Genomic DNA, 113,629 nt, shown 5'->3' with positions numbered 1-113,629 from the left:
CGTCGGTATCAAGGAAGCCGCCCAGCTCCAGTCCGCCCCCCGCCTGCGCCGCCTGCGCCAGGACGAAGTGCCCTGAGGGCATCAGCCTTTCCTATTGCGCTGATCTCTGTTCTATCCTCCGCGATGAAACGCCTGCACGACATCGCCCCATATCGACCGCAACTGTCGCGTCGCTGTCGCCTGGCTGTCGCTTCACTGTCGCGTCGAAGGTGCGTGGCCGTGACCCGATTGTTACGTCACTGTCGCGTCGGTGGCGCGTGGCAGGCGCGTTTCCGGTGCAAATGGCCCAAATCCATGCTGACGACACTATGAACTTCGACTGTCGCGTCGCCGCGTCAGCCCTGATGCACTTCGGGCGGGCTGAACACCGACCAGCCGGTCCGCCGCGCCAGCATCTCCAGCGCTTTGGTGCCAAGCGCACTGTTGCCGCTGGCGTTGAGGCCGGGCGACCAGACTGCGATCGCCGCGCGGCCCGGCACGATCGCCAATATGCCGCCGCCCACGCCCGACTTGCCGGGAATGCCGACCCGGAACGCAAAATCGCCCGACGCATCATAATGGCCGCAGGTCAGCATCAGCGCGTTGATGCGCCGTGCCCGGCTGGGCGACACGACCCGTCCACCCTCGGGATGCCGCCCGTCAAGCATCAGGTAACGGCCCGCCAGCGCCAGTTGCCGGCAGTTCATCTCGATCGCGCATTGATGGAAATAGCTGCCCAGCACCAGATCGACGGGGTGGCGGACATTGTTGAAGGCGCGCATGTAATTGGCCAACGCCATGTTGCGATAGCCGGTCGCTGTTTCCGACGCGGCAACCTCCTCATTGATGCGGATCGCGTCGTCACCAGCCAGATAGCGCACGAAACGCAGCATCTCGCCGATCGCCACGCGCGGCTGATGCCCGCCCAGATTGACGTCGGCGACCACGATCGCCCCGGCATTGATGAAGGGATTGCGCGGGATGCCATGTTCCTGCTCCAGCTGGACGATGGAGTTGAAGGCATTGCCCGACGGCTCACGGCCCACCCGGTCCCACAGCTGGTCGCCGACCTTGCCCAGCGCCAACGTCAGCGCGAACACCTTGGAAATGGACTGGATCGAAAAGCCGGTGTCAGCGTCGCCGCCGGTCAGCAGCCGCCCGTCGGCGGTGGCGATGGCGATCCCGAACTGGCCGGCATCCACCTTCGCCAGTTCGGGAATATAGCTGGCAACAGTGCCCCGCTCCGTCTCTTTGGCCATGGCGGCCACGATATCGTCGATCAACGCTGTCAGATCCATGGCAGCCTCTTAGGCCCGGCTCAGCCAAACAGCCAGTGGCCCAGTATCCGATCGAACGGGAAGGTGAAGAAGCCGGCGATCAGCAGCGCGCCCGTCACCATGCCGCGCACTGACCGACGGTGGCGCTTGAGGTCATGGCGCCGCGCAGACAGCACGATGATCGGCACCTGGATCAGGGTGAAGATCGACAGGATATGGATGATGCTGAACCGGCTGCCCGGCCCGTGCAGCAGGAAACTGTCGAGCGCGGTCAGGAACAGCGCGCCGCTCCACACCCAGCCCAGCCAGCGATGCCGCCCGTCGCCACGCCGCCGCAACAGCATCACCGGCGTCAGCGCCAGCGCGATCAGGATCGTCAGCAGATGGAACCAGACGAGGCCCGGCACCTGCCCCCACTGCCCACGCCCCCGCCCGATCGCGGTCAGCACCACGGCGAGCAGGATGATCGCGGCGACCGCCAGAAACCGCTCGAAACGATCTGGCGCGATACCCTTGGGCTGCGACGATATGCTTGCAATGCTGGCCATATATCCCCCTGCATCGCAACTTGTCAGGCGCGCAGGGGCGGGTCAATCGGCTGCGGACAGCGCCCTGTTGACCGCGCCGATGCGCCGACGGACCACGGCCGTCAGTTCCTCGATCGTCGACACTTGCTCCACGCCATAGCGGGCGGCAGTGATGTCGACATTGCCCTTGCGCCAGAAGCCGTCGGGACAGAGCACGATCAGCTTTCCGCCGCGCGCATGCAGCCCCATTTCCAGCAGGCTGACCGGGCTCTGCGTGCCCGGCGCCAGATAGAGGATGATGATGTCGGCGCTGTCCAGTGCGGCCAGTTCCCATTCCACCTGCTGGCGAAAATGGGGATCGCTCGCTTCGGGCTTCCAGGCCGGGTTCCAGTCCGCCCGGCGCGGGTTCAGGATCGTCACCTTCTCGTCGGCCAGCGCCGCAATCATGTCGCGCTGCCAGTCGGTCGCCTTGCCCATGTCGATGCTGCCGCCCAGGAACAGGCGCGCGCGATCATGCGCGGCCGGCAACGGTTCTGGCGAGGTGATGGTCGCCGCCTCACCCGCCCGCACCGTCATCGGCAGGGCGAGCAGACAGGATGCAAGGATCAGGCGCAGCATCGGGATGAAAGGCGCACCGGCGGCGCGCCTCCCCATCTTGTCAGGCCGGAACGCTGGCGAGCGCGGCCTTGACCGCGTCGATCGCGGCCTGCGCCTTGTCACCATCTGGGCCGCCGCCCTGGGCCATGTCGGCACGGCCGCCGCCGCCCTTGCCGCCCAGCGCCTCGACGCCCGCACGGACCAGATCGACCGCGCTGAAGCTGCCGGTCAGGTCGTCGGTCACGCCCACCGCAATGGTCGCGCGACCATCGACCACGGCCAGCACCGCCGACACGCCGCTGCCGAGCGTCTTCTTGTTGCCGTCGACAATGCCGCGCAGTTCCTTGGGGTCGAGGCCGTCGATCACCTGGCCCAGGAAGTCGACGCTGCCGACCTTCTCGGGACCGGCGACCTTGGCCGAACCGCCACCGCCCAGCGCCAATGCCTTCTTGGCCTCGGCCAGTTCCCGCTCCAGCTTGCGGCTCTGCTCCACCAGCGCGGCGATGCGCGCGGGCACCTCTTCCGGCGTGGTCTTGAGCGCCGCCGCCGTCTGGCGCAGCTTCTCGTCACGCTCGACCAGCCACAGGCGCGCAGCCTCGCCGGTCAGTGCCTCGATCCGGCGCACGCCCGAAGACACGGCGCTTTCCGACACGATCTTGAACAGAGCAATGTCGCCCAGCGCGCGGACATGGGTGCCGCCGCACAGTTCGACCGAATAGCTATGGTCGTCGCCCTTGCCCATCGAGAGAACACGGACTTCATCGCCATATTTCTCACCGAACAGCGCCATCGCGCCGGCGGCGATCGCGTCGTCCGGGGTCATCAGCCGGGTCATGACCTCGTCATTATGACGGATCTGCGCGTTCACGTCGGCCTCGACCTTGGCGATCTGCGCCTGGGTGAGCGCCTCGGGATGCGAGAAGTCGAAGCGCAAGCGGTCGGCCGCGACCATGCTGCCCTTCTGGGTGACATGGCCACCCAGTTCCTTGCGCAGCGCGGCATGGAGCAGGTGGGTGGCGCTGTGATTGGCGCGGATGCGATCGCGGCGTTCGACATCCACCGTCAGGTTGACGGTATCGCCGACCTTGACGCTGCCCGCGCTGATCACCGCCTGATGCGCATGCAGGCGGCCGAGCGGCTTGGACGTATCGGCAACCTCGGCCACCAGGCCGCCCAGCGTGGTGATCGTGCCGGCGTCGCCATTCTGGCCGCCGCTCTCGCCATAGAAGGGCGTCTGGTTGGTGATGATCGTCACCTTGTCGCCGACCGACGCCGCATCGACGCGCGCGCCATCCTTGAGGAGGGCCAGCACTTCGCCCTCGCCCTTGGTCGAGGCATAGCCGATGAACTCGGTGCCGCCGAGCGTTTCGGCGATGTCGTACCAGATCTCGTCCGACGCCTTCTCGCCCGATCCCTTCCAGGCGGCGCGCGCGGCGGCCTTCTGCTCGGCCATGGCGGCGTCGAAGCCGGCGCGGTCGACAGACAGGCCCTGGGTCCGCAGCGCATCCTCGGTCAGGTCATAGGGGAAGCCATAGGTGTCATAGAGCTTGAACGCGGTCTCGCCCGGCAGGGTCGCGCCCTCGGCCAGATCGGCGGTCGCCTCGTCCAGCAGCTTGAGGCCGTTTTCCAGCGTCTTGCGGAAGCGGGTTTCCTCGCGCAGCAGGGTTTCCTCGATCAGCGGCTGGGCGCGGACCAGTTCGGGATAGGCGCCGCCCATTTCCGACACCAGGCTCGACACCAGGCGATACATCAGCGGATCCTTGGCACCGATGATGTGCGCATGGCGCATGGCGCGGCGCATGATCCGGCGCAGCACATAGCCACGGCCCTCGTTCGCCGGCAGCACGCCGTCGGCGATCAGGAAGCTGGTCGAGCGCAGATGGTCGGCGATGACGCGGTGGCTGGCCTGGAACTCGCCATCGGTCGCGGTGCGGGTCAGCGCTCCGCTCTCGGCGATCAGCGCCTTGAACGTGTCGATGTCATAATTGTTATGGACGCCCTGCATCACCGCCGCGATGCGCTCCAGCCCCATGCCGGTGTCGATCGAGGGCTTGGGCAGTTCCGAAACGATCTCGTTGGCTTCCTGCTCATATTGCATGAAGACGAGATTCCAGATCTCGACGAAACGGTCGCCATCCTCTTCCGGCGATCCGGGAGGACCGCCCCAGATATGGTCGCCATGGTCGTAGAAGATTTCCGAACAGGGGCCGCACGGGCCGCTGTCGCCCATCGCCCAGAAATTATCCTTGGTCGGAATGCGGATGATCTTGTGATCGGGCAGGCCCGCGATCTTCTTCCACAGGTCGAACGCCTCGTCGTCCGTGTGATAGACGGTCGTGGTCAGCTTTTCCGCGGGCAGGCCCCATTCCTTGGTCAGCAGGGTCCAGGCATGATGGATCGCCTGTTCCTTGAAATAGTCGCCGAAGCTGAAATTGCCCAGCATTTCAAAGAAGGTGTGGTGGCGCGCGGTATAGCCGACATTGTCCAGATCATTATGCTTGCCGCCGGCGCGGACCGACTTCTGGCTCGACGTCGCGGTCTTGTAGGGGCGCGTTTCCAGACCGGTAAAGACATTCTTGAACGGCACCATGCCGGCGTTCACGAACATCAGCGTCGGGTCGTTGTGCGGCACCAGCGGCGCGGACGGAACGATGGTGTGGCCATTGGCCCCGAAATAATCGAGGAAGCTGCGGCGAATGTCGTTGGTCGAGGTCATGCGCGCGATTTAGTGGGAAGCGGCCCGCCGCACAAGCGGGGGATTTGGTCTATTCCTCCCCGGCACGGGGAGGTGGCCGCGCGAAGCGCCGACGGAGGGGTATCGGCGGGCAGTCGGAGACTGTTAGTCACGCGAAGCGCTCATGGCGCCTGCCCCTCCACCACGCCCTTCCGGGCGCGGTCCCCCTCCCCGTTCCGGGGAGGAATTACCCCATCGGCTCCTCAATCGACACCGGCGGTCTGGAGAACCATTGCGGCCCCTGTGCGGTCATGTGGAAGCAATCTTCCATGCGCACGCCCATCGTGCCGGGCAGGTAGAGGCCCGGTTCGTTGGAGAAGCACATGCCGATGTCCAGCTTGGTCGTCTCGCCATGGACGAGGTTGACCGGCTCATGCCCCTCCATGCCGATGCCATGGCCGGTGCGGTGAGACAGGCCGGGCAGCTTGTAGCCGGGGCCGTAGCCCAGTTTCTCATAATAAGCGCGGACCGCATCGTCGACCGTGCCGGCCGCCACGCCCAGCTTCGCCGCCCGGATCGCGACCTGCTGCCCCTGCGCCACTTCGTCCCACACCTTGCGCTGCTGCGCGGTGGGCGCAGCGCCATAGACGAAGGTGCGGCTGATGTCGGACTGATAATCCTCGACCGTGCAGCCGCAATCCATCAGCACCACCTCGCCCGCGCGCACCGATTGCGGCTTGCCCGAGCCATGCGGATAGGCGGCCGCTTCGCCCAGCAGGATCAGGTTGAACTCACCCTTGCCGCCCAGCGCACTGGTCGCGGCCGTCATCAGCGCGCCGATATCGGCAGGGGTCATGCCCGCCTTCACCTGCGGATAGGTCCAGCGATAGGCGCCCATGGTGACGTCCGCTGCCTTCTGCATCAGCGTGATCTCGGCCGCCGTCTTGCGCATGCGGATGGCCCGCGTCACCGGGTCTTTCACCAGGGTCGCGGCGGGCAGCGCGGCCTTCAGCCCGTCGACCGCGAAATAGCGGACCGTCTCCTCGATGCCGATCCGCCCCTTGTCCAGGCTCCGCGCCTTCAGATAATCGGCGATCGGCGCATAGGGGCTTTCATGTTCCTGCCAGACGCGGACCTCGGCCGGAATGGCGAGCGATTCGTCGATCGAGGGCTTCTCGAAAAAGGGACAGACAACCAGAGGCGTGCCGCTGGCCGGAATGACCAGCGCGGTCAGCCGCTCGGAACGCCACCAGCGGATGCCGCTATAATAAATGAGGCTCGCGCCCGGCTCGACCAGCAGCGCGTCGATGCCCTGCGCCTGCATCATCTTCTGCGCCCGCGCCAGCCGGTCGGCGCGCTCGGCCTTGCCGATCGGGGTGACGTCGCGCGTGATCGACTGAAGCGCCTCGACCGCCTTTTCCTGCGCGAACAGGCGCGGGCTGACCAGCGATGTGGCGACCCCGGCAGCGGCATAGCGAAGCAAGGTGCGGCGATCAGGCGTAAGCATAATGTCCCCCGGTGCGCAGCGCGGCCTGATAGGCGGGCCGCGCCTGTATTCTCTCCAGCCACCCGATCAGATGCGGACGCGATTCGTCAAGCCCGCCGCGTGCCCGCGACGCCTCGATCGGAAAGCTCATCATCATGTCCGCGGCGGAAAAGTCCGGTCCGGCGAAATAGGGCCGGCTTGCCAGTTCGCTTTCCAGCCAGTCGAGATGATCGTCCAGCATCCCCTGAACCGTCGGCCGTGCCGGTCGGCCAAGCATGCCCAGCTTGCCGACCACCAGCAGGGCCAGCAGCGGCGGCATCATCGATCCTTCGGCATAATGGAGAAACTGGCGCCAGCGGATCGCGCCCTCCGCATCGGCAGGCGCGCCGAAGCAACCACCGGCCCGCGCGACCAGATATTCCATGATCGCCCCGGTCTCGATCAGCCGATGGCCATCCACCTCCACCACCGGCGACCGGCCAAGCGGATGAACGGCGCGCAAGGCGGCGGGCGCCCGCATCGTCTTGCGGTCCCGCTCATAGCGGCGCACGTCATAAGGCTCGCCCAGTTCCTCCAGCAGCCACAGGATGCGCTGCGAACGACTATTGTTCAGATGATGGACGATGATGGTCATGGCGCCTCTCCCATGCTGCGACCCGATCAGGGCTAACGCAGCATGGGAAAGAGTGACAGCGAAGTTTACGCTATCTCGAGGACTTCCTCCGCCTTGGCGCGGGCGCGATAGGCGTGCAGCAGCGGCTCGGTATAGCCATTGGGCTGCGCGACGCCCTCGAACACCAGGGCGCGCGCCGCCTGGAAGGCCAGACTCTCGTCCTCGCGCCCGCTCATCGGCTGATAGAGCGGATCGGCTTCATTCTGCGCGTCGACCTTGGCCGCCATGCGGACGAGCGCGGCATCAACTTGGCTCCCCGTGCAGATGCCGTGCAGCAGCCAGTTGGCCATATGCTGCGAGGAAATGCGCAAGGTCGCGCGATCCTCCATCAGGCCGACATCATGGATATCGGGAACCTTGGAACAGCCGACGCCCTGGTCGATCCAGCGGACGACATAGCCCAATATGCCCTGCGCATTATTGTCCAGTTCCTGCGCGATCTCTTCTTCGGAGAAATTGCGGCCGACCGCGACGGGAATGGTCAGCAGCTTGTCGAGCGACGCGATGCCCTCGGCCCCGCGCTCTTCCTGACGGGCGAAGACGTCGATGCGGTGATAATGGGTCGCGTGCAGCGTCGCCGCCGTCGGGGACGGAACCCAGGCGGTGTTGGCGCCGCTCTTGGGATGGCCGATCTTCTGCTCCAGCATGTCGGCCATGCGATCGGGCGCCGCCCACATGCCCTTGCCGATCTGCGCCCGCCCCGACAGGCCGCAGGCAAGGCCGATCTGGACGTTGCGATCTTCATAGGCCGTGATCCAGTCGCTCGCCTTCATCTCGCCCTTGCGGATCATCGGCCCGGCCTGCATCGACGTGTGCATCTCGTCGCCGGTGCGGTCCAGGAAGCCGGTATTGATGAAGACGATCCGATCGCGGACGGCATGGATGCAGGCCGCCAGATTGGCCGATGTGCGCCGCTCCTCATCCATCACGCCGACCTTGATCGTGTGGCGCGCCATGCCCAGCATATCCTCGATCGCGTCGAACAGGCGGTTGGTGAAGGCCGCTTCCTGCGGCCCGTGCATCTTGGGCTTGACGATATAGACGCTGCCCGCCCGGCTGTTGCCATCCGCCTTTGCCAGATCGTGCAGCGCAATTAGGCTGGTGACGATGCCGTCGACGATCCCCTCGGGCGCGTCCTGCCCATCGGGCAGCGCGATCGCCGGCGTGGTCATCAGATGACCGACATTGCGGACGAACAACAGGCTGCGGCCCGGCAGCGTGAAGGCGCTGCCATCGGGCGCAACATAAGCGCGATCGGGATTGAGCGCGCGGGTCATCTGCCGCCCGCCCTTCTCGAACGTCTCGGTCAGGTCGCCCTGCATCAGCCCCAGCCAGTTGGCATAGGCGGCAACCTTGTCCACCGCATCGACCGCCGCGACCGAATCTTCCAGGTCGCAGATGGTGGTCAGCGCGGATTCCAGGATGACGTCGGATATGCCGGCCGGATCGGTTGCGCCGATCGGATGGGCCGGGTCGAAGACGACCTCGATATGCAGGCCATTATGGCGGAACAACCTGCCCTTCGCACTCGTGCCGACAAACTGCGCCGGATCGGCCAGGATGATTTCCTCGCCCGCCAGATCGGCCCAGCTTCCCGTTGCCAGCGGAACGGCATCGTCCAGAAACGCCTTGGCCCAGGCGATGACCTGCGCCCCGCGCGCCGCGTCATAGCCCTTGCCCGAAGCCGCGCCCGCAATGGCATCCGTGCCATAGAGCGCATCATACAGGCTGCCCCAGCGCGCATTGGCGGCGTTGAGCAGGAAACGGGCGTTGAGGATCGGGACGACCAGCTGCGGCCCGGCCATGCGGGCGACTTCGGCATCGACATTCCCGCTGCCGATCTCGAACGGCGCGGGTTCCTCGACCAGATAGCCGATCTCGCGCAGGAAGGCCTGATAGGCGGCGGCATTATGCGCCTGTCCCCGGCGCACCTGATGCCAGGCATCGATCTGCGTCTGCAGGTCGTCGCGCGTGCGCAGCAGCGCCGCATTGTCGGGGGTGAAGCGCGCCAATATGTCGGCAGTGCCCGCCCAGAAGGCGTCGGCATCAATGCCCGTGCCCGGCAGCGCGCGCTGTTCGATGAAGTCGGCCAGCGTTTGCGCAACCTTCAGGCCGGCGCGGTCCGTCATACGGTCGGTCATGCAATCCACTCCTTGCTATGCCGTCCTTTTACGCCTTTCCAATTATGCCGTGTAGACGCTATTATTCGAATAGAGACTTTCCTGTGGTGAACGAATATGATGGACCCGGACCATGAATTGTTCGTGAGCATCGTCGATGAAGGCGGGCTGGCGGCCGCCGGACGGCGGCTCCACATCTCGCCCGCGATGATGTCCAAGCGGCTGGCCCGGCTGGAGGACAGGCTGGGCGCCCGGCTGATCCACCGCACCACCCGCCGGCTGGCGCTGACCCCGGCGGGCGAGCGGCTCCATGGCGACCTGCGCGCGATCCTCGCCTCCCTCGACGAAGCCGAACGGCGGGTGTCGGGCGTGTCGGCGATTGCGTCCGGCCCGCTGCGAATCACCGCCCCGACCTCCTTTGGCCGCATGCATCTTGCCCCCTATCTCCAGCCTTTCCTGGACGATCATCCGCGCGTCGACCTGCGGCTCGACCTGTCGGACGACTATGTCGACCTGATCGAAAGCCGGGCGGACCTGGCCATCCGCATCGCCGCCGATCCGGGTGCCGGCCTCACCGCCCGGCGGCTGGCGCCCAATCGCCGCATCCTGTGCGCCGCGCCCGCCTATCTTGAGCGCTTCGGCACGCCGCGCCGCATCGCCGACCTCAAGCAGCACCGCCTGCTCGCCGCCGACGGCCAGCTACCCTGGCGGCTGATCGGTCCCAAGGGGCCGGTCGCGATCGATGGCCACAGCCATATCCGCACCAACAGCAGCGAAGTCGTGCGCGAACTGGCGCTGTCGGGCAGCGGCATCGCGCTGCGTTCGCTGTGGGACATCAGTGACGCGCTGGCGCAGGGCGATGTGCGCCAGATCCTGCCCGATCATGAAGGGTCGAGCGACGTCGCCCTCTATGCCGTGCAACTGCCACAGGCCAATCCGCCGCTGGCCATCACCGCCTTCGTCGACTTTCTTGCTGCGCAATATGCCCTTGCGCCGCCGTGGGAGTCGCGGACGGACCGCACTGGCTTGCCCTAGCGGAACACAGTCTCTAAGGCGCATCGCATGGACGATAACACCCGCCGCGCCGCCCTAGACTATCACCGCCTTCCCCAGCCCGGTAAGCTCGCGATCGAGCCGACCAAGCGCATGGTGAACCAGCGCGATCTGGCGCTGGCCTATTCGCCGGGGGTGGCCGCCCCTTGCGAGGAGATCGCTGCCGATCCCGCCAAGGCGCTGGATTATACCGCGCGTGGCAATCTGGTCGCGGTCATCTCCAACGGCACCGCCGTCCTCGGCCTCGGCGCGATCGGCGCACTGGCGTCGAAGCCGGTGATGGAAGGCAAGGCTGTCCTCTTCAAGAAATTCGCCGACATCGACGTGTTCGACATCGAAGTCGACACCACCGACACGGACAAGTTCGTCGAAGCCGTCGCCCTGCTGGAGCCGACCTTTGGCGGCATCAATCTGGAAGACATCAAGGCGCCCGAATGTTTCGAGATCGAACGGCGCCTGAAGGAACGGATGAACATTCCGGTCTTCCATGACGATCAGCATGGCACCGCCATCGTCGTCGCCGCGGCCGTGCGCAACGCGCTGGTGCTGCAGGGCAAGACCCTGGCCGATGCAAAGCTCGTCACCTCGGGCGCCGGCGCCGCCGCGCTCGCCTGCGTCGACCTGCTCGTCTCGATGGGCCTGCCGATCGACAATGTGACGATGACCGACAAGGACGGCGTCATCCATTCGGGCCGCGAAGGCATGCTGCCCAACATGGCGCGCTATGCCCGCGACACCAACGCGCGCACCCTGCCCGACGTGCTGCCGGGCGCCAACCTGTTCCTGGGCCTGTCGGCGCCCGGCGTGCTGAAGCCGGAATGGCTGCCGCTGATGGCGCCCAATCCGCTGATCTTCGCGCTTGCCAATCCGGAGCCGGAAATCCGTCCGGAAGCCGCGCGCGAAGTGCGCCCGGACGCGATCATCGCCACCGGCCGGTCGGACTATCCGAACCAGGTCAACAACGTCCTGTGCTTCCCCTATATCTTCCGCGGCGCGCTGGATTGCGGCGCGACCCAGATCAACGAAGCGATGAAGGTCGCCGCGGCCGACGCGATCGCTGCCCTCGCCCGCATGCCCGCGCATGACAGCGTGGCGCAGGCCTATGGCGGTCGCAAGCTGGTGTTCGGCGCCGATTACATCATCCCGACCCCGTTCGATCCGCGCCTGATCGGCGAGATTGCCGGTGCCGTGGCCAAGGCGGCGATGGACAGCGGCGTCGCCACCAAGACGCTGGACCTGGAAGAATATAAGCGCGCCCTGTCGCACCAGAACACCCGCTCGGGCCAGCTGATGCTGCCGGTCTTCCATGCCGCGCGCGGTAGCCAGTGCCGCATCGTCTATGGTGAGGGCGAGGATGAGCGCGTGCTCCGCGCGATCCAGGACGGCCTGGACGAAGGCATCGTCAAGCCGACCATCGTCGCACGCCGCCGCCTGCTGGAACAGAAGCTGGCCGACATGGGCCTGAGCTTCCAGCTCGACCGCGATGTCGAGGTGATCGATCCCGAGACGGATCATGACATCATGCGCGAACTGGTCGAGGCCTATCGCGCCATCGCCGCGCGCAAGGGCGTGCCGCCAGACGAAATCCTGCGCCATGTCTATCGCCGCCCGACCGTCACCGCCGCCATGCTGCTGCGCACCGGCCGGGTCGACGCCGCGTTGGTCGGTGGCCGCTCCGAATATTGGGGCCAGGTCGAACATGTCCTGCGCATCATCGATCGCGCGCCCAACCACAGCCGCATCTACGCGCTGTCGGGCCTGATCCTGGACGCCGGCGCGCTGTTCATCACCGACACCCATATGGTGCCGGACCCGACGCCCGACCAGATTGCAGAAATGACGCTGCTGGCGTCGACCGAGTTGCAGCATTTCGGCCTGAAGCCGCGCGTCGCGCTGCTGTCGCACTCCAATTTCGGTGCCTCGAACAGCCCCAGCGCCCGCAAGATGCGCGCCGCGCTCGACCTGGTCCGCCAGGCCGCGCCGGAGCTGGCGGTCGATGGCGAAATGCACGCCGACGCCGCGCTCAGCCAGGCGCTGCGCGAACGGCTGATCCCCGACTCCCGGTTCGAGGGGCCGGCCAACCTGCTGGTGATGCCGAACCTCGACGCGGCCAATATCACGCTGACGGCGCTCGGCGCCTCGTCCAGCTCGCCCACGGTCGGACCGATGCTGATCGGCACCGCCCAGCCGATCCATGTGCTGACGCCCGGCGTCACCGCGCGCGGCATCCTCAACCTGACCGCCATCGCCGCCGCCGAAGTGGCGCGCGAAGGCTGACCTTAACCTTTGCCGGTTAGGCTGTTAGCTTGACCGGCAAAGGATGAAGCGAGGAAGATCATGGCAGGCGTCATCGGCACATTGGCTCGCAGCCTTGGCCCGAAACTGCTGATCGGCGCCGTCCTGGGCGGCGGCGCGCTGCTGCTGACCGACAAGATCGATCGCAACGCCGGCAACGCGACCCAGGCCAAACCGGCCGAGGCCGCCGTCGCGCCCAAGCCGCTGCCGCTGGTCGAACGGCGCAGCGATCAGGGCATGAAGGTCGATCCCCATGCCCTGGCGGTCAAGCGCGTGCTCAAGATCGAGGGACCTTTCGAACATGGCGACTATGCCTGGGACGAGGAAGGCGCGCCGGCCAAGGGGCCGGTCATCATCACGGTCGACCTGAAAGCCCAGACCCTGTCCGTCTTCCGTGACGGCTATGAAATCGGCGCCGCCGTCATCCTCTATGGCGCGACCGACAAGCAGAGCCCCTTGGGCGCCTTCCCGATCATGCAGAAGGACGCCGACCATTATTCCAGCACCTACAATAACGCGCCCATGCCCTATATGCAGCGGCTGACCAGCGACGGCGTCGCCATCCACGGCAGCGACGTCAAATGGGGCTATGCCACCCATGGCTGCATCGGCGTGCCCAAGGAATTTGCGCAGAAGCTGTTCGGCGTCACCAAGGTCGGCGACATGGTCATCATCACCAACGGCAAGATGCTGGATACCAGCAAGGCCGTCGTCAGCGGCTGACCGGCCCTAGAGCATCGTGCGCAAAAGTGGGAACCGGTTTTGCGCTTAAAACGATGCGACAACAAAAACTTAGAGCGCGCGATCTGCGTCGGATTTAACGCAGCGCGCTCTATTGCGGCGCATCCTCGATCGCCGGCGCATGACGCACCGTCAGCGCGCTACCGCCTGATGCCGCGATGATGCAGAATATCGCCACACCCTGCAGCGCGGTCAGCCGCTCTCCCAGCACGACGAAGCCGGCCAGCGCGCCGATCGCCGGCGCCGCGCTCAGCAACAGGCCGAACACCGGCGCGGGCAGGCGCCGCATCGCCTCCATCTCCAGCGAATAGGGCAAGGCGCTCGACAGCAGGGCGATCGCCAGCCCGACCATCAGCACCCAGGGCGAAAGGAGCGACGCGCCGGCATGGGTCAGCCCGACCGGCAGCACCAGGATCGCCGCCGCCAGCATGCCCCAGGCGACCGCATCGCCGCGCAGCGCGTCCGACACCCGCTTGCCGGTCAAGATATAAAGCGCCCAGCAGGCCGCCGCCCCGACAGCGAAGATGACACCCAAAGGATCAAGCACGGCATCGCTGCGCAGCGGCAAGAGCAGCAGCAGGCCGATCACCGCCGCCCCCAGCCACAGGAAATCACGCGGCCGGCGCGACCCGAACAGCACGATCGCCAGCGGCCCCGTCACCTCGATGGCCATGGCGATGCCCAGCGGGATGCGGGCGAACGCCTGGTAGATGAGCAGGTTCATCAGCGCGAGGGTCGCGCCATAGATCAGCAGCGGCCAGCGCACATCGGCCGGGATCGGCCGCCGCCACGGCCGCCGGAACAGCATCAGCAGGATCGCCGCCAGGAAGATGCGCAGCGCCGCGATGCCATAGGCACCGACGATCGGGAACAGCGTCTTGGCAAAGGCCGCGCCCATGTTCATCGACAGCAGCGAGGCCAGCACGGCGCCAGCCCCCGCCAGCACCGCCCTCTGCCCGTTCATTCCATTCCTGCCCATGCGTGATGAATACCATATACGATTAATTGGAAAAGCGACATTCGATGCCGCGTTGCACCAGATGCGTTGCCAGTTGCAAGAATCTCATACGTATGCAGCCTTGACCATCGCTGTCACTCGGCCCATCTGGCGGACTTCCGTCATTTTGCATTGCAGCATGGAGCTTGTCATGGGCAGCCAGTCCCACAAGGCGCACCCCGCGCTCGTCCTTTTCGCGCTGTCCGTGGGCGCCTTTGCGATCGGCACGACCGAATTCGCCTCCATGAGCCTGCTGCCCTTCTTCGCGCGCGACCTCCACATCGACCTGCCGACCGCCGGCCATGCGATCAGCGCCTATGCGCTGGGCGTGGTGGTCGGCGCGCCGCTGATCGCCGCCTTTGCCGCGCGCCTGCCGCGCCGCACCCTGCTGATCGCGTTGATGGCGATGTTCGCGGTCGGCAACGGCCTGTCGGCGCTGTCGCCCAGCTATCACTGGATGCTGCTGTTCCGCTTCCTTTCGGGCCTGCCCCATGGCGCCTATTTCGGTGTCGCCGCCCTGGTCGCGGCCAGCCTGGTGCCGATCGAGAAGCGCACCCTGGCGATCGCCAAGGTGATGTCGGGCCTCACCATCGCCACGGTATTGGGCGTGCCGGTCGCCAACTGGATGGGCCAGATACTGGGCTGGCGCTCGGGCTTCTTCGTGGTCTGCGCGCTCGCCGTGCTGACCATGAGCCTGGTCGCGCTCTACGCCCCGCGCGACGCCGGCGATCCGAAGGCCAGCCCGATGCGTGAACTGAGCGCGCTCGGCAAGTCGCAGGTCTGGCTGACCCTGCTGACCGGCGCGATCGGCTTTGGCGGCCTGTTCGCGGTCTACACCTATGTCGCCTCGACCATGATCGAGGTGACCCATGTGTCCGAAACCCTGGTGCCGCTGATCCTGATCGTCTTTGGCCTGGGCATGACGATCGGCAATCTCGTCGTTGCCTGGCTGGCCGACCGTGCGCTCAACCGCACCGTCATCGGCATCCTCGTGTGGAGCGCGGTTGCGCTGGCTCTCTTCTCCTTCATGGCCGGCAATATCTGGAGCCTCAGCCTCATCGTTTTCCTGATCGGCATTGGCGGCGGCATGGGCACGCCGTTGCAGGCGCGACTGATGGATGTCGCGGGCGACGCCCAGACGCTGGCCGCCGCACTGCACCACAGCGCCTTCAACATCGCCAATGCGCTCGGCCCCTGGCTCGGCGGCCTGTCGATCGCGGCGGGCTATGGCCTGGTGTCGACCGGCTGGATCGGCTGCGCCTTGTCGCTCGGCGGCCTGGCCATCTATCTGGTCGCCACCGCACGGCGCAGCGCCCAGCCCGCGCTGGTCCCCTGCGAATAAGCCGCTTCCTTCCATCCGTTCCGCTGGCTAAGGCGGGCGGATGACGGATCGGGCACGCGAACAGACTTTGCAGGACGCGGCGATCGCCGCATTGCGCCGCGGCGACGCGGCGGTGGCGCGCGCCACCCTCTCCGAAATGGCCGACCCTCCGGCCATGCTGCTGGCCCAGGCCTGCAACCGGCTGGGCGATCTGGACGGCGAACAGGCCGCGCTCAACCGCATCCTGCAACAGGATATGCGCAACCTGCCCGCCATGCTGGCAATGGGCCAGAATCTGATCCGGCGCGGCGACGAGCGCGGTGCATCGATCTGGTTCCGCGGTGCTCTGGCGCAGGCGGCGGCCACCGGCGCGCCCCCCGCGCTGCAACCGCTGCTGCAACAGGCGCAGGCCAGCATCGCCCAGTCCGGCCGCAAGTTCGAGGATCATCTGAGCGCCGCCATCGCCGACCTGCCCGCCCTGCCCCGGATTGCGCAGGCGACCGACCTGCTGCTGGGCAAGAGCGAACTCTATCTGCAACAACCCAGCATGTTCTATTTCCCCGGCCTGCCGCAGCGCGCCTTTTACGAGCGCGACGAATTTGCCTGGGTGCCGGCGATCGAGGCTGCAACCGACGCCATCATCGCTGAACTGAACGACGTCCGTGCCGGCGCCCCCGATTTCGCGCCCTATGTCCAGACGCCGACCGATCGCCCGGCGCCCAACAACCCGCTGCGCGACGATCCCTCCTGGGGCGCCTATTATTTCTGGCAACAGGGCGAGATCGTGGCGGACCATGCCGCCCGCTGCCCCGCCGTCATGGCCGCGCTCGACCATGCCGATCGCCCGATGATCACCGGCCGCTCTCCGATGGCGCTCTGGTCGCTGCTCAAGCCCGGCACCCATATCCAGCCGCATCATGGCCTGCTCAACACCCGCCTGATCTGTCATCTACCGCTGATCGTGGCCGACAATTGCGCGCTGCGGGTCGGCGCAGAGACGCGCGCCTGGGCGCCGGGCGAAATGCTGATCTTTGACGACAGCATCGAACATGAGGCCTGGAACCGGGGCAATGACACCCGCGTCATCCTGCTGTTCGAAGTCTGGCGCCCGGAAATCAACGCGGAGGAACGGATCGCGCTCACACGCCTGTTCGAAGCGATCGACCGCTTCGGCCCGAAACAGGTGGATGCCGGCTAACCCGCCTCTTTTCAGAACGCCCATCTGCGACTATGGGCGCGGACAAAGACGACAAGAGAGGATGGCACGGGGCGCTCACGCTTTTCGGACATGCCATGACCTCGATCGATCCGACGCCCCCGGCGCCGTCGCCTGCCCTGCCCGTTCCGCCCGCCCATGTCGCGCGGCCGCATAGTCCTGCCGAGGATTTCTATGCGATCGCCATCGGCTGCGCTTTCATCGCCATGGGGCTGATGCTGCTGAAACAGGCAAAGCTGGTGACCGGCGGCATGGCCGGCATCGCGCTGCTGCTGTCCTATCTGATCCATCTGTCGCCCGCGACGCTGTTCCTGCTGATCAACATCCCCTTCTTCCTGTTCGCCGGCCGGGCGATGGGCATGGCCTTCGGCCTGAAGACCCTGTTCGCCAATATCGCGATCATGGGCGTCGGCCTTGCCATGCCCTATGCGATGGAGATCGCCCGGATCAGCCCCTTCTTTGCCGCGCTGTTCGGCGGCTCGATCATCGGCTTCGGCATCCTGGCCATCGCCCGCCATGGCGCGGGCGTGGGCGGCGTCGGCGTGGTCGCGCTGATCCTGCAGAAGTCGCGCGGCTGGAATGCCGGTCGCACCCAGATGGCCTGCGATGTGCTGATCCTGCTCGCCTCGCTGCCGATCCTCAATGCCGAGCGTTTTGGCCTGTCCGTCCTGTCGGCCGCCGCGATCAACGCCGTGCTGTTCGTCAACCACCGCCCCGGCCGCTATATCGGCCATTGATGCGCGCCGGCCTCCCCGGCTAGACGGACCCCGGCGCCCATGCCGGTGCGCCCATCATAAAAGGGGTCCAGAATGAAGCGGTTCGCGCTCTGTATAATATTGGCCAGCACGGCCCTGTCGGTTCCGGTCCGTGCCGCGACGCCCACCAGCGCGACCGCACCGGCCGATGCCCGCGCCATTGCCGCGATCCGCGCGCGCCCGGCGGTCAAGGCCGCCTTCGCCGCGCTGGAGGCCGAACATGACCAGTGGGTCGACAATATCGTGACCCTGACCCAGATTCCGGCGCCGCCGTTCAAGGAAGAGGCGCGGGCCAAGGCCTATGCCGACATGTTCCGCGCCGCCGGCCTTACCGATGTGGAGATTGACGAGGGCGGCAATGTGCTGGGCCTGCGCCGTGGCAGCGGCAAGCCCGGCGGCAAGCTGATCGTCGTGTCCGCCCATCTCGACACCGTTTTTCCCGAAGGCACGCCGGTCACGGTCCGGCGTGAAGGCAACAAGCTCCACGCGCCCGGTGTCGGGGACGATGTCGCCGGCCTCGCCACCCAATTGAGCCTGATCAAGGCGATCGTCGGCGCCAATATCAGCGCGCCGATGGACATATTGTTCGTCGGCGATGTCGGCGAGGAAGGCCTGGGCGACCTGCGCGGCATGAAGCAGCTGTTCCACAAGGGCAAATATAAGGACCGCATCGCCAGCTTCTTCTCGATCGACGATGGCTCGGTCGATGGCCTGATCAATGGCGGCGTCGGATCAAAGCGCTATCGCCTGACCTTCACCGGCCCCGGCGGCCACAGCTTCGGCGCCTTTGGCCTGGTCAATCCGATGACGGCGATGAGCCAGGCGATCGTCGATCTCTACAAGATTCCGGTGCCCCAGTCGCCCAAGACGACCTACAGCGCCAGCGTCGTGGGCGGCGGCTCCTCGGTCAACGCCATCCCGCAGGAAGTCTGGCTGCAGGTCGACATGCGATCGGAAAGCGCGGCTGAACTGGCCAAGCTGGAACAGGCGTTCCTCGCCACGGTGGACAAGGCCGTTGAGACCGAAAATGGCGCCCGCTCGATCAAGGAAGGCCCGATCCGCGTCGACAAGAAGGTCGTGGGCGATCGTCCGGCCGGCAGCACTGCCGCCGATACGGCGCTGGTCCGCCAGACCGCCGCCGCCTATGCCGCCGAAGGCGTCACCGCGCGGATGAGCTTCAGCTCGACCGACGCCAATGTGCCGATGAGCCTGGGCATCCCGGCCATCACCATCCCGCGCGCGGCGACCGGCGGCCGGGGTCACTCGCCCGACGAATGGATCGACGTGTCGGCGCCGGAATCGCTCAAGGTCAAGCGGATGGACCTGGTCGCCCTGCTCGCCGCAGCCGGCTATCGCTGATCAACCTGATGGGGCCGGCCAAAATGCCGGCCCTGTTCAGTCCGTCCCGTTCAGTCCGCCTCGCACAGCGGTTCATCCGCGCGATCACGCGCACGCAGGGCCGCGCCCGCATCATTGGCGATGCGCGGGAAGGTCACCCCTTCCAGATTGCCGCGCCCGTCGCACAGCCGGTCACAGGCCATGTCGACCACGCCGGGCAGCGCCACCTGGTCGCCATCATATTGGGCGACGATGATGCACTTCCTGCCGCCGGAAAAGCTCAGGATCAGCTTGTCGCCGGCCCGCCGCGCCGTGCCCGCGCCATGGCAGCTCTGTTCGGTGCCGAAAATCGCCTCCAGCCCGAAACGATAGTCGCCCGACTTGGCAGGAAGGACGCAGAGCGAATCCCGCCCCGCCTCATGCCGCCGCTGGAACAGCCCGACCGGCGCGATCCGCGACGCGTCGGCAATGGCGCCGGTCGCGATCGCCGCGCGCTCCAGCCCCGAAGCCGCGGCCCCGGCGCGATCGGGCGCGGCGGCGCCCGGCGTCGCGGCCTGCTGACACCCGGCCAGAAGACATGCGAGAAAAAGGCTAGTGCGCCGCATCGACACCCGGTTCATCGACCGCGCTCAGCCCATCGGGGCCGATCCGGCGGAAGAAGCAGGACCGCGCGCCGGTGTGGCAGGTCGGTCCCGCCGGCTCGGCCAGCACCCAGACGGCATCCTGGTCACAGTCGATCCGGATGTCGCGCACGCCAAGCATATGGCCGGAACTTTCGCCCTTCTTCCACAGTGATTGGCGGCTGCGCGACCAGAAATGGGCCAGGCCGGTCTCGACCGTCAGCGCCAGCGCTTGCGCATTCATATGCGCCACCATCAGCACTTCCCCCGAGGTGACATGGGTCACCACCGCGGTGATAAGGCCATGGTCATCATATTTGGGGTTGAGGGTCAGCCCCCGGTCGCGTGCGTCATCCATCCGCGCGCTATAATCGGCAATGCGGCCCGTGCGAAGTCCCTTCGGCGCTTTGCATTGGGGCACGGCCTGACAGCCCCATCGGGTCGGACTGTCGCATTTTGGCAAATCTGTTGCACGGATACTACAGAATGGCGACAGTCTTGCTTGCCCCAAGGCCCGCGCGCGCATAGCGTCGCGCGCGATCCGCAACAGCGGACACCAGCAGGGAAACGGATGCCAGGCCAATCAAGGGGGCCAAATATGACATCTTCGCATATCTTCACCAGCATTTCGCGCGGCGCGCTCGCCGTCGCACTCACCGCTCTGGCGCCGATCGGTGCCGCCCATGCCCAGACCGAAGCGCCCGCCGCATCGGGCGAAGGCCTGGGTGAAATCGTCGTCACCGCCTCGCGCCGGGCTGAAAATGCCAAGGACGTGCCGGTCGCCGTGACCGCCATCGGCGGCGAAAAGCTCGACGCCCTCAACAGCAGCGGCCTCGACGTCCGCTTCCTCGCCGCGCGCACGCCCAGCCTTCAGGTCGAAAGCTCGTTCGGCCGCACCTTCCCGCGCTTCTACATCCGCGGCCTTGGCAACACCGATTTCGATCCCAACGCCGCCCAGCCGGTCTCGGTCGTGCTCGACGATGTCGCGCTCGAAAATCCGATGCTCAAGAGCTTCCCGGTGTTCGACCTTGCCAGCGTTGAAGTGCTGCGCGGCCCGCAGGGCACGCTGTTCGGCCGCAACACCCCGGCGGGCGTCGTCAAGATGACCTCGGCCGCGCCGACCGATCATTTCACCGGCTATGCCAGCGCCTCCTGGGCCACCTACAACACCGTCAATGCTGAAGCCGCGATCGGCGGCCCGATCGCCGACGGCCTCAGCTTCCGCGTGTCGGGCCTGCTCCAGCGTCGCGACGACTGGGTCAAGAACGACAATGAAGGCGGCAACGCCGCCAGCGAGCTGGAAGGCTATCGCGACATGGCCGGCCGCGTGCAGCTGGCCTATGAAGCCGGCGACTTCAAGGCGGTGCTGAGCGGTCATTATCGTGACCTCGACGGCAGCCCGCGCGTGTTCCGCGCCAACATCTTCAAGCAGGGCAGCAACCATTTCGTCGACGGCTTCGACAAGGATCATGTGAACCTGGACGGCTATACCAGCCAGTCGATGAAGCAGGGCGGCGGCAATCTGCGCATGCAGCTCCATGTCGACGGCCTGGGCACCTTCTTCTCGACCACCGGCTATGAGAAGGCCAGCGTCGAAAGCACCGGCGACATCGATGGCGGCGGCTGCTACCCCTATACCGGCTGCACCGCCGGCCAGCTCGGCGTCGGCTCGTTCGACTCCAACACCGGCGGCGTGACCAAGCCGGAGGAATTCAGCCAGGAATTCCGCTTCGCGACGGACGACATGAACGGCATCCGCCTGCAGGCGGGCACCTACTTCTTCCACCAGCGCCTGAAATATAACGAATATGCCTATGATCTCGCGGGCAACCGGGTAAGTGCGATCCTGCACAACAACACCAACGAGAATATCGGCCTGTTCGCCTCGGGCGAAGCCAAGGTGACGTCGGCCCTGACGCTGCGTGCCGGCGTGCGTTATTCGCATGACGACAAGCGCGACACGATCACGCTCGATCCGGCGCTCGCCGCCAGCAGCATCTCGTCGCAGCTGATCGGCGTCGACCTGCCGCTCAGCAACACCGCGCAGGGCAGCAACCTGTCCTGGGATGTCAGCGCCACCTATGCGCTCAGCCCCGACGTGAACCTCTATGGCCGTGTCGCCACCGGCTATCAGGGCCCGGCGATCCAGGACCGCGTGACCTTCTTCAGCGTTCCCTCGGTCGCCAAGAAGCAGACCACCATCTCCTATGAAGGCGGCATCAAGGGCGCGATCGCCAACATGGTCCGCTTCGACCTGTCGGCCTATTACTGGAACACCGACGATCTGCAGCTGACGGCTGTCGGCGGCGTCGGCAACTCGGCCCGCCTGATCAACGTGAACAAGGCGGTCGGCTATGGTCTGGAAGGCAATCTGGAGGCGCAGCCGCTCGATCACCTGAACCTGACCGTGGGCGGCAGCTACAACTTCACGGAAATCCGCGACAAGAACGCCTTCGTGGCGGTCTGCGGCTCGGGCATGTGTACGCCCACCGGCAACACCTTCGTCGATGGCGGCACCACCTACAGCTATCTGGACGGCAATGACCTGCCCCAGGCGCCGCGCTACATCGCCAATGCGACCCTGCGCTATGGCATTCCGGTCGGCGATGCGGGCGAAGTCTTCGCCTATACCGACTGGGCCTATCGTAGCAAAATCAACTACTTCCTCTACTCGGCGGCCGAATTCCGCGGCCGTTCGTCGCTGGAGGGTGGCCTCAAGGTCGGTTACAAGTCGAACCATGGTTATGAGATCGCAGCCTTCGCCCGCAACATCACCAACCAGATCCGCGCCGTCAGCGCGATCGACTTCAACAACCTGACCGGCATGATCAACGAACCGCGCATCATTGGCGGCATGATCAAGGCCAGCTTCTAAACCTGGGTCTCAACGCCCCATAGGCGTTAGTCGGCAGAGGAAGGGCGTCCCGCAAGGGGCGCCCTTTCTTGTTGCGCCCAGGGCAGCGGAAAGCCGCCGCCACGCGCCAGGAAAATCACCGAAGCCAGAAACGCGAAAACCCCATCCTGCCAAGGCAGGACGGGGTTTCATTTCGCGCATTCCCGAAGGAAATGGGGCGATCGACGGGATCCGAACCCGCGACCTCCGGTACCACAAACCGGCGCTCTAACCAACTGAGCTACGATCGCCACAGGGGCTGTTGCCCCGCGAGAAGGGCCACATATGCGGCCGCCCCTCCTCCGTCAAGCAGCTTATGTCAAAGGATGAAAATTATCGCCCGGCATCGTTGCCAGACGCCGCCAGACGGGCGCGCAGCACGGCCAGTTCGTCCGCCCCGACGCGCGGCCGTCCCTCCGCCGGCTTGCCCTTGCGCAGCTTCTTGCGATCCTTTTCCGGGGGATCGACGGCGCGAACCCGGACCGCCGCATGGCCCTGCCCGCGAATCCCCAGTTCCTCCGCCGCGCCGCGCGACAGGTCGATGATCCGCCCGCGCGAAAAGGGGCCACGGTCGTTGATCCGCACCAGGATCGTGCGCCCGCTATCCAGCGCCGTCACCTCGACATAGGCGGGCAAGGGCAGGCTGGTGTGCGCCGCCGTGATCCAGCCCGGCCGGAAGCGTTCGCCATTGGCGGTGCGATTGCCCGATTCCGACCCATACCAGCTGGCATAGCCGACCAGGTCATAGCCCGGCTGGTCGGCTGGCACATAGGTGGTGCCGCGCACCGTATAGGGCTTGCCGATGCGCACCGGCATGTCGCTCACCGTACGGAAATTCCCCCCGCCACAGGCCGACAATGTCCCCAGCAGCGCCAAGGCCGCCCCCGAAGTCCCGATACCCCGTCTGATCGTTCTCATGCCCCCTCCTACCCCCGCAGGCGGAGCAGGTCGAGGGCAGCAGGCCGGTCATCGCCGCGATCCGGCGCACAAGGCCATGAAAAAAGGGGCAGAGGCCCCCGGCCCCTACCCCTTCCTTTCGACATGCATGCGCCGGGCGGGTTTCCCCTGCCGCAGCGCCACTCTCCCGCAAACCTACTTCCGACCGCGACGCCGGCAGATCATCAGACGTAAACGCGCCCGAGCGGGCGCGCCTGCATCCTTAGTTGACCGAATCCTTCAGGCCCTTGCCGGCCTTGAACTTCGGCTGCGACGACGCCTTGATCGTCATCGTCTCGCCGGTGCGCGGGTTGCGACCGGTCGAAGCCTTGCGCTGCGACACGGAGAAAGTGCCAAAACCAACCAGGCGCACTTCGTCGCCCTTCTTCAGCGCGCCGGTGATGGCGTCGAACACGCCCTCGACCGCCTTGCTGGCGTCGCTCTTGCTGAGACCGCTGCTTTCAGCGACCGCGCTGATAAGATCCTGCTTGTTCATGCCTTGGGAACCCCCTTTATAGATGTTGGATAGTCAAGGAATCGCGGCGTAGGCGGGGCAATAAGGCCCAGCTTTCAAGCGGTGTCAAAGGGAAAGCGTCAAAAAAGCCGGCGTCGGCGCGTTTTTGCCCCCATGGGCATAAACGCGCCGAAAACCGGGCTTTTAGTGACGGATAGCGGGATCGCCGTCGCGACCCTGGCCGGCGCTGGGCTGCGCCGCCAGATCATCTTCCTCGGTCCAGGTGATCGCTTCGGGCTTGGACACCAGCGCGCGCGCCAGCACCTCGTCGACATGGGACACCGGAACAATCTCCAGCCCCTCGCGGATGTTGGCCGGGATTTCCGCTAGGTCTTTCTCGTTTTCCTGCGGGATCAGCACCGTCTTGATGCCACCACGCAGCGCCGCCAGCAGCTTCTCCTTGAGGCCGCCGATCGGCAACACCCGGCCGCGCAGCGTCACCTCGCCGGTCATCGCCACATCCTTGTGGACGGGAATGCCGGTCAGGGTCGACACGATGGTCGTGACCATGCCGATGCCGGCTGACGGACCATCCTTGGGCACCGCGCCCTCGGGCAGGTGGATATGGATGTCCTTGCGGTTGAACAGGCTCGGCTTGATGCCATAGCCGGGCGAACGCGCCTTCACATAGGAGAAGGCGGCCTGCACCGATTCGTTCATCACTTCGCCCAGCTTGCCGGTCGTCTTGATGAGGCCCTTGCCGGGCACGGTCACCGCCTCGATCGTCAGCAATTCGCCGCCAACCTCGGTCCAGGCCAGACCCGTGACGGCGCCGATCTGATTCTCTTCCTCGCCCACGCCATGGCGGAATTTCCGCACGCCGGCATAGTCGGCCAGGTTTTCGGGCGTGATCTCGACCTTGTCGAACGCGCCTTCCAGGATCTTGCGCAGCGCCTTGCGGGCCAGACGCGCCACTTCCCGCTCCAGCGTGCGGACGCCGGCTTCACGGGTATAGTAACGGATCAGGTCGCGCACCGCGGCCTCGGTCACCTCGAACTCGCCATTCTTCAGGCCATGGGCGTCGATCTGCTTGGGCACCAGATGGCGCTGGGCGATCTCGACCTTCTCATCTTCGGTATAGCCTTCGAGCCGGATGATCTCCATGCGGTCGAGCAGCGGCTGCGGCAGGTTCAGCGAGTTGGCCGTCGTCACGAACATCACGTCGGACAGGTCGACGTCGATCTCCAGATAATGGTCCTGGAACTTGCTGTTCTGTTCGGGGTCCAGCACTTCCAGCAGCGCCGATGCCGGATCGCCGCGGAAATCCTGGCCCAGCTTGTCAATCTCGTCGAGCAGGAACAGCGGGTTCATGGTGCCCGCCTTCTTCAGGTTCGACACGACCTTGCCCGGCAGCGAGCCGATATAGGTGCGGCGATGGCCGCGGATCTCGGCTTCGTCGCGCACACCGCCCAGCGACTGGCGCACGAACTCGCGGCCGGTCGCCTTGGCGATCGAACGGCCCAGCGAGGTCTTGCCGACGCCCGGCGGGCCGACGAGGCACAGGATCGGCCCCTTCAGCTTGTTGGTGCGCGCCTGCACCGCCAGATATTCGATGATCCGGTCCTTGACCTTCTCCAGCGCGAAATGATCCTCGTCCAGGATCGCCTGCGCCTTCTTGAGGTCGGTCTTGACCCGCCCCTTCTTGCCCCAGGGCAGGCCCAGCAGCACGTCGAGATAGTTGCGCACCACCGTCGCTTCGGCCGACATGGGCTGCATGCCCTTGAGCTTCTTCAGCTCGGCCGTCGCCTTGGCGCGGGCTTCCTTGCTCAGCTTCGCCTTGGCGATCTTGTCGGCCAGTTCGGCGAGTTCATCGCCTTCCTCGCCCTCGCCATTGCCCAGCTCGCGCTGGATCGCCTTGAGCTGCTCGTTCAGATAATATTCGCGCTGGGTCTTTTCCATCTGGCGCTTCACGCGGCCACGGATCTTCTTCTCGACCTGCAGCACGCCCAGCTCGCCTTCCATGAAGGCAAAGACCATCTCCAGCCGCTTGACCGGATCGGGCTCGACCAGCAGCGACTGCTTGTCGGCAACCTTGACGTTGATGTTGGCGGCGACGGAATCGGCCAGGCGACCGGCATCGTCGATCTCGCGCAGCTGCACCGGCGTTTCGGCCGGCAGCTTCTTGTTGAGCTTGGCGTAATTCTCGAACTGCTCGGCCACCGAGCGCATCAGCGCAGCGGCTTCCGGACCTTCGGCGACGATCTCCTCGACCGGCGCGACCTCGGCGACCAGATAGCCCGCTTCGGCCGGCGCCAGATCGGCCAGCTGGGCGCGATGCTTGCCCTCGACCAGCACGCGCACCGTGCCGTCGGGCAGCTTGAGCAGTTGCAGCACCACCGACACCACGCCGGTGTCATACAGCGCGTCCTTGCCCGGATCATCCTCGGCCGGGTCGAGCTGGGACACCAGGAAGATTTCCTTATTGCCCTCCATCGCCGCTTCCAGCGCGGCGACGCTCTTGTCGCGACCGACGAAAAGCGGGACGATCATCTGCGGGAAGACGACGATGTCGCGCAGCGGCAGAAGGGGATATTGCGTAGTCATTCACTCTCCAGGGCCGGACTTGCGGCCCGTCATGCGGTTCATCGCCTTTATGGGGATGCCCGTCGCGTCAATCAATCAGCGATCACCATATTGCTGCAACGATGAACAAGGGCTTATCCGCCAGCGGCAGCCCCGGAACGGCAGTGCGCGCCGGCTCAGAAGGGCAGCTTGAAGCCCGGCGGCAGCGGCAGGCCGGCGGTCATCTTGCCCATTTCGGTGTTGCTGACCTCGTCCGCCTTCTTGCGCGCATCGTTGAACGCGGCGGTGATAAGGTCTTCCAGCATCTGCTTTTCCGACGGCGCCAGCAAGCTGTCGTCGATCGAAACGCCCAGGATGCGGCCCTTGGCCGACGCCTTCACCTTGACCAGGCCGCCACCGGCCGCACCCTCGACTTCCAGCTTGTCCAGATTGTCCTGCGCGCGCTGCAGTTCTTCCTGCACGCGGCTGGCCATCCCCAATATTTCGTTCAGATCCTTCATGCTTCGGCACTCCATTGTTCCGGCTCGTCCGAATGGACCAGCTCGGCATCGGGGAAGGCGTCCATTGCCGCCTTGACCACCGGGGTTTCCAAAATTGCGGCGCGGCTGTCGGCCAGCTGGCGCTGTTCATTGGCCAGCAGGGTCGGCTTGGCCTCCCCCTCGCCCTGCGTCACCGTCCAGGCGACGCCGGTCACCTCGCGCAGCGCCGGGATGATCCGGGTAGCGAAGTCGGGCGACAGGCTGGCCGTGCCGCGATACTCCAGCATTGGCGGATCATAGCGGATGATCCCCACGCAATCATGCATTTCCTGCGCCAGATGCCCCTTGCTCTTCTGCCAGAAGGCTTCGATCAGATCCTCGAATGTGGCAGGCAGGCTGGACGCGGGTTCCGGCGCGGGCGCGGCGGCGGCGGGCGCCTGGCCCGGCATCGCCGGCGCGGCCATCGGCACCCCGCCCTGCAGCATCCGGGCAAGGTCGCTGGGATCGGGCATGGTCGCGGCATGCATCACGCGCAGCAGCGCCATCTCGCACGCCTCGATCGGCAGGGCGGCGGTCGCCACCTCGTCATGGCCCTTGAGCATCAGCTGCCACAGCCGATGCAGCGGGCCAAAGCCGATCTGCGACGCCCAGTCGGCCAGCGCGCCGCGCTCCTCGTCGGACTGGCCCGGCGTCGCAATGTCGCGCCCGGCCTTCACCAGCGTGACCGCATGCACCAGTTCCAGCAGGCCGCGCATCAGCGACAGCGGCTCGACCCCCAGCGCATATTGATCGCGCACCCCGCCCAGCAGCGCGGCGGTATCGCCCTCCAGCAGCAGGCCGAGCAGCCGGCGGGTGGAGCCGCGATCCGACAGGCCCAGCATCTCGCGCACCTGCGCGGCCGTAACCATCGGCTCGCCCTCGCCCATTTCGGCATGGGCGATCGCCTGATCGAGGATCGACAAGCCGTCACGCGCGGAGCCTTCGGCCGCCTGCGCGATCAGCGACAGCGCATCGGGTTCGGCCGCGACCTGTTCGGCCTCGACCACATGGGCGAAATGGCCGGCCAGCATCTCGGCCGGGATGCGGCGCAGGTCGAACCGCTGGCAGCGCGACAGCACCGTCACCGGCACCTTGTTCACCTCGGTCGTGGCGAACAGGAATTTCACATGGGCCGGCGGCTCCTCCAAGGTCTTGAGAAGCGCGTTGAACGCGTTCTTCGAGAGCATATGGACTTCGTCGATGATGTAGATCTTGTAGCGCGCCGACACGGCGGCATAGCGCACCGCCTCGATGATCTCGCGCACGTCGTCGACGCCGGTATGGCTGGCGGCGTCCATCTCGACCACGTCGATATGCCGGCCCTCGGCAATCGCCATGCAGGGTTCGCACACGCCGCACGGGTCGATCGTCGGCCCGCCCTGCCCATCCGGGCCGATGCAGTTCAGCGCCTTGGCGATCAGCCGCGCGGTCGACGTCTTGCCGACCCCGCGCACGCCGGTCATCAGGAAAGCATGGGCCAGGCGGCCGCGCCGGATCGCATTGCCCAGCGTCTGGACCATGGCGTCCTGCCCGATCAGCTCGCGAAAGTTGCGCGGACGATATTTGCGCGCAAGCACGCGATAGGGCTGAGGGGAATCGGACATGCCTGTTTCCTAACCGTTCAGATGCGGCTTGTCGAAGCCCGTTCGGACCTTGCGAAGAGATGATGCTGTGCGGAAAGGTGGGAGCCGGAACGACCCGCAGAAAAATCGTTGTGGCTGCTTCCGTCAGGACCTGACCAGGTTGGCGACGACTACGTCCGCCCGACTCCCGGCCGGGCATATGGCGAACTCATGACAGGAAGGCAAGGGCTTCCATGCCCTTGCCTTCCTGAAAGCTAGTCCAGCCCGCTCTTCTGCGCCTTGCTGACGAATTCCAGCGCCGAATGGGCGGCCTCGGCGATCGCTGCCTCGGCCTTCTTGTCGTCCACGGTCGGCCGGTCGAGATAGATGGCCAATATATATTCCTCGCCCGCCGGCGACTTCACCAGTGCGACGTCATTATAGGCGGTGCCGCAGCTGCCGGTCTTGCTGCCCGAGGTCCAGCCTTCGGGCAGGCCCGCCTTGATCCTTTTGTCGCCGGTGGTGCTGGCATTGAGCCAGCCGCGCAGCCTGTCGGCATCGGCCGCAGCCATATCGCGGAACAACAGCCGTCCCATCAGCCCGGCCATCGCCGCCGGACTGGTCGTGTCGCGCGGATCGCCCGCAATATTCTCGTTCAACTCGGGTTCGATACGGTCGAGCCGCGTGATCTTGTCGCCATGGGCACGGATGAAGGAGGTCAGCCCCTCCGGCCCGCCCAGCATCGGCAGCAACAGGTTGGCGGCGCTGTTGTCGCTCACTTCGACCGCCGCCTCGGCCAGTTCGGCCATCGACATGCGGCCGCGCTTCTTGTTCTTCTTCACGACGGGCGCGTAATCGAGAATATCGTCATTGGTGAAGGGTATCTCCCCCTCCAACCCGAACTTGCCGCCCTGCGCGCCGATCAGCACGGCAGCAGCCAGCGGCGCCTTGAAGGTCGAGCACATGGCAAAGCGATCATCGCGGTTGAAACCCAGGATCAGCGCGCCGTCGCGATCGACCAGCGCGATGCCCATGCGCCCGCCGGTCTCCTCCTCGATCTCCTTGGGATTGCGGACGGAGGTGAGCGCGGATTGCGGCACCAGATAGCGTGGTGCGGGCGGCATCAATGTCGGCAGGGTCGGCACCTCTTCCGCCTTCTTGGCCGGCGCCTTCTTCTTGGGCGCGGCCGACAGCGGCAAGGCCACGACCAGACAGGCGGTCAGCGCCGCGAGCGAGAGGGATTTGCGCAGCGCCATGGCTTACATACCTTGCATATTGTTGAATTCGCCAGGGATACGGACAGTCAGCGCGTCCAGTTGCTCGGACAGGATGATCTGGCAGGCCAGGCGGCTGGTGCGGGTCGCCGCAGCGGCCAGGTCCAGCATATCCTCCTCATCCTCGCTCGCGCGCGGCAGGCGGTCGAAATCGGCGGCATCGACGATGACATGGCAGGTCGAACAGGCCATCTGCCCTTCGCATGTTCCTTCCAGCGGCTGACCCGCCGCCTGTGCAACCTCCAGCAGGACGGACCCGGCAGGCGCATCGACCTCCAGTCGATTTTCGCCGTCGGCGCTGATGAAGGTGACCATGGTCATGCTATGCGATGCTCCCTGCTCACGGCGCCGCTTGTGCGGTCGCCGCCCCGTTAATCACCTTCGCAGCCTCCTCCAGTTCGGCCGGTGTCGTGTATCGGCCAAAGCCGATCCGCACCGATCCGCGCGCCTGACCGTCTGAAAGACCCAAGGCGCGCAGCACATGGCTAGGCCGCCCGGACCCGCTCGCGCAAGCGCTGCCGAGCGAAAAAGACACATTGCGGCAATCGGACAACAATCGCGCGCCGTCGATCCCGGCGCGACGAATGTTGAGATTGCCGGGATAACGCGCGTCGGCGCTGCCGTTCAGCGTCCAGTCGGCAAACAGCGCGCGCGCCTGCGCAGACAGCGCCGCCAAATGCGCTTGATCGGCCTCCGCCTGCTCCCGCATCAGGCACGCCGCCACGCCAAAGCCGGCGCACAGGGCGGGCGACAAGGTGCCCGACCGCAGCCCGCCTTCCTGCCCGCCGCCATGGATCAGCGGGTCGATCTTCACCCCGTCGCGCAGCCACAGCGCGCCGATCCCCTTGGGCCCGTGGATCTTGTGCGCGCTGATCGCCACCATGTCGCATTGGTCGGGGATCGGCACCCGGCCATAGCCCTGCACCGCGTCGCACAGGAACAGCGCGCCCGCGCCATGGGCCAGGTCGGCCAGCGCGCCGACCGGCTGGATCACGCCAATCTCATTATTGACCAGCATCGCGACGACCAGCGCTACCCCGGGCACGATCGCCCGCGCCGCCGCCGCCAGATCGACCAGCCCGTCGCCATCCACCGGCAAGACCGTCACCGCCCGGCCCGTCCGCCGCATCGCCGCCACCGTATCCAGTACGGCGGCATGTTCGGTCGCGATGGTGACGATGTCGCCCGTCGGCGCGCCCTGGATCGCGATGTTCAGCGCCTCGGTCGCGCCGGAGGTGAAGAGCAGCCTGCCGCCCGGCGGCAGCAACTGGCCGATCGCATCGCGCGCCAGTTCCACCTGCGCCGCGACCATGCGGCCGGCGCGATGCGCGCTGTGCGGATTGGCGAACTGGTCGCGCAGCAGCGGCACCATCGTCTCGAAGGCTTCGGGCGCCAGCGGCGTCGTCGCCTGATAGTCGAGATAGATCACCGGCTCGCCCGCTCCGCCATGGCGGTCCATGTGGTCAGGAAGCGATCGACATCGCCCACGCTCGTCTGCGGGCCGAAACTCACCCGCACCACCTCGCCCGCCGCCGCCGCGTCCCAGCCCATCGCGCCCAGCACATGGCTGGTCTTGAGCGATCCGGACGAACAGGCGCTGCCCGCCGACACGGAAATGCCGGCCAGGTCGAACTGGATCAGCTGCGCCCGCGCCGACAGGCCGGGCATGCGATAGCTGGCGATCGCCGGCAAACGCGGCGCGTCACGCGCGACGATCTGCCCGCCCGCCGCCTCGATCCCGGCGTCCAGCCTTGCCCGCAGCGCCGCGGCCACCGGCATCCAATCGCCCCGTGCCTCCAGTGCTGCCGCCATCGCCATGATCGCCGGCAGATTTTCGGTGCCGGCACGGTAGCCCTGCTCCTGCCCGCCGCTCGGTTCGACCAGCGCCAGGTCGCGGATCAGCAGCGCGCCGATCCCCGGCGGCCCGCCGAACTTGTGCGCGCTGATCGCGACCATGTCGGCGTCGGGCAGGGCCAGCTTGCCCGCACTCTGGGCGCAATCGGCAAACAGCAGCAGCCCCGCGCGCCGGAAATCCGCCAGTGGCTGGATCACGCCCGTTTCGTTGTTCACATGCTGGATCGCGACCAGACTGCCCGGCGCCAGTTCCGGCAACAGCACCCGGCCATCGCCATCCACCGCCAGCCGCTCGGCCTCCCTGGTCACGCGCAGCACCGCATCATGCTCGACCGGCGAGGTGATGATTCGCGCCGCCTTGGCGCGGGTCAGCGCGATGGCGATCGCCTCGCTCGCGCCGGAGGTGAAGAAGGCATGGCCATCCCATCCCAGCGCCGCCGCGATCCGCCGCCGCGCATCCTCCAGCATCGCCCGCGCCGCGCGCCCGTCGCTGTGCGGGCTGGAAGGGTTGGCCCAGCCGGCCATCGCGGCGACCATCGCGGCCTGCGCCTGCGGCAGCATCGGGGTGGTCGCGGCATGATCGAGATAAAGGCGGTCGGCGGCCAAGCGGAACTACTCATTGATTGCGGAAATGGCGGCGGCATCTATATAGGCGGATTGCCGCGCTGCGCCAGCGTGAAGGCCATATGGCCAAGCCCCGGCGCGCGCACGGACCCTTTCCCCGCTGCCCCGTGGCAGCCCAGACCATAACAGGTGCCATGCCCGACGTCATTTTCCCCGGACCCGAAGGTCGCCTCGAAGGCCGCTTCAGCCCCCCGCCCCGCCCGCGCGCGCCGGTCGCCATGATCCTGCACCCGCATCCGCAGGGCGGCGGCACGATGAACGACCGCATCACCCAGGCACTCTACAAGACCTTCGTGAAGCGTGGCTTTGCCGTGCTGCGCTTCAACTTCCGTGGCGTCGGCCGCAGCCAGGGCACGTTCGACAATGGCATTGGCGAACTCAGCGATGCCGCAGCCGCGCTCGACTGGGTGCAGAGCTTCCACCCCGAAGCGCAGACCACCTGGATCGCCGGTTTCTCCTTCGGCGCCTGGATCGGCATGCAGCTGCTGATGCGCCGCCCGGAAATCCGCGGCTTCATCTCGGTCGCGCCGCCGGCCAACATGTATGATTTCTCCTTCCTGGCGCCCTGCCCCTCGTCGGGCATCATCGTCCAGGGCACGGCGGACGAAGTGGTGACCGCCAGCGCGGTGCAGAAGCTGGTCGACAAGCTGCGCACCCAGAAGGGCATCACCATTCATCATGACGAGATCAAGGGAGCCAACCACTTCTTCGAGCATGAGCTGGACCAGCTGATGAAGTCGGTCGACAATTATCTCGACATGCGCCTGTCGCCGGACTCGCCGATCCGCTGAGGACCGGCCCGATCGGGATCATGGAGGGGCTGCCGCCGCGCAGCCCCTTTTTCTTTGCCCGCACGAACCGCCTGCCGATCAGGACCGGAACCATGCCGAGCCGCATCCAGCACCGATCCGCGAGCGCATGTCGATCAGCCTGACCTTCGTGATCTCCAGGCCCCGTCTCCGACCTTTTGTAGCGGGACGCCCCCCCCCGTCTCCCGCCATGAAGCCTTGATGGCTCCCGCCCAGAAAGAGCGCCCTCCACTTACTCGACGGCTTCTCCCAAAAGCTGACCTTGGCATATCCGTCATCCCGGACTTGATCCGGGATCCATTCAGCACTCCCTATCTGGCGTAGTGCAAGATGGATCCTGACCTCCGTCAGGATGACGCCCGTGACGATTGGCAGGTTTCGACCAATTCTTGCCCCCCTTCTATTCATTTGGATCGTTGAAAGCCGCCGCTCATTTAGATGGCGAATTGAAGGAAAAGGGACAGATTTGGCAGGAGGGCAGCGGCAGGTTTAGGTCAGTGATCCCTGAACCAGCGAGCGACGGCTTCAATCACGCCTTCTGAATGACATCTGCCCTTTCCGGTGGTGATGTGAGGGCCTTCGACGCGTGAATATTCGGGATTAGCCAAATCAAGATCGAAGGTGAAAGATGCCCCGTCCCGAGTGATAAGATGCCCGATCACCGTGTCGTCCCCATCGGGGGTGACGCCTAAAATCATCACATCCGACCGCGCCAGTCCGAACATCTCAAGATTGCTATACAGCTTCTCTGAAGCGTTGATCCCCTCGAAGTTATCGAAGAAGATGGTGCCCGCACGCATTCGCTGGTTGAGGACGATCAGATCGGAAGCGAAATCCTTCATACCGCTAGACCTACTGCACATCGAAACGTTCGCAAATGGGCCATTGTTGGCCAATGATTTTTCACCACGCGGTGTCAGCTATTGCCAGCTATCTCTCCAAAAGCTGACAGACTGATAACCACCCAAATCCCACCCGGTGAAGGCTGTGATTTTCCTGTTCTTCGAGAGCAAGAGATGATGGAGGACGGTCGAGCGCCGCGCGGTTCATGCGCGCGGCGCCGTGAAGAAGGCGGAGGAAGGACAGGCCGCACGCCGCCTGACCACCAGCCAAGCCGCCATCCCGCCCGCGCCCTCCCCAGGGGCGCCGGCAGGATCAGGCCGGATCAGTTGGCCTTGGACAGGTCCACCTTCTCGACCCATTCGGGGTAGAAGGTCGGTTCGCGGTTGGACCAGCCGACCGCCGTGGCTGCCGCCTCACTGATCGACTGCAACAGCAGCCGCCGCTTTTCGGGATGCAAATGCGGCAGGCTTGCCGCCGCACAGAAGGCGCCCGGCAGCCAGGGCCGCGCCCCCGCCCCCAGCAGTCGCTCATAGAGGAAGCGATAGGCCGAGAAGCTCGCCAGACGGTCCTGCCCCAGGTCAAAGGCGGACACCGTCACCAGCGGCGCCATGAACGGCTCCACCTGGTCCAGCCCGCTATCGTCGGGAACATGCGCCTTGATCTCGTCAAGCCGGCCATAGATGCGCGCCTGGGCGCGGATGCTGGCTTCCTCGACCATGTCGCGCGACCATAGCTTCATCGCGTCGCGGCGATGCAGCCCGATGTCCAGCGATCTGCGAATATATCTTTGCGTGGCCGACGGGAAACTGGCGAATTCCCGCAATTCCGCCAGGGTAATGGCCCCGTCCGCCGGTCTTGCACTCGTGCCCATTGCTCATGCCCTCCGACTTGAAGTCGATCAGCAGAACATGCGCCCCGCATGGTTAGCAAAGGCTTAACGGGCACCTGTCCCACCGATTGTCACAAGGGACCAGATTTCTTTTTGCAGTGCAACATGATATTTTTGTGAAATGCGACAGACGGAGGATTATGCCTGCGCTTCAACCGCTTCGGGTGCCAGCAGCCAAGCGAGGCCGGCCGTTGCATCATCGAATATCCGCAGATAGGGCTGCGTCATTTCTCGCTTCACCTGCAACCGGGTGATCGCGCTGCCGGTGATGATGGCGATCCGCCGCGCCTTGGGGAAATCGCCCAGATTCGCGCGGAAGGACGCGACCGCCTCCTGCGGCTGGGCGCTGCTGGCGCTCATGTCCATGCGCAGCAGATAGCCCGGCTTGAACCCCTCGGCCAGGAAGCGGGCCTTGCACTCGCGGGCATAAGCCGCGACTTCCTGCGCCGTGAACAGCTTGGACCATTTGATGTCCAGCAGGTTCAGATCATGGCGAAATTCGATGTGGTACATGGCGCAGTCTCCTGCGCGCTCCCTGCCATGACCGGGTTAATATTTCGCCTCCGGGGCGCCCCTGCTCAGGCCGGGCGCCGCTCCAGCACCGCGCCGATCATGCTGCGCCACACCGCCACGTCGCCGGCCCGCGCCATGTCGGCATCGGGTTCGCGCAGCGTGTGCAATATCGCATAGGCATCGTCGACATGGTCGGGCCAGGCCGCATCCACCGCGCCCGCCGCATGGGGATCCTGGCCGCCGCCATTCAGGCTGAGCTGGCGCCCGGCCAGCACGCGGGCAATGCGTTCGATCGCGGGGGTGGTGGAAGTCGGCATCGTCGTCTGCTCCTCTCGCGCGGGAAGCCGGCCTGCCGCCTGATGGCGGTCGGGGCCGCGCTTGCCCGACTGGAATAACATGGATTTTCGCGGTCCGCTATCGGTCAGCGCTCGGGCTTTTCGGGCCGGGGCTTTTCGGGAAACCCCGAAGACGGCACCGGTTCGCCGTCATCGTCCGGCCGGCTGGTCGCGGGCGGGTCCGACGCGTCCATGCTGTCTTCCAGCGCCTCGTCCAGCTTCTTCTCGCTCTCGCGCTTCGTATCGCTCATCTGCGCGTCTCCTTTTCTCCTGCCGGATCAACCGACAGGAGCCAGCGCCGGTTCCCCGCCAGTGCCCCACGCCGCCGCTTCGACCAACCGCCAAGCCGCTTCGACCAGCATCGCGCGCAGGGGGCGACAGCGCCGGCAAGCTGGCGTAGATATCATCCATGACACTTCCCACCGAAGAGGGGCCGCGCGGCGTTTCGCCGACCGCCGCCCTCTATTCCATCATCGGCTTCTGGTTCTTCTACGCGATCCTCATCAGCGTGCGGGCGCTGGTGGTGGGCTTCGACTATCAGGGCGAAATGGCCGCCCGCCGCGCCGTGGTGACGTTGATCGGCATCATCGTGACCTGGATTCTCTATCTGGCGATACGCCGGTTCGATGCCAAGCCGCTGGCGGTCCGCATCGTCGCCGCCTTCTCGCTCGCCGCGCCCTTCGCGCTCGCGATGGCGGTCGCCAACTATTATGTCTTCAACATCTATGACCCGATGGGCATGTTTCCCGACATGGACCAGCAGAAATATGAGGCCCAGTCCCATGCGCTGATCTATATCGTCGATGACGCCGTCAGCCGCTATTTCTTCCTGTCTGCCTGGGCCGGTCTCTATCTCGGCCTGTCCTATGCCAGCGAGGCGCATCGCACCGAACGCCGCGCCGCGCGCCTCGAACGCGCCGCGCAACAGGCCGAACTGCGCTCGCTGCGCTATCAGGTGAACCCGCATTTCCTGTTCAACACGCTGAACTCGCTCTCCTCGCTGGTGATGAAGGACCGGCGCGACGAGGCCGAACAGATGATCATGTCGCTCTCCAATTTCTACCGCACCAGCCTCACCGGCGATCCGCTCGATGACGTGCAACTGGAAGAGGAAGTCCATCTCCAGAAACTCTATCTGGATATCGAGGCGGTGCGCTTCCCCGACCGGCTGGCTACCCGGATCGACATTCCCGCCGACCTGCTGACCGCCTGCGTGCCGGGCCTGATCCTCCAGCCCTTGGTCGAAAATGCGATCAAATATGGCGTCTCGCGCACTTCCAGCCCGGTCGCCATCACCATCCGCGCGCGCGAGGAGCATGGCCTGCTGCACCTCACCGTCACCGATAATGGCGACAAGCCGCCCAGCGCCGGCGATGGCGGCAGCGGCATCGGCCTCGCCAATGTGCGCGACCGCCTGTCCGCCCGCTTTGGCGATCAGGGCCGGATCGACTATGGTCCACAAGCCGATGGCGGCTTTGCCGTCAATCTCTTCCTTCCGCTCAACCGCCGGGGGTGCTGACGCCCATGTCCATCCGCACCATGATCGTCGATGATGAGCCGCTCGCGGTCGAGCGATTGCAGATGCTGTGCGCGCGCGAGCCGCGCATCGCGCTGGTCGGCACCGCCAATGATGGCGAGGCGGCGCTGCGCCTGGTCGAGGCCCTCAAGCCCGACCTGCTGCTGCTCGACATCGCCATGCCGCTGCTCGACGGCATCGGCGTCGCCCGCGCGATCAGCCAGATGGGCATCCGCCCGGCGATCATCTTCGTCACCGCCTTCGAAAGCTTCGCGGTCGAGGCGTTCGATCTTGCCGCGGTCGATTATCTGCTCAAGCCCGTCGCCCATGACCGCCTGACCCGCGCGGTCGACCGGGTCGAACAGGCGCTGCGCAGCCGCGATGGCGAAGATGGTACCCCACCCGCCCCGGCCGAACCCGCGCCCGAATGGGCCGAGGAATTCTGGGTGCCGCACCGTTCCGAACTGGTCCGCATCGCCGCCGACCAGATCGACCGGATCGAGGCGGAGCGCGACTATATGCGCCTCCATGTCGGCGCCCATAGCTATTTGCTGCACCAGACCATCAGTTCGCTGGAGGAACGGCTCGATCCGCAGGCGTTCGTCCGCCTGCATCGATCGCACATCGTCCGCCGCCCGCATATCGCGCGGCTGCGTCACGACGGCAGCGGCGTCTGGTTCGCGGCGCTGGCCGACGGCAACGAGATCCGCATCGGCCGCACCTATCTCGCCAATGCGCGGGCGATGACGGGACGCTGAGAGGCCTTTTGGACATGCGCCTCCGGGCGCTGCTACCCGCTCAATAGATCCACTGGATGCGGGTCAGCACCGTGTCGCTCTCGCCGCGCTCGCCGAACCGGTCGAGCCAGGTGTGGCCCCAGGTCGCACCGAATTTCCAGCGCGTCGTCGCCCACCAGTTAAGGCCCAGCATCGTCTTCTTGAAACGGCCGCCCTCGATGCCATTATCGTCCAGGTCCATTTCCGAATAGCGCGCCACCAGTTCCGGCGCGCCCCAGCGGCCCTTGGGTATGACGCGCCGGGCATAGCCGACATTGCGGTCATAGGGCCGGGTTTCGCCGGTCAATATCCAGCTGCCGGTAACATACCAGCCATGGAAGACCGGATCGCGAAATTCGCGCGAATTGGTCCGGTTCAATATATATTCGCCCAGGAACGACACCGGCCCGACATTCAGCAGCGCCTCGCCGGCAAAGCCGTCGCTGCTCTGCGCCGCGAATCTCCCGGTGTCGATCGCGACGTCGCCGACATTGGTTTCCGCCCGGCCGCTATAGCGGATCGTGCCGTCCGCCGCCGCATGGCGATAGGCCACGCCGACATGCAGGAACTCATTGCGGTCCGGCACGTCCCAGATCAGCCCGGTCATGCGCGCCGAATAGTCCCAGCCACGATCAGTCGAGCTGCCGAAATCCCAGCTATCCTTGTAGGCGCCCGCCGAAAAGGTCGCCGCCTTGTTCGCGCCCAGCACCTGGACGAAGCGGACGCCGAAATTGCGCGACGTGAAAAAGGGCGTCAGCACGCGCTCGCTATGCGGCAGGTTCGCCGAATCCCCGACCATTTCGTAGGAGAATGTCTCCTTGGTCTTGCCCAGCGTCATCTTGGTGCGGCTGCCCAGCGGAAAGGTCAGCGACGCGTCGGTCAGCTTCCATTTCTGCTCGGGGTTGGTGTCGAACCCCTTATATTCGCCGCTGACCTGATAGCTCACCCGATAGTCGCCGCCGACCGATCCGATCAGGCTGAGCCGCGCCGATCGCACCTGAAACTCATTCTCCTGCCGGCCGATCTGGCTTTCATTGACCGCATCCTGGCTGAAATCGGTCCAGTCGCCGATCAGCGACAGGCCCAGCCGGATCTTGAAGAAGGGCAGTTCCTTGTTCGGGTCGGCGGGCTTGGCCGGCGCGAAATCGGGGACGACATAGCTCGGCGTCTCGTCCACCGCATGCACGTCGCCGCCGCTATGATGGCCGATCGGTTCGTAGAGCGATTCCGTGCTCTGCGCCCAGGCATCGGGCGCGCATAGCCCCCCGGCCATCAGCATTGCCATGATGACGGGCGAAGTGCCGGGAAGACGCGCGCGCATGACCTATTTCCCCTTGAACCTGTCCCTTCTGATCGTCGCAAATCCGGAGGTCCGCCATCGGGGGAAATACCGAGAATGGCCGGGGCGACGGGCCTTTTCCCACGCAAAAAGGGCCCGGCTCGCGCCAGGCCCTCTCCCTCCCTTGGCGGGATGCGGATGGTCAGTTGCCGACCACCGGCCGGGCATCCTTGGCATCGGCATAGCGCTCGTTGGTCTGGGCGCGGGCGATGGCGGTCGCGATCGGCGCCTCGACCTGGGCGATCGCCGCCGCGCGGCACGCGCTCATGGTATTGATGTCGGTGCTAAAGCAGACCCGGCTGGCCGCGCGGGAGATGCGGGTGCGCAGTTCCTGCTGGTCGGCGTGGCGCGTGAGGTCCAGGTCGCCGAAGCGGACCTCGGTGGTGCGACCGTTGGACGTGAACTCCTCGGCCGAAGCGATGCCGGAACCTGCCAGCAGGGCGGCGGCGGCGCTGAGCGCGGTGATGATCTTGGCGGTGGCGAACATGGCGTGTCTCCTCAAAACTGTCATGGCATCCGGCCTGCGTCGTCAGGGGGCGTCGACGCGCCGGATGCGAACGGTTCGGCGGGGGTCTTGTGGGGGCGTTGCGCCATATCCCGTTCGCCCATCCTGTGTACGCGCCCGGCCCTCTCGCCGCCCGTCCGCTTCGACCGGCAACCCCCGGCATCGGCCAACGACCGATCCATCGACCAAGCGCGGATTTGCGGGGACGAACGACGGGACGAATGCCATTCGTCTGCGAAACGACATCCTATTCCCTAGGGGAAATTACGGAGATTCAAGGAAAGCGGACATGAAAACGCCCCCGGCGCAAGGGAATGCCGGGGGCGTATCCGGATGCTGTCGGGCACTCCAGATCTTGTCTCAACTGTTACCGTCAACACGGCACCATCGGCCGTGAACCGTCGCTTAACGCGCTGCTCTCTGGCCTGTTTCGATGTCAGAATAACGACAGGACCGATGCTGCGCACGCCGCTTCGATAACCGGGGCACAGCATCCGCCGGGCGGCATCGGGCGCGGACGAACCGCCCACCGCCATCCACCAACGACATCGCGCGCCGTTATCAGGCGTCCAGCGGCGGCAATCCGGCGCGCGCCAACGCGTCCGCCAGATAGGCAGCAAAGGCGGCATCCCGGCCGGGCAGACGGTGCCGCAGCCAGGCCAGCCCCACCAGTCCCCGCCAGGCATTGAGCGCATCCGGCTCCATCCCCGCCAGCTTGCGATAGCGCCCGACATAATAGGCCGTCGTCGCATCGCGCAGCTTGCCCTCCAGCCGCCCGGCCGACTGCCCCGGCCCGAAGCGCATCAACATCTCGCTGCGCACCACATCGGCCGCCGGGGCCGATCGCGCCGCCTTGGACCAGTCGATCACCGCCAGCCCGTCGCCGCTGACGATCAGATTGGCCGGATGCAGGTCGCCATGGGACAGCCGCTCGCCCTCGATCAACTGGTCCAGCCGGTCGATCGCCGCCGCGCGCAGCCGATCGCCGATCGGCGCCATCTCGATATCCTCGGCCAAGATCGCCTTGCGGCTGCGCAGTTCGGGCAGGTCATGTGCATGGATGGCCCGCTGCAACGCCGCCATCGCGCCCATCGCCCAGCCGATCCGATGGGGATGGCGGACGATATGATGGAGCAGGTTCGGCCCCTCTATCTCGCTATAGATGATGCCCTGCCGCCCGCCAGCCTCCGCGCGCCCGAACACGCGCGGCACCGGCAGGCCGGTCGCCTGGATCGCCTGCGCCGTCGCATGTTCGCGGGCGATGATCCCGGCGTCGACGCCCTCATGGAATAGTTTGAGCACCCGCCCCCCGTCCAGCCGATAGACCGCGGCGGAAGCGCCCTCGGCAATGAAGGTGGAAGGATCGGGCAGGCTCATGCCCCTCGCCTGTGCCGCACCCGAACAGGCTTGACCAGTGTTTTTGCGCCGATACGCGCCATCAGCGACGCGACAACTCGTCCGCCCCTTCGCCCGCGACCCGCTCGCTCCTACCCCACCGCGCTAGAAGCGGAAGGACAGATTCCCCCGCCACTGCCAGCTCGACAGGCCGCCCGATCCGATCCCGTAATATTCGCCTGATCCGATCAGCGCGACATTGCCGCGCAACTGGATGCGCGTGCCGAACCGGACCGATCCGGTCGCCGGCGTGGTCGCGATCAGGCGCAGGTCCGGCCCCAGGACACGGCCGCCATTGGGGCGCAGATAGGCAAAATCGACGCCACCCTCGACATAGGGGGTGATGACCATATCATCCGATCGGAACGGCCGGCTGATCTCCAGCGACGTCGCCACCGCGCCATAATCATAGCGCGCATCGCCCTGCAGCACGCGCAGGTCGATATTGCCCACCTGCCCCTGCAGGACATAATTGTCGTGCCAGATGCTGGCATAGCTCCACGACAGGCGGGGCCGCAGCAGGAAGCTGCCGATCGGGCGCTGCGCGCTCATCCCGACCGTGCCCGACAGGGTGAAGCTGTCATGCTTGCCCGACAGCATCAGCACATGCTGTTCATATTCGCCGAAATTGAGGCCGATGCTGGCATCCAGCACCACGTCCGAATTTGCCATCCGATGCACCATATAGGGCTTCACCGTGATGGAATCGGCCTGCTGGCGCATGCCGCCATTGAAGGATGTATAATCCGAATTGCCGAACTGGATGGCCAGGCCGGCAACCGTGCGCTTGTCGATCCAGCGATCCAGGCCAATATTATACTGGTTCGCGCTGCCCCTGGTCCGGGCGCCGGAACGGTCATCCTTCAGCGTCGAATAGCTCCATTCTCCCCAGGCGGTCCAGCGCCGGCGGGCATTGGCTGCAATCCGGCAGGCCTTCTCGACCAGTTGCGGATCGCCCCGCAGCCGGCCTTCACGCCCGGCCCGGCAGACCTCATCGGCGGTCATCAGCATCGGGCGCCGCTCGTCACGGCCCGGCGCGACACCGGTCGGCGCAATCGGCGGCAGCGTCTCGGGGCGCGGCCGCTGTATCGGCCGCACGGTCGGCCCGCCCACGTCCGGATCAGGATGCAGGCCCGGCGTCACCGTATCCGGGTCAGGTCGCAAGCCCGGCGTCACCGTGTCCGGATCAGGACGCAAGCCCGGCGTCACCGTATCCGGATCAGGCCGCAGACCCGGCGTCACCGTATCCGGGTCAGGCCGCAAGCCCGGCGTCACCGTATCCGGATCAGGCCGCAAACCCGGCGTCACCGTATCAGGATCGGGCCGTAGTCCCGGCGTCACCGTATCCGGGTCAGGCCGCAGACCCGGCGTCACCGTATCCGGATTGGGCCGCAGGCCCGGCGTCACCGTATCCGGATCAGGACGCAGTCCCGGCGTCACCGTATCCGGATCAGGACGCAAGCCCGGCGTCACCGTATCCGGATCAGGCCGCAAGCCCGGCGTCACCGTATCCGGATCAGGCCGCAAGCCCGGCGTTACCGTATCCGGATCAGGGCGCAGACCCGGCGTTACCGTATCCGGATCAGGACGCAGTCCAGGCGTTACCGTGTCCGGATCAGGCCGCAGTCCCGGCGTCACCGTGTCCGGATCAGGACGCAGACCCGGCGTTACCGTGTCCGGGTCAGGCCGCAGGCCCGGCGTCACCGTATCCGGGTCAGGCCGCAGACCCGGCGTCACCGTATCCGGATCGGGCCGCAAGCCCGGCGTCACCGTATCCGGATCGGGTCGCAATTCGGGTGTCGGTGTATCAGGGTCCGGGCGGACTTCCGGCGTCACTGTGTCAGGATCCGGCCGCGCCTCCGGCGTGATGGGAACCGGTACCGGCCGCAATTCGGGCGTGACGATTTCGGGATCAGGATGCAATTCCGGCGTCACCGTATCCGGATCGGGCCGCAGACCCGGCGTCACTGTATCCGGATCGGGCCGCAGCCCCGGTGTCACCGTGTCCGGATCAGGCCGCAACTCCGGCGTCACCGTGTCCGGATCAGGCCGCAACTCCGGCGTCACCGTATCCGGATCGGGCCGCAGCCCCGGCGTCACTGTATCGGGGTTCGGGCGCAGTTCCGGCGTCACGGTCTCGGGCAAGGGCCGCAATCCGGGCGTGATCAAATCCGGATTGGGGCGCAACCCCGGCGTTACCGTATCCGGCAAGGGGCGCAGGCCGGGCGTCACCGTGTCCGGGTTCGGCCGCAATTCCGGCGTGATCAGATCGGGCAGTTCCGGGTCGGGCCGGTTCCAGTGATCGGGGAAATTGATGCCGCCCGGATGCTGGTCGGCCGAATCGACGAAATTGTCATATTCCGCATATTCGGTGCGAATATGGGCGAACAGATTATGGGTGCCGCCATTTTCCCGCACGATGGGCGATACCGTCAGGTGCAGGCCGGTATCGGGCTGGGTCCAACTGTCCACCCGCTCCCCGGTCTCGGGAAAGACGACGAAAAACTCGCCCGGATCGACACCGGACAGCCACACCGAATGGTCCTTGCCCTCGGTCCAGCCCAGGAAGATGATCCGCCCCGCGGGCGTCTCGCTCTGGGCCATGGCCCCGGTCGTCGCCAATGTCATGCCCGCGACGCTGCCCGCCACGCTCAGGACGCCCGCATGCCAATGGAGCCGCCAATAGGTCATGCCCCGTTTCTACGTGCGATCCCATAGCCGCGGCCATCCATGGAAACCCCGAGACAGGCCGAGACGCGCCCGCAGCCGAACCAGAAACGCCCTCCGGCCGGCGCAGCGCGCCATCGTCCACGCCCGCCCATCTTCCCCTGGCCGCTCCCCCTTCCTATCTTGCCTTCCGACCGGGCAACGCCCCTTGCCCCCACGGAACAAATCTGGAACAACGCCCCCATGAGTCTGACCCATATTTCGAAGCAGAGGTTTACCGAATGCTGACCCACATCAGCGTCCGCGGCGCGCGCGAGCACAACCTCAAGGGCGTGGACGTCGATCTGCCCCGCGACAGCCTGATCGTCATCACCGGCCTCTCGGGCTCGGGCAAGTCCAGCCTCGCCTTCGACACCATCTATGCCGAGGGGCAGCGCCGCTATGTGGAGTCGCTCTCCGCCTATGCGCGCCAGTTCCTGGAGATGATGCAGAAGCCCGATGTCGAGCATATCGAGGGCCTCAGCCCCGCCATCTCGATCGAGCAGAAGACCACCAGCCGCAACCCGCGCTCCACGGTCGCGACCGTCACCGAGATTTACGACTATATGCGCCTGCTCTGGGCGCGCGTGGGCATCCCCTATTCGCCCGCCACCGGCGAGCCGATCAGCGCGCAAACTGTCTCGCAGATGGTAGACCGGGTGATGCTCCTGCCCGAAGGCACCCGTTTCTACCTGCTCGCCCCGGTCGTGCGCGGGCGGAAGGGCGAGTATCGCAAGGAACTGGCCGAGTGGCAGAAGGCGGGCTACACCCGCGTCCGCATCGACGGCGAGCTTTACCTGATCGAGGATGCCCCCGCCCTCGACAAGAAATACAAGCATGACATCGAAGTCGTGGTCGATCGCCTGGCGGTCAATGCCGACATGGCCACCCGCCTCGCCGACAGCTTCGAGCAGGCGTTGAAGCTCGCCGACGGCCTCGCCTTCGTCGACCTGGCCGAAGGTGTCGTCCCCGGCCGGGAAGACGAAGCCCAGTCCGCAGGCAAGATGAAGAATGCCGGCATCCCCGCCAACCGCATCGTCTTTTCCGAGAAATTCGCCTGCCCGGTCAGCGGCTTCACCATTCCCGAGATCGAGCCGCGCCTCTTCTCCTTCAACGCGCCGATGGGCGCCTGCCCGGCCTGCGACGGCCTGGGCGAGCGGCAGGAGTTCGACCCTGAACTGGTCGTCCCCAACGAAGCCCTATCGCTCAAGAAGGGCGCCGTCGTCCCCTGGGCCAAGTCCAACCCGCCCAGCCCCTATTATATGCAGGTGCTCGGCTCCCTCGCCAAGGAATTCGGCTTCAGCCTCGACACCCCCTGGGCCGATCTGCCGGGCGAAGTGAAGCTCATCATCCTCCACGGCACCGGCGGCAAGCCCGTCACCCTGCGCTTCGTCGATGGCAAGAAAAGCTACGAGGTCAAGAAGCCGTTCGAGGGCGTGATCGGCAACCTCAACCGCCGCCTGCTCCAGACCGAAAGCGCCTGGATGCGCGAGGAATTAGCCAAGTACCAGACCGCCATGCCCTGCGAAACCTGCCACGGCGCCCGCCTCAAGCCCGAGGCGCTCGCGGTCAAGATCGCCGGCGAGGACATCTCCGTCTCCACCCGCCGCTCGGTGGTGGACGCGCTCGCCTTCTTCACCGCGATGCCCGACGCGCTCAATGACCAGCAGAACCAGATCGCCCGCGCCATCCTCAAGGAAATTGTCGAGCGCCTCGGCTTCCTCAACAATGTCGGCCTCGACTATCTGAACCTCGACCGCACATCAGGCACCCTGTCAGGCGGCGAAAGCCAGCGCATCCGCCTCGCCAGCCAGATCGGCTCGGGCCTCTCGGGCGTCCTCTACGTCCTCGACGAACCCTCGATCGGCCTGCACCAGCGCGACAATGACCGGCTGCTCGTCACCCTCAAGCGCCTGCGCGACCTCGGCAACAGCGTCATCGTCGTCGAGCATGACGAGGATGCGATCCGCCACGCCGACTATATTGTCGACATGGGGCCGGGCGCCGGCGTCCATGGCGGCACCATCGTCGCCCAGGGCACCCTGCCCGAACTCTTGGCGCACAAGGACAGCCTGACCGCAGACTATCTCAACGGCACCCGCCGCATCGAAGTCCCGGCCAAGCGCCGCAAGGGCTCGGGCAAGAAGCTCACCGTCCACAATGCCCGCGCCAACAATCTCACCGGCGTCACCGCGTCGATACCCTTAAGCACCTTCACCTGCATCACCGGCGTGTCGGGATCGGGCAAGTCCAGCTTCACCATCGACACCCTCTACGCCGCCAGCGCCCGCACCCTCAACGGTGCCCGCATCGTCGCCGGCCCGCATGACAAGATCACGGGCCTGGAAAATTGCGACAAGGTGATCGACATCGACCAGTCGCCGATCGGCCGCACCCCGCGCTCCAACCCGGCCACCTATACCGGCGCCTTCACCAATATCCGCGACTGGTTCGCCGGCCTCCCCGAAGCGCAGGCGCGCGGCTACAAGCCGGGCCGTTTCAGCTTCAACGTCAAGGGCGGCCGCTGCGAAGCCTGCCAGGGCGACGGCGTGCTCAAGATCGAGATGCACTTCCTCCCCGACGTCTATGTCACCTGCGACGTCTGCCACGGCGCCCGCTACAACCGCGAGACGCTGGAGGTGAAGTTCAAGGGGATGAGCATCGCCGACGTGCTCGACATGACGGTCGAGGATGCGGTCGAATTCTTCAAGGCCGTGCCGCCGATCCGCGACAAGATGGCGATGCTCGCCGAAGTGGGCCTTGGCTATATCAAGGTCGGCCAGCAAGCCACCACCCTGTCGGGCGGCGAAGCCCAGCGCGTCAAGCTCGCCAAGGAATTGTCGCGCCGCGCCACCGGCAACACCCTCTATATCCTCGACGAACCCACCACCGGCCTGCATTTCGAGGATGTCCGCAAGCTGCTGGAAGTCCTCCACGCCCTGGTCGAACAGGGCAACAGCGTCGTGGTGATCGAGCATAATTTGGACGTCATCAAGACGGCGGATTATATCATCGACATGGGCCCCGAAGGCGGCGTGAAAGGCGGCGAAGTCGTCGCACAGGGCACGCCCGAGCAGGTGGTGAAGGAGCCGCGGAGCTTTACCGGGCGCTATCTGGCGCCGCTGCTGGGGCTGGAGGCTGTGGCGGCGGAGTGATTTTCCGCCGTCAACATAACTCATTTAAAATTGATACAAAAATGCATTTGCCAGCCATTTGAATACAAATACAATTACCCCGACAATGGGGGATAATGATGGCCAACACTGTTGATGCACCAGCTGCAGCGAGCACGCTTCCGGAAGAAGGGAATGGAGCAAAAGACAAGGCAGAGCGCCGGGAGATCAAAGGAGGAATTCCTTATAGCACATCTCCGGGCGTATTTAAAAAAGCCCTCGAATTAATCATCCCTGCGGAACGGCCGGACAAGTTCGGTGCAAACTACATGGAAACAATCCTAAAGCTGACCGGCGGCTCTGCTCGGACGGTTCCTCCGATGCTCAAAAAGATGCAATTTTTGGGACCGGATGGCACACCAACGCTCCTTTACTCTAAATTCAAGACGGATGGCGGCCGAACGCAAGCTGCTTACGAAGGATTAAGAAACGCATTCACTGAGCTATTTCGTCGAAATGAGTATATTCACAAAGCCGATGAGAATGGCGTCAAGGACACAATTGTCGAAATTACTGGATTGAAAAGATCCGATCCCATTGTCCGATTGATGTATCAGAGCTTTGATGCGGTTCGAGGATTTATACATGGAGATATTACTCAATCCCTAGAGGAAACACCCTCTCCTCCAACCGCCGAAGATCAAACCACCACTCCAACAATGACCCGATCTAAAACCGGACATCTCGGTATTTCTTACAATATAAATATTATTTTGCCTGAAACTGATAATATATCCGTATTTAATGCTATATTTAAGTCCCTTAATGAGAATCTTCTAAAATGAATGAAAATCGCCTTGAGCTATTTTTCTTAAAATCAGCGGTGATCACTCGCGATCTAAATTTGGTAATGGCTCATCAAAATTTGAGCGCCAGCAGGGGATCCTTAGAAGCACAGGCAGATTCACTAGTCTCTGACTATTTAAAACAAGTTGATTATAGAATCACAATTGATGCAGAAAGAATGAGCGAATTCTATAGATTATTCTATATACTTGAGAATGACATTAGAGATTTAATCGAAGAAACACTTGAAGATAGTAAAGGAATAGATTGGTGGAATACGGTAGTTCCACAATTTGTTCGTGATAATGCAAAGAAGAATTTAGATAGAGAGGCGGCAGAAGGCCTACCACCAAGATCAGAACGCCACCTTGATTACACGACGTTTGGCGAACTTGGAGAGATAATAAAAGAAAATTGGGAAGTTTTTTCTGGAATGTTTTCAAATGCTTCTCGAAATCGCGTTCTGCGCGTTATCAACCGGCTTAATTTGGTGAGAGGCCCCATAGCTCACTGCAACATGCTCCCAGAGGAAGAGGCGATACGATTAAAGCTCGCTGTTCGCGATTGGTACAAATTAATGGAGTGACATTGGCGCCTTTATCACACCGATGGGATTCCGCCGATCCGATCTCCAATCTTACCGCACCTCCACCAACCGCTCACCATCCCCCAGCAGTACTTCAATCCGCCCCCACCTCGGCTCCAGCCAAGTCACCAAAGCCTTGTTCGTGGCATTCCCGCACCGCAACCACAGCAACGCAAACCGATCCGGCAGGCGTAGCAGGACGAAATCCTCATCCTTACTCACCAGCACCGCGCCATCAGCCTCGGCGCGCGCAGCGATCGCGACATCATTCGCCGCAATCATGTCGATCTCGGACACATGCACCGCCTCATACCCATGATCGCGCAACCACCGGCACAGGGCCGGCGGAAGTTGCGCGTCGATCAGGAATTTCATTCGGCGGCAAGCACCACCGGATGATCGGCCATAGCAGCGGCATAAGCCAGCGCCGCGCGCACATCATCCTCGCTGAGATAGGGAAAATCGGCGACAATCTCGTCCACGCTCGCCCCACCGGCCAGCATCTCCAATATATCGCTCACCCGCATCCGTGTTCCGGCCACGATCGGCCGTCCGCCGCAAATGGCGGGATCAACAGCGATACGGGGAAAGCCTGCCAGTGTCATGACCGACAAACTATCAGACAAGCCGCCGCCCTGCTATAGTGCGACGATGCCCAAGGATGACGCCTTCTCCGACGACGATCTGGTCCCGCCCGACCTGCGCGGACCGGAAGACCCGGTCGCCTATGATCTATGGTTCCGGACCCAGGTCGAAGCCGCCCTCGCCAGCGACAAGCCGCGCATCCCGCACGAAGAGGTAATGCGCAGGATGCAAGCGATCATCGACCGGCGCAAAGGCCAGCAATATCCCTGATCGCCGTGGCAATCGCTACGCAGGAATTGGTCTCCAGTGCGTCCAGACGGAGCCGGAGTCGAAGACGACCGCAGGGCAAAAGTGTGATCTTTCGAGTACCTCGAACCGAGACACGGGTCTCGGTTCGACGCAGCGTACTTCAAGTACGTGAGCACCGGAACGCAGAAAGGCGCGCTTTGCAGGCCCGTATGGGCGCGCTGGTGGCCAATTCCTATTCCGCTGTCCTACAGCCCGGCTTTCTGCCTACCCTTCCGGCAACGCGTCCTCTTTCCCTGAAAGGGCCTTGCCATGTCCTGCGCATTTCCGCCGATCACGCCGCCCCTGCCGGACACCATCCCCACGCCCGATCCGCAACGGCGGGTCGATGGCTGGAGCCCGGCGCGCCAGCGGCGCTTCCTGGAGATACTCGCCGCCACCGGCGTCATCATGCTCGCCTGCGAAGGGGTGCGCATCACCGCGCGCTCGGCCTATACATTGCGCATCCGCCATGACGGCGCCGCCTTTCGCCTGGGCTGGGACGCCGCGATCCTGATCGCCCGCGCCCGCCTGGCCGACGATCTCCTGTCGCGCGCGATCATGGGCAGCGAGGAGACCATCCGCAAGGATCCCGACAATTACGAAGTCCGCCGCCACCGCCATGACAATCGCCTCGCCATGTCGATGCTCGCGCGGCTCGATCGCATGGCCGACAGCCCGCCCGAAGGGTCGGACGCCGCGCTCGCCCGCGTCGTGGCCCAGGATTTCACCGCCTATCTCGACCTGATCTGCCCGGCCGAGGAGGCCGACAAGGAATCCGAACTGATCGGCCTGCCGCGCACCGGCATGGAGCGCATGGCCCGCGACATGGCCGACGCCCGCATGCTCAATGGCGACCAGCCCGAGACACCCGAACCCGTCGCGCCGGAGGCCGCAACCGCCCTCGCCCCCGCCGCCTCGGTCGCGCTCTTCATCGCCGCCCGGCTGGCGCTCCAGCCCGGTGCCAGGCGCCCGCCTGTCCAGCCCGGAATCTCGCCCTTTTCCGACCGCAATGAACGGTGTGAACTTCGCCCCCATATCCACCGCGCCGACCTGCCGCCGGAGGAGGCCGCGACCCGTTTGCGCGGCGTCTGGTGGGATGAGGATCGCCAGGAATTGCGCACCGATTACCCCGCCCCGCCCGGCTTCACCGGCGACCAGAGCGAGGATTATTACGATATCGACGAGTATGACCGCGCCCTGACACAAGCCGAGGAGGCCGCCTATGCCGCGGAGTTGGAGGCGCAGGCCCGCCCCTATGAGGAGGCCGCCACCCGCGCCCGCGACGCCCGTTTCGGCTTCGCGCCAGGCAGCGACGAGGAAATCGCCGTCCTGGAAGCGGCGGGCTACGAGCTTCTGAGCGAGGAGGAGGAAGAGGAGGACGCGGCGGCAGACCCCGCCGAAACGGCCAGTGATTTGCCAGGACGCCCGCAATGCCGTACAAGGGCGCTGCTATAGTCGCAAATCGACGGTCTTCGGCGCTTTGCGGCACCTATCTCCCTCTTTCCCTGCCCCTCTAGCGACCCGGCGTGCCCGCCATGGGTCCGCCGCATGAAAGAAGGAAATATCATGAGCAGCATCACCGGAACCGTGAAGTTCTTCAACGCCGACAAGGGCTATGGCTTCATCGAGCCCGACACCGGCGGCCAGGACGCGTTCGTCCACATCAGCGCCGTCGAGCGCGCCGGCCTCGCCACCCTGCGCGAGAAGGACCGCGTGTCCTATGACCTGGAGCAGGACAAGCGCGGCAAGATGGCCGCGGTGAACATCGCCCACGCCGAATAATCAGCCGATCGGGCCGGGCGCCACCTCACCGTGGCGCCCGATCCCGCTCAGATATAATCCTCGGCAATGCTGGCGCCGAGCAGGATCAGGTTCGCCGCGATCAGCATCGCCATGTTCGCGCGCCGGCTCCGCACCCGCAACAGCGCGACCAGCAGGGTCAGCAGCCCCACCAGCCCGCCCAGCAGGATCGGCGCGGCATAGGGGGCAAGCGGCCCGGCGGGGGCATCGGCCACCGGCCTTACCTCTTCCAGCACGCCCTGGCCGATCGTGACCGCGACATTGGCCAGCAGCAGCCCGCCGATCACCATCCGCTTCTGCCGGTCATACCAGTCGTCGAAATCGGGCCATTGTTCCGGCTCGTCGGGAAAGATCAGCGACGCGGCAAGATGATAGACGCCCACGATCGCCAGCACCACGACCAGCGTCAGATAGCTCGCATCCATCTGGTCCCGCATGATATAGGCGCTGCCCCAGAAGCTGGTGAGGTCCACCAGCACGAACAGCCCCAGCAGCGGCGTCAGCCAGCCGATCCGCACCGGCTTGGCGGTCCGCTTGAGCTTGAGCGCACGGGCAAAGCCGCCCAGCACCTCGGCGATCGCCAGCCCCAGCAGCAGCCCGAACACCGCGAACACCAGATCGAATGCCGACATTGCCACCCCCTTGTCACGGCGGCCCCCGCCACCGTCCGTCGCAAGACTAGCAAGGCCCGTCGCGGACGCAATCATGCTCGGAACCCTTGCCGCCGACGCCGGTTCTTTTCCCCGACTGGCAACCAAGGAGTTCCCCATGATCCGCACCCTGATTTTCGGCGCCATCGCCGGCTATGTCGGCAAGAAGCTCTATGACGACGGCAAGCTGACCGAGTTCAAGGACGACCTCGTCGCCCGCTACAACGACGCCAAGGCCAAGCTGGAGGACCAGCGCATCCAGGACAGCCCGGCCCCGGTCGTCACCCCGGCCACGGCCAGCGGCGCCTCGCCCCTGGCCCATTAAGCCCCATTGTCTCGGCGGCGCGTCCCCTCGACGCGCCGTTGATGCCGTCCGCTCGCTGCCGCACTCCCCTCTCGATGGCAGCGGCGGGCGGTTTCGCGTTTCTGATCAGTATCTTGGCGCAACCTTCGCGTCGCTTGCGGGTTCTCCTCCCGACAGGGAAAAGAAGAGGAGACTATCCCGTGCGTACCCCCATAATGGCGCTTGCCGCCCTTGCCATGCTCCCGCTCGGCGCCTGCGCCTCGGACAATTATGGCGGCGGCTATGGCTATGACCGCCCCGGCGGCTACAACCGCCCGCCCGGCGGCCGTGACCGCGACCGGGATCGCCGCCCGCCGCGCCGCCATCTCGGCGACAATGACCAGATCTACCGCGACCGCGACGGCCGCTATTATTGCAAGCGGGATGACGGCACCACCGGCACCATCGTCGGCGCCCTTGCCGGCGGCGTGCTCGGCAATGTCATCGCTCCCGGCGGTTCCAAGACGCTCGGCACCATCCTGGGCGGCGCCGGCGGCGCCCTTGCCGGCCGGGCGATCGACAAGAACGACATCAACTGCGAATAGCCAAAAAAAGGGCGTGGGGATCGCTCCCCACGCCCTTTCCTACTCAAGCCAATTCGGCTTACAGCTTGCCGGTCAGTTCGGGCACCACCTTGAACAGATCACCGACCAGGCCGATGTCGGCCACCTGGAAGATCGGCGCATCCTCATCCTTGTTGATGGCGACAATGGTCTTGCTGTCCTTCATGCCGGCAAGGTGCTGGATCGCGCCGGAAATGCCGACCGCGATATAGACTTCCGGGGCGACGATCTTGCCGGTCTGGCCGACCTGATAGTCGTTGGGGACATAGCCCGCATCGACCGCCGCGCGCGAGGCACCGACGGCCGCGCCCAGCTTGTCGGCCAGCGGCATGATATATTCCTCGAAGGTCGGACCGTCCTTCAGCGCGCGGCCACCCGACACGATGATCTTGGCGCTGGTCAGCTCGGGGCGTTCCAGCTTGGCGATCTCGGCGCCGACGAAAGAGGAAATGCCCTTGTCGCCGGTCGAGGCCACGGCTTCCACCGCACCATTGCCGCCGTCCTTGGCCGCCTTTTCAAAGGCCGTTCCGCGAACGGTGATGACCTTCTTGGCGTCCTTCGACTTGACCGTGGCAATCGCGTTGCCGGCATAGATCGGGCGGGTGAAGGTATCTTCGCTCTCGACCGACAGAATGTCGCTGATCTGCATCACGTCCAGCAGGGCGGCGACGCGCGGCGCGATATTCTTGCCGTTGCTGGTGGCCGGCGCGACGAACGCGTCATGATGGCCCATCAGTTCGACGATCAGCGGCGCGACATTCTCTGCCAGCGCATGGCCAAAGGCCGCGTCGTCGGCGACATGGACCTTGCCCACGCCGGCGATCTTGGCGGCTTCGGCGGCAACGCCGTCGACGCCCTGGCCAGCGACCAACAGATGGACTTCGCCCAGCTTGGCTGCAGCGGTCACGGCGGAAAGGGTCGCGTCCTTGACGGCGCCGCCCTCATGTTCAACCCAAACGAGCGTCTTCGTCATGCTGCAACTCCCAGAGCCTTGAGCTTGGCCACCAGTTCATCGACATCGGCAACCTTGATGCCGGCCGAGCGCTTGGGCGGTTCGGAGACCTTGAGCGTCTCCAGACGGGCGGCGATATCGACGCCGTAATCAGCCGGGGTCTTGTTCGCCAGCGGCTTGGACTTGGCCTTCATGATGTTCGGCAGCGACGCATAGCGCGGCTCGTTGAGGCGCAGGTCGGTGGTGATGATCGCCGGGGTGTTGAGCTTCACCGTCTCCAGGCCGCCATCGACTTCGCGGGTGACGTTGACCTTGTCGCCCTCGACCTCAACCTTGCTGGCAAAGGTGCCCTGCGGCAGGTTCAGCAGCGCGGCGAGCATCTGGCCGGTCTGGTTGCTGTCATCGTCGATCGCCTGCTTGCCCAGGATGATCAGGCCAGCGCCTTCCTCTTCCTGAACCTTGGCGAGCAGCTTGGCGACACCCAGCGGTTCAACCTCATCATCGGTCTGGATCAGGATGGCGCGGTCCGCGCCCATCGCCAGCGCCGTGCGCAGCGTTTCCTGCGCCTTGGCGACGCCGATCGATACCGCCACGACCTCGGTCGCCGCGCCCTTTTCCTTCAGGCGAATGGCTTCCTCGACGGCGATTTCGTCGAACGGGTTCATGCTCATCTTGACGTTGGCCAGGTCCACGCCCGTGCCATCCGCCTTCACGCGCGGCTTTACGTTGTAATCGATAACCCGCTTCACGGGCACAAGGATCTTCATTTCAACATCCTCCATTTTCACGCCATCGCCCGCCAACGCGAACACGGACGTGGGCGACCCGTTTCCAGGTCACCCACGCCCTATGGCGTATCTTCTCAGGTGATTAGGGGGCTCAGGCCGCCTTCCTCACTTCTGCCACGATCTTCTTGGCCGCATCGCCCAGATCGTCGGCGGGGACGATCGGCAGACCCGAATTGGCCAGAATGTCCTTGCCCTGCTGGACGTTGGTGCCTTCCAGGCGGACCACCAGCGGAACCGACAGGTTCACTTCCTTGGCAGCTTCGACAATGCCATTGGCAATGATGTCGCACTTCATGATGCCGCCGAAGATGTTGACCAGAATGCCCTTAACGGCCGGGTCCTTCAGGATGATCTTGAAAGCTGCGGTCACCTTTTCGGTGGTGGCGCCGCCACCCACGTCCAGGAAGTTGGCGGGGAATTCGCCGTTCAGCTTGATGATGTCCATGGTCGCCATGGCCAGGCCAGCGCCGTTCACCATGCAGCCGATGTTGCCGTCCAGCTTGATGTAGGCGAGGTCGTACTTCGACGCTTCGACTTCGGCCGCATCTTCTTCGGTCAGGTCGCGCAGTTCGGCGATATCCTTGTGACGGAACATGGCGTTACCGTCGAAACCGACCTTGGCGTCCAGAACCAGCAGGTTGCCCTGCTCGGTCAGTGCCAGCGGATTGACTTCGATCTGCTCGGCGTCGGTGTCGAGGAACGCGGCATAGAGCGACGCGGCAACCTTAGAAGCCTGCTTGGCGAGGTCGCCGGTCAGGCCCAGGGCAGCAGCAACGGCGCGGCCGTGGTGCGGCTGGAAGCCGGTGGCCGGATCGACCGAGAAGCTGTGGATCTTTTCGGGGGTCGAGTGGGCGACCTCTTCAATGTCCATGCCGCCTTCGGTCGACACGACGAAGGCGATGCGGCTGGTGGCGCGATCGACCAGCAGCGCCAGGTAGAATTCCTTGGCGATGTCGGCACCGTCGGTGATGTACAGACGGTTGACCTGCTTGCCTGCGTCGCCGGTCTGGATGGTGACCAGCGTGTTGCCGAGCATGTCGGTGGCGTGGGCCTTCACCTCGTCCAGGTTGAAGGCGAGGCGGACGCCGCCCTTGGCTTCGGGGGCCAGTTCCTTGAACTTGCCCTTGCCGCGGCCACCAGCGTGGATCTGCGACTTCACGACATAGAGCGGTCCGGGCAGCTTCTTGGCAGCCTCGACGGCTTCCTCGACAGTGAAGGCAGCGTGACCGGCGGCGATCGGCGCGCCATACTTGGCGAGCAGTTCCTTCGCCTGATATTCGTGAATGTTCATGGGCTAGCCCGTCCTTTGTTCACAGGAAAACTGTTGAGGCGGGTTAAGCACAGGCGAGGAAGCAGGGCCAGAGCCATTTCGCAAAACGACTTTGCAAAATTGCAAAACCCTTGCGAAGCCCGACCCTGCTTTATTGTGAAATCGGCGTCAGAAGGAGCAGTGAATGGCGGCCTTGCTGGTCACCAGGAAAATCTCCGGATCCTCCAGCGCACGGACCTTATAGAGGAGTTCGTCCATACTCATCTTGCCCATGTGCGACTTGTGGAGCGAGGCGATCGACTGGAGCCGTCGCAACTGCACCAGGCTGAGCCGATCGACCATGCGTTCGGCCATGCAGCCGGCCATTCGCGGTGAAAGACCAGCGTCGATCAGCCCGGCACGCACACGTGATTCGGGGGAAACGCTGGCGCAGGAGGCCAGCAGAAGAGAGCCGGCGAGCGCGCCGATCGTTGCACGAAAAGATATGGTTGCCATGGGCATGGCCATGACAGCAGATGGCTGAACAGAGCCTAAATGCGCAGGACAGCCAAAGGAGTTTGCATGGATCGGATATTTTCCGCCCTGTCGGCACGGATCGCCAGTTGGACTGGCCAGCCGCTCGCCTTCATCCTGGCGGTCGGCGTGGTATTGATCTGGGGCGTGACCGGTCCGCTCTTCCACTATTCCGACACTTGGCAACTGGTGATCAATACCGGCACGACCATCGTCACCTTCCTGATGGTCTTCCTGATCCAGAATGCCCAGAACCGCGACGGCGCGGCGATCCAGGCCAAGCTCGACGAACTGATCCGTTCGATCGAGACCGCGCGCAACGACTTCATCGGCATCGAACATCTGACCGAAGCCGAACTGGAGAAGATCAAGAAGATACTGGAGCGCGAATGCGGTGCCGACGGCCCGCATCAGGAAGTGATCGATCGCCTGATTTCCCGTCGATAGCGCGACGAGTCAATGGTCGGAGAATCAATGTGCCGGAATGATCAGCCTCTCCCGTTGCTCATTGCGCCTGCGATAGGCTTCGACCTGATCGATATAACCGCGTGCCAGCCCTTCATAGGCAGCGCGCCCCTCGGGCGATGCCGTTGCCTGCGCGTTGATCAGCGACATCTGCTGGCGATGCAGCAGATAATTGACGTCCGTCTCCATCGGTTCGCCCTCCTCCCGTATTTTTCGAAAGTGCGGTCGGCGCGCTGACGCGAAGCGAGTCGCGGCAACGGCAGAGCGATAGTAGCATGAAGGTTAATGCTACGCGATTCCCCTCACCCTGCGCCCCGCTCGACCGAACGCGGCGCTGGTGCAAAACGCAGCACCGCATAACCGCACAGCGCGGACAGCAAGGATCCGCCGAGGATGCCGATCTTGGCCTCCTCGACCAGCAATGGCTGCCCCGGAAAGGCGAGGGCGCCAATGAACAGGCTCATGGTGAAACCGATCCCGCACAGCAGCGCCATGCCGTAAATCTGCACCCAGCTCGCCCCCGAAGGCCGCGCCGCGATGCCTAGCTTCTGCGCCAGCCAGATACTACCGAACACGCCCAGTTGCTTGCCGAGCAGCAGCCCCAGCGCCACACCGATCGGCAAGGGGCTGAGCAGAGCGCCGATCGCTTCGCCATTGAGCGTGATGCCGGCATTGGCAAAGCCGAAGAGCGGTACGATCAGATAGGCGCTCCAGGGATGGATCAGATGTTCCAGGCGATGGAGCGGACTGTCCACCGCATCCGGCGCACCCGGCGTGCGATTGACCGGGATGGTGATGGCGGCGAGCACGCCCGCGATCGTGGCATGCACGCCCGACAGCAGCATCAGATACCAGAGCAGCAGGAAGCCGATGAGATAAGGTGCCAAGGCCCGCACGCCGACGCGGTTCATGCCGAACATGACCAGCAGGACGATAAAGGCGCCGGCCAAAGCCATGACATCCAGCCCCTGGCTGTAGGCCAGCGCAATGATCGCCACCGCGCCCATGTCGTCGACGATCGCGACAGCCGTCAGGAACAGCTTGATCGATGCGGGAGCCCGCGACCCCAGCAGCGCCAGAACCCCGATCGCGAAGGCAATATCCGTGGCCGCCGGGATCGCCCAGCCGCGCGCCAGGGCCGGTTCCCCAGCCGTAACGGCCAGATAGACCAGCGCTGGCGCGATCATGCCCGCCCCCGCCGCGATGAAAGGCAGGCGCCGCCTCTCCCAGGTGGACAGGCCACCATCGACGAACTCACGTTTGATCTCCAGCCCGACGAGCAGGAAGAAGATCGCCATCAGTCCGTCATTGACCCACAAATGGATCGTCATGGGACCGAGCGCAGGAGCAAGCACCGGCCCCGTCACCATATGGAAGATGTCATGATAGACATGGCCGGCAGCACCAGGAAGATTCGCCATGATCATTGCGATCGCGGCCGAAATCATCAGCAAGACGCCACTGCCTGCTTCTCCCTTCAAGAAATTCCTGAGGGCGGACACGGGCCGTTCGGTCACGCCTCTTCTCCATAAGTGCTTGCCGGTATTGCCATTCTTCCCCCTTAGGGAAATTTCCGCTCAGGTCCAACCCAGATCAGCCGGCCAATGTTGACAGACTTTCTCCAAAATACTTGGAAGACCGCTGTTCTCATGACATAAATTCGCCCTGCCGCATGGCGATCGGGACAGGGGAAATCCGGGATCGTGGGGGACATGCTCTTTGGCGCGCTACAGGCGCTGCATTATGAGATATTGTTGTTCGCGGTCATCGGCTTCGCCTTGGGCGGGCTGGATGATCTGGCGATCGACCTTCTGTTCCTGATCCGCCGAGCCTGGCGGGCGGTCCGGCACCCTCGCCGCCTCCGCATGACGATGGCGACATTGCCACCTTCATCGACGCCCGGCCGTATCGCCATCTTCATTCCCGCCTGGCAGGAAGCGGACGTCATCGGCGCGATGCTGCGCCATGCCGTACATTGCTGGGGCGATGCCGATTATCGCATATTCGTCGGCGCCTATCCCAATGATCCCGCAACGATCGACGCGATTGCGTCCATCGCCATCGATCAACCGCATATCATATTGTGCCTGAATGACCGCCCCGGCCCAACCACAAAGGCCGATTGCCTGAACATCAACTGGCGCAGCATGCTGGCGGAGGAAGGCCGAAGCGGCATCCGGTTCAAGGCCATCGTCATGCATGATGCCGAAGACGTCGTGCATCCCGATGAAATCCGGCTGTTCGATCACATGATCGACCGGTTCGCGCTGGTGCAATTGCCGGTACTCCCCCTACCGGGTCGCGGCACCTGGTTTTCCCGTGCCATCGCCAATCATTATTGCGATGAGTTTGCGGAAGCCCATGGGAAGTCCCTGACAGTGAGGGAATTTCTTGGTGCATCCATTCCCTCTGCCGGCGTCGCCTGCGCCTTTGAAAGAAATATATTGGCCGCCCTCGCCCCTCATGCTGACGCGGGGCCATTCGATCCGGGGTCATTGACCGAAGACTATGAGGCAGGGTTGCGGATCGCCGACATGGGCGGCCGGGGCATCTTCCTGCGCATCCGTGACGCACAGGGCCGTCTTGTCGCGACACGCGAATATTTTCCCGACAGCGCCCCGGCCGCCATCCGCCAAAAGGCACGCTGGATCATCGGCATTTCGCTTGCCGGATGGGATCGGATGGGCTGGCAGGGTGGCCCGGCCGAATGGTGGATGCGGATCAGGGACCGACGCGCCACCCTTGCGGCCCTGATCATCGTGGCCGCCTACGCCACGCTGCTGCTCTGGAGCATATTGGAACTGGTGCGCCCATTCCTGGCGCCGCAAATGCGGCCGTCGACGCCGCTGATCGACAGCTTGCTGACGCTCAATCTCTGGCTCATGGCATGGCGCATCATGATGCGCGCGATCTTTGCCGGCCATGCCTATGGCTGGCGGCATGGACTGGCGGCAGTGCCGCGCATGTTCGTCGGCAACGCGATCGCTATCCTGGCCGCCCGGCGCGCCGTGGTCCTCTATGTCCAGTCGCTGCTGGGCAAGCCGCTGGTGTGGGACAAGACGCAACATCGCTTCCCCGACATGGAGGAGCAGGCATGATCGGATCATCGGCCGATGGACGGCCGGTGCGCTTCTTTTTCATCCTGTGCATCGGCTGGACCGGCATGCGCCTGTTCGGCACGATCGCGTCGACAGCACCACTACCAGCGACAGTGCCGACCCCGGCAAAAGGCAGTCGGATCGGCTCCCCCACCCGTCAGGAGCGCATGATCCCGATCATCCGCAGAGCAGAGACGGCAATTTATTCTGGCAATAAGTGGCAAGCCATCCGTGCGAGTTCGCCCTTCAAGCCAGTCCGGACCGCTTATGCCATCGCGCCACTATCGACTGCATGGTCGTTGACCTCTGGCGCCTCCGGACAAAGACCTCCCCTAGGCCGGCCCAAAGCCATGGAACCGCTTGCCATTTCGGTATCGACCATATCACCCGTCGGTCATGATCGCTGGCAAGGCAGCGCCTGGCTGCTCTGGCGCTCCGGCGGTGGTTCATCGGCAGACCTGGCCACGGTGGGGCGCCTCGGCGGGTCGCAGGCCGGGGCACGGATCGACTTCGACCTGATGCCCCGATCCTCGGGGCGCCTTGCAGCTTATGGTCGGGCCACGACGGCCCTCCAGTCGCCAGAAGCGCCCGAAACCGCGATCGGCCTGTCCTATCAGCCAATACGCCATATTGCCGTCAGCCTTGGCGTCGAACGACGGATCGCGCTCGATACCCAGGCGCGCGACGCCTTCGCGCTGCTGCTCGTCGGCGGTTTTGGCCCCAAACCCGTGGCAGGACCGATCGAAGCCAGCCTTTATGCGCAGACCGGCATGGTGGGGCTGCACAAGCGCGACCTTTTCATCGACGGAAAATTCTCGCTGCTCGCGCCGGTCAAGGACAGCCCTCTGCGCGTTGGCCTCAGCCTGTCTGGTGGTGCGCAACCCGATGTCGAACGACTGGATATCGGCCCCGAAATCCAGTTTCGTCTGCCCCTTCCAGTGATCGCCGCACGCATCGGGATCGAATGGCGTGAACGTGTCGCCGGTCAAGCCAAACCGGCTTCCGGCCTGGCGGTCACACTCGCCGCCGATTTTTAGCCTGCCGGCCATCTCCCGGCTTTCGCTCGGAGTCTTTTGTCTCTAACCCGATGGGGCATGGATCTATACCTGCCCATCGCCAATCTGTCGGTGAACGCCCTGGTCATCATCGGACTGGGTGGCGTCGTCGGCCTGTTGTCGGGCATGTTCGGCGTGGGTGGCGGCTTCCTCACCACGCCGCTGCTGATCTTCTATGGCATCCCGCCCACGGTCGCAGCAGCCTCCGCTGCCAGCCAGGTGACCGGCGCCAGCGTGTCCGGCGTCGTCACCCACATGTCGCGCGGCACCGTCGATTTCCGCATGGGCGGCGTACTGATCGCCGGCGGCGTGGTCGGCGCGGGCCTTGGCGTTCTCATCTTCCGCCTGCTCCAGTCGCTGGGGCAGATCGATACCGTGATCGGCATTCTCTATGTGCTGATGCTGGGCGGCATCGGATCGCTGATGGCGAAGGAGTCGATCCAGGCGCTTATCGCGCTCAAGACCGGCAAGCGCATGCAGGCGCGCAAGCGCCGCCACCATCCGCTGGTCGCCGCACTGCCGATGCGCTGGCGCTTCTATCGCTCGGGCCTCTATATCTCGCCGCTGGCGCCGCTGCTGCTGGGCATGGCAACCGGCATCCTGACCATGTTGCTGGGCGTGGGTGGCGGCTTCATCCTGGTGCCGGCGATGCTCTATCTGCTCGGCATGAACACCCAGTCGGTGGTCGGAACGTCGCTGTTTCAGATCCTGTTCGTCACCATGGCGACGACCATGATGCACGCGATGACGACCAAGGCGGTCGATCTGGTGCTGGCCATGCTGCTGCTGATCGGCAGCGTCACCGGCGCGCAGGTCGGCACCCGGCTGTCGATGACGATCCGCCCGGAATATCTGCGCATCCTCCTCGCCGCGATCGTGCTGCTGGTCGCCGCGCGCATGGCGCTGGGGCTGGGCTGGCGGCCCGACGAAATCTTCACGATCGACGTCAAATGAGGATATCCCGCCTCATCCTGCCGGCCTTGGCGCTGCTGCTGAGTGCCGCGGACGAACCGCAACTGGTGCCCGATGTGTCGCAGCGCGAGGTCGAGATCCAGTACAGCTTCACCGGCGCGGACCTGCTGCTGTTCGGCGCCATCGTCTATCCCGACGGTCGGCGTCCGGACAAGCCGGCGGACATCGTCGTCGTGCTGAAGGGCCCCGAACAGTCGATCACCATGCGCGAGAAACAGAAGGTCGCCGGCATCTGGGTCAATGCCGAGCGCGCCCGCTTTCGCTCTGCGCCCAGCTTCTACGCCATGGCCTCCTCCCGACCGATCGCCCAGATCGTCGATGAACGCACGGCGGCGATCTACGAACTGGGCGTCGACAAGCTGCAACTCTCCCCCTCCTCGCTCAACGACAGCGCGGAGCTGGACCGGTTCCAGGCTGGCCTGGTCGATCTGCGCCAGCGCAACGGCCTGTTCCTTGAACGCCCCGGCACGGTGGAGATCAGTGACAGCGTGCTCTATCGCGCCCGCCTGCCGCTGTCGGCGCGCGTGATCGTGGGCGATTATACCGCCGAAACCTTCCTGGTGCAGGACGGCCGCGTCGTGGCAGCGGCGGTGCGCGACATCCATGTCCGCAAATCGGGCTTCGAACAGTTCATGGCCGTCGCGGCTGAACGCTGGTCTTTCCTCTATGGCCTGACCGCCATCGCCCTGGCCGTCGGCATGGGCTGGGCCGCCGGCGCAGTCGCCCGCCGCATCTGATCGGCCGCCTCTCCAAAAGTTCATCTTCCAGCCACGCTACCGCAGGCCGTCATCGACCATATCGGTCGTGCCACCTCCCCTCCCCCTTGGGTGGCACGAAACAGGCCAGCTTGGACCAGCTGGCCGAACGGTCGGAACGCGTGGGTCTTGTTCCGACCGCTCACAGCCCGGCACGTCGGTCTCCTCCCGACGTGCCGGGCGCTCGGGTCGATCGAGGAGACGGCATGATGGCGCGCAGCGGCAAGAGCATCCGGTATATCCTGCCCATCCTGATCCTCGCTCTGCTGGCAGCGACCTTCCAATGGCTCGGCTATCTGGGCGGCGATCCCTTTTCTTTCTCCCGCCCGCAGGGCTATCGGCCGGGCCATGGCACGCCGATCGCCATCATCCTGTCGGGCGACATGGGCATAAAGGTCGGCATGGGGCCGGGCATCATGGCCCGCCTGACGCAAGACGGCCTGCCGACCGTCGGCGTCAATTCGCTGACCTATTTTCGCAGGACCCGCAGCTCTGCCGAAGCCACTACCCTGATCAGCCAGGCACTGGCTCAGGCCCACAGCATTGATCCCGCCGCGCCGGTCATCCTGATAGGCCAGTCCTTCGGCGCCGACATGGCGCATGTCGGCCTTGCCGCGCTGCCTCCCGCGCAACGCCATGCCATCGCCATGGTGGCGCTGGTCGTGCCAGGCGCCACGGTCGAATATCGCGCTTCGCCCGGTGAGATATTCACCTTTGCCATGGCGGAGGCGGACGCCCTGCCGACCGCGCGCAAGCTCGACTGGGCGCCTTTGCTCTGCGTCCATGGACAGGAGGAAGCGGCAAGCCTGTGCCCATTGCTGCACCAGCCCAATGTGCAGACCATCGCGCTGCCGGGCGGACACCCGTTGCACCATGATGTCGATGCGCTCTACCATATTCTGCACGCGGCCTTCGCCCGGCAGGGATTGATCCGGAAAACCTGACCCATGCCTCATGCCTTGCGCCTGTTCCTTGCCGGCATCAGCCTGATCGCCGCCGTTCCGGCGATGGCGGCCGATCCGGTGCTGGGTTCCTGGATCAATCCGCGCGGCAGCGTCACGGTCACGACCGGCGCCTGCCAGGACAGATTGTGCGGCTGGGTCAGCCACGCCAATGCCGAGGCGCTGGCCGATGCCAGCGATGCCGGCATCCCGCATCTGGTCGGCACCACCCTGTTGCAGGATTATCGCCCCAAAGGACCGGGCCATTGGGCCGGGCGGGTCTATGTGCCCGACATGGGCCGCACCTTCTATTCCACCATCGACCAGCAAGGGCCGGACCAGTTGAAGATTTCCGGCTGCATCCTGGGTGGGCTTTTCTGCCGCAGCCAGCTCTGGCACCGGGTCAAGACGGGATAGCGGCGGATGGGGGCCATGACATATTTGCGCCGTTACCAGACGCCCTTGTCGGTGGGGCTGGTCGTGCTGCTCGCCGCGCTCGGCTTCGTCGCACTCTACCATCTGCTGCACGATGTGCATGTGCGCGACATACGCGCGGCCTTTCACGCACTTGGTCCAGCAGCCCTGGTGCCCGCCCTGCTGCTGACCGCGATCAGCTATGTGACCCTCACCTTCTACGACGTGCTGGCGCTGCGCTCGATCGGCCGCCCCTTGCCCTATGGGACGGCGGCGCTCGCTTCCTTCACCAGCTATACGCTCAGCCATAATCTGGGCCTGTCGCTGCTGACCGGCGGATCGGCACGCTACCGCATCTACAGCGCGGCGGGGCTGGGTGTTGCCGATGTAGCGCGGGTGGTCGCGATCGCTGGCGCCACCTTCTGGGGCGGCGTCCTGACGCTGGCGGCGGCCATGCTGGTCTGGCGGCCGGAGACGCTGTCGATGGGCGATATCCGCCTGTCCGCGCCAGCATTGCGTGTGGCCGGAAGCCTGACCCTCACGGCCATCATCGGCCTGATCATCTTTGCCGGCCGGCAGGGACGGATGCTGCATTTTGGCCGCATGTCCCTGCCGCTGCCGCCTGCCTCGCGCATATTCTGCCAGATCGGCATCGGCGTGATCGATCTCGCTGCGGCCAGCGCTGCGCTGTTCGTCCTGGTGCCCGGCGTCGGCCTGCACGCCTGGCCTGCCTTCTTCCTGGGCTATGCGCTCGCCATCGTCGCCGTGCTGCTGACCCATGTGCCCGGCGGCGTCGGCGTGTTCGAACTGGTGATGCTCGCCGCCCTGCCGGGCGTCGATCGGCCGCAACTGGTCGCCGCGCTGCTCGCCTATCGACTGGTCTATTATATCCTGCCGCTGCTGATCGCGGTCGGCATCATCGTTGCGCAGGAGGGCTGGCGCTGGCGGCAGCCCTTGCGCCGGACCCTGCGCGGGCTGCAAGCCGTCACGACCGGCCTTGCGCCGATCATGACGGCAGCGCTCGTCTTCCTGGGCGGCGCCATCCTGCTGGTATCGGGTTCGCTCCCGGCCATCCCGCACCGGGTCGCGACCCTCAACAGCGTCGTGCCCCTCCCCTTCCTCGAAGCCTCCCACATGGCCGGCAGCCTGGTCGGCGCGGCGCTGCTGATCCTGTCGGCCGGCCTCTATCGGCGGCTGGACGGCGCCTTCTGGTTGACCCGCATCCTGCTGTTGGCCGGCGCGATCTTCTCGCTGCTCAAGGGGCTGGATTATGAGGAGGCGGCGGCGATGCTGCTGATCGCCGCGCTGCTGCAATGGGCGCGCCCGGCCTTCTATCGTCGGACCCAGTTGATCGCCGACGCCTTCACCCCCGGCTGGCTGGCGACGGTCGCAGTGGTTCTGGGCCTCTGCGTCTGGATCGGCTTCTTCGCCTACAAGCATGTCGAATATCAGAACGACCTCTGGTGGCATTTTGCCGCCCGCGCAGATGCGTCGCGCTTCCTGCGCGCCAGCCTGGCCGTTGCCGTCCTGCTGATCGGCGTGGCGCTGTGGCGCCTGCTGCGCCCGGCCGCGACCATTCCCGCCTTGGCCAGCAATGCCGCCGTCCCGCCGGAGGCCGCGTTGGCGCTGGCCGAACGCACCGACGCCAATCTTGCCTATATCGGCGACAAGCGCTTCCTGGTGTCGGATGGCGGCACCTGTTGCCTGATGTACCAGATCAGGGGGCATAGCTGGATCGTCATGGGCGATCCCGTCGGCGCCCGAAGCGAGTGGGCGGATCTGCTCTGGCGGCTGCGCGAACAGGCCGATGCGGCGCAGGGCCGCCTGCTGCTCTACCAGATCAGCCAGGACATGCTGCCGCTGGCGATCGAGCTGGGATTGCAGATCGTCAAATATGGCGAGGAAGCGCATGTCGATCTGGCCGGTTTCACGCTGGACGGCCCGGATGCCAAGCCTCTGCGCTATGCCGAGCGGCGCGCGGCGCGTGAGGGCGCCAGTTTCGAGATCATCCCCGCTGCCATGCTGGACAAGGAAATGGACCGGCTGGCCGAGATTTCCGCCCATTGGCTCCAGGCCAAGGGGCACAAGGAAAAATGCTTCAGCGTCGGCCGCTTCGATCGCGCCTATATGGCGCGGTTCGACTGTGCCGTGGTGCGGCAGGAGGGCAGGATCGTAGCCTTCGCCAATATCTGGGCCGCGGCCGACCAGTCCGAACTGTCGGTCGACCTGATGCGCCATGACGACGGCGCGCCCTATGGCACGATGGACTTTCTGTTCATCCACCTGATGCTGTGGGGCAAGGCACAGGGTTATCGCTGGTTCAACCTCGGCCTCGCCCCGCTTTCCGGGCTGGAGGCGCGCCGGCTGGCACCGCTCTGGTCGAAGCTGGGGGCGCTGCTCTACCAGCATGGCAATGCGCTTTATGGCTTTGAGGGACTGCGCGCCTACAAGGACAAGTTCGGGCCGGAGTGGGAACCCCGCTTCGTCGCCGGGCCGCAGGGCCTGTCCTTCGGTCGGGCGCTGCTCGACCTTCAGGCACTGATCGCCGGATAGCCATTGCGCGACGGGCGCATCCCGCGATAGCGCTGGGCGATGCACGCCATCCATCATATCGCCATCATCGGGTCCGACTATGCCCGGTCCCGCCATTTCTATGTCGACATTCTCGGCTTTGCCGTGCTGAACGAGGTCTATCGCGCCGAGCGGGACAGCTGGAAATGCGATCTGGCGGTCGGCGACGCGCAGATCGAGCTTTTCTCCTTCCCCAATCCGCCGCCGCGCCCCTCGCGCCCGGAAGCCTGTGGCCTGCGCCACCTGGCCTTTGCCGTCAGCGACCTGGATGCGGAGGTCGCCCGGCTCGAAAGCCATGGCGTGGCGTGCGAGCCGGTGCGGGTGGACGAATATACCGACCGGCGCTTCACCTTCTTCGCCGACCCCGACGGATTGCCGCTGGAGCTTTACGAAGATCGGGTCCGCGCCATTTGACAGCATCAGGTCATGGCCCTTAGGTAACCGGTATCAATAATCGGGAGAGGGTCATGGCAGTCAGCCGACGGGACGCATTGCTGGCGACGGCTTCGGCGGCGCTGGCAGGTGGTTTGAGCGAGGCGCGGGCAGCGCCCCCTGCTCCACCGGTCACGCCTGCCCCCGCGCTTGACTGGCGCCGCGGCTTCGACAATCAGCGCATCGCCGACCTGGGCGATGGCCGCTTCCTCAATCCGCTGATCGCGGGCGACCATCCCGATCCCACCATCCTGAAGGATGGCGCGGATTATTACATGACCTTCTCGACCTTCGATTCCTATCCCGGCCTCATCATCTGGCATTCGCGCGATCTGGTGAACTGGCGACCTGTCGGCCCGGCGCTGCACAAGAATATCGGATCGGTCTGGGCGCCTGAACTGTGCAAGCATAAGGGCCGCTATTATCTCTACATCCCGGTCAAGGCATCTCCCAACACCAGCTATGTGATCTGGGCCGACCGGATCGAGGGGCCGTGGAGCGATCCGATCGACCTCAATCTGCCCAACCATATCGATCCCGGCCATGCGGTGGGCGAGGATGGATCGCGCTGGCTGTTCCTGTCGGGCGGCGACCGGGTGCGCCTGACCGACGATGGCCTGGCGACCGTCGGCCAGCCCGAACATGTCTATGACCCCTGGCACTATCCCGACGACTGGGATGTCGAGGGTTTCTCGCCCGAAGGCCCCAAGATCCTGCGCCATAAGGGCTATTTCTATCTGGTGACCGCCGTGGGCGGCACCGCCGGGCCGCCGACCGGCCATATGGTGATCGCCGCCCGGTCGCGGTCGATCCATGGACCGTGGGAAAATTGTCCGGCCAACCCGATCGTGCGCACCGTCGACCGCGCCGAAAAATGGTGGTCGCGCGGCCATGCCACCTTGGTCGAGGGACCGGATGGCAGCTGGTGGTCGGTCTATCATGGCTATGAAAATGGCTATTGGACGCTGGGGCGGCAGACGCTGCTCGACCCGGTCGAATGGACCACGGACGGCTGGTTCCGCATGACCGGCGGCGACCTGTCGCAACCGATCGCCAAGCCCAGGGGCGGCCAGGCCGGGCCGCATGGCCAGCCACTGTCGGATGATTTCAGTGTGTTGCGCCTGGGATCGCGATGGAATTTCTTCAAGCCTTCGCCGCAGGAGGCGCAGCGGGCGCGGGTCGAGGGCGGATCGCTGGTCCTGAAGGCCAGCGGAACGGCCCCCTCCAGTTCGTCGCCGCTGCTGCTGGTGGCGGGCGATCAAGCCTATCAGTTCGAATGCACGATCGAGATCGCACCGGGTGCCGTCGCCGGCCTGCTGCTCTTCTATGACGAACAGTTGTATTGCGGGCTGGGCTTCGACCAGGAGCGGTTCGTCACCCATCAATATGGGATAGAGCGCGGCCGCCCCGCCAATCCCCATGGCCGTCGGATGCGGATGCGCGTCACCAACGACCGGCATATCATCCGCTTTCACATCAGCGCCGACGACGGCAGGAGCTGGACGCGCTTCGACCGGGGGATGGAAGTGTCGGGCTATCACCATAATGTGCGCGGCGGCTTCCTGATGCTGCGCCCCGGCCTCTATTCTGCCGGTGCGGGTGAAGCGCGCTTCACCGATTTCCGTTTTCGCGCGCTCTAGGCCGATTGGGGCCGACACGGGACGCGACAGTCGAAGTTCACAGTGTCGTGCGGGCTATTTCGGGCCAATGCGCCTGTGATGCACCCGCGACGCGCCGGCCACGCGCCTGTGACGCGACAGCGGCGGGGAAATCGGGTCACGCCCGAGCGCCTTCGACGCGACGGCGAGGCGACAGTGAAGCGACAGCCACGCGACAGGCGGGTGGTCTGGAAAAGAGAGGGGGCGACGCTTGCATCCCCAAGGGTAGATCAGAGACGGGCCGAGTAGGAAAGCCGGGGCAGCGTCGCGCAAGCCCACCCCGCTGCGACTAGCGCGCTGCGCGCGCAAGTCTCGCTGCCCCTCCCGTTTACGGGAGGGGAATGGCAAGTTTCTGCCTTAGGCCTTGGCTGGCGCGCGGCTGCGCAGAAGGGCGAGCAGCAGGCCGATGCCACCGGCAAGCAGCAACAGGTCGACCAGCAGCCCCTGCCCGCCCGCCAGCAGTGGGGCGCCGTGAAGCAGCCCGACCGCCAGCAGGCCCGCGACCAGCGCCCATTGCAGACCGCGCGACAGGCGCGGACCGGGCAGCGCCTTGGCCATGCCGGCGGCCAGCACCGACAGGATGGTGAGGCCCAGCCAGACCAGCGGCAGCGGCGCTTGCGGCAGGGCGAAGGCCAGAACGGCGGTGAGGACGAGGATGACCGGCTGGCCCCAGCAGATCGCAGCCCAGATCCGTTCCCATTGCGGCGCGGGCCGGCCGCGATCGCGGCGGCGGGCCAGCCAGATGGTCACGCCGCTGGAGGTGACGATGCAGAGCGCAATGCCGAGCAGGCCATAGGCGATCCGCACGGGCAGCCCGCCGAACCAGCCGAAATGCAGCTGGCCGATGCCGCTCAGCATTCGGGTGCCGGCGACCAGATCCTGCGGCTGCTCCTGATGGAGCAGTTGCCCGCGCGCATCATATTGCACCTCGTCCTGCTGGGTCAGCAAGTGCGGCCGGCCGCTGTGGATCGAGATGCGCATATCGGCGCGGCCGGGCCGTTCGACCATGATATTGTCCGCCACGGCCGCCGGCGCGCGAGCGCGGGCATCGGCGATCAGCCGGGCGATATCGGGAATGGGCGCGGCGCGCGCGTCAACCTTGGGCGGCGGGTCGAGGAAGAGTTCATAGACCTTCCCCATGTCGCCCCGATAGAGCAGCATCGCCAGCATCGCGACGATGATGGTGCTGAGCCCCAGCAGCGCCCCGGTCAACGCCAGGGTGAAGTGAAAGGGCAAGGCCCAGATGCCGAGGCGATTATGCAGGTCCGCCTCCTGCAGGCGGCGCGAACCGCCCAACCGCAGATGGAAGGCATCGCGCAGCACGCGCGGATGCGCCAATATGCCCGACACCAGGGAGGAAAGCAGTGCCACGCCGGTCAGGCCGACGATGAACTGCCCCCAACTGCGCGGCAGATGCAGGTTGATATGGAGATGGATCAGGAATTCGGTCCAGACCGCTTCGAGATCGGACAGCGCGCCATCGGCCGCCACGCCCCATTTATGTTCATAGGTCGCACTGAAGGCCGTGAGGCTGGCGCCATCCTGTTTCGCGGTGGGCAGCGACAGATAGAGGGTGGTGTCGGCCGGCGCGCGCCTGGCCGCTTCGGCGATGGCGCGGGCGGCCGAGGCATCCGACAGGCTGGTCACCACCGGCGTCGCCGGCACTTCCCATCGCTCCAGATCGGGTGCGAACACCGCGACCGTGCCGGTCAGGCAGACGATATAGATGATCGCGGCAAAGGCGAGGCCCAGCACCGAGTGGCTGCTGAGCACCGATCGCACCGTTTCGGGCGACAAGGGCCAGCGCCATTTCTTCGCCCGGCTGTTGGTCTGGACGCTCTGGTCGTTCATGCGGCCCCTCCCAAGGCGGCGAGGCCGAAGCCGATGATGCTGGTGCCGACCAGCACGGCGGTGGCGCGGAGCAGGCGACGGTCCGCCAGGGTCCAGGTCATGGCCAGCCCCCAGAGGATCGGAAGCAACAGGCCGCCGAGCACGATCCGGGTGCGCGGATCACCGGGCAGATAGACGGTGACGCAAAAGGCCACACCCATCGCCGCCGTCATGCCGAGCGGTCCGGCGAGCAAGGCGCGGAGCACCCCGCGCCAGAAGCGGCCGGGCTCCTCCAGCGGCTCGGGCGCGACATCGCCATCGCGCACCCGCGCCGCCTTGCGCCGGACCCGGCCGAACCAGATGATGGCGAGCGCACCGATCCCCTCCATCGCCAGTCCCAAGGCCAGCCCCTTGACCGGTCCGATCAGCAGGAAGGCGGCGACCAGCAGGCCGATCAATATGGCCCATCCCGCCAGCAGCAGGCCAAGCACGGAGCGGTCCCGCCGCACCCAAGAGCGGCGCAGCAGGGCAGCGCCCAGGGCGCCGCCCGCGATAAGCAGCAGGCTGGCGAGCGCGATCACCAATGGACGCTCGCGCCGACGCCGACGGTCTGGGGCTCGCCCAGGATCGCCTGATGGATCGCGGCATATTGGTACTGCATATAATCCTCGTTGAGGATGTTGCGGGCGAAGACGAACAGCGACCAATGATCGGTCTCATAACCGATCTTGCCATTCACGACCGTGCGGCCACCGACCTTGTACTGGCCCTGATCCTGACCGACGCCGGTGAAGACCGACGACCGGTAATTGGCGTTGAGATTGGCGACGAAGCCCGGCCCGAACTGCGCATTGATGCCGCCCGACAGGGTCCAGCGCGGCGCATAGGGGAATTGGGTGTCGGTGAGGTCAACCGTGCTGGTCGCCCCTGCGGGCAGGACGAAGTCGGTGAATTTGGTGCGGACATGGCCGACCGAGCCATAGAGATCGATGCCGCGCGCGATAGTGGCATTCGCTTCCAGCTCGATTCCGTAAAGATGCGATCCTGCCGCGTTCACCGTGTTGTAATCATAGGCATTCTGGCCGAAATAGGCGGTGACCTGCTGGTCCTTCCACGTCATGTAGAAGGCATTGGCATTGAGCGTCAGGCGCCCGTCCAGCCATTTGGAGCGCAGCGAGCCTTCATAGTTCCAGCTATATTCCGGATCATAGGCGACGAGCAGGGCGCGGGCCGGGTTCTGGCTGGAGCCGCCCGAGCGATAGGCGCGCTGGACGGTGAAGGCGGTGGTGAGGTCCGGCGTCCAGTCCATGCTGATCCCCGCCTTGGGCAGGAAGGCGTTGAAGCTCCGGCTGTTGGACGCCAGCGGCGAGGAGGCATCGTCGACCAGCCCCAGAACGCCCTGGTTGATCAGCGAAATGATCGGGGCATAGGCGGCGCCGAGGAAATTGGCATCGGGCAGCGTGCCGTTGAAGGTCGCCACGGTTTGCGCAGCATAGCGGTTGCGCTCATGGTCGAAGCGGAAGCCGCCGATCAGGGTCAGCCGGTCGGTCAGCTTGAAACGGGCATCGCCGAACAGCGCCATCGTCTCCACCTTTTCCGGCTGGTCAGCCGAATAGGCGACCGGGATGACCGGCAGTTGTGCCGCATAGGCATTGCTGAGGAAAGTCGCCTGCGCCGCGGTCGCGCCATTGGCGCGCAGCAGGGCGGCGATGGTGGCGGTCGGCGTATCGATGTTCACCCGGCTATTCTGGTCGATGCTGCCGGTGCGGCGATAATACCAGGCGCCCAGCAGGCCGCTCAGCCGTTCGCCATCATAGTTAAGGCGCATTTCCTGGGTCAGGGTGCGGTAATTATAGCGATTGTCGATCGCCTGGATATCCTGCGGCGTGCCGTCGGTATCGATCACCGAATGGACGCGCGAGCGGTTCCAGGAGGTGACACTCGACAGTTTCAGCCCCTGGGCCAGCGGATAGCTGATGTTGAAGACGGCAAGGTCGCTGTCGATCTTGCCGCGGCTGGGCTGGTCACCGGTGGCAACGCGGTGGTTGAAATAATTGGGCACGTCGGTGCGGGCATATTCGTAGAGATAGCCGCCGTCGCGCCGCACGCGATTGTAGCTGGCGACTGCCTCCAATCCCGGAATCGCCTGGGGCGTCCACTTGATCTTGCCGCGCAGATTGAGCGATTCCAGCGCGTCGCTATATTCGTCGCGGGTGACATTGTAGATGAGGCCGCGATCGTTGCGGCGCTCGGCCGACAGGCGGATGCCCAACTCATCCTTGATGATCGGTCCGCCGATCGCGGCGGAGAAGGTGCGATCATCATATTCGCTCCACAGCACGCGCGCGTCACCGCCCCAACGAGTCAGCGAGGGATCCTTGCTGGTGATGACGATGCCGCCGGCCAGCGCGTTGAGGCCCTGGATGGTCGATTGCGGGCCACGCAGCACTTCCACCTGCTGCACATCCCACAGGTCGGTCGGGCCGCCATAAAGCGCCCATTTGGGCACCGGCGCGCCATCGACATAGACGCTGGCGGCATCCGCCTGCCCGCCCGCGCCGACGCCGCTATTGCTGATGCCGCGGATGGTGAAGCCGGACGAGCCATAGGTTTCGGACAGGTTGGCGGTGCGGTTATAGACGTCCTGGATGGTGATCAGCGCCTCGCGCTCGATCGTCTCGGGCGTGACGACGGCGATGCTGGTCGGGGTCTGCTGCAGGGTGCGGGCGCTCTTTTCGCCGGTGACGATGATGTCGGCGCGAGCCTGGTCCATATCGGCATCCGGCGCCTGTTGCGCCATGGCTGGGCTTGCCAGCGCGACGATCGCCGCCCCGGAGAAAAAGAAAGACGACCGCACCATATAATCCCCCAAATATTCTTGGCGGCGCCTTATTTGAGAACGCTAACGCGAGTCAATGTCATTATATGAATGGACTATTGCTGTCGTCTGCCCGGCACCATCCCTGCCCCACCACTGGCCCAAGAAAAAGGGCCAGCCACCTCGTGCAGAAGGCGGCTGGCCCGTGATGGCGCGACCCGAAAGAACAGGCTACATTTTCACGCGCGCGCCGAACTGGAAGGTGCGGCCGAAATGATTGTACTCATAGTTGCGATTGGCATCGAGGTCGGTGTAGCGGCCGCGATATTCATCGGTCAGGTTGATGCCGTCGAGAGTGAATTCCAGCCAGTCGGTCGCCTTGTAACGGACCGAGGCATCGACATTGACGGTCGAATTATAGCCTTCGAAGACGTTGCCGGTGCCGCTGTTCTGGTCGCTATAAGGCCCGCGATAGCTGGCCGAGACGCGCGCGCTGAAGCGGTTGTCGTCATAATAGAGGGTGCCGTTATAGGCCCGCTTCGACACGCCGAACAACGTATTCTCCCGCGCGACATTGACCAGGCCGCCACCCGGCACGACCGCCGGCCCCGACACATTATAGGTGGCGTTGGAGTCGATGAAGGTCGCGTTGGCCAGGATGCCGAAATGCTTGAAGATGCCCGGCAGGAAGGTGAAGGGCAGCTGCAGCGCGATTTCCGCCCCCTTGAGCGAGGCGCCGGTGCCGTTGACCGTGGTCGCGATGGTCCAGATCGGTTCGGCCTGCAGCGCCGGATTGAGCGCGGCGGGCGAGGAACTGACCAGCACCGAAGCCGGCAGGCCGGTTTCCGCGAAGGTCGCGTTGGAAATGGTCGCGGCGACCGGGAAGCTCTGCACATCCTTCTTGAACAGGGCGACCGAGAAGAGCGACTGGGGCGCGAAATACCATTCGACGGCCAGGTCATAGGCGGTCGCGCGATAGGGGTTGAGATAGGGGTTGCCGTAGCTGACACGATATTGGAAGCCGTCGGCCGAGCCGCCCGGCGTCAGGCTGCCCAGCGTCGGGCGGGTCATCACATCGGCCACCGCCGCGCGAATGACCAGCTTGTCGGTCGGGAACAGGGCCAGGTTGGCGGCCGGCAGCCAATCCTCATAGCTGCGCTTGATCGTCACCGGGATGCCGCCATTGAGGCCGGTCGAGCGCTGGTCGGTCTTGGCATAGCGCATGCCCGCGTTCAGCGCATATTCGAGGCCGAACAGGTCGCCCTTGGCATCGAACTGGAAATAGCCGCCGGTCACTTCCTCGCGCACCGACCGGTTGTTGCCGACGTCGAGCGCCAGCGCGCGGTCATAGAGCTTGGTGTAGGCGGTCGCCGTGTCCAGATTGGGGATCAGCCACTGGGTGGTGGTGCCCGACGGCTGGCCCGCCTTGCCCAGGGTGAAGAGTTCGCTCAATTCCGGCGTCGCCTGGAAGCCATAAACGGCACTCGGGCCGAACAGGCTGGTCGGCGAACAGGTGATGGTGCCCAGCACCAGATCCTTGCCGCCATTGCCGCAGACCGCGGTATCGCGCTGATAGCCGACGGTCTTGAAGTCGAACCGGCGCCACATCGAACCGACCTTCACGGTCAGCCCCTCCGCCGCATCCCATTCGGTGCGCAACTGGGCGGTCTTGAACCGGTTGGTGGTGTTGGACGGACGGTCGCGGATTTCGGCGAGCTGGAAATTGGCCGGATCGGTCACGCTGGTACCGAAGGTCAGCTTGGGATGCTTCATGTCGCTATAGTCATAGCTATAGCCCTGGGCATCGCGATCGTCGAAGACCACCGTGGTTTCGACCGGAATGTCGGCGTTGGACTTGGACAGGCCGCCCAGCAGGGTGAAGCGGAACTTGTCCGTCACATCCTGGTCCCAGGTGCCGCCGACCTGATAAAATTCGGTGCTCGACTTGCGCAGATAATGTTCGGTGCGGACCCAGGCATCGTTGAGCGTGGCCGAGATCATGTTGCCATTATCGTCATAGACCGGATTGACGACATTGATCGACCGCTCGTTGGAGCGCAGCAGCACCTCGCCCCACTTCTCCTCGCGGGTTTCCTTGAAGCGCGAATAGAGGCCATCGATCGAGATCTTGGTCGCGTCGGTCGGGGCGAACTGGATCGATCCGGTCAGACCCAGCCGCTCACGATCATGACGCACCTCGCCATAGCGCGGGATACGCGGGTGGAAGGAAAGGGCCGCCGCATCGCAGGCCGCGCTCTTGACATAGGTGCCGCCCGAATTGGGCTGGGTGAAGCAGGGAGTGCCATCGACATTGTCGAAGCGGGCCTGGGCCCAGCGCACGCTGTTATTGCCCAGTTCCTTGGTATCGAGCGTCGAATAGGCGGCCGACAGGGCCACGCCGAAGCGGCCGTCGGCCGATTTCCAGGACGCGATGCCGGCCAGACGCGGCCCCCAATTCTTGGCCAGATCATTATAGGAGGCGGTCGCCGAACCGACGAGGGTCAGCCCTTCCTTGCCACCGAGCGGATTGCCGGTGTTGAGATCAACCACGGCGCCGAGCGAGCCTTCGTCCAGCGAGGCTTCGGCGGTCTTGTGGACGACCAGCGAACTGAACAGTTCGGACGCGAAGACGTTGAAATCGAAGGAGCGGTCGCGGTTCGAGCTGGCACCATCGGTCGAGGTGGCGACCGTTTCCAGCCCGTTGACGCGCACGCGGGTGAACTGCGCACCCAGGCCGCGCACGGTGATCGCGCGCCCTTCGCCGCCGTCACGCTGGATCGAGATGCCGGGGATGCGCTGCAGGGATTCGGCGAGATTCTGGTCGGGGAACTTGGCAATATCCTCCGCCACGATCGCGTCGACCGAGCTGACCGACTGGCGCTTGAGGTTGATCGCCGCGCCCAGCGACTGGCGGAAACCGGTGACGATGATGTCGGATTCCTGGGCTGCGGCATCCGCCTGCCCCTGATCCGGCGCAACCGCGGCATCGCCCTGCACGGACTGAGCCTGTGCCTGAGCGGCGGAAACGCAGGCGATGGCGCATGCCAGGGTCGAGGCTGCGGACAGCCATTTCCGGGCGGACGAAGCCTGTACGAACGCAATCATAGAAACATCCCTCCATATTTCCGCCACGCCTCTTTGGGGGTGCGGCCCGATGTTGTCCCCTTGAAGACACCGGTGTCAGAAACTTGTGACCCGACTGCGGATCAATGTCAATGATCATTGCGGCAATTATGTCTGAAGCTGCCGAGCCAGCGCTCGCGGCGATTTTCCGCGCCCTCCTGTGGGAAAAGCGTCCATATCGAGCCATTTTGCACCGCAATATGGACCACATGACGTAGAATGACGGAGCGCAGCCCGCGCCTTCGCCTCGCTGCCACAATGACTGCAAACAGATTCGACACCGGTGTCAAATTGCTTGCATCATCGCCGTCACGGTGCAAGTCTGGCCAGGAGAGGAGCTTTCGGAAGCATGAAAATAACCGCCACACTGATCGCCCTGCCGCTTGCCGGCCTTGCCCTGATCCCCCTGCCCGCAACCCTATCCGCCGCACCGGCCAGGACCAGCGCATCCAGCGCAAAGACCGCGTTTCCCGGCGCCGTCGGCTGGGCATCGGCAACGCTCGGCGGCCGGGGCGGCCGCATCATCCGCGTGACCACGCTGGCGGCCGATGGCCCCGGCAGCCTGAAGGCGGCACTGGAAGCAAAGGGCCCGCGCATCGTCGTGTTCGAGGTGGGCGGCGTCATCGACATGGCGCGCCAGACCATCACCATCCGCGAACCCTATCTGACCATTGCGGGCCAGACCGCCCCCTCCCCCGGCATCACCCTGATCCGGTCGGGCATCGACATCGCCACCCATGACGTCATCATGCGCCATATCCGCGTGCGCACCGGAGTGGACGACCAGCCGCTGCTGAGCGGATGGGAGGCGGATGCCATGTCGGTGGTCGGCGGCCATGACATCATCGTCGACCATTGCAGCTTCACCTGGGCGATCGACGAGAATATGTCGGCGTCCGGCCCGCGCTTCAATGGCAAGACGCCCGACGAATGGCGCGCCAACACGGCGCATAACATCACCTTTTCCTATAATCTGGCGGCCGAGGGCCTGGCCAATGCCAGCCATCCCAAGGGCGAGCACAGCAAGGGCACGTTGATCCACGACAATGCGACCAACATCCTGATTTATCGCAACGTCTACGCCCACAATGTCGAGCGCAACCCCCTGCTGAAAGGCGGCGTCCATGCCGCCGTGGTCAACAACATCATCTATGATCCGGGCGAGCGCGGCGTGCATTATAATCTGATGGCGCTGGAATGGGGCGAACATCCCTATCAGAATGGCAAGCTGGCGGCGGTCGGCAATGTCATGCGCGGCGGCGTATCGACGGCGACCGGCCTGCCCTTCCTGACCTTGGGCGGCGACGGCGACCTGGAATATTATGGCAAGGACAATCTGGCCGTCGACAAGTTCGGCAAGCCATTGCCGATGTTCGGCCGCTATGGCGAGACCAAGGCCAGGCTGATCGAGACGCAGACACCGCCGACCTGGTGGCAGGGGCTGGACGTACTGCCGGTGCGCGATGTCGAGACCCATGTGCTGTGGCGCGCGGGCGCCCGTCCGTGGGACCGGGATGCCGATGATCTGCGCGTGCTGTTCTTCGTCGCCGAAGGGCGCGGCGAGATCATCGACAATGAGAAGCAGGTGGGCGGCTATCCCAAGTTCGCGCCGACTCGCGCGCCCTTTGTCGAGGGCGACTGGAATCTCGACACGATGGAGCCGAAATCGGGCCGCTATCCCGGCCAGAAGGACGAGACGACCGAGCATCTGTCGGACCGCGACAAGATGATGCGACAGGAGCCAAAGCCATGAGCCTGATGCTGTTGCTGGCGGCCGCCGCCGCGCCGCCGATGGTGGTCGTCGACGAGCGCGAGGTGATGCGCGACGAGCCGCCGCCGCATGGCGAGATCGGCATGTCGACCGCCTATCGCATCAGCGACGCCGTGCCGCAGCCGCGCAGCATGGAATTCCGCAAGCGCGTACTGCATGTCGGCGCGGCGATCGGCGTCCATCCGATCGCCCATGACGAGGTCTATTATGTCCTGTCGGGCGAAGGCGTGGTGACGTCCGACGGCGTGGAAAAGCCGCTGACGCCGGGCATGGCCGCCTATCTCTACAAGGATGCCCAGGTCGGCATCCGGCAGGTCGGCAAGGAACCGCTGGCGCTGATCATCAGCTATCCGGTGGTTCACTGACCAGGCAAGTCACCAGGCGCGCGGCACATTGCCGATGCGCTTGGCGACATCCGCCTCGATCGCGTTGAGTTCGGCCTGGCTGAGCACGCCCGACAGCATCAGCCGGCGCATCAGCTCATCGACCAGAGCGGCGAGAAAATGCAGCTCGCCGCGTTCCGAGACATAATCGACATCCTGGGTATCCATGCGGTTCCTCCAACTGCATGGGCGGACTCAACGCGCCCATCCCCTTTTGGTTGCGGCCCGGCAACGAACGGCGTTCAACTACCCGGCTGGATATAGGGGACGCGGGCGAAGAGTTCCCGCTCCCAGCCGCGCGGATCGCTTTCCACATGGCTGTCGACATCGACGATCATCGTCTGCCGCCCGTCCAGCCGATATTGCGGCCAGGGCGCCAGCCCTGCGCCGTTCGGATCTCCATGCCGGGCGAAGGCGAGGAAACGCTGCATCAGCGCGCGCGAGGCGGCCTGGGCACCTGCGCCCGTGCCGGTGAAGCTGCCCGGCGCATCGAGCGTGCCAAAGGCGAGTGCGATGTCCATGGTGTGCGGCGCGCCGCGATCGGGCTGGGTCGGCGAGGCGAAATCCACCTGATAGACCCAGGTCGGCGCATCGGCGCGGGCGCGCGCCTCCGCCTCCAGCACCTGCCCCGGCCAGCTGCGCCCGGCCGTGGTCGCGGCATAGAAGATGCGCTCTGCCGACCAGTCGGGATAACGCGCGCGATATTGGGCGACGATCCATTCGGGCGAGAGGTCCATGCGCAGTTCCGGCGCCATCCGGGCGGCGAGGTTGGACCATTCGAGCCCCTTGAGCCTGGGGCCATGGGGATCGATGAAGGCGCGGGTCTCGTCATGGGTGTTGCCCAGCATCATCGGGATAGCCTGCGACTGGGGCGGCGCATCGGGCCAGAAGGGATGGCGCGCAAGATGCGTCATGTCGAGCACGGGGCCCATGTAAAGGCCGCCACCCAAGATCGGGTCTTGCGCTGCCAGCCCCTCCACCAGTTGCGCCGTTGAAAGTGACAGCAAAGATGACAGGTCATCGGCCTTCACGCCCAGACGGGCGAGATAGGCCTGCGCCCGCTTCGTCGCGTTGAGCGGGCCCGACGCCGTTACCTGCTGGCCGCTCATGGTGATGGCACGGTGGAACAGGCCGGCGGCGGCGGGCATCGCCATCATCGTCGCGATCTTGGCGCCGCCGCCCGACTGGCCGAAGACCAGGATATTGCCGGGATCGCCGCCAAAGGCCGCGATATTGTCGCGCACCCATTGCAGCGCGAGGATGAGGTCGAGCTGGCCCGCATTGCCGCTGTCGGCGAAGCGCGGATCGAGCCGGGCGAGATAGAGATAGCCGAAGATGTTGAGCCGGTGGTTGACCGTCACCACCACGACATCGCCCTGCGCCGCGAGCCGGTCGCCATAGGTCAGCGGATCGACCACCGAGCCGTTGGAATAGGCGCCGCCATGGATGTAGAGCATCACCGGCCGTTTGGCGCGCGGGTCGGGACCGGGGGTCCAGATATTGAGGAACAGGCAATCCTCGCTCTCCAGCTCCTGCTTGCCCTGTTGCGGGCAGGAGGAGGCGAAGGCGCTGGCATCGGCCGTGCCGGTCCAGCCATCGGGCGCAAGCGGTGCCTGGAAGCGGCGGGGCGCGGTATCCTGACCATAGCGCAGGCCGCGAAAGACATGGAGGCCGCCCTCGCGGGTGCCGGCAACCCGGCCCTTGCGGGTGGTCACGATGCTGGCGGTGGCGGCATGGGCCGGGCGAGCGAGACTGGCGCCCAGCAGGGCCGCAGCCCCGGTCAACGCGCTCCGCCGGTCGATATCGGGCATCCGTCCTCCTGTGCTGGGTCGGGAGGCTGAGCCCTCCTCTTGGATTTTCATCCGTTCGCGTTGGAATCGCCAACGGAGGTCATTCAGTTCAGCGGGCCAGCCAGCCGCCATCGACGGCGAGGACATGACCATGGATATAATTGGCGGCCGGCGAGGCCAGGAACACGGCCGCGCCGCCGATGTCGCTGGGGTCGCCCCAGCGGCCGGCCGAGATGCGTTCCTGGATCTGGCGGTTGCGGGTCTCGTCGGCCTGCAGCGCGGCGGTGTTGTTGGTGGCGATATAGCCCGGCGCGATCGCGTTGACGTTGACGCCCCTGGCCGCCCACTCGTTCGCCAGCAGCTTGGTGAGGCCGGCGACGCCGCTCTTGGACGCGGTATAGCTCGGCACCCGGATGCCGCCCTGGAACGACAGCAGCGAGGCGATGTTGACGATCTTGCCGCTGCCCTGCGCCAGCATGTGCCGCCCGGCCGCCTGGGCGAGGAAGAAGGTGGACTTCAAATTGGTGTCGATCACCGCATCCCAATCTTCCTCGGTGAAGTCGACGCTGTCGGCGCGGCGGATGATGCCGGCATTGTTGATGAGGATGTCGAGGCCGCCCAGTTTCGCGATCGTCTCGTCGACGACGCGCTGCACCGGCTCGATGCTCGACAGGTCGGCCGAGACGATCTCCGCCTTGCGGCCGAGCGCGCGAACCTTCTCGACGGTCTCCTCCGCCGGGGTGCGGCCGACTGCCGCAATGTCGGCGCCCGCCGCCGCCAGCGACAGCGCGATCGCCTGGCCGATGCCGGTATTGGCGCCAGTGACGATGGCGACCTTGCCACCAAGATCGAAGATAGTGCTCATATCAGGACTCCCTGGCCCCTTCCGCTCGCGCGAAAGGGGCGAAAAACCGTCAGGCCAGCTGGCAGATGTCCAGCACGTTCATGTCGGTATAGTCCTGGTTCTCGCCGGCCATCGCCCAGATGAAGGCATAGGATTTGGTGCCCGATCCCATATGGATCGACCAGGGCGGCGAGATCACGGCTTCCTCATTGGCCATGACGATGTGACGCATCGCATCGCCCTCGCCCATATAGTGGAAGACGCGGTCGGCATCGCCATCCAGCTCGAAATAGAAATAGATCTCGCTGCGGCGCTCATGGATGTGCGGGGGCATGGTGTTCCACACCGAACCGGGCTTGAGCACGGTCAGGCCCATGACCAGCTGCGCGCTGTCGCAGATGCCGGGGATAACGAGCTGGAAGATGGTGCGCTCGTTCGATTCCTCCAGGCTGCCACGCTCCAGCGCATTGGCGTCGGCAATGCCGAGCTTGCGGGTGGTGAACGCCTTGTGCGCCGGGCAGGAGGCGAGATAATAGCGCGCGCCGGCGCCGGCGAACTCCACGTCCTTCGCGCCCATCGTCACATAGAGGCAATCCTTGTTGCCGAGCGTGAAGACTTCGCCGTCGACGGTCACGGTGCCTTCCACGCCCGAGACATTGACGATCGCCAGTTCGCGCCGCTCCAGGAAGGGATGGCCCGCCGCCGAAGCCGGCTCGGTCTGCGCCGGCAGCTTCACCGGCGCATCGGCCACCGCCACGCCGCCGATCACGAAACGCTCGGCATGGGTGTAGTTCAGCACGCATTCGCCGTCACGGAACAGCCCGCCGATCAGATAGCGATCCCGCAGCTCCTCGTTCGACACGCACTCCATCATGTCGGGGTGGGTCGCATAATAGGTCTTGTCGAACATGATATCCTCACCGGTTATTCGCAATTGTCCCTTGGGAAGCAAATTCGGAAACCGGTGTCAACCTTAGCGTGGATCAGCCCGATGCAGGCGCCACCGAACTGCGCCGGATCAGGGTCGAACTGAACAGCGACGGCTCGCTGACCTCTGCTTCCTCGCCTATGGCGGTGCCGATCAGCTTGAGCGCGGCGGCGCGGCCCATGGCCGCAATCGGCCAGCGCACCGTGGTCAGCGGCGGCCAGACGCGGGTAGTGAGCGGCGTATCGTCGAAGCCGATGATCGACAATTGTTCCGGCACCTCGATCCCGCGCAGCCGCGCGGCATAGAGGACGCCGGCCGCCATCTCGTCATTGCTGGCAAAGATCGCAGTCGGCGGCGAGGTCAGGTCGAACAGGTTTTCCGAAGCGGAAACCCCTGATTCAAAAGTATATTGTCCGTCCGCAACCAGGCTGCGCGGCAGGCTGATGCCGGCTTCCGCCAGCGCCATTTCAAAGCCCTCGCGCCGTTCCTTGGCGGAACGGAAGCCATGCGGCCCGGCGATCAGGCCGATCCGCCGATGCCCCTGCGCGATCAGATAGCGCACCGCATCGGCCACCGCGTCGCGGTCATTGGAGGCGACCATATGTTCCGGATCGTCGAGCAGGGCCGAACCCATGCGCACATAACGACAGCCGGCATCGTCGAACAGTTTGGAAAGACTGTCATTTTCGGAGAGCGGCGGCAGCACGACGACACCGAACAACCGCTGGCGCGTCACGAAATTATGGATGTCCTCCATCACCATCGCCGCGCCCCTGTCCACCGGGCGCACCACCAGTTCGAACTCGGTGCCGTGCAGCGCCTCCAATATCCCCTTCTGCATGCTCAGCACCATCTGGGCATTGGGATTGTCATAGATGAGGCCGATCAGGAAATTGCGCCCCAGCGCCAGCGCGCGCGCCTGCGGATTGGGGACATAGCCGGTCTGGCGGATGATTTCCTCCACCTTGCCGCGGGTTTCCTGGTTCAGCAGCGGCGATCGGTTGATGACGCGGCTGACCGTTTTCTTCGACACGCCGGCCATGCGGGCAATGTCGTTGATCGTCAGCTTGGCGGTGGCGCCCTCGTCCCTGGGTGTCTTTGTCATGGCCCTTTTATAGCGCGCTTATGGCCCGCAACCAGCGCAATATGCGTCACTCGGCAAATCTATTGACACCGGTTACTCTTGCAGGCATCCCGAGAGGCAGAACCAGCCGAGAGGATCATCGTGACCGCCGCTTCCCCTGCCGCCATTGCGCGCGCCTTCGTCACCGCCCGACAGCAGGCGACGGGCTTTTCCGACTATCCCGGCCCGATCCCGCCCAGCCTGGCCGACGGCTATGCAATCCAGGCGGAGGCATTGGCGCTGGTCGATGCGCCGGTCGGCGGCTGGAAGGTCGGCCGCGTGCCCGCCCCGCTGGTCGAGCGTTTCGGCGCCGATCGCCTGGCCGGGCCGATCTTCACCCCGACCATCCATGCCCTGACCCCCGATGCCACCGGGCTGGTCTTTGCCCAGGGCTTTGGCGCGGCGGAGGCGGAATTCCTGCTGCGCATCGGCCAGGCGCCCGACCCTACCCAGACCAGCTTTACCCTGGAGGAAGCCGCCGCGCTGGTCGACGCCGTGCATATCGGCCTGGAAATCGCCAGTTCGCCCTTCACCGGCATCAACGAGCATGGCCCGGCCGTCACCGTTTCGGATTTCGGCAATAATAACGGCCTGCTGATCGGCGCGGCCGTGCCGGACTGGCAGAGCCTGGCCTTTGCCGAGATCGACATCAGCCTGAGCATCGATGGCGTCGTCGCCGGCACCGGCCGCGCGGTCAGCTTCCCCGATGGACCGATCGGCTCCGTGCGTTTCCTGCTCGAAAATCTGGCCGCGCGCGGCATAAGGCTGCAACCGGGCGCATGGATATCGACAGGCGCCGTCACCGGCGTGCATGAAGTGCGCGTCGGGCAGACGGTGGTTGCGGACTTCGGACCGCTCGGCACCGCACACTGCGTTATCCGCCCCCAAGCGGCCGCCTGACAAGGCCGCAGGGCAAGAGGAGAGGAAGAGAATGAACGAGGCCGTCGCCGGAGCAACCCAGAGGGTCGGGCGCTATCGCTGGGTGATCGTCGGGCTGTTGTTCGCCGCCACCGCGATCAACTATGTCGACCGGCAGATGATCGGCGTGCTGAAGCCCACGCTGGCGGCCGAGATGCACTGGTCGGAAACCGACTATGCCAATATCGTCTTCTGGTTCCAGGCGGCCTATGCAATCGGCTATCTGGGCTTTGGCCGGCTGGTCGACGCGATCGGCGCGCGGCTGGGCTATACCGTCGCGATCATCATCTGGACGATCGCCCATGTTGCCCATGGCGGCGTGCATAGCGTGACCCAGTTCGCCTTCGCCCGCTTTGGCCTGGGCGTCGGCGAATCCGGCAATTTCCCCGCCGGCATCAAGGCGGTGGCCGAATGGTTCCCGCAGAAGGAACGCGCCTTCGCGATCGGCCTGTTCAACGCCGGCGCCAATGTCGGCGCGATCATCACGCCGCTGCTGGTGCCATGGCTGACCATCCAATATGGCTGGCGCTTCGCCTTCATCGCGACCGGCATATTCGGCGTCGTGTGGCTCGCCGCCTGGCTGATTTTCTATCGCCGGCCGCAGGAGCATCCGCGCGTCGGCGCCGCCGAACTTGCCTATATCCAGCAGGATCCGGCCGACCCGGTCACGCCGATCGGCTGGCGCCGACTGATTGCCGTGCGCGAATGCTGGGCCTTTGCCATCGGCAAATTCTGCATCGACCCGATCTGGTGGTTCTTCCTCTTCTGGCTACCGGGCTATCTGGGCGAGCGCTACGGCCTCGACCTCATCAGCTTCGGCCCGCCGCTGGTCGCTATCTATCTGTTGTCGGACCTTGGCAGCGTGGCCGGCGGCTGGCTGTCGGGACGGCTGATGAAGGCCGGGCACAGCGTCAACGCCGCGCGCAAGCTGACCATGCTGGTCTGTGCCGCTGCGGTCACGCCGGTCTTCTTTGCCCAGTCGATCGACAATCTGTGGGTCGCCGTTCTGGTGATCGGCATCGCCACCGCCGCGCATCAGGCCTTTTCCGCCAATCTCTACACCCTGCCGTCGGACATGTTTCCGCGTGCGGCGGTCGGATCAGTGGTCGGCATCGGCGGCACGGCGGGCGCGATCGGCGGCATGTTGATGGCCAAATATGCCGGCTATATCCTCGACAGCATCGGCAGCTATGCACCGCTCTTCGCCGTCGCAGGCAGCGCCTATTTCATCGCCCTGCTGGCGATCCACCTGCTTTCGCCGCGCCTGGCGCAGGTGAAGGTGCCGGAATAAGTTCCCTGGGGGAGGGACTGCCCCGGACCGGCGATGGGGATTGCCGGTCCGGGGCGCCTTGCTTTCTCAGCGGCCATGCGCCGCGATCAGCTTTTCGCTTTCCTGCCAGAAGCGATCGACGATCGCTGCATCCTCGACCAGCGTGTTGGGCGTGCGCGGTGCGCGGCGATACCAATAGCCGCCATTGCTGGCCGCCCCTTCGGGGGCAGTCGCCAGCCAGACCAGCGTGTCCGCTCCGTCCGCCTCGCTCGCCTTGTCCAGCCCGCGCGAGCGCTCCTGCGTGTCAGCCGGCGCATGGGAAAAGAAGTTCGAGTCGACCGCGCCGGGATGGACCGCATGGGCGACGATCCCCTCCCCCGCCAGCCGATCGGCCAGCGCGCGGGCGAACAGCACATTGGCGAGCTTGCCGGTGCAATAGGCCATGCCGGGGCTGAACCGTTCCAGATTCTGCATGTCGTCCAGATTGATCGCCGGGATCATCTCGCTGGCGTCTGAGGCGGTGTTGAGGATGCGCACGGCGCCCGCCGGCTGATCCTGCGTCGCCTTGCGCAACAGCGGCAGCAGGCGCTGCGTCAGCAGGAACGGCCCCAGATGATTACCGGCGAAATTCGCCTCCAGCCCCTCGTCCGTCATCACCAACTTATCGGTCATGCCGCCGGCATTGTTGAACAGCAGGTCGACCCGGTCGGTCAGCGCAGCGATATCCTGCGCCAGTTGGGCGGCTCCGCCCAGCAGCGACAGGTCGGCGCGCAACATGGTGACCGATGCGCCGGCCGCCTCCGCCGCTATCTCGGCCTTCGCAGCCGCCAGCCGTTCGGGATCGCGGCCGGTGCCGATCACCCGCCAGCCCTGCCGTGCCATCGCCTTCGCAATCGCCTTGCCGATGCCCGAACTCGCGCCCGTCACCACCGCCACCCGTGCCCGTTCCATCATATCCTGCTCCTGTCGATTATGGCGGCACGCTAGGCGCTCAGACGCAGGCCAGACAGCCGCGGGAGCGATATGTGGCGCGCGCCGTCCATAGCAAAGCTATCACCCCCCTCAAGCAAGGGGCGGGTTTCACCCCGCCATGGCGTCCGCTATGTCCCACCGCGAAACATAAGGGGGACGCAGGGATATGGATCGAGTGCAGGGACTTGCATGGGCGGCGCAAACGCCCTTAGGTGACGCCATGATGGGTCGCACCGCCTGTCGTCATGCACTGCAGGAGCGGCCGTGACGATCAATCCGCTCTATTCCCTGACGGGCTTCATCGTCGGCACGCTGGTCGGGCTGACCGGCGTTGGCGGCGGATCGCTGATGACGCCGATTTTGGTGCTGCTGTTCAATTTCCACCCGGCTGCGGCCGTCGGCACCGACCTGCTCTATGCCTGCGTCACCAAGAGCGTGGGCAGCCTGGTCCATGGCTGGAAGCGGTCGGTCGACTGGGCGATCGTCGGCTGGCTGGCGCTGGGGTCTATGCCGGCCGCGATCGGCGCGCTGATGGCGCTGCGGGCGATGGGGCCGCCGTCGGCCGCCGTGGTCGATCCGATCAAGGTGACGCTGGGGGTGATGCTGTTCCTCACCGGCCTGGTGCTGCTGTTTCGCGATCGGATCACGGCCTGGTCGCGCACCCATGGCCAGGATCGCAGCCCCGCCACCACCCGCAACCTCACCATATTGCTGGGCGTGGTCGTGGGCGTGGCGGTGACCATCACCTCGGTCGGGGCCGGCGCGATCGGCGCGACGGCGCTGCTGATCCTCTATCCGCGCACGCCGCTCGCCCGGATCGTCGGCAGCGACGTCGCTCATGCCGTGCCGCTGACGCTGGTGGCGGGCATCGGCCATTGGTGGCTGGGCACGGTCGACATGTCGCTGCTGGCATCACTGCTGATCGGGTCGATCCCCGGCATCATCGTCGGCAGCCTGCTCGCCTCGCATGTGCGCGAAGCGGTGCTGCGCACGATCCTGGCGACGATCCTGATCATCGTCGCGCTGAACCTGATCCTCTGACCCGCGCGCGTCAGTCCGGCAGGAAACCGGACTGGCGCAGGCGATCAAGGGAATCACGCGCGACCGGCGCGGACAGACCGTTGGTCAGCCGGATTTCCCGGCCCTTGCCCACGCTTGCGCCGTCGGCAAGCGCCGCTTTGGCGACCCACCAGCTGCGATGGGTCTGCGCGCCGGGCACATCGTCCATTTCGGCAATGGCATCGCGCAGCCGCATCAGGATCAGTTCGCTGCCATGCGGCCCATGGACGCGGACATAATGATCGTCGCTCTCCAGCGCGACTATGGGACCGGCGAAGGCGGGGCTCAGCCGGCGATGGAGGCGAACATCCGCCTCTTTCGCTGGTGCGTCCATAGGCACGCCCCTTTCCAGCGCCGACGCGAAGACCGTGGTCGGCCCCATATGCTCATCATAATAGCGCAGCAGATGCGCGTCCGCCCGTTCCGCCCACCAGGCGATGGTCATCACCAGCAGGCAACAGAGCAAGGTGAAGGGCAACAGGCCGGCATAACCGCCCAGCAGTCGCACCTCGTCCCGCCCGACCAGCCGCCAGATCAGCGCCATCGGAAAGCTGGAGGCGACCATGCCCCAGAAGACCAGAGACCCGCGCGGTAGGCGGGTCGCCCGCGCGATCGCCCGCCAGGCGATCAGCGTCGGCCGCGCGAGTATATAGGCGCCCATCAGCATGATCCACCATCGCCCGGCGCGCAGCAGGAAGTCGCCCGACAAATAGGTGCCAAAGGGGCCAAGAAAGCCGACCACCGCCGCGACCGGCAGCATCGCCCAGAGTTCGAGCAGCACACGGCGGAGACGTTTCACGCAATCCCCCTCTCCATTCGCGAAACGCGAACCGCGAATGGCCCGGTTTTCCGCGCTTTTTCTTCTGTTCTCCCTGCGTGACGAAAAGCCGCTTGCCCGTCAATCGTGGGCTGCCATCGCTCCCTCTCATACCGGCGGGCCGATGAATGGATCATCCGCCCCGACCGGCCAAGGAGACCGACCATGACCGATTTTCTGAGCATCAAGGGCGCGATCGCCATCATGTGCTGCGCCATCATCGCCCATATGGGCGCCTTTGCCCTGGCCCTGGCCTGATGCGCCGGACAGCCCCTTCCCGGCCTGCCCGGCGCCGTATCAGGCGTCAGGGACAGGCCGGGTTACGGGCATCGGGATAGGCGAGATAGCTGATGCTCGCCGCTGGTAGCGACTGCATGCCTCGCGCGGCGACGCCCTTGAGATTGGGCAAGACGCCATCCTGCCCCACCGCCAGCGTCCGGCCGTTGAGCTTCACGCTGCCCGCGTCCAGATTGTCGGCGGTCAGGGTGTAGCGGGTCGCCTTGCCGGCGAGCGACAGGCTGGCGGGATTGGCGGTATCGAGATTGATCGCGACCAGCGCGACGCCGCCCGGTGTCCCACGCAGACACTGGCTGTAGAGATGCAGCTTGCCCGCGTTCTGCCCCGCATCCAGCACGACATTGCCCATCAGCCGCGCCCATAGGACCGCCGCCCAATAGCTCGGCCGCGGCATCATCGTCGCCTCATCGATCAGCGCATAGTCGCTGGCCGCCAGCGTATTGTGGAAGACCACGGTCACGCCCTGCTTCGCCTGCCGCCCCAACTGGTCGACATAACGGAAACTGTCGCGCCAGGTCGCTGCCCAGGCGTCGCCGCCGCAGGCCGCCTGCGCCGTTTCCGTGATCCAGATATCGGTGCCGGGCGCGAAACGCTGCTGCCGTTCCTTGTAATAGGTCGCCGTGCTGTCGGCCCGCGCCAGCCAGTCCTCGTCCAGTGCCCGGTCCGGGCTGATCCCCGCGCTCTTGTCCATCGCGGCGCAGCGTTTCGAGACGGTGCCGTAGAAATGATAGGAGAAGATATCGACCCTGGGCCGAGGCTCGGCGCTCATCAGTGCGTCGGTCGGCACCACGCCGATATTGCGGGGCATGATGACGAATCCGGCCTCGCCCGTGCTGCCCGGCCCGACGAGCTTCATCTGCGGTGCATCGGCATCGCGGAAGGCGCGGAAGACGGCCATGTCGCGGGCGAAGGCGGCCGCGTCATAGCCCTTGGGCAGGCCGACCATAGACCCCGCATTGGGTTCGTTGATGAGTTCGGCGGCGTAGATATGGCCGCCCAGCTTCTCGGTATAGGCGTTGAGCCGGCGCGCCTGATCGGAATCCCACACGCCCGACGCGTCGCGCGCGCCATCGCTCACGGGGAAGGACACGACCAGCTTGCCGCCGACGGTCTTCACGAAGTCGACGACGCCGGCCCATTGGGCACGGGTCAGCACGCTCTGATAGCCCTTGGGCGGGGTGGCGGGCGGCGGCGTATCGCTGTCATGGAAATAGACGGCATTGGCCCAGCCGCCACTCACGCGCACATAGGTCGGCCCGAGCGCGCGGGCGAGATTGCGCAGCCGCGTGTCGCCGGTCAGGTCGATCGGCTCGCGCTTGCGGAACATGACGGCGGCGATGTCGACGCCGCCGCTGCCGCCGGCCGTCGGCTGGGGCCGCGCCTCGCCCGGCTTGGGATATGGGGCCCAGAAGCGGCCGCCGACCACCTCCACCATCTCGACATTATAGGCCTGATACTGGTCATCGACCTTTGCGACCTGAGCAAAGCGGCCGGGGTCGACGGAAGGCGTGGCAGCGCCCAGCATCACACCCGTCATTGCCAGCAGGGACAGGCTTCCCAGCATCAACATGCGGCCCTTCGTCACGGCATCCTCCCTCGATTTTGCGGGAGGCTAACCCGGCGCCGGCAGTCCCACAAGTTGGCATGACCAATTTGGACAAACCAATCACAGCGGCGATGCACCTAAACCATGCGAATTTTGCGATTTTCCTTAGGAACAAAAGGGGCACTTGTGAATTTGCATTTCAAGGCCGCAATAATATCCAATCCGACAAAATATCCCGAAAATAGACGATCCCCGTACTATTCCCGAGGTTCGTTCAGCGTGATTTTGGATAGAATGAAAAGGAACAGGGAGTATCCAGCCATGAAGCCAATTCGTAGCGCTAGCAGCCCCCAAGCCCGCGTCGCCTTCACGCCGACCAGCAAGAAGGCCGGCCAGTGGGTCCAGACCCCGCACGGCTTCGTCAGGGTGGACAGTCCCGCCCCGAAACATGCCGAGTGAACGGATCGGCTGAACCGGCCAACTGAACCGATCTGACGGCCGGGCTTATCGGGCGGACAGCCCCTTGTTGCCGCCGTGCAGGCGCAGCTTGAGGCTGTTCTGATAATAGGCCACGGCCTGATATTGGCCGATCAGGACCGTCAGTTCGATCAGTTGCGCCTCGTCCAGACGCGCAGCCAGCACGGCCCAGGTTGCGTCGGCGATCATGGCGTCGCCATGCAGTTCCTCGACGGCGCGCAGGATCGCCCGGTCATGGTCGTTCCGAACCGGTCACGATCCGCTCCACCTCGTCCCGACCGATGCCGGCATGGCGCGCGATCATCACATGCTCGCCCCATTCATAGGGCGCCTGACAGAGCCAGGCGACGCGCAGGATCGCCATTTCCCGATCGCGCGCAGAAAGCTTGCCCTGCGTCAGCAGCGTAACGCCAACATCGGTCTGGCGGGCGAACAGCGCGGGATGGCGCATCATGGTGCGAATGATTTCGGGCAGACGCGCCAACACAACGGACATGTCGCCCTGCCCCTGCGCCTGGGCTTCGGTTACGTCGGTCAGCAGGTCCGCCTCGCGCGCGTCGATGCTCTGGTTGATGGCGATCATCTGCCGGATCAGCGGGTCGAGATCGGCGCTATATTCGTCGATGCTCAGCGCTTCGATGCGGGGCGCATCGCCCAATATCTGGGCATGGCGGCGCGCGATGCGGGCGGTTGCAGCCTCTTCGTCCATGCCCTTCCCCTGCGTTCTTCTGGCCGCGATGGGGTGGCGCGACGCCCCGGCTGTGTCAAACCGCCGGGGCGCTATCTGTCAGCTCAATATTCGCCGGGTTCCGAATGAAACTCGTGCCAGACGCCATTGAGGATGCCGAAGCCGACAGCCAGGCCGACGCCCAATATCCAGGCAAAATACCACATAGGTCGGATCCTTAGTAAAAGTCGGGGTTGAGGCGGATTTCCCGCTCGGTCACCCGGCCGAACATCACCTTGTAGGCCCAGGCCGTGTAGGCCAGCACGATCGGCAGGAAGATGACGGTGCAGATCAGCATGGTGAACAAGGTGCCGTGGCTGGACGAGGCATTCCATGCGGTCAGGCTGGAACCCGGATCGATCGAGCTGGGCAGGATGAAGGGGAACATCGACAGGCCGACGGTGCTGATGATACCGACATTGGCGATCGACGAGCCGGTGAAGACCAGCGTGTCGCGCCGGCCACGAATGCCCAGCAATGCCAGCACTGGTCCAACAAAGCCCAGGATCGGCGCCAGCAGCATCCAGGGATGCGCCGCATAATTGTCGAGCCAGGCGCCCGCCGCCGCGACCGCGCCACCCAGATGCGGGTTGGACGGGCCATTGGGATCGATCACGCCATCGACGCGATAGCCCATGCCGCTCCAGGCGACGAACAGCCCGCCGATGGCGAACAGAATGATCGACAGGATCGCTGCGCCCTGACCATAAAGGCGCACGCGCTGCAGCACCGGCCCCTGCGTCTTGAGGCTGAGCCAGCCAGCGCCATGCAGCACCAGCATCGCGACCGACAGCAGGCCGGTCAGCAGGGTGAAGGGCGTGAAGAGGCCCAGCAGCGATCCTTCATAGAACATGCGCAGGTCGCCATCGAGACGGAAGGGCGCGCCGACCAGCACATTGCCGACCGCGACGCCGAAGACGAGCGCGGGCACCAGGCCGCCGACGAACAGCGCCCAGTCCCAGCCGGCCCGCCAGCGGGCGTCCGGCTTCTTCGAGCGATATTTGAAGCCGACGGGCCGCAGGATCAGCGCCGACAGCACCAGGAACATGGCGAGATAGAAGCCGGAAAAGCTGACGGCATAGACGAAGGGCCAGGCGGCAAAGATGGCGCCGCCGCCCAGGATGAACCAGACCTGGTTCCCTTCCCAGGTGGCGCCAACGCTGTTGATGATCATGCGCCGTTCCTCGTCGGTCCGGCCGGCAAAGGGCAGCAAGGCCGCCGACCCCAGGTCAAAGCCGTCGGTAAGGGCGAAGCCGATCAGCAGCACGCCCAGCAGCAGCCACCAGATGACGCGCAGCGTTTCATAATCGAGCGGAATGGTCATTGTCCTAACTCCGGTTGGCAGGCGTCATTCGGCGGGCACGGCGCGGAAATCGGGCGCCGGCTCGGCTGGGCTGTCAGGCCGCCAGGGGACATAGCGTTCCGGCCCCTTGGCGATGGTGGCGAGCATCAGCTTCACCTCGATCACCGCCAGGATACCGTAGAGCAGGGTGAAGCCGATGATGGTGGTCCACAATTGCGGCACCGTCAGGCTGGAGGCGGCGAGGAAGGTCGGCAGCACGCCGTCCACCGCCCAGGGCTGGCGCCCGATTTCCGCCACCGCCCAGCCGACCTCGATCGCGATCCAGGGCATCGGCATCATGAACAGGGCCAGTTTCAGGAACCAGCGCGCATCGAACCGCCGCATCGACGAGAAGGCAAAGCCGGTCGCGAAGAAGGCGATGAAGGCAAAGCCCAGCCCCGCCATGATGCGGAACATCCAGAAGATCGCCGGCACATTGGGCACGGTACTCCAGGCCGCCTTCTCGATCGTCGCGGCATCGGCTTGGCGCGGATCGGCGATGAAGCGCTTCAAGAGCAGGGCATAGCCCAGATCCGCCTTGTTGCGCTCGAACGCTTCCCGCGCGACCAGGTCGTTGCGATCGACCTTCAGTGTCTCGACCGCATCATAGGCGATGATGCCGGCGGCAATCCGCACCTTGGCGGTGTCGACCAGCTGGTTGATGCCGGTGACTTCGCCGGTCAGGCTGCGGGTGGAGATGAGGCCCAGCACATAAGGCACCTTGATCTCATGCGTGGTCTCCCGCCCGCTGTTGGACGGCAGGCCGAACAGGGTCAGGCCGGCCGGTGCAGGCTCGGTCTGCCACATGCCCTCGATCGCGGCGAGCTTCATCTTCTGGTTCTCGGTCAGCGCATAACCGCTCTCGTCACCCAGCACGACGACCGACAGCGACGCGGCAAGGCCGAAGGCGGCGGCGACGGTGAAGGAGCGCTTGGCAATGGCGATATGCTTGCCCTTGAGCAGATAAAAGGCCGACACGCCCAGCACGAAGACGCTGGCGCAGACATAGCCGGCGCTGACGGTGTGGACGAACTTCGCCTGGGCGACCGGATTGAAGATCACCGCCATGAAGTCGGTCACTTCCATCCGCATCGTCTGCGGGTTGAAGGTCGCGCCGGTGGGATGCTGCATCCAGCCATTGGCGACCAATATCCACAGCGCCGACAGGTTCGACCCCAGCGCCACCATGAAGGTGGTGAGCAGATGGCCGCGCTTCGACAGGCGATCCCAGCCGAAGAACATGAGGCCGACGAAGGTCGCCTCCAGGAAGAAGGCCATCAGGCCCTCGATCGCCAGCGGCGCGCCGAAAATGTCGCCGACATAGTGCGAATAATAGGCCCAGTTGGTGCCGAATTCGAACTCCATGGTGAGGCCGGTGGCCACGCCAAGGACGAAGTTGATCCCGAACAGCTTGCCCCAGAAGCGGGTGATATCCCGCCAGATCGGGCGGTCCGTCATGACATAGACGCTTTCCATGATGACGAGCATGAAGGAAAGGCCCAGCGTCAGGGGCACGAACAGGAAATGGTATAAAGCTGTGAGAGCGAATTGCAGCCTGGATAATTCAACGACGGCCATGCTTATCATCGCGACCCCCTTTCTTCCCTGAACCAAGTTGGCTGGCGAAATATGGACGTGACGGCGCTACATCATTGAGACAGATCAAATTATATTCTGCCGCCAAACCTAAATGAACGGGACGCAAGGTCTAGCTAGGGAAAACCGCAGGCATGGGTTGGGTCATCGACATCATCGGCGCCGCTCTTTTCGCGGCGGGACTGGCGCAGGGTGTCAGTGCGCTGGCCGATGGCGTCGCGATCGGCTGGCTGCCGCCGCTGTTGCTATTGGCGGGCGGGCTGGTGCGTGCGGCCGGGCTGATGCTGGCCCATGTCCAGGCGATCCGGTCCGCCCAGCGCATCGTCGCCGCGCGGCGATCGACGCTGCTGCCCCGGCTGCTGGGCGGACGGCTGGCCCGGCCGCTGCTGGCGGGCGAGAATGCCACGCTGGCGATCGACCATCTCGCCGCGATCGAGGCGCATGGCGCCCGCTTCCTGTCGATCCGCAAGGCGGCGGTGCTGGGGCCGCTGCTGGTGGCGGCGATCGTCGCGACCGCAAGCTGGGTTTGCGCCGCGATCATGCTGGCAACCTTGCTCCCCTTCGCCTTCGGCATGGTGTTGGCCGGCACGGCGGCGCGGGCGGCGGCGGAGCGGCAACTGGCGGCCTTGGCCGAATTGTCGGGCCTGTTCGTCGACCGGCTGCGCGCGCTGCCGCTGATCCGTCATCATGGCGCGCAGGCGCGGATCAGCCGACAGGTGGCGGGCGCCGCGCAGGAAGTGGCGACCCGCACCGGCGCGGTGCTGCGCGTCGCCTTCCTGTCGGGCGCCGTGCTGGAATTTTTCGCGGCGCTCTCGGTGGCGCTGGTCGCGGTCTATTGCGGTTTTGCGCTGCTGGGGCTGCTGCCCTTCCCCGCCCCCGAAACACTGGACCTGCGCGCCGCGCTGTTCACGCTGGCGCTGGCGCCGGAATTCTATCTGCCGATGCGCCGGCTGGCCGCGGCCTATCATGACAAGCAGATGGGCGAAGCGGCGGACAAGGCAATCGCTGCCGCCCTGCCGGAAGCGGAGCCCGCGCCGCATCCGGCCAGCGCGCCGTTCGATGGCCTTCATCTCAAGGATTTGCGGATCGGCATCGGTTCGGGGATCGGCCCGGTCAGCCTGACGCTCAAGCCGCATGACCTGATCGCCCTCACCGGCCCGACCGGCAGCGGCAAGACCAGCATGCTCGCCGCGATCGCCGGACAGATTGATCCGGCCTCGGGCGAACTGACTCCGGTCGATCCCGCGCGCATCGCCTGGGCGGCCCAGCGGCCGCTGCTGCTGCCCGGCAGCCTGGCCGACAATATCGCCCTCGCCCGCCCCGATGCCGACCGAGCGGAGATCGCGCAGGTTGCCGCGCGTGTCGGTCTAACGCCGATGCTGGCTGCGCGGCCCGAAGGGCTGGACCTTGCCATCGATCATCAGGGGGCGGGCCTGTCGGGCGGCGAACGGCGGCGCATCGGCCTTGCCCGCGCCATCCTGTCCGAACGGCCCGTTCTGCTCTGCGACGAACCCACCGCCGATCTGGATGCGGAGAGCGCCGCCGACATCATCGCCCTGCTGGTCGCCTTGTCGGCCGAGCGCGCGATCCTGGTCGCCACCCACGATCATCGCCTGACCGCCGCCGCGCGGATGGAGGTGATGCTGTGAACCCGATCCGGATCGCGCTCGACAAGGCGGCAGGCTCCGCCACGCTGCTGCGCCGCGCGACGCTGTGCGCCGTCATTGCGGCGCTGGCCGGCATCGCGTTGCTGGCGCTGGCCGGCTGGTTCCTGACCGCCGCCGCCATGGCCGGCGCGGCCGGCACCCTCGCCGTGCAGGCGTTCAACTATCTGGTGCCCAGCGCCGCGATCCGGCTGCTCGCCATATTGCGCACCGTCTCGCGCTATGGCGAACGGCTCTGGTCGCATCGCGCCGCGCTCGAAGCCATGGGCGGCCTGCGCGCCAGCCTGTTCGCGCGTCTCGCCGCGCAGGACAGCCGCACCGCCCTGCCCTTGTCCAGCGGCGACGCCGCCGCGCGGCTGACCGGCGACATTGACGCGCTGGAGGATATGGTCGTGCGCCGGCCGAGCCGGACCGCCGGATTGATGGCGGCGATGGCGGGCGTGATGCTGGCGGCGAGCGGCGGCTGGCTGTCGGCCCTGCTGCTGGCGGTCATGCTCGCCGCCCTGCCGCTCTTGCTGCGCATCCTTGCCCGCCGCCTGACCGAAGGCCCCGCGCAGCAGGCCGCTGATGCGCTCGGCGCAATGCGCGCGCGCTATGTCGAACTGGCGAGCGCCCGCGCGGAAATCGCGGCCTATGGACTGGGGGATCGCGTGATGGCCGAACTGGCACCGCTCACGCGCCGGCTCGACCGGGCCCGCGCCCGCCTGTTCATCGGCGAAGGCGTGCAGGCCGCCCTGCTCGCGGCCTATAGCGCGCTGGCGGTCATGCTGGTGTTGCTCGGCGCCGATGCCCCCGCGCCGCAGGTCGCGCTCGCCTTGCTGGCCAGCGCCGGCGCGGTGGAGGCGATGGCCGGGCTGTCGCGCACCGCCTTCCGCCAGGCCAGCGTCGATGCCGGCCTCGCCCGGCTGGCCGCGCTCGATGCACTGCCGCTGGACGATGCGCCTGCGCCATCCGCCGCGACGCCCCAAGCCATTCGATTGGGCGACATCGAATTGCGCCCCGGTGCGCGCTTCGCCGTCACTGGCCGCTCCGGTTCGGGCAAGAGCCTGCTTGCGGAGGGTCTGGCCGGGCTGCGTCCGGTTACGGCCGATGTCGCGCTTGGCGGCCATCCGCTGGCAGCCTGCTCCGGGGCGGCGCTGCGCGACCAGTTCGCCCTCTCGCCCCAGGACGCGCCGATGCTGGCCGGCAGCATCGCCGACAATCTGCGCCTCGCCCGACCCGGCATTGATGCGGCCGATATGGTCGATGCGCTGCATGTCGCCTGTCTCGACCAGCGCATCGCCAGCCTGCCCGGCGGGATCGACTATCGGCTGGGTGAAGCCGGCGGCACCTTGTCAGGCGGCGAACGCAAGCGGCTGTCGCTGGCACGCGCGCTGCTGACCGGTCGTCCCTGGCTGTTGCTGGACGAGCCGACCGAGGGGCTGGACGCCGCGACCGAGGCGCTTCTGATCAGCCGGCTGCGCATCTGGCTCGACCGGACCGGCACTGGCCTTATCCTGATTTCGCACCGCCCCGCGCCACTCACGCTGACCGACCGACAGGTGCCGGTGTCTGCAATCGCCCCCCTGCCGGGCCAGGGTCTACCCGGAGTGGCAAGCGCGGCGTGAGGATGATAGGCTTTGTCTTGCAAGCGCTTAGAGCCTGTTTGAAAAATCGCGAAAGGGCGATTTTTCGGTACGGTTCCAGCCCGCCCCCCCGCCCAACCACCCGACAGGATGACACTGGATCGGGTGGTTGGGCGGGGGTGAGGGCTGGAACCGGCTTTCTCAAACGGGCGCTTAGCTACCACCTGACCAGACAGGGAGATGTTCGTGCCGCCAACCATCCTCATCGCCACCGATCTGACCGCCCGCAGCGACCGGGCCTTTGACCGGGCCGTCGAACTGGCGACCGACCTGGGCGGCACGCTGCTCGTCGCCCATGCGTTGGACAAGGGCGATGCCGCCCATGTCGCTCGCGCCTCCGATCGTGCCAAACGGGTCATCGCGAAGCTGACCGAGGGCATCGCCGCGCCGATCGAACCGGTGCTGATCCAGGGCCGTGCGCCCGAAACCATCGCGGAACTGGGCAAGGAGCGGGGCAGCGCGGTGATCGTCGTCGGCCCGGCCCGTCACAATCATGTCAGCGACTTCATCCTGGGCACGGCGGTCGACTATCTGGTCCGGCGTTCGCCCGTGCCGGTGCTGGTGGTCAAGGAACGGCCGCGCCACCCCTATCGGCGCATCCTGATCGCGACCGACTTTTCCGACTGTTCGCTCCATGCCGTGCAGATGACCGCGATGCTGTTTCCCAAGGCGCGGCTCGATCTGGTCCATGTCTATGATGGCGGCTTCCCCTCCCGCCTCGATCCCGACCAGACCTTGGCCTTCGCCCGGTCGGAAGCGGAACGGGAAAGCGCCGAATTTGCCGCTCGTCCGGAACTGGCCGGCCAAGCCCGCCCCTTCCAGGTCGAACTGATCGAGGGTCGCGCCGGCGAGGTGCTGCCGACCCTGATCGCACAACGCGATATCGACCTGCTGGTGCTGGGCGCCCATGGTCGCAGCGGCTTCGTCCATGCGCTGATCGGCAGCCGCGCCTCCGAATTGCTCGAAGGCGCGCCCTGCGACGTGTTGATGGTGCGCGATTAGAAGGCGTCGATCTCCAACGCCATGATCGACGCTTCACCGGCGGCGATCGTGGCGGCGAGGCCCTGCGCCTGCGGCAAAACGCGCAGCGCGAAATAGTCGGCCAGCTTCAGCTTCGCCTGATGCAGCGGGCTGTTGCCCTGCGCGGCCGCCTGCGCCATGCGGGTCCACATCCAGCCCATCGACACCAGCGCGAACAGGCGCAGATAATCGACTGCCGCCGCGCCGGCTGCATCCGTGTCCGCGCCCTGCAGGGCCGCCGTCGCCGTGCGCAGCGCCTCAAGCGCCGTGCAGGTGCTTCGTGCGATCACGCTCCCACCGGCCGCTTCCACATCGGCCGCGATCAGGGCAAAATAGCCTTCGACCACCGCGCCGCCCGCCATAGGCAGCTTGCGCCCGACAAGGTCCGCCGCCTGCACGCCATTGGTGCCTTCATAGATCTGGGCGATGCGCGCATCGCGCACATATTGTTCCATGCCCCATTCGCGGATGTAACCATGGCCGCCAAAGACCTGCTGCGCCTGCACCGCGCTTTCGAAGCCGAAATCGGTGAAGGACGCCTTCACCACCGGCGTCAGCAGCGCCACCAGCGCGTCGGACCTGGCCCGTTCGCCGGCATCGCCATGGTGCTGCGAGCGGTCATGCTGCAGCGCCGTCCAGCCCGCCAGCGCGCGCCCGGCCTCCACGAAACTGCGGATATTGAGCAGCATCCGGCGAACATCGGCATGTTCGATGATGGCCACCGGCGCGCGCGCATTGTCCGCGCTGCGGCCCTGCAGCCGTTCCTTGGCATAGCCCGCCGCCTGCTGATAGGCAGCGCCAGCGATGCCCAGTCCCTGGATGCCGACCATCAGCCGCTCGGCATTCATCATCGTGAACATGGCGGCCAGGCCGCGATGCGCTTCGCCCACCAGCCAGCCGGTCGCGCCGTCATAATTCATGACGCAGGTCGGCTGGGCATGAATGCCCATCTTCTTTTCCAGCGCGCCGACCGACATGCCGTTGCGCTGGTCGAAGGCACCGTCCGCGCCGGGCAGGAATTTGGGCACCAGGAACAGGCTGATCCCCTTCACCCCGGCCGGTGCGTCGGGCAGGCGCGCGAGCACCAGATGGACGATATTACCGCCAAAATCATGGTCGCCCGACGAGATGAATATCTTCGTGCCGGTCACCGCATAGCGGCCATCGCCCTGCGGCTCGGCCTTGGTCTTCAGCAGGGCAAGGTCGGTGCCGGCGCTGCTTTCGGTCAGCGCCATCGCGCCGGTCCATTCGCCGCTCACCATGCGCGACAAATAGGTCGCCTTCAGTTCCTCGCTGGCATGGGCGGCGATCGCCTCGCACGCGCCACGAGTCAGGCCGGGGAACAGGCCAAAGGACAGGTTCGCGGCCGACAGCATCTCGTCCAGCCACAGCTGCAGGATGAAGGGCAGCCCCTGCCCGCCATGGTCTGGATCGGCCGACAGCGCCGCCCAGCCGGCATCAGCAAAGTCGCGATAGGCCTGGGCAAAGCCAGGCGGCGTCCGCACCGCGCCATCGATCAACTGGCTGCCATGCTCGTCGCCTTCGCGGTTGAGCGGCGCCAGGCGCTCGGCGCACATGCGCCCAGCCTCGTCCAGCACGGTCACGGCCAGGTCGGCGTCGACATCCTTGTTCAGCTCCGCCATCGCCTGGTCGAAGCCCAGCACCTCGCTCAGCAGGAAGCGATAATCGTCGATCGGCGGAACATAGCTGTACATCGAACCTCTCCAAACTTGCTGCGGACCAGCTATACCAAACATCTGTTACAGTCAAACGCACACGGCATCCTTGTCGCTGGGACGCGCGCCGCTGGTGCCCTGACTATAACCGATCGTGGCGAAAAATGGCGACGATCTGCGCGGCGATCTGCGCCCGCGTCAGCCGGCCATCGCGATACCAGTCGGCCGCCGAATTGAGCTGGCTGAGCAGCAACGTGCGATAGAGCGAACGGTCGATGTCGGCCGGCAGCGGCAGCGCCGCCACCAGGTCCCGAAACAATTGCTCGAACCGGTCGCGGCGCGCGACAAGCTGGTCGCGCACGCCATCCGGCACGGCGCGAAAATCATTCATCATCGGCATGGTCAGCGAATCCGCCGCCAATTGGATATCCAGCAGGCTGGCGCAGGCCGCCTCCAGCCGTGCCCAGGGATCGGCCTGCGTCGCCACCGCCGCCGCGATCCGCGCCTCGGCCGCATCCAGCGCGCCATTATGCAGTTCGACGAACAGCGCGTCCTTCGACTTGATATGGTGGTAGAGCGATCCGCCCAGCACCCCGGCCTGCTCGCCAATGTCGCGCATCGACGTGCCGCGATAGCCCTTGCGCGCAAAAAGCTGCGCGGCGATTTCCAATATCTGGCGGCGGCGGCCCGATCCTTCGTCGCGCCCGCCCGCCGATGCGGCATCCCCGATCGTCATGTCAGCGCGCTAGCACAGGGCGTGACCACAGGCCACGTCCCGTGCGATCGCTCCCGGCTCAGGCCGGCACCTTCTGGCCATAGGGCGCATCGGCATCGCGCGCCGGGATCGCACCGCGCCGACCGATATTCCAGCCGGCCAGACGGTGCCCGGCCAATGCCGCCTCTGCCGGCGCAGCGCCGGCCAGCCGCGCATGCAGATAGCCGCCGTTGAAGGCATCGCCCGCACCGCTCGAATCCACGACATCGACCCGCGCCGGCGGCGGCACCAGCACGCCACCGACCAGACAGCCTTCGGCGCCCAGCTTGACCACGATCTCGCGGCCATCACCCGCGCCCCAGCGGGCCGCGGCGTCGGCAGCATCATCCACCTCGCCCATTTCCACTTCGTCCGCCAGGGTCGGCAACCCGATGTCGCACAGTGCGATCGCCCGGTCGCGCCAGGCCCGCGCAGTCGCGGCGTCGCTCCATAGCCGCGGCCGATAATTGCCGTCGAAGGCGATCCGGCCGCCCCGCGCCCTCACCCGTTCGCACAGCGCCAGCAGCGCCTCGCGCCCGGCGTCCGGCAGGATGGCCAGGGTGATGAGCGAAAAATAGAGCAGGTCCGACTGACCGGCGGCATCAACCATGGCGCCGCTTTCGGGCAGGTCGAACATCGCCCGCGCCGCCGCTTCGCCGCGCCAATAATGGAAGCTGCGCTCGCCGGTCTCATCCGTCTCGATCGCATAGAGGCCGGTGGTCCGGCCGGGCGTGCCGATCAGCAGGCCGGTATCGACGCCTTCCGCTTCCCAAGCCTTGCGCAGATCCTCGCTCATAGGATCGGCGCCGATCGCGCTGGCAAAGCGCACCTTGTCCCCGGCCCGCGCCAGGTGGATCGCGGTGTTGATGACATCGCCACCATAGCGCAGATTCCAGCCATCGCCGCTGCCCCGGCTCAGTTCCAGCATTGCCTCGCCGATGACGGTGATAGTCGCGTCGCTTGCCATGTGATCCTCTCTGATTGAAGCAGCGTCGTGCGGGGCCTGCCCCATGAAGTCAAGCCGTTGCGATCCCGTCCCATATGGCGGAACAGATTGCATCGTGCCGCGTTTGCCACAGGCAAAGATACAGGATCGAAAATGTCAGGGGCGGAAATGGGGACGACAGAGACAGGCCAGCCGGTCAACCGGTTCGAATTGCTGGTCCAGAGCGTCACCGACTATGCGATCTTCATGCTCGATCCGGCCGGCTTCGTCGTCAGCTGGAATAGCGGGGCGCAGCGCATCAAGGGGTACAGCGCCGACGAGATTATCGGCCAGCATTTCTCCGCTTTCTATACGGAGGAAGACCGCGCTGCCCATGTGCCCGCCGCCGTTCTGCGCACCGCCGAGGTCGAAGGGCGGTTCGAGGCGGAAGGCTGGCGCCTGCGCAAGGATGGCACCCGCTTCTGGGCCAATGTGGTGATCGATCCGATCCGCGACCCCGCCGGCCACCTGCTCGGCTTTGCCAAGGTTACCCGCGACCTGACCGAACGTCGCGCCGCGCAGGAGGAACTGCGCCGCAGCGAGGAACGCTTCCGCCTGCTGGTGCAGAGCGTCACTGACTATGCCATCTACATGATCGATCCGGTCGGCACGATCACCAGCTGGAACAGCGGTGCCGAACGGTTCAAGGGCTATAGCGCCGAAGAGATTATGGGTCAGAATTTCGCCCGCTTCTATTCGGAGGAAGACCGCATGGCGGGCCTCCCCTCCCGTGCGCTCGACACCGCCCAGCGCGAAGGCCGGTTCGAGGCGGAGGGCTGGCGCATCCGCAAGGATGGCACCCGTTTCTGGGCCAGCGTCGTGATCGATCCGATCCGCGATCCGGCCGGCGAACTGCTGGGCTTTGCCAAGATCACCCGCGACCTCACCGAACGGCGCCAGGCGGCCCAGGCATTGGAGCAGGCGCGCGAGGCGATCTTCCAGAGCCAGAAAATGGACGCCATCGGCAAGCTGACTGGCGGTGTCGCCCATGATTTCAACAATCTTCTGGCCGTGATCGTCGGCAGCCTCGATCTCGCGCGACAGCGTCTTGCGGCCGGCGCGGACATCAGCCGCTATCTCGACAATGCCATGACCGCCGCCGATCGCGGCGCCACCCTGACCCAGCGGATGCTCGCCTTTGCCCGCAAGCAGGAACTCAAGCTGGAACAGGTCGACTGCATCGGGCTGATCCATGGCATGGCCGATCTGCTCAAGACCACGATCGGCAGCAGCGTCGCGATCGAGACGCGCTTCCCGCTGTCGCTGCGCCCGGCCCATGCCGACCCGGCCCAACTGGAGCTGGCGCTGATCAACCTGGCGGTCAATGCGCGTGACGCCATGCCCGACGGGGGCCGCCTGTTGATCGAGGGCAGCGAGATCACCCTGGCGCTAGGCGACCAGCCCGATCTCGCCGCGGGCAGCTTCATCCGCCTGACCGTCACGGACGAAGGCGAAGGCATGGACGAGGCAACGCTGGCCCGCGCCCGCGAACCCTTCTTCACCACCAAGGGGGTGGGCAAGGGAACCGGCCTTGGCCTGTCGATGATCCACGGCTTCACCCAGCAATGTGGTGGCGCGATGACCATCGCCAGCCAGCCCGGCAAGGGGACCAGCGTATCCATCTGGCTACCCGTCGCCCTGACCGACGCCAGCAACGAGCGGACGGCTATCCCGTGCGAACCGGACGAGCTGGAAACCGAACCGCTGGTCATCCTGGCGGTCGATGATGACGATCTGGTGCTGACCAATACCGCCGGCATGCTGGAAACGATGGGCCATACCGTGTTCCAGGCCGGATCGGGGCGAGAAGCGCTGCACATGCTGGAGCAGGGTCGCATCGATCTGGTCGTCACCGATCATGCCATGCCCGGCATGACCGGCGCGCAACTGGCCGACGCGATCGAGCAGGCCTATCCCGACCTGCCCGTGCTCATCATCACCGGCTATGCCGAACTGCCCGCCGATGCCAGCCGTCGCCTGCGCCTCGACAAGCCTTTCCGCCAGGCGGAACTGGCGATGATGGTGCATCGCATCCGCCACGACAGCGCTCTCCGCCGACTGGTTCCGATCGGCACCGATAGCCACCCCTGAAGTCATCCCCGACAATATGTGACAGAATTTCACATATTTTCTTGGCCTTATGTCTTGCCATCGTCATGCGCATGGCCGATGGCAATTGCATCCTGACCGCCAGCAACTCCACAGGATCGCATGAACAAAGCCACACAGCCGACGCCGACATCGCATTTCTTCACATCCCTGCGGACGCGGCTTCACTATCTCGACTGGGGCAATCCATCGGCGCCGCCGCTGATCCTGGTCCATGGCGGTTTCGACCATGCACGCAGCTGGGACTGGACGGCCCGCACGCTCGCCCGAGACTATCATGTCATCTGCCCCGACCTGCGCGGCCATGGCGACAGCGGCTGGTCGTCGGACGGCTCCTACATGATGGCCAATTATGTCTATGACCTGGCCCAGCTGGTCGAATTGCTCGATCGCCGGCCGGTCACCATCGTCGGCCATTCGCTGGGCGGATCGATCAGCCTGCGCTACACCGGTCTCTACCCCGAAAGCGTCGCGCGCGTGGTGGCGATCGAGGGACTGGGCCTGTCGCCCGACCGCATCGCCGAACAGGCCAAACGCAGTACCGAAGAGACATGGAAGGGCTGGATCGACACCCGTCGCACCAATGCCCGCCGCTCGCCGCGCCATTATGCCACGATCGAGGCCGCGGTCGCCCGCATGCGCGAACGCAACGACCATCTGTCGGTCGAACAGGCGCTGCACCTCACCCTCCACGGCGTGAACCGCAACGAGGATGGCAGCTATAGCTGGAAGTTCGATCCCTATCTGCACGGCGCCGCCCCCCAGGCCGGCACAGACGAAAATCTGCCCGACTTCTGGCGCCGCATCACCTGCCCGACGCTGCTGTGCCTCGGCCTCGACAGTTGGGCGTCAAACCCGGTCAAGGATGGTCGCATCGCCCATTTCCAGCAGGCCCGGCTGGTGGAATTTCCCCATGCCGGCCACTGGCTGCATCACGACCAGTTCGAGATGTTCGTCAAGGAACTGCGCGTCTTCCTGGCGGAATGAGGTACGGCCTCAGGCCATGAAGCCTGAAACCGCCGCCTGATATTCCGCCTTCAGCTGGGCAATGAAGGCGCCCGCCGGCTGCACCGCCTTGATCGCGCCAATGCCCTGGCCCGCGCCCCACACGTCGCGCCACGCCTTCTTGTCGCCGGCCAGGCTGGCGAAATCCATGTCGGCCGCCTTGGGCAGCTTGTCCGGGTCCAGCCCCGACGCGACGATGCTGGGGCGCAGATAATTGCCCAGCACGCCGGTGAAGACGTCGGAATAGACGATGTCGGCCGATGCGCTGTCGACGATCATGTCCTTGTAGGCGTCGAGCGCGTTCGCCTCGGTCGTGGCGATGAAGGGCGACCCCATATAGCCAAGGTCCGCGCCCATCATCCGCGCCGCCGCGATCGACCGGCCGGTCGCGATCGCGCCAGACAGCGCCAGCGGCCCGTCGAACCATTCGCGGATTTCCTGGACCAGAGCAAAGGGCGACAGCGTGCCGGCATGACCGCCCGCTCCCGCCGCCACCGCGATCAGGCCATCAGCGCCCTTCTCGATCGCCTTCCTGGCAAAGACATTGTTGATGACGTCGTGCAGCACGATGCCGCCATAGCTGTGGATCGCCTCATTCACCTTCTCCTGCGCGCCCAGCGAGGTGATGACGATCGGCACCTTATATTTGACGCACAGCGCCAGATCCTCTTCCAGCCGCGCATTGGTGCGATGGACGATCAGGTTGACAGCAAAGGGCGCATCCTGATCGGTCAGTTGCGCCCCCAGTTGCTGCAACCAGGCCTCGAACGTGCCGGACGGGCGTGCATTGAGCGACGGAAAGGCGCCGACGATGCCGGCACGGCATTGGGCAATCACCAGTTCCGGCTGCGAGATGATGAACATCGGCGACCCGATCAGCGGCAGGGACAAACGGCCTTGAAGCGAAGCCGGCAGGGTCATGATCGGGGTCTCTCCTTTATCTGTCCGAACCGCGCTATCATCGCTCCGCGCCCGGAAAAAGGCCAAAATCAACCGTATTGCTCAAGCAATACAGTGGTGCTATGATCCCGATCCAGGCCCGACAAGGAGTGCCCCAGAATGTATAGCGAGAGCGATCTGCAAGATGCCGTAGCGGCCGGCGCACTGACGCCCGCCAGCGCCCAGGCGCTGCGCGACCATGTCGCCGGCCTGCGCGCCAGTTCGGTGGACGAGGAACATTTTCGCCTGCTGACCGGCTTCAACGATATTTTCGTCGCCATCGCCTCGGTGATCCTGCTGGTCGCGGTCGCGGGACTCGGAAACGAGGTTCACCTCGGCATCACCACCCCGCACCAGCCGTCCTTCGTGTCCGGCCTGTTCGTCGCCGGCACCGCTTGGGGCCTGGCCGAATATTTCACGCGACGCCTGCGCATGGCGCTGCCTTCGATCCTGCTGCTGCTCGCCTTTGTCGGCGGCATCGCCTTCACCGCCGCACTGCTGATCGGACCAATGATCCCGGACGCGCAGAATGACGGCGCGGGTCTGGTCGCCTCGCTCGCCGGCCTCAGCGCCGCGATCGCCGCCTGGTTCCACTGGCGCCGCTTCATGGTGCCGATCACCGTCGCCGCCGGTGCTGCCGGCGCGGCCGCGATCGTTGGCGGCCTAGCCATGTGGCTGATCCCGTTCAGCCACACCCTGCCCTTCATCCTGCTGCTGGTCGCCGGCCTTGCCATCTTCACCCTCGCCATGCGCTGGGACATGAGCGATCCGGGCCGCACAAGCCGCCGCTCCGACGTCGCCTTCTGGCTGCACCTGACCGCCGCACCGATGATCGCCCATTCGCTGTTCCAATTGCTGGGCATCACCCATGGGCTGGTCGATGCGGGACAGGCCTTCCTGGTGATCCTGCTCTATCTCGCCTTCGGCCTGGTGGCGCTGGCGATCGACCGCCGCGCACTGCTGGTCTCCAGCCTCGCCTACGTCCTCTATGCGCTCTACAGCCTGTTCCAGAAGGTCGGCGCGGTCGAACTGTCCGCCGCGCTCACCGCGCTGGTGATCGGCGGCACGCTGCTGCTGCTCTCCGCCTTCTGGCACCGCGCCCGTGCCGCGATCGTCACTGGCCTGCCGCCGGCACTCGCCAGCCGCCTGCCCTATCTCAATCGCGCAGCTGCCTGATCAACCCAACGAAAAGGGGCCGCTTCCTCTACAGGAAGCGGCCCCTTTTTCACATCCATTGCCGGTGATGTCAGTTCATCGCCAGGATCATGTTGCGCACCTGGGGATAGACCTGCTTTTCCCATTTGCTGCCGGAAAAGACGCCATAATGGCCGACGCCCGGCTGCAGATGATGGCGCTTCAGATGCGGCCGCAGGCCGGTGCAAAGGCCATGGGCGGCCGACGTCTGGCCAACCGCGCAGACATCGTCCTTTTCGCCCTCGACCGTCAGCAGCGCCGTCTTGCGGATCGCGCCGGGGTTCACCGCCCGGCCATGGACCGTCAATTCGCCCTTGGCCAGCAACATGCGCTGGAACACCATGTCGACCGTTTCCAGGTAGAATTCCTTGGTCATGTCGAGGACCGCGAAATATTCCTGGTAGAAGGTCTTGATCTTGTCGGCCTCGATCGTCTTGCCGTCGGCCAGCAACTGATAGAGTTCGCGATGCTGCGACCCGTGCCGTTCCATGTTCATCGACATGAAGGCGGACAGTTGCAGGAAGCCGGGATAGACCTCGCGCCCGCGTCCGGCATAGCGGAACGGCACGGTGGAGATCAGATTCTCCTCGAACCATTCGATCGGCTTCTCGTTCGCCAGTTCGTTGACCACCGTCGGCGCCGCGCGCGGATCGATCGGCCCGCCCATCAGGGTCATCGACCTGGGCGTCGCCGCATCCTCATCCTCGGACATCAGCGCCACGGCGGCGAGTGCCGGCACACAGGGCTGGCACACTGACACCAGATGGGCGCCGGGGCCGATATCCTGCAGGAACTGGATCACATAATCGACATATTCGTCGAAACCGAAGCGCCCGGCTTCCATCGGCACGTCGCGGGCATTCTTCCAGTCCGTGATATAGACGTCATGGTCCTGCAACAGCGTCGCTACCGTGCTGCGCAGCAGGGTTGCGAAATGACCCGACATCGGTGCCACCACCAGCACCTTGGGCTGGGCGGTCTCGACATCGTCCTTCACGAAATGCAGCAGGTCGCCGAACGGCAGGTCGAGCACGATCTCCTCGCGCACCTCGACCTCGGCATTGCCGGTCTGGACGCGGTCAATGCCATAGGCCGGGCGCTTGTGGGTCATACGCGCGCCCTGGAACACGTCCATCAGCGCGAACATGCGGCGCGGCATCGGCCAGTCGGCGACCGGACCCATATGGTCGCGCATCGCCAGCGCCATCTGCGCCCCGAAGCGGGCCGGGGCCAGCATGTCTTCCATGGCCTGGTAACCGTCGTAAAGCATTCGCATATTACCAAAACAACCTTGTTCAACCTGGGGGAGACGACTCGGTTCTTCCCTTAAACGCTATACATGCTTTTCATGTTGCACTGCATCATGAATGATGGAAAATAACATTCGGCATATCTGCCAGGGAACCGCCCCTGCGATTTTGCGTTTGGGGGCCGGGAACCGTGTATCGGGAGAGCATGGATGGCCGTCGCGGAACTCACTCTATCCAGCAAGAACTATTCCTCCTGGTCGCTGCGCGGCTGGCTCTTGTGCCGGCTCGCCGGGCTGAAGGTGGAGGAAAGGATCATCGCCATCGATGATCCGGAAAATCGCGCCGAACTGTTGCTCTTGTCGCCATCGGTGCTGGTGCCGCGCCTCACCCATGAAGGGGCGAGCGTCTGGGACACGCTCGCAATCGCGGAATATCTGCACGAACTCTATCCCCAGGTCGGCATGTATCCCGCCGAACGCATCATCCGCGCCCATTGTCGGTCGGTCTCGGGCGAAATTCATTCGGGCTTCGCCAATCTGCGCTCTGCCCTGCCGATGAACCTCAAGGTCCGCCATGACCGCTTCCCGATCTTCTCGGGCGCCAAGCCCGATATCGAGCGGATCGAGACGATCTGGACCGAATGCCTGGACGCCTATGGCGGCCCCTGGCTGTTCGGGGAAAAGCCGACCGTGGCCGACGCCATGTTCGCACCGGTGGCGCAGCGCTTCCTCACCTATGCCGTGCCACTCTCACCCAGGTCGGCGGCCTATTGCGACACCATCAACGGCTGGCCGCTGATGCGCGAATGGATCGACGCCGCCCGCGCCGAACCCGACGATATCGAGGAACTGGATATCGAGTTCTGAAACGGCCCTTTCCCCCGCCCTGTGCGGGGGTTAAGGCACGGGCATGAAACACGCCCTCCCCCTCCTGGCCCTTGGCCTTGCCACCCTGTCCTTCCCCGCCAGCGCCCAGACCGATCCGGCGAAAACCGATCCGGCCAAGCTGGAACAGTCGGTTCGCACCATGGCGTCCGACCTGTTCGAGGGGCGCGCGCCCGGCACCGTGGGGGAAGAGCGCACGATCGGCTATCTCGTCGCCCGCTTCGAGCAGTTGGGGTTGGAACCGGGTGGTCCCGACGGCCAGTGGGTACAGACCGTGCCGCTGCTACACACCCGCCTTGGCCAGTCGGAAAGCCTGTCGGTCGCGCAAAATGGCGCCGCCACCCCCTGGACATTCGGTAAACAGGTCTATCTCTCGACCCTCCAGCCCAAGGACAAGGTCGCCGTCGCCAACGCGCCGATGGTCTTTGTCGGCTATGGCGTCTCCGCCCCGGAACGCGGCTGGGACGATTTCAAAGGCGTGGACCTCAAGGGCAAGATCGCCGTCTTCCTGATCAACGACCCGGACTTTGAAGCCGCGAAGGGCGAAGACCCGTTCGGCAAGTTCGGCGGCAAGACCATGACCTATTATGGCCGCTGGACCTACAAGTTCGAGGAAGCCGCCCGGCACGGCGCGATCGGCGCGCTGATCATCCATGACACGCCGGGCGCCGGCTATGGCTGGAACGTGGTCGTCAGCCCCGGCGGCGAGAATTATGATCTCGTCCGCCCCGCCGACAAGCTGACCAGCCTGCAGGTGCAGGGCTGGGTCGAGGGCGAGGCGGCAAAGGCCCTGTTCGCCGGCGCCGGTCAGGATCTGGCCGCTCTGCGCAAGCAAGCCCGCTCGGCGAAATTCAAGCCGGTCGAACTCAAGGGGGCCAGCTTCTCCGCCGCCTTCCCGGTCACCCAGGAAGTGGTGAAGAGCGCCAATGTCATCGCCCGCATCCCCGGTGCCAAGCGCCCGGACGAGACGGTCATGTATGGCGCCCACTGGGACGCCTATGGCAAGGGCGCGCCCGACGCGCAGGGCCGCATCTATCGTGCCGGCGCCAATGACGACGCGCTCGGCATGGCCGGCCTGTTCGAGATCGCCCGCATCTTCAAGGCCGGCCCCGCCCCCGATCGCTCGATCGTCTTCGCCGCCTGGACGGCGGAGGAACGCGGCCTGCTGGGATCGGAATTTTACGCCCAGAACCCGGTATACCCGCTCGACAAGACGGTCGCGAACCTCACCATCGACGTGCTCCAGACTGCCGGCAAGGCGAAGGACGTGATCCTGATCGGCAAGGGCCAGAATGTGCTGGAGGACGACCTTACCAAATTTGCAGCTAAGCAGGGCCGCGTCATCACCCAGGAAAGCCTGCCCGAACGCGGCCTCTTCTACCGCGCCGACCATTTCTCCATGGCCAAGCGCGGCGTGCCCGTGCTGCTGATGATGGGCCTTGCCGGTGCATCCGACATGGTCGACGGCGGCCGCGCCGCCGGCCAGGCATGGATCGATGCCTATACCGGCAAATGCTATCACCAGGCCTGCGACGCGGTCGACGATACATGGAAGCTGGATGGCGCCGCGCAGGATGTCGACCTGATGTATGACATCGGCCGCGACCTCGCCTTCTCGGCCCGCTGGCCCGAATGGAAAACCGGCTCCGAATTCAAGGCCATCCGCGACAAGAGCGCGGCGGTCCGGAAGTAACGCAACATCCTCCCCTCCCTTTCAAGGGAGGGGCCGGGGGTGGGTGGCGAGCGTAGCGAGCCTCCTTCGGAGGCACCCACCCCTTGATCCCCTCCCTTGAAAGGGAGGGGCGATAGTCAGGCCGCACTCAGCCGATACAGTCCCGCCCCATGCGGCGGCAGGATCGCGGCAACCCGGTCGCCTTCCAGTTTCATCACCGAGCCCTGCCAAAGATCGCGCATCTTGGTCGCCCCAGTGATCCCCAACTGGCTCAGGCTGATTTCCACGCCGCGCGTCTTTTCGCCCGTATTGAACAGCGCGACATAACGATCCCCACTCCCTTCGGCCTTCGCAGACCAGATACGCGCACCATCTTCCATGAAATGGGGCTGATTGTCGGTGCTCGCCTGATTGACCGCGATCACCTCCTTGTTGGTCAGCAACGCCAGCGTCGCCGCGTCCAGATGCCGCAGATCGCCGCCCATGATCAGCGGCGACCGCGCGATCGCCCACAGGGTCATCAGCGTCCGCTGCTCGTCCGGGGTGAAGCGGGTATCCCGCTCGCCCAGCGCCAGCCGCCCCAGCGGCAGCATGTCCGCATCCGGCCATGAACCCGGCCCGCGATAGGGCGTCCAATTCTCCAGCCGGGTGAACTGCGCCTCCAGCATCGCCCAGTCATCCCAGAAATCGTCGGAAATGCGCCACATCTGCGCATATTTCCGCACATGATCGCCACGCATCACCGGCGTTTCGCCGGGCGAGAGGCTGAGGATGATCGGCCGCCCGGTAGCAACGATCGCCTTGTGCGCCGCCTCGATCTCCGCCGCATGGGCGTCATAGGGCCGGCTCATATCGTCCATCTTGACGAAATCGACGCCCCAGTCGGCATAGAGGCGGAAGATGCTGTCATAATAGGCCTGCGCGCCCGGCCGCGTCATGTCGACGCCATACATGTCCGGGTTCCAGCTACAGATGCTCTTCCTGTCGGCAATGTCCGCCGCGCGATATTTCGTCCCCAAGATCGGCAGATTCTGTTCCACCGCCGCGCGCGGAATGCCGCGCATCACATGGATGCCGAATTTCATGCCTAGCGCATGCACGTCCTTGGCAAGCTGGGTGAAGCCCTTGCCCCCGGCGCTGGAGGGAAAACGGTTGGGCGCCGGGATCATCCGGCCATAGCCGTCCATCGCCGGCCTGGGCTTGGCATTATAGGTATAGCTCGACGCCTCGGGCTCATACCACTGAATGTCCACGGTGAAGATGTCATAGCCGAAGGGCAGCAGCTTTTCCGCCATGATCCCGGCGGTCTCGCGCGCCTGCGCCTCGGTGATGGTGGTGGCAAAGCTGTTCCAGCTATTCCATCCCATCGGCGGACGCGGCGCCAGCACCGCTTTTCCCGCTTCCGCCGGAGCTGCCCCCGCCCGCACTGCGCCAGCAGCCGCAAGCCCCGCCACACCACCCGCGAGCATATCGCGGCGGCTGGCCTTCCATGTCATCCTCATCATTTGTCGGAGTTAATAGGAAGGCGACAAAAATAGCAACAGCCGTTCGTTTCGAGCGTGTCGAGACATCTAGAGCCAAGCCGCCTGCACGAGTGCACCAGCCATCAAAAGACCAAGATGAGCGGCTAGCGGACACTCCCCTATTTCGTCGCCCCAGCGAAGGCTGGGGTGTGGACTCACGTTTGAAGTGCAACATGTGACTGACATTGAGAGAATGCCTCGGCGGGCGTTTTGAAGTCGAGGCATTTCCTGGGCGTATGGTTATATTGGTGGGCGGCAGCGAGAATGCTTGCCTGATCGATGGCGTCGAGGTTGGTTTTGCGCGGCAGGAAGCGGCGCAGTCGCCCGATTGAGTAGCCCCTAGTTTTCTAGACGCCTTCTGCTTTCAAAATCTGCTGCCGTTCGAACTGTGCGGGGGACAGCATCCCGTTCCTGACCTGCTTGCGGACCGGATTGTAGAACATCTCGATGTAATCGAACACGTCCTGCCGGGCTTCATCGCGTGTTTTGCAGGTCCGGCGCTTAATGCGCTCACGCTTGAGCGAGGAAAAGAAACTCTCGGCCACCGCGTTGTCGTGGCAGTTGCCACGCCGGCTCATCGAGTGCTCAAGATTGTGAGCCCGGATGAAGGCCGCCCAGTCCATGCTGGTGAACTGCGAGCCCTGATCCGAATGGATCAGCACCCGCTGCTTCGGCTTGCGCCGCCATACCGCCATGTGCAGCGCTTGCAGCACCGCATCGGTGGTCTGCCTGCTCTGCAGCGACCAGCCCACCACGCGGCGGGAATAAAGATCGATCACGACAGCCAGATAGGCAAAGCCCTCCAGAGTGCGGATGTAGGTGATGTCCGTCACCCAAGCCCGATCGGGAGCTGCGACGTCGAACTGACGATCCAGAGTATTGTCGACCGCCAGGGACGGTTTGCCGCCATAGCTGCTGGGCCGGCGCTTGTAGCCGACCTGCGCCCTGATACCCGCCAGCCTGGTCAACCGGGCAACGCGGTTGGGGCAGCAGGTCTCGCCATGATCCAGCAGGTCATCGTGTAGCTTGCGATAGCCGTAGACCTTA

At 65.3% G+C, this 113,629-nt stretch carries 105 protein-coding genes, 1 tRNA gene, 1 other RNA gene and 1 pseudogene (1 of these 108 cut by a window edge); 44 read left to right on the top strand and 64 right to left on the bottom strand.

What is annotated here, in order from left to right:
• Positions 1-76 carry the end of a cation:proton antiporter domain-containing protein gene (locus JQK15_RS17865; protein WP_004207677.1) on the top strand. It extends 1,709 nt beyond the left edge of the window, so 76 of the gene's 1,785 nt are visible here — the last part of the coding sequence; its start codon lies beyond the left edge, outside the window; the stop codon is at positions 74-76.
• Positions 77-335: 259 nt separating this feature from the next.
• Here the strand turns inward: JQK15_RS17865 and JQK15_RS17860 are convergent, their stop codons facing one another.
• From JQK15_RS17860 to JQK15_RS17830, 7 genes are all read right to left on the bottom strand, one after another.
• On the bottom strand, positions 336-1,277 hold the full coding sequence (locus JQK15_RS17860) for a glutaminase (RefSeq protein WP_214866676.1): 942 nt from the start codon (positions 1,275-1,277) through the stop codon (positions 336-338).
• Positions 1,278-1,297: 20 nt separating this feature from the next.
• Entirely contained in the window at positions 1,298-1,804 is a 507-nt protein-coding gene (locus JQK15_RS17855) for a DUF2306 domain-containing protein (protein ID WP_214866675.1), read from the bottom strand.
• A 42-nt stretch (positions 1,805-1,846) separates the two neighbouring features.
• A complete protein-coding gene (locus tag JQK15_RS17850) occupies positions 1,847-2,437 on the bottom strand; it encodes a nucleoside 2-deoxyribosyltransferase domain-containing protein (protein WP_251007843.1) in 591 nt (196 codons plus the stop codon).
• A 4-nt stretch (positions 2,438-2,441) separates the two neighbouring features.
• Positions 2,442-5,096 carry an alanine--tRNA ligase gene (gene alaS, locus JQK15_RS17845; RefSeq protein ID WP_214866674.1) on the bottom strand — a complete coding sequence of 885 codons (2,655 nt, stop codon included), beginning with the start codon at positions 5,094-5,096 and terminating at the stop codon, positions 2,442-2,444.
• Positions 5,097-5,301: 205 nt separating this feature from the next.
• Positions 5,302-6,561: a M24 family metallopeptidase gene (locus JQK15_RS17840; protein ID WP_214866673.1), complete on the bottom strand. Its 1,260-nt coding sequence runs from the start codon at positions 6,559-6,561 to the stop codon at positions 5,302-5,304.
• Positions 6,548-7,174 (bottom strand): glutathione S-transferase family protein, encoded by a 627-nt coding sequence (locus tag JQK15_RS17835; protein ID WP_214866672.1) that lies wholly within the window; start codon positions 7,172-7,174, stop codon positions 6,548-6,550. The genes JQK15_RS17840 and JQK15_RS17835 overlap by 14 nt, the downstream gene beginning before the upstream one ends.
• Positions 7,175-7,239: 65 nt before the next feature.
• Entirely contained in the window at positions 7,240-9,354 is a 2,115-nt protein-coding gene (locus JQK15_RS17830; protein ID WP_214866671.1) for a malate synthase G, read from the bottom strand.
• A gap of 96 nt (positions 9,355-9,450) precedes the next feature.
• Between JQK15_RS17830 and JQK15_RS17825 the strand changes: the two genes are divergently transcribed.
• Genes JQK15_RS17825 through JQK15_RS17815 form a run of 3 tightly spaced genes read left to right on the top strand, consistent with a single transcriptional unit; the run spans position 9,451 to position 13,404 of the window.
• Positions 9,451-10,368: a LysR family transcriptional regulator gene (locus JQK15_RS17825; RefSeq protein WP_214866670.1), complete on the top strand. Its 918-nt coding sequence runs from the start codon at positions 9,451-9,453 to the stop codon at positions 10,366-10,368.
• Between the two features lie 27 nt (positions 10,369-10,395).
• A complete protein-coding gene (locus JQK15_RS17820) occupies positions 10,396-12,663 on the top strand; it encodes an NADP-dependent malic enzyme (protein ID WP_004207688.1) in 2,268 nt (755 codons plus the stop codon).
• 60 nt (positions 12,664-12,723) lie between these two features.
• The gene (locus JQK15_RS17815; RefSeq protein ID WP_214866669.1) at positions 12,724-13,404 is read left to right on the top strand and encodes a L,D-transpeptidase family protein; all 681 of its coding nucleotides are present in this window, start codon (positions 12,724-12,726) and stop codon (positions 13,402-13,404) included.
• Positions 13,405-13,513: 109 nt separating this feature from the next.
• Here JQK15_RS17815 and JQK15_RS17810 read toward each other — a convergent pair whose 3' ends face one another.
• Positions 13,514-14,386: an EamA family transporter gene (locus tag JQK15_RS17810; protein WP_214866668.1), complete on the bottom strand. Its 873-nt coding sequence runs from the start codon at positions 14,384-14,386 to the stop codon at positions 13,514-13,516.
• Between the two features lie 184 nt (positions 14,387-14,570).
• On the opposite strand from JQK15_RS17810, the gene JQK15_RS17805 reads away from it, so the two are divergent.
• From JQK15_RS17805 to JQK15_RS17790, 4 genes are all read left to right on the top strand, one after another.
• Positions 14,571-15,761, top strand: coding sequence for an MFS transporter (locus JQK15_RS17805; RefSeq protein WP_214866667.1), 1,191 nt, complete (start codon positions 14,571-14,573; stop codon positions 15,759-15,761).
• Between the two features lie 40 nt (positions 15,762-15,801).
• On the top strand, positions 15,802-16,938 hold the full coding sequence (locus JQK15_RS17800) for an aspartyl/asparaginyl beta-hydroxylase domain-containing protein (RefSeq protein WP_214866666.1): 1,137 nt from the start codon (positions 15,802-15,804) through the stop codon (positions 16,936-16,938).
• A gap of 95 nt (positions 16,939-17,033) precedes the next feature.
• Positions 17,034-17,693, top strand: a complete 660-nt coding sequence (locus JQK15_RS17795) for a YitT family protein (protein ID WP_004207693.1) — start codon at positions 17,034-17,036, stop codon at positions 17,691-17,693.
• Between the two features lie 72 nt (positions 17,694-17,765).
• On the top strand, positions 17,766-19,070 hold the full coding sequence (locus JQK15_RS17790) for a M20/M25/M40 family metallo-hydrolase (RefSeq protein WP_099233130.1): 1,305 nt from the start codon (positions 17,766-17,768) through the stop codon (positions 19,068-19,070).
• Positions 19,071-19,120: 50 nt separating this feature from the next.
• Here JQK15_RS17790 and JQK15_RS17785 read toward each other — a convergent pair whose 3' ends face one another.
• Together JQK15_RS17785 and hisI are read right to left on the bottom strand one after the other, a co-directional pair.
• A complete protein-coding gene (locus JQK15_RS17785; RefSeq protein ID WP_214866665.1) occupies positions 19,121-19,654 on the bottom strand; it encodes a hypothetical protein in 534 nt (177 codons plus the stop codon).
• On the bottom strand, positions 19,641-20,027 hold the full coding sequence (gene hisI / locus JQK15_RS17780; RefSeq protein WP_004207696.1) for a phosphoribosyl-AMP cyclohydrolase: 387 nt from the start codon (positions 20,025-20,027) through the stop codon (positions 19,641-19,643). The genes JQK15_RS17785 and hisI overlap by 14 nt, the downstream gene beginning before the upstream one ends.
• Before the next feature lie 240 nt (positions 20,028-20,267).
• Between hisI and JQK15_RS17775 the strand changes: the two genes are divergently transcribed.
• Positions 20,268-22,544: a TonB-dependent receptor gene (locus tag JQK15_RS17775; RefSeq protein ID WP_010337130.1), complete on the top strand. Its 2,277-nt coding sequence runs from the start codon at positions 20,268-20,270 to the stop codon at positions 22,542-22,544.
• A 192-nt stretch (positions 22,545-22,736) separates the two neighbouring features.
• On the opposite strand, the gene JQK15_RS17770 is transcribed toward JQK15_RS17775, so the two are convergent.
• The 11 genes from JQK15_RS17770 to JQK15_RS17720 form a co-directional block, all read right to left on the bottom strand.
• Positions 22,737-22,813, bottom strand: a tRNA-His gene (locus JQK15_RS17770).
• 82 nt (positions 22,814-22,895) lie between these two features.
• On the bottom strand, positions 22,896-23,480 hold the full coding sequence (locus JQK15_RS17765) for a septal ring lytic transglycosylase RlpA family protein (protein ID WP_214866664.1): 585 nt from the start codon (positions 23,478-23,480) through the stop codon (positions 22,896-22,898).
• Positions 23,481-23,721: 241 nt separating this feature from the next.
• The gene (locus JQK15_RS17760) at positions 23,722-23,994 is read right to left on the bottom strand and encodes an HU family DNA-binding protein (RefSeq protein ID WP_004207699.1); all 273 of its coding nucleotides are present in this window, start codon (positions 23,992-23,994) and stop codon (positions 23,722-23,724) included.
• A 162-nt stretch (positions 23,995-24,156) separates the two neighbouring features.
• Complete coding sequence (gene lon, locus JQK15_RS17755; protein WP_004207700.1) at positions 24,157-26,556, bottom strand: endopeptidase La; 2,400 nt, start codon at positions 26,554-26,556, stop codon at positions 24,157-24,159.
• A 155-nt stretch (positions 26,557-26,711) separates the two neighbouring features.
• Positions 26,712-27,035, bottom strand: coding sequence for a YbaB/EbfC family nucleoid-associated protein (locus JQK15_RS17750; protein WP_004207701.1), 324 nt, complete (start codon positions 27,033-27,035; stop codon positions 26,712-26,714).
• Positions 27,032-28,657 carry a DNA polymerase III subunit gamma/tau gene (locus JQK15_RS17745; protein WP_125999841.1) on the bottom strand — a complete coding sequence of 542 codons (1,626 nt, stop codon included), beginning with the start codon at positions 28,655-28,657 and terminating at the stop codon, positions 27,032-27,034. The genes JQK15_RS17750 and JQK15_RS17745 overlap by 4 nt, the downstream gene beginning before the upstream one ends.
• Positions 28,658-28,730: 73 nt before the next feature.
• Positions 28,731-28,828: signal recognition particle sRNA small type (ffs, locus tag JQK15_RS17740), an RNA gene on the bottom strand.
• A 62-nt stretch (positions 28,829-28,890) separates the two neighbouring features.
• Positions 28,891-29,871 carry an SGM family class A beta-lactamase gene (blaSGM, locus tag JQK15_RS17735; protein ID WP_214866663.1) on the bottom strand — a complete coding sequence of 327 codons (981 nt, stop codon included), beginning with the start codon at positions 29,869-29,871 and terminating at the stop codon, positions 28,891-28,893.
• Between the two features lie 3 nt (positions 29,872-29,874).
• Positions 29,875-30,210 (bottom strand): 2Fe-2S iron-sulfur cluster-binding protein, encoded by a 336-nt coding sequence (locus JQK15_RS17730; RefSeq protein ID WP_010337134.1) that lies wholly within the window; start codon positions 30,208-30,210, stop codon positions 29,875-29,877.
• 19 nt (positions 30,211-30,229) lie between these two features.
• Positions 30,230-31,348 (bottom strand): cysteine desulfurase family protein, encoded by a 1,119-nt coding sequence (locus JQK15_RS17725; protein ID WP_214866662.1) that lies wholly within the window; start codon positions 31,346-31,348, stop codon positions 30,230-30,232.
• The gene (locus JQK15_RS17720; RefSeq protein ID WP_214866661.1) at positions 31,315-32,349 is read right to left on the bottom strand and encodes a cysteine desulfurase family protein; all 1,035 of its coding nucleotides are present in this window, start codon (positions 32,347-32,349) and stop codon (positions 31,315-31,317) included. The genes JQK15_RS17725 and JQK15_RS17720 overlap by 34 nt, the downstream gene beginning before the upstream one ends.
• 152 nt (positions 32,350-32,501) lie before the next feature.
• On the opposite strand from JQK15_RS17720, the gene JQK15_RS17715 reads away from it, so the two are divergent.
• Positions 32,502-33,158 (top strand): alpha/beta hydrolase, encoded by a 657-nt coding sequence (locus JQK15_RS17715; protein ID WP_004207708.1) that lies wholly within the window; start codon positions 32,502-32,504, stop codon positions 33,156-33,158.
• A 512-nt stretch (positions 33,159-33,670) separates the two neighbouring features.
• On the opposite strand, the gene JQK15_RS17710 is transcribed toward JQK15_RS17715, so the two are convergent.
• The 5 genes from JQK15_RS17710 to JQK15_RS17690 form a co-directional block, all read right to left on the bottom strand.
• Positions 33,671-34,018 (bottom strand): hypothetical protein, encoded by a 348-nt coding sequence (locus JQK15_RS17710; RefSeq protein ID WP_017503264.1) that lies wholly within the window; start codon positions 34,016-34,018, stop codon positions 33,671-33,673.
• A gap of 323 nt (positions 34,019-34,341) precedes the next feature.
• Positions 34,342-34,890 (bottom strand): hypothetical protein, encoded by a 549-nt coding sequence (locus JQK15_RS17705; RefSeq protein WP_004207710.1) that lies wholly within the window; start codon positions 34,888-34,890, stop codon positions 34,342-34,344.
• Positions 34,891-35,046: 156 nt separating this feature from the next.
• Positions 35,047-35,421 carry an STAS/SEC14 domain-containing protein gene (locus tag JQK15_RS17700; RefSeq protein WP_214866660.1) on the bottom strand — a complete coding sequence of 125 codons (375 nt, stop codon included), beginning with the start codon at positions 35,419-35,421 and terminating at the stop codon, positions 35,047-35,049.
• 65 nt (positions 35,422-35,486) lie between these two features.
• Positions 35,487-35,738: a hypothetical protein gene (locus JQK15_RS17695; RefSeq protein ID WP_017503401.1), complete on the bottom strand. Its 252-nt coding sequence runs from the start codon at positions 35,736-35,738 to the stop codon at positions 35,487-35,489.
• 104 nt (positions 35,739-35,842) lie between these two features.
• On the bottom strand, positions 35,843-36,007 hold the full coding sequence (locus JQK15_RS17690; protein WP_164522474.1) for a hypothetical protein: 165 nt from the start codon (positions 36,005-36,007) through the stop codon (positions 35,843-35,845).
• Between the two features lie 158 nt (positions 36,008-36,165).
• Between JQK15_RS17690 and JQK15_RS17685 the strand changes: the two genes are divergently transcribed.
• Positions 36,166-37,275 carry a sensor histidine kinase gene (locus JQK15_RS17685; protein ID WP_214866659.1) on the top strand — a complete coding sequence of 370 codons (1,110 nt, stop codon included), beginning with the start codon at positions 36,166-36,168 and terminating at the stop codon, positions 37,273-37,275.
• 5 nt (positions 37,276-37,280) lie between these two features.
• A complete protein-coding gene (locus JQK15_RS17680; RefSeq protein WP_048938447.1) occupies positions 37,281-38,030 on the top strand; it encodes a LytR/AlgR family response regulator transcription factor in 750 nt (249 codons plus the stop codon).
• A 40-nt stretch (positions 38,031-38,070) separates the two neighbouring features.
• On the opposite strand, the gene JQK15_RS17675 is transcribed toward JQK15_RS17680, so the two are convergent.
• The 4 genes from JQK15_RS17675 to JQK15_RS17660 form a co-directional block, all read right to left on the bottom strand.
• A complete protein-coding gene (locus JQK15_RS17675) occupies positions 38,071-39,369 on the bottom strand; it encodes an OprO/OprP family phosphate-selective porin (RefSeq protein WP_214866658.1) in 1,299 nt (432 codons plus the stop codon).
• Between the two features lie 160 nt (positions 39,370-39,529).
• Complete coding sequence (locus JQK15_RS17670) at positions 39,530-39,874, bottom strand: UrcA family protein (RefSeq protein ID WP_004207717.1); 345 nt, start codon at positions 39,872-39,874, stop codon at positions 39,530-39,532.
• A gap of 579 nt (positions 39,875-40,453) precedes the next feature.
• Positions 40,454-41,269, bottom strand: coding sequence for a phosphotransferase family protein (locus JQK15_RS17665; RefSeq protein ID WP_214866657.1), 816 nt, complete (start codon positions 41,267-41,269; stop codon positions 40,454-40,456).
• A gap of 123 nt (positions 41,270-41,392) precedes the next feature.
• On the bottom strand, positions 41,393-43,978 hold the full coding sequence (locus JQK15_RS17660; protein ID WP_214866656.1) for an autotransporter domain-containing protein: 2,586 nt from the start codon (positions 43,976-43,978) through the stop codon (positions 41,393-41,395).
• Between the two features lie 257 nt (positions 43,979-44,235).
• Here JQK15_RS17660 and uvrA point away from each other — a divergent pair, with 257 nt between their 5' ends.
• The 3 genes from uvrA to JQK15_RS17645 all read left to right on the top strand — a co-directional run bounded on the left by uvrA (position 44,236) and on the right by JQK15_RS17645 (position 48,538).
• Entirely contained in the window at positions 44,236-47,148 is a 2,913-nt protein-coding gene (uvrA, locus tag JQK15_RS17655) for an excinuclease ABC subunit UvrA (RefSeq protein ID WP_214866655.1), read from the top strand.
• Positions 47,149-47,243: 95 nt separating this feature from the next.
• Positions 47,244-47,951, top strand: coding sequence for a DUF5343 domain-containing protein (locus JQK15_RS17650; protein WP_214866654.1), 708 nt, complete (start codon positions 47,244-47,246; stop codon positions 47,949-47,951).
• Entirely contained in the window at positions 47,948-48,538 is a 591-nt protein-coding gene (locus JQK15_RS17645; protein ID WP_214866653.1) for a Swt1 family HEPN domain-containing protein, read from the top strand. The genes JQK15_RS17650 and JQK15_RS17645 overlap by 4 nt, the downstream gene beginning before the upstream one ends.
• A gap of 51 nt (positions 48,539-48,589) precedes the next feature.
• On the opposite strand, the gene JQK15_RS17640 is transcribed toward JQK15_RS17645, so the two are convergent.
• Positions 48,590-48,913, bottom strand: a complete 324-nt coding sequence (locus JQK15_RS17640) for a DUF5615 family PIN-like protein (protein ID WP_214866652.1) — start codon at positions 48,911-48,913, stop codon at positions 48,590-48,592.
• Entirely contained in the window at positions 48,910-49,143 is a 234-nt protein-coding gene (locus tag JQK15_RS17635) for a DUF433 domain-containing protein (protein ID WP_214866720.1), read from the bottom strand. Before JQK15_RS17635 ends, JQK15_RS17640 begins: the two co-directional genes overlap by 4 nt.
• Between JQK15_RS17635 and relB the strand changes: the two genes are divergently transcribed.
• The 3 genes from relB to JQK15_RS17620 all read left to right on the top strand — a co-directional run bounded on the left by relB (position 49,142) and on the right by JQK15_RS17620 (position 51,193).
• Entirely contained in the window at positions 49,142-49,393 is a 252-nt protein-coding gene (relB, locus tag JQK15_RS17630; RefSeq protein WP_353047219.1) for a type II toxin-antitoxin system RelB family antitoxin, read from the top strand. The genes JQK15_RS17635 and relB overlap by 2 nt on opposite strands.
• Positions 49,394-49,681: 288 nt before the next feature.
• Positions 49,682-50,866 carry a hypothetical protein gene (locus JQK15_RS17625; RefSeq protein WP_214866650.1) on the top strand — a complete coding sequence of 395 codons (1,185 nt, stop codon included), beginning with the start codon at positions 49,682-49,684 and terminating at the stop codon, positions 50,864-50,866.
• 111 nt (positions 50,867-50,977) lie between these two features.
• Positions 50,978-51,193 carry a cold-shock protein gene (locus tag JQK15_RS17620; RefSeq protein WP_037512246.1) on the top strand — a complete coding sequence of 72 codons (216 nt, stop codon included), beginning with the start codon at positions 50,978-50,980 and terminating at the stop codon, positions 51,191-51,193.
• A gap of 47 nt (positions 51,194-51,240) precedes the next feature.
• Here JQK15_RS17620 and JQK15_RS17615 read toward each other — a convergent pair whose 3' ends face one another.
• A complete protein-coding gene (locus tag JQK15_RS17615; protein WP_214866649.1) occupies positions 51,241-51,843 on the bottom strand; it encodes a hypothetical protein in 603 nt (200 codons plus the stop codon).
• A gap of 136 nt (positions 51,844-51,979) precedes the next feature.
• On the opposite strand from JQK15_RS17615, the gene JQK15_RS17610 reads away from it, so the two are divergent.
• The gene (locus tag JQK15_RS17610; RefSeq protein ID WP_010336653.1) at positions 51,980-52,186 is read left to right on the top strand and encodes a hypothetical protein; all 207 of its coding nucleotides are present in this window, start codon (positions 51,980-51,982) and stop codon (positions 52,184-52,186) included.
• A gap of 179 nt (positions 52,187-52,365) precedes the next feature.
• On the top strand, positions 52,366-52,749 hold the full coding sequence (locus JQK15_RS17605; RefSeq protein ID WP_029547555.1) for a glycine zipper 2TM domain-containing protein: 384 nt from the start codon (positions 52,366-52,368) through the stop codon (positions 52,747-52,749).
• A 58-nt stretch (positions 52,750-52,807) separates the two neighbouring features.
• On the opposite strand, the gene JQK15_RS17600 is transcribed toward JQK15_RS17605, so the two are convergent.
• The 4 genes from JQK15_RS17600 to JQK15_RS17585 form a co-directional block, all read right to left on the bottom strand.
• Positions 52,808-53,740, bottom strand: a complete 933-nt coding sequence (locus JQK15_RS17600) for an electron transfer flavoprotein subunit alpha/FixB family protein (RefSeq protein WP_214866648.1) — start codon at positions 53,738-53,740, stop codon at positions 52,808-52,810.
• Complete coding sequence (locus JQK15_RS17595) at positions 53,737-54,486, bottom strand: electron transfer flavoprotein subunit beta/FixA family protein (RefSeq protein ID WP_004207731.1); 750 nt, start codon at positions 54,484-54,486, stop codon at positions 53,737-53,739. Before JQK15_RS17595 ends, JQK15_RS17600 begins: the two co-directional genes overlap by 4 nt.
• Before the next feature lie 112 nt (positions 54,487-54,598).
• The gene (gene sucC, locus JQK15_RS17590) at positions 54,599-55,798 is read right to left on the bottom strand and encodes an ADP-forming succinate--CoA ligase subunit beta (RefSeq protein ID WP_097384050.1); all 1,200 of its coding nucleotides are present in this window, start codon (positions 55,796-55,798) and stop codon (positions 54,599-54,601) included.
• 147 nt (positions 55,799-55,945) lie between these two features.
• Positions 55,946-56,272, bottom strand: a complete 327-nt coding sequence (locus tag JQK15_RS17585) for a hypothetical protein (protein ID WP_026109351.1) — start codon at positions 56,270-56,272, stop codon at positions 55,946-55,948.
• Between the two features lie 66 nt (positions 56,273-56,338).
• On the opposite strand from JQK15_RS17585, the gene JQK15_RS17580 reads away from it, so the two are divergent.
• Positions 56,339-56,737: a low affinity iron permease family protein gene (locus tag JQK15_RS17580; protein ID WP_010336658.1), complete on the top strand. Its 399-nt coding sequence runs from the start codon at positions 56,339-56,341 to the stop codon at positions 56,735-56,737.
• Between the two features lie 24 nt (positions 56,738-56,761).
• Here JQK15_RS17580 and JQK15_RS17575 read toward each other — a convergent pair whose 3' ends face one another.
• Together JQK15_RS17575 and nhaA are read right to left on the bottom strand one after the other, a co-directional pair.
• Positions 56,762-56,944, bottom strand: coding sequence for a hypothetical protein (locus JQK15_RS17575; protein ID WP_214866647.1), 183 nt, complete (start codon positions 56,942-56,944; stop codon positions 56,762-56,764).
• Positions 56,945-57,057: 113 nt separating this feature from the next.
• Positions 57,058-58,272 (bottom strand): Na+/H+ antiporter NhaA, encoded by a 1,215-nt coding sequence (nhaA, locus tag JQK15_RS17570; protein WP_214866646.1) that lies wholly within the window; start codon positions 58,270-58,272, stop codon positions 57,058-57,060.
• A 195-nt stretch (positions 58,273-58,467) separates the two neighbouring features.
• Here nhaA and JQK15_RS17565 point away from each other — a divergent pair, with 195 nt between their 5' ends.
• From JQK15_RS17565 to JQK15_RS17525, 9 genes are all read left to right on the top strand, one after another.
• Positions 58,468-59,853 carry a glycosyl transferase family protein gene (locus tag JQK15_RS17565; protein ID WP_214866719.1) on the top strand — a complete coding sequence of 462 codons (1,386 nt, stop codon included), beginning with the start codon at positions 58,468-58,470 and terminating at the stop codon, positions 59,851-59,853.
• 167 nt (positions 59,854-60,020) lie between these two features.
• The gene (locus tag JQK15_RS17560; RefSeq protein WP_251007840.1) at positions 60,021-60,890 is read left to right on the top strand and encodes a hypothetical protein; all 870 of its coding nucleotides are present in this window, start codon (positions 60,021-60,023) and stop codon (positions 60,888-60,890) included.
• Positions 60,891-60,947: 57 nt separating this feature from the next.
• Entirely contained in the window at positions 60,948-61,862 is a 915-nt protein-coding gene (locus JQK15_RS17555; protein WP_004207740.1) for a sulfite exporter TauE/SafE family protein, read from the top strand.
• Complete coding sequence (locus JQK15_RS17550; RefSeq protein ID WP_214866645.1) at positions 61,859-62,617, top strand: TIGR02186 family protein; 759 nt, start codon at positions 61,859-61,861, stop codon at positions 62,615-62,617. The genes JQK15_RS17555 and JQK15_RS17550 overlap by 4 nt, the downstream gene beginning before the upstream one ends.
• Positions 62,618-62,841: 224 nt before the next feature.
• On the top strand, positions 62,842-63,579 hold the full coding sequence (locus JQK15_RS17545) for an AcvB/VirJ family lysyl-phosphatidylglycerol hydrolase (RefSeq protein ID WP_214866644.1): 738 nt from the start codon (positions 62,842-62,844) through the stop codon (positions 63,577-63,579).
• A 3-nt stretch (positions 63,580-63,582) separates the two neighbouring features.
• A complete protein-coding gene (locus JQK15_RS17540) occupies positions 63,583-63,993 on the top strand; it encodes a DUF2147 domain-containing protein (RefSeq protein WP_017502007.1) in 411 nt (136 codons plus the stop codon).
• Positions 63,994-63,999: 6 nt separating this feature from the next.
• Positions 64,000-66,543 (top strand): bifunctional lysylphosphatidylglycerol flippase/synthetase MprF, encoded by a 2,544-nt coding sequence (gene mprF, locus JQK15_RS17535; protein WP_214866643.1) that lies wholly within the window; start codon positions 64,000-64,002, stop codon positions 66,541-66,543.
• Positions 66,544-66,582: 39 nt separating this feature from the next.
• Entirely contained in the window at positions 66,583-66,975 is a 393-nt protein-coding gene (locus tag JQK15_RS17530; protein ID WP_214866642.1) for a VOC family protein, read from the top strand.
• 53 nt (positions 66,976-67,028) lie between these two features.
• Positions 67,029-68,633, top strand: a complete 1,605-nt coding sequence (locus tag JQK15_RS17525) for a family 43 glycosylhydrolase (protein WP_214866641.1) — start codon at positions 67,029-67,031, stop codon at positions 68,631-68,633.
• Between the two features lie 375 nt (positions 68,634-69,008).
• Here JQK15_RS17525 and JQK15_RS17520 read toward each other — a convergent pair whose 3' ends face one another.
• The 4 genes from JQK15_RS17520 to JQK15_RS17505 form a co-directional block, all read right to left on the bottom strand.
• Positions 69,009-70,502, bottom strand: a complete 1,494-nt coding sequence (locus tag JQK15_RS17520) for a PepSY-associated TM helix domain-containing protein (RefSeq protein WP_214866640.1) — start codon at positions 70,500-70,502, stop codon at positions 69,009-69,011.
• Positions 70,499-71,065, bottom strand: a complete 567-nt coding sequence (locus JQK15_RS17515; protein WP_017502002.1) for a hypothetical protein — start codon at positions 71,063-71,065, stop codon at positions 70,499-70,501. Before JQK15_RS17515 ends, JQK15_RS17520 begins: the two co-directional genes overlap by 4 nt.
• On the bottom strand, positions 71,059-73,341 hold the full coding sequence (locus JQK15_RS17510; RefSeq protein WP_214866639.1) for a TonB-dependent receptor: 2,283 nt from the start codon (positions 73,339-73,341) through the stop codon (positions 71,059-71,061). The genes JQK15_RS17515 and JQK15_RS17510 overlap by 7 nt, the downstream gene beginning before the upstream one ends.
• A gap of 189 nt (positions 73,342-73,530) precedes the next feature.
• On the bottom strand, positions 73,531-76,404 hold the full coding sequence (locus JQK15_RS17505) for a TonB-dependent receptor (RefSeq protein WP_214866638.1): 2,874 nt from the start codon (positions 76,402-76,404) through the stop codon (positions 73,531-73,533).
• Between the two features lie 367 nt (positions 76,405-76,771).
• Between JQK15_RS17505 and JQK15_RS17500 the strand changes: the two genes are divergently transcribed.
• Together JQK15_RS17500 and JQK15_RS17495 are read left to right on the top strand one after the other, a co-directional pair.
• Positions 76,772-78,175, top strand: a complete 1,404-nt coding sequence (locus JQK15_RS17500; protein WP_214866637.1) for a pectate lyase family protein — start codon at positions 76,772-76,774, stop codon at positions 78,173-78,175.
• Positions 78,172-78,558, top strand: a complete 387-nt coding sequence (locus JQK15_RS17495; RefSeq protein WP_214866636.1) for a cupin domain-containing protein — start codon at positions 78,172-78,174, stop codon at positions 78,556-78,558. The genes JQK15_RS17500 and JQK15_RS17495 overlap by 4 nt, the downstream gene beginning before the upstream one ends.
• A 9-nt stretch (positions 78,559-78,567) precedes the next feature.
• Here JQK15_RS17495 and JQK15_RS17490 read toward each other — a convergent pair whose 3' ends face one another.
• The 5 genes from JQK15_RS17490 to JQK15_RS17470 all read right to left on the bottom strand — a co-directional run bounded on the left by JQK15_RS17490 (position 78,568) and on the right by JQK15_RS17470 (position 83,243).
• Positions 78,568-78,744, bottom strand: coding sequence for a hypothetical protein (locus JQK15_RS17490; protein ID WP_164488846.1), 177 nt, complete (start codon positions 78,742-78,744; stop codon positions 78,568-78,570).
• Positions 78,745-78,818: 74 nt separating this feature from the next.
• Positions 78,819-80,387: a carboxylesterase/lipase family protein gene (locus tag JQK15_RS17485; RefSeq protein ID WP_214866635.1), complete on the bottom strand. Its 1,569-nt coding sequence runs from the start codon at positions 80,385-80,387 to the stop codon at positions 78,819-78,821.
• Between the two features lie 88 nt (positions 80,388-80,475).
• Positions 80,476-81,231 carry a 2-dehydro-3-deoxy-D-gluconate 5-dehydrogenase KduD gene (gene kduD / locus JQK15_RS17480; protein WP_214866634.1) on the bottom strand — a complete coding sequence of 252 codons (756 nt, stop codon included), beginning with the start codon at positions 81,229-81,231 and terminating at the stop codon, positions 80,476-80,478.
• 49 nt (positions 81,232-81,280) lie between these two features.
• Positions 81,281-82,120, bottom strand: coding sequence for a 5-dehydro-4-deoxy-D-glucuronate isomerase (gene kduI, locus JQK15_RS17475; protein WP_214866633.1), 840 nt, complete (start codon positions 82,118-82,120; stop codon positions 81,281-81,283).
• Between the two features lie 73 nt (positions 82,121-82,193).
• The gene (locus tag JQK15_RS17470; protein ID WP_004207757.1) at positions 82,194-83,243 is read right to left on the bottom strand and encodes a LacI family DNA-binding transcriptional regulator; all 1,050 of its coding nucleotides are present in this window, start codon (positions 83,241-83,243) and stop codon (positions 82,194-82,196) included.
• 120 nt (positions 83,244-83,363) lie between these two features.
• Between JQK15_RS17470 and JQK15_RS17465 the strand changes: the two genes are divergently transcribed.
• Positions 83,364-84,161, top strand: coding sequence for a 2-keto-4-pentenoate hydratase (locus tag JQK15_RS17465; RefSeq protein ID WP_214866632.1), 798 nt, complete (start codon positions 83,364-83,366; stop codon positions 84,159-84,161).
• 31 nt (positions 84,162-84,192) lie between these two features.
• The gene (locus JQK15_RS17460; RefSeq protein ID WP_004207760.1) at positions 84,193-85,470 is read left to right on the top strand and encodes an MFS transporter; all 1,278 of its coding nucleotides are present in this window, start codon (positions 84,193-84,195) and stop codon (positions 85,468-85,470) included.
• 66 nt (positions 85,471-85,536) lie between these two features.
• Here JQK15_RS17460 and JQK15_RS17455 read toward each other — a convergent pair whose 3' ends face one another.
• On the bottom strand, positions 85,537-86,403 hold the full coding sequence (locus JQK15_RS17455) for an SDR family NAD(P)-dependent oxidoreductase (protein WP_214866631.1): 867 nt from the start codon (positions 86,401-86,403) through the stop codon (positions 85,537-85,539).
• 282 nt (positions 86,404-86,685) lie between these two features.
• On the opposite strand from JQK15_RS17455, the gene JQK15_RS17450 reads away from it, so the two are divergent.
• Positions 86,686-87,462 (top strand): sulfite exporter TauE/SafE family protein, encoded by a 777-nt coding sequence (locus tag JQK15_RS17450; protein WP_010338010.1) that lies wholly within the window; start codon positions 86,686-86,688, stop codon positions 87,460-87,462.
• Positions 87,463-87,472: 10 nt separating this feature from the next.
• Here the strand turns inward: JQK15_RS17450 and JQK15_RS17445 are convergent, their stop codons facing one another.
• Together JQK15_RS17445 and JQK15_RS17440 are read right to left on the bottom strand one after the other, a co-directional pair.
• On the bottom strand, positions 87,473-88,261 hold the full coding sequence (locus tag JQK15_RS17445) for a LytTR family DNA-binding domain-containing protein (protein ID WP_214866717.1): 789 nt from the start codon (positions 88,259-88,261) through the stop codon (positions 87,473-87,475).
• Between the two features lie 340 nt (positions 88,262-88,601).
• Complete coding sequence (locus JQK15_RS17440) at positions 88,602-90,179, bottom strand: glycosyl hydrolase family 79 N-terminal domain-containing protein (protein WP_353047218.1); 1,578 nt, start codon at positions 90,177-90,179, stop codon at positions 88,602-88,604.
• Positions 90,180-90,461: 282 nt separating this feature from the next.
• Between JQK15_RS17440 and JQK15_RS17435 the strand changes: the two genes are divergently transcribed.
• Entirely contained in the window at positions 90,462-90,599 is a 138-nt protein-coding gene (locus JQK15_RS17435; RefSeq protein ID WP_004207766.1) for a hypothetical protein, read from the top strand.
• A 45-nt stretch (positions 90,600-90,644) separates the two neighbouring features.
• Here JQK15_RS17435 and JQK15_RS26935 read toward each other — a convergent pair whose 3' ends face one another.
• The 5 genes from JQK15_RS26935 to JQK15_RS17415 form a co-directional block, all read right to left on the bottom strand.
• Positions 90,645-90,806, bottom strand: a complete 162-nt coding sequence (locus tag JQK15_RS26935) for a carboxymuconolactone decarboxylase family protein (protein ID WP_251007838.1) — start codon at positions 90,804-90,806, stop codon at positions 90,645-90,647.
• Positions 90,807-90,849: 43 nt separating this feature from the next.
• Entirely contained in the window at positions 90,850-91,326 is a 477-nt protein-coding gene (locus tag JQK15_RS17430) for a carboxymuconolactone decarboxylase family protein (protein ID WP_251007837.1), read from the bottom strand.
• Positions 91,327-91,409: 83 nt separating this feature from the next.
• The gene (gene cydX / locus JQK15_RS17425) at positions 91,410-91,511 is read right to left on the bottom strand and encodes a cytochrome bd-I oxidase subunit CydX (RefSeq protein WP_004207768.1); all 102 of its coding nucleotides are present in this window, start codon (positions 91,509-91,511) and stop codon (positions 91,410-91,412) included.
• Positions 91,512-91,522: 11 nt separating this feature from the next.
• Positions 91,523-92,668, bottom strand: a complete 1,146-nt coding sequence (gene cydB / locus JQK15_RS17420) for a cytochrome d ubiquinol oxidase subunit II (protein ID WP_214866630.1) — start codon at positions 92,666-92,668, stop codon at positions 91,523-91,525.
• Between the two features lie 24 nt (positions 92,669-92,692).
• Positions 92,693-94,273, bottom strand: coding sequence for a cytochrome ubiquinol oxidase subunit I (locus tag JQK15_RS17415; RefSeq protein ID WP_251007836.1), 1,581 nt, complete (start codon positions 94,271-94,273; stop codon positions 92,693-92,695).
• A gap of 143 nt (positions 94,274-94,416) precedes the next feature.
• On the opposite strand from JQK15_RS17415, the gene JQK15_RS17410 reads away from it, so the two are divergent.
• The 3 genes from JQK15_RS17410 to JQK15_RS17400 all read left to right on the top strand — a co-directional run bounded on the left by JQK15_RS17410 (position 94,417) and on the right by JQK15_RS17400 (position 98,573).
• Complete coding sequence (locus JQK15_RS17410) at positions 94,417-95,931, top strand: ATP-binding cassette domain-containing protein (protein ID WP_214866629.1); 1,515 nt, start codon at positions 94,417-94,419, stop codon at positions 95,929-95,931.
• The gene (locus JQK15_RS17405) at positions 95,928-97,553 is read left to right on the top strand and encodes an ATP-binding cassette domain-containing protein (RefSeq protein ID WP_214866628.1); all 1,626 of its coding nucleotides are present in this window, start codon (positions 95,928-95,930) and stop codon (positions 97,551-97,553) included. Before JQK15_RS17410 ends, JQK15_RS17405 begins: the two co-directional genes overlap by 4 nt.
• 198 nt (positions 97,554-97,751) lie before the next feature.
• Positions 97,752-98,573 carry a universal stress protein gene (locus JQK15_RS17400; protein WP_010338002.1) on the top strand — a complete coding sequence of 274 codons (822 nt, stop codon included), beginning with the start codon at positions 97,752-97,754 and terminating at the stop codon, positions 98,571-98,573.
• Here JQK15_RS17400 and JQK15_RS17395 read toward each other — a convergent pair.
• The 3 genes from JQK15_RS17395 to JQK15_RS17385 form a co-directional block, all read right to left on the bottom strand.
• Entirely contained in the window at positions 98,570-100,306 is a 1,737-nt protein-coding gene (locus tag JQK15_RS17395; protein ID WP_214866627.1) for an acyl-CoA dehydrogenase family protein, read from the bottom strand. The two genes, JQK15_RS17400 and JQK15_RS17395, sit on opposite strands and share 4 nt — an antisense overlap.
• A 103-nt stretch (positions 100,307-100,409) precedes the next feature.
• Positions 100,410-101,003: a TetR/AcrR family transcriptional regulator gene (locus JQK15_RS17390; RefSeq protein ID WP_136186832.1), complete on the bottom strand. Its 594-nt coding sequence runs from the start codon at positions 101,001-101,003 to the stop codon at positions 100,410-100,412.
• A gap of 58 nt (positions 101,004-101,061) precedes the next feature.
• The gene (locus JQK15_RS17385; RefSeq protein ID WP_214866626.1) at positions 101,062-101,988 is read right to left on the bottom strand and encodes a sugar kinase; all 927 of its coding nucleotides are present in this window, start codon (positions 101,986-101,988) and stop codon (positions 101,062-101,064) included.
• A 147-nt stretch (positions 101,989-102,135) separates the two neighbouring features.
• Between JQK15_RS17385 and JQK15_RS17380 the strand changes: the two genes are divergently transcribed.
• Together JQK15_RS17380 and JQK15_RS17375 are read left to right on the top strand one after the other, a co-directional pair.
• Positions 102,136-104,097 (top strand): hybrid sensor histidine kinase/response regulator, encoded by a 1,962-nt coding sequence (locus JQK15_RS17380; RefSeq protein WP_037512340.1) that lies wholly within the window; start codon positions 102,136-102,138, stop codon positions 104,095-104,097.
• A gap of 120 nt (positions 104,098-104,217) precedes the next feature.
• The gene (locus JQK15_RS17375; RefSeq protein WP_063976691.1) at positions 104,218-105,102 is read left to right on the top strand and encodes an alpha/beta fold hydrolase; all 885 of its coding nucleotides are present in this window, start codon (positions 104,218-104,220) and stop codon (positions 105,100-105,102) included.
• Between the two features lie 9 nt (positions 105,103-105,111).
• On the opposite strand, the gene JQK15_RS17370 is transcribed toward JQK15_RS17375, so the two are convergent.
• On the bottom strand, positions 105,112-106,041 hold the full coding sequence (locus JQK15_RS17370; RefSeq protein WP_214866625.1) for an NAD(P)H-dependent flavin oxidoreductase: 930 nt from the start codon (positions 106,039-106,041) through the stop codon (positions 105,112-105,114).
• 138 nt (positions 106,042-106,179) lie between these two features.
• Between JQK15_RS17370 and JQK15_RS17365 the strand changes: the two genes are divergently transcribed.
• Positions 106,180-107,235, top strand: coding sequence for a hypothetical protein (locus JQK15_RS17365; RefSeq protein WP_214866624.1), 1,056 nt, complete (start codon positions 106,180-106,182; stop codon positions 107,233-107,235).
• A gap of 70 nt (positions 107,236-107,305) precedes the next feature.
• Here JQK15_RS17365 and JQK15_RS17360 read toward each other — a convergent pair whose 3' ends face one another.
• Positions 107,306-108,529 (bottom strand): polyhydroxyalkanoate depolymerase, encoded by a 1,224-nt coding sequence (locus JQK15_RS17360; RefSeq protein WP_037512352.1) that lies wholly within the window; start codon positions 108,527-108,529, stop codon positions 107,306-107,308.
• A gap of 183 nt (positions 108,530-108,712) precedes the next feature.
• Here JQK15_RS17360 and JQK15_RS17355 point away from each other — a divergent pair, with 183 nt between their 5' ends.
• The gene (locus tag JQK15_RS17355) at positions 108,713-109,369 is read left to right on the top strand and encodes a glutathione S-transferase (protein WP_004207782.1); all 657 of its coding nucleotides are present in this window, start codon (positions 108,713-108,715) and stop codon (positions 109,367-109,369) included.
• Positions 109,370-109,412: 43 nt separating this feature from the next.
• Positions 109,413-111,080, top strand: coding sequence for a M28 family metallopeptidase (locus JQK15_RS17350; RefSeq protein ID WP_214866623.1), 1,668 nt, complete (start codon positions 109,413-109,415; stop codon positions 111,078-111,080).
• Positions 111,081-111,196: 116 nt separating this feature from the next.
• Here the strand turns inward: JQK15_RS17350 and JQK15_RS17345 are convergent, their stop codons facing one another.
• From JQK15_RS17345 to JQK15_RS17340, 3 genes and pseudogenes are all read right to left on the bottom strand, one after another.
• Positions 111,197-112,555: a glycoside hydrolase family 27 protein gene (locus tag JQK15_RS17345; protein ID WP_214866622.1), complete on the bottom strand. Its 1,359-nt coding sequence runs from the start codon at positions 112,553-112,555 to the stop codon at positions 111,197-111,199.
• A 182-nt stretch (positions 112,556-112,737) separates the two neighbouring features.
• A pseudogene (locus JQK15_RS27685) lies at positions 112,738-112,914 on the bottom strand (IS30 family transposase); the annotation flags it as partial.
• A 15-nt stretch (positions 112,915-112,929) separates the two neighbouring features.
• A partial coding sequence (locus JQK15_RS17340) for an IS3 family transposase (RefSeq protein WP_214866621.1) occupies positions 112,930-113,629 on the bottom strand: 700 nt, incomplete at its 5' end.

The organism is Sphingobium sp. BHU LFT2 (assembly GCF_018604485.1).
Classification (GTDB): Bacteria; Pseudomonadota; Alphaproteobacteria; order Sphingomonadales; family Sphingomonadaceae; genus Sphingobium; species Sphingobium yanoikuyae_A.
Note: the sequence above shows the minus strand (reverse complement) of the source record. Positions and strands in the feature narration are given on the sequence as shown.

Bases quoted from the DNA above. Each gene is read 5' to 3' on its own strand.
- JQK15_RS17360 (WP_037512352.1), bottom strand. From the start codon at position 108,529: ATGCGAATGCTTTACGACGGTTACCAGGCCATGGAAGACATGCTGGCC.
- JQK15_RS17645 (WP_214866653.1), top strand. From the start codon at position 47,948: ATGAATGAAAATCGCCTTGAGCTATTTTTCTTAAAATCAGCGGTGATC.
- JQK15_RS17390 (WP_136186832.1), bottom strand. From the start codon at position 101,003: ATGACGATCGGGGATGCCGCATCGGCGGGCGGGCGCGACGAAGGATCG.
- JQK15_RS17790 (WP_099233130.1), top strand. From the start codon at position 17,766: ATGAAGCGGTTCGCGCTCTGTATAATATTGGCCAGCACGGCCCTGTCG.
- kduD (WP_214866634.1), bottom strand. From the start codon at position 81,231: ATGAGCACTATCTTCGATCTTGGTGGCAAGGTCGCCATCGTCACTGGC.
- JQK15_RS17495 (WP_214866636.1), top strand. From the start codon at position 78,172: ATGAGCCTGATGCTGTTGCTGGCGGCCGCCGCCGCGCCGCCGATGGTG.
- hisI (WP_004207696.1), bottom strand. From the start codon at position 20,027: ATGGATGACGCACGCGACCGGGGGCTGACCCTCAACCCCAAATATGAT.
- JQK15_RS17415 (WP_251007836.1), bottom strand. From the start codon at position 94,273: ATGATAAGCATGGCCGTCGTTGAATTATCCAGGCTGCAATTCGCTCTC.
- JQK15_RS17600 (WP_214866648.1), bottom strand. From the start codon at position 53,740: ATGACGAAGACGCTCGTTTGGGTTGAACATGAGGGCGGCGCCGTCAAG.
- JQK15_RS17840 (WP_214866673.1), bottom strand. From the start codon at position 6,561: ATGCTTACGCCTGATCGCCGCACCTTGCTTCGCTATGCCGCTGCCGGG.
- JQK15_RS17525 (WP_214866641.1), top strand. From the start codon at position 67,029: ATGGCAGTCAGCCGACGGGACGCATTGCTGGCGACGGCTTCGGCGGCG.
- cydX (WP_004207768.1), bottom strand. From the start codon at position 91,511: ATGTGGTATTTTGCCTGGATATTGGGCGTCGGCCTGGCTGTCGGCTTC.
- JQK15_RS17695 (WP_017503401.1), bottom strand. From the start codon at position 35,738: ATGCCGACTTCCACCACCCCCGCGATCGAACGCATTGCCCGCGTGCTG.
- JQK15_RS17715 (WP_004207708.1), top strand. From the start codon at position 32,502: ATGCCCGACGTCATTTTCCCCGGACCCGAAGGTCGCCTCGAAGGCCGC.
- JQK15_RS17585 (WP_026109351.1), bottom strand. From the start codon at position 56,272: ATGGCAACCATATCTTTTCGTGCAACGATCGGCGCGCTCGCCGGCTCT.
- JQK15_RS17825 (WP_214866670.1), top strand. From the start codon at position 9,451: ATGATGGACCCGGACCATGAATTGTTCGTGAGCATCGTCGATGAAGGC.
- JQK15_RS17435 (WP_004207766.1), top strand. From the start codon at position 90,462: ATGAAGCCAATTCGTAGCGCTAGCAGCCCCCAAGCCCGCGTCGCCTTC.
- JQK15_RS17410 (WP_214866629.1), top strand. From the start codon at position 94,417: ATGGGTTGGGTCATCGACATCATCGGCGCCGCTCTTTTCGCGGCGGGA.
- JQK15_RS17550 (WP_214866645.1), top strand. From the start codon at position 61,859: ATGAGGATATCCCGCCTCATCCTGCCGGCCTTGGCGCTGCTGCTGAGT.
- JQK15_RS17500 (WP_214866637.1), top strand. From the start codon at position 76,772: ATGAAAATAACCGCCACACTGATCGCCCTGCCGCTTGCCGGCCTTGCC.
- JQK15_RS17350 (WP_214866623.1), top strand. From the start codon at position 109,413: ATGAAACACGCCCTCCCCCTCCTGGCCCTTGGCCTTGCCACCCTGTCC.
- JQK15_RS17660 (WP_214866656.1), bottom strand. From the start codon at position 43,978: ATGACCTATTGGCGGCTCCATTGGCATGCGGGCGTCCTGAGCGTGGCG.
- JQK15_RS17490 (WP_164488846.1), bottom strand. From the start codon at position 78,744: ATGGATACCCAGGATGTCGATTATGTCTCGGAACGCGGCGAGCTGCAT.
- JQK15_RS17820 (WP_004207688.1), top strand. From the start codon at position 10,396: ATGGACGATAACACCCGCCGCGCCGCCCTAGACTATCACCGCCTTCCC.
- JQK15_RS17675 (WP_214866658.1), bottom strand. From the start codon at position 39,369: ATGCGCGCGCGTCTTCCCGGCACTTCGCCCGTCATCATGGCAATGCTG.
- cydB (WP_214866630.1), bottom strand. From the start codon at position 92,668: ATGACCATTCCGCTCGATTATGAAACGCTGCGCGTCATCTGGTGGCTG.
- JQK15_RS17750 (WP_004207701.1), bottom strand. From the start codon at position 27,035: ATGAAGGATCTGAACGAAATATTGGGGATGGCCAGCCGCGTGCAGGAA.
- JQK15_RS17625 (WP_214866650.1), top strand. From the start codon at position 49,682: ATGTCCTGCGCATTTCCGCCGATCACGCCGCCCCTGCCGGACACCATC.
- JQK15_RS17365 (WP_214866624.1), top strand. From the start codon at position 106,180: ATGTATAGCGAGAGCGATCTGCAAGATGCCGTAGCGGCCGGCGCACTG.
- kduI (WP_214866633.1), bottom strand. From the start codon at position 82,120: ATGTTCGACAAGACCTATTATGCGACCCACCCCGACATGATGGAGTGC.
- JQK15_RS17860 (WP_214866676.1), bottom strand. From the start codon at position 1,277: ATGGATCTGACAGCGTTGATCGACGATATCGTGGCCGCCATGGCCAAA.
- JQK15_RS17810 (WP_214866668.1), bottom strand. From the start codon at position 14,386: ATGAACGGGCAGAGGGCGGTGCTGGCGGGGGCTGGCGCCGTGCTGGCC.
- JQK15_RS17540 (WP_017502007.1), top strand. From the start codon at position 63,583: ATGCCTCATGCCTTGCGCCTGTTCCTTGCCGGCATCAGCCTGATCGCC.
- JQK15_RS17775 (WP_010337130.1), top strand. From the start codon at position 20,268: ATGACATCTTCGCATATCTTCACCAGCATTTCGCGCGGCGCGCTCGCC.
- JQK15_RS17430 (WP_251007837.1), bottom strand. From the start codon at position 91,326: ATGGACGAAGAGGCTGCAACCGCCCGCATCGCGCGCCGCCATGCCCAG.
- JQK15_RS17485 (WP_214866635.1), bottom strand. From the start codon at position 80,387: ATGCCCGATATCGACCGGCGGAGCGCGTTGACCGGGGCTGCGGCCCTG.
- JQK15_RS17560 (WP_251007840.1), top strand. From the start codon at position 60,021: ATGATCCCGATCATCCGCAGAGCAGAGACGGCAATTTATTCTGGCAAT.
- JQK15_RS17705 (WP_004207710.1), bottom strand. From the start codon at position 34,890: ATGGGCACGAGTGCAAGACCGGCGGACGGGGCCATTACCCTGGCGGAA.
- JQK15_RS17620 (WP_037512246.1), top strand. From the start codon at position 50,978: ATGAGCAGCATCACCGGAACCGTGAAGTTCTTCAACGCCGACAAGGGC.
- JQK15_RS17460 (WP_004207760.1), top strand. From the start codon at position 84,193: ATGAACGAGGCCGTCGCCGGAGCAACCCAGAGGGTCGGGCGCTATCGC.
- JQK15_RS17545 (WP_214866644.1), top strand. From the start codon at position 62,842: ATGATGGCGCGCAGCGGCAAGAGCATCCGGTATATCCTGCCCATCCTG.
- JQK15_RS17505 (WP_214866638.1), bottom strand. From the start codon at position 76,404: ATGATTGCGTTCGTACAGGCTTCGTCCGCCCGGAAATGGCTGTCCGCA.
- JQK15_RS17760 (WP_004207699.1), bottom strand. From the start codon at position 23,994: ATGAACAAGCAGGATCTTATCAGCGCGGTCGCTGAAAGCAGCGGTCTC.
- JQK15_RS17375 (WP_063976691.1), top strand. From the start codon at position 104,218: ATGAACAAAGCCACACAGCCGACGCCGACATCGCATTTCTTCACATCC.
- JQK15_RS17575 (WP_214866647.1), bottom strand. From the start codon at position 56,944: ATGGAGACGGACGTCAATTATCTGCTGCATCGCCAGCAGATGTCGCTG.
- JQK15_RS17555 (WP_004207740.1), top strand. From the start codon at position 60,948: ATGGATCTATACCTGCCCATCGCCAATCTGTCGGTGAACGCCCTGGTC.
- JQK15_RS17855 (WP_214866675.1), bottom strand. From the start codon at position 1,804: ATGGCCAGCATTGCAAGCATATCGTCGCAGCCCAAGGGTATCGCGCCA.
- JQK15_RS17510 (WP_214866639.1), bottom strand. From the start codon at position 73,341: ATGGTGCGGTCGTCTTTCTTTTTCTCCGGGGCGGCGATCGTCGCGCTG.
- JQK15_RS17830 (WP_214866671.1), bottom strand. From the start codon at position 9,354: ATGACCGACCGTATGACGGACCGCGCCGGCCTGAAGGTTGCGCAAACG.
- JQK15_RS17615 (WP_214866649.1), bottom strand. From the start codon at position 51,843: ATGTCGGCATTCGATCTGGTGTTCGCGGTGTTCGGGCTGCTGCTGGGG.
- JQK15_RS17650 (WP_214866654.1), top strand. From the start codon at position 47,244: ATGATGGCCAACACTGTTGATGCACCAGCTGCAGCGAGCACGCTTCCG.
- JQK15_RS17370 (WP_214866625.1), bottom strand. From the start codon at position 106,041: ATGACCCTGCCGGCTTCGCTTCAAGGCCGTTTGTCCCTGCCGCTGATC.
- alaS (WP_214866674.1), bottom strand. From the start codon at position 5,096: ATGACCTCGACCAACGACATTCGCCGCAGCTTCCTCGATTATTTCGGG.
- relB (WP_353047219.1), top strand. From the start codon at position 49,142: ATGACCGACAAACTATCAGACAAGCCGCCGCCCTGCTATAGTGCGACG.
- JQK15_RS17530 (WP_214866642.1), top strand. From the start codon at position 66,583: ATGCACGCCATCCATCATATCGCCATCATCGGGTCCGACTATGCCCGG.
- blaSGM (WP_214866663.1), bottom strand. From the start codon at position 29,871: ATGGCGCTGCGCAAATCCCTCTCGCTCGCGGCGCTGACCGCCTGTCTG.
- JQK15_RS17710 (WP_017503264.1), bottom strand. From the start codon at position 34,018: ATGAAGGATTTCGCTTCCGATCTGATCGTCCTCAACCAGCGAATGCGT.
- JQK15_RS17670 (WP_004207717.1), bottom strand. From the start codon at position 39,874: ATGTTCGCCACCGCCAAGATCATCACCGCGCTCAGCGCCGCCGCCGCC.
- JQK15_RS17345 (WP_214866622.1), bottom strand. From the start codon at position 112,555: ATGACATGGAAGGCCAGCCGCCGCGATATGCTCGCGGGTGGTGTGGCG.
- JQK15_RS17635 (WP_214866720.1), bottom strand. From the start codon at position 49,143: ATGACACTGGCAGGCTTTCCCCGTATCGCTGTTGATCCCGCCATTTGC.
- JQK15_RS17700 (WP_214866660.1), bottom strand. From the start codon at position 35,421: ATGTACCACATCGAATTTCGCCATGATCTGAACCTGCTGGACATCAAA.
- JQK15_RS17725 (WP_214866662.1), bottom strand. From the start codon at position 31,348: ATGGACCGCCATGGCGGAGCGGGCGAGCCGGTGATCTATCTCGACTAT.
- JQK15_RS17730 (WP_010337134.1), bottom strand. From the start codon at position 30,210: ATGACCATGGTCACCTTCATCAGCGCCGACGGCGAAAATCGACTGGAG.
- JQK15_RS17595 (WP_004207731.1), bottom strand. From the start codon at position 54,486: ATGAAGATCCTTGTGCCCGTGAAGCGGGTTATCGATTACAACGTAAAG.
- JQK15_RS17580 (WP_010336658.1), top strand. From the start codon at position 56,339: ATGGATCGGATATTTTCCGCCCTGTCGGCACGGATCGCCAGTTGGACT.
- uvrA (WP_214866655.1), top strand. From the start codon at position 44,236: ATGCTGACCCACATCAGCGTCCGCGGCGCGCGCGAGCACAACCTCAAG.
- mprF (WP_214866643.1), top strand. From the start codon at position 64,000: ATGGGGGCCATGACATATTTGCGCCGTTACCAGACGCCCTTGTCGGTG.
- JQK15_RS17400 (WP_010338002.1), top strand. From the start codon at position 97,752: ATGTTCGTGCCGCCAACCATCCTCATCGCCACCGATCTGACCGCCCGC.
- JQK15_RS17665 (WP_214866657.1), bottom strand. From the start codon at position 41,269: ATGAGCCTGCCCGATCCTTCCACCTTCATTGCCGAGGGCGCTTCCGCC.
- JQK15_RS17805 (WP_214866667.1), top strand. From the start codon at position 14,571: ATGGGCAGCCAGTCCCACAAGGCGCACCCCGCGCTCGTCCTTTTCGCG.
- JQK15_RS17800 (WP_214866666.1), top strand. From the start codon at position 15,802: ATGACGGATCGGGCACGCGAACAGACTTTGCAGGACGCGGCGATCGCC.
- sucC (WP_097384050.1), bottom strand. From the start codon at position 55,798: ATGAACATTCACGAATATCAGGCGAAGGAACTGCTCGCCAAGTATGGC.
- JQK15_RS17385 (WP_214866626.1), bottom strand. From the start codon at position 101,988: ATGGCAAGCGACGCGACTATCACCGTCATCGGCGAGGCAATGCTGGAA.
- JQK15_RS17565 (WP_214866719.1), top strand. From the start codon at position 58,468: ATGCTCTTTGGCGCGCTACAGGCGCTGCATTATGAGATATTGTTGTTC.
- JQK15_RS17455 (WP_214866631.1), bottom strand. From the start codon at position 86,403: ATGATGGAACGGGCACGGGTGGCGGTGGTGACGGGCGCGAGTTCGGGC.
- JQK15_RS17380 (WP_037512340.1), top strand. From the start codon at position 102,136: ATGGGGACGACAGAGACAGGCCAGCCGGTCAACCGGTTCGAATTGCTG.
- lon (WP_004207700.1), bottom strand. From the start codon at position 26,556: ATGACTACGCAATATCCCCTTCTGCCGCTGCGCGACATCGTCGTCTTC.
- JQK15_RS17815 (WP_214866669.1), top strand. From the start codon at position 12,724: ATGGCAGGCGTCATCGGCACATTGGCTCGCAGCCTTGGCCCGAAACTG.
- JQK15_RS17690 (WP_164522474.1), bottom strand. From the start codon at position 36,007: ATGAGCGATACGAAGCGCGAGAGCGAGAAGAAGCTGGACGAGGCGCTG.
- JQK15_RS17685 (WP_214866659.1), top strand. From the start codon at position 36,166: ATGACACTTCCCACCGAAGAGGGGCCGCGCGGCGTTTCGCCGACCGCC.
- JQK15_RS17795 (WP_004207693.1), top strand. From the start codon at position 17,034: ATGACCTCGATCGATCCGACGCCCCCGGCGCCGTCGCCTGCCCTGCCC.
- JQK15_RS17395 (WP_214866627.1), bottom strand. From the start codon at position 100,306: ATGTACAGCTATGTTCCGCCGATCGACGATTATCGCTTCCTGCTGAGC.
- JQK15_RS17745 (WP_125999841.1), bottom strand. From the start codon at position 28,657: ATGTCCGATTCCCCTCAGCCCTATCGCGTGCTTGCGCGCAAATATCGT.
- JQK15_RS17765 (WP_214866664.1), bottom strand. From the start codon at position 23,480: ATGAGAACGATCAGACGGGGTATCGGGACTTCGGGGGCGGCCTTGGCG.
- JQK15_RS17835 (WP_214866672.1), bottom strand. From the start codon at position 7,174: ATGACCATCATCGTCCATCATCTGAACAATAGTCGTTCGCAGCGCATC.
- JQK15_RS17610 (WP_010336653.1), top strand. From the start codon at position 51,980: ATGATCCGCACCCTGATTTTCGGCGCCATCGCCGGCTATGTCGGCAAG.
- JQK15_RS17520 (WP_214866640.1), bottom strand. From the start codon at position 70,502: ATGAACGACCAGAGCGTCCAGACCAACAGCCGGGCGAAGAAATGGCGC.
- JQK15_RS26935 (WP_251007838.1), bottom strand. From the start codon at position 90,806: ATGATCGCCGACGCAACCTGGGCCGTGCTGGCTGCGCGTCTGGACGAG.
- JQK15_RS17355 (WP_004207782.1), top strand. From the start codon at position 108,713: ATGGCCGTCGCGGAACTCACTCTATCCAGCAAGAACTATTCCTCCTGG.
- JQK15_RS17785 (WP_214866665.1), bottom strand. From the start codon at position 19,654: ATGCGGCGCACTAGCCTTTTTCTCGCATGTCTTCTGGCCGGGTGTCAG.
- JQK15_RS17470 (WP_004207757.1), bottom strand. From the start codon at position 83,243: ATGACAAAGACACCCAGGGACGAGGGCGCCACCGCCAAGCTGACGATC.
- JQK15_RS17680 (WP_048938447.1), top strand. From the start codon at position 37,281: ATGTCCATCCGCACCATGATCGTCGATGATGAGCCGCTCGCGGTCGAG.
- JQK15_RS17850 (WP_251007843.1), bottom strand. From the start codon at position 2,437: ATGGGGAGGCGCGCCGCCGGTGCGCCTTTCATCCCGATGCTGCGCCTG.
- JQK15_RS17640 (WP_214866652.1), bottom strand. From the start codon at position 48,913: ATGAAATTCCTGATCGACGCGCAACTTCCGCCGGCCCTGTGCCGGTGG.